Below are 113532 nucleotides of genomic sequence, written 5' to 3' on the forward strand. Positions count from 1 at the left end.
CCACCCGGCGGCGGGGCGGGTTCGCCCGCCCCGCCGCTCCCCGTGCCGCCCCCGGGCGGCGGAGCCGAAATGCCGCCCCACCGGCGGCGGAGGGACAAGCACACACCATGACCGAACCGATCCTGCGTATGTCGGGGATCTCGAAGTCGTTCAACGGGGTTCCCGCCCTGGCCGATGTGTCGATCGACGTCTACCGCGGCGAGGTCCACGCCATCTGCGGTGAGAACGGCGCCGGAAAGTCGACGCTGATGAAGGTGCTCAGCGGGGTCTATCCCGCCGGCAGCTTCGAGGGCGGCATCACCCTCGAGGGCGAGCAGATGGCCTTTCGCTCCATCAACGACAGCGAGGCCGCCGGCATCGTCATCATCCACCAGGAGTTGGCGCTCAGCCCGTACCTCTCGATCGCCGAGAACATCTTCCTCGGCAACGAGAAGTCGCGTCGTGGCGTCATCGACTGGAACGCGACCAACTCCGCGGCGGCCGAGCTGCTCAAGCGGGTGGGGCTGCGCGAGAACCCCGCGACGAAGATCTTCGAGCTCGGCGTCGGCAAGCAGCAGCTCGTCGAGATCGCCAAGGCCCTCGCGAAAGAGGTGAAGCTCCTCATCCTCGACGAGCCCACCGCCGCCTTGAACGACGACGACTCCGCCCACCTGCTCGATCTGATCGACCAGCTGCGCACGCAGGGCATCACCTGCATCATCATCAGCCACAAGCTCAAAGAGGTGCTGCGCATCTCGGATCGCATCACCATCATCCGCGACGGCCGCACGATCGAGACGATGCACCGCTCCGACGCCGACACCGACGAGGGCCGGATCATCCGCGCCATGGTCGGCCGCGATCTGAACAGCCTCTTCCCGCCGCGCGAGCCCGACATCGGCGAAGAGCTCTTCCGCGTCGAGAACTGGACCGTCCACCACCCCGTCGACACCGAGCGCGTGGTCATCGACGACGCCTCCTTCATGGTGCGCGCCGGGGAGATCGTCGGTTTCGCGGGCCTCATGGGCGCCGGTCGCACCGAACTCGCGATGAGCATCTTCGGGCGCATGTACGGCACCGGCATCTCCGGCGAGGTGTACAAGAACGGGCAGCAGATCGACGTCCGCACGGTGGATGCTGCGATCAAGCACGGCATCGCCTACGCCACCGAGGACCGCAAGAAATACGGTCTCAACCTCATCGGCGACATCCAGGTCAACGTCTCGGCCTCCGCTCTCGCCCGCCTCGCCCGCCTCGGTGTGGTCGACCGGTACCGCGAGTACAAGGTCGCCGATTCGTACCGCTACAAGATGAACATCAAGGCGCCCAGCGTCGCCGCGATCACGGGACGCCTCTCGGGCGGCAACCAGCAGAAGGTCGTGCTGTCGAAGTGGATGTTCACCGGACCCGACGTGCTGATCCTCGACGAGCCCACCCGCGGCATCGACGTCGGGGCCAAGTACGAGATCTACGGCATCATCAACGAACTCGCGGCCCAGGGGAAGGCCGTCATCGTCATCTCGTCGGAGCTGCCCGAGGTCATCGGCCTCTCCGACCGCATCTACACGATCTCCGAGGGGCGCATCACGGCCGAGGTCAGCCGCGACGACGCCACGCAGGAGAACCTCATGCGGCACATGACCGCCGGAAGGAACTGACAGCAATGGCCACCGCATCCACCCAGACGGTCGAGGCACCGACGCAGCCGGGACCGCGACGTCGCGGCATCCTGTCGCGCATCAACTTCCGACAGTTCGGCATCCTCGCCGCTCTCGTCATCATCATCGTGCTCTTCCAGGTGCTCACCGGCGGTCGCCTGCTGATGCCCGGAAACGTCAACAACCTCATCCAGCAGAACGCCTACGTGCTGATCCTCGCGATCGGCATGGTGATGGTCATCATCGCCGGCCATATCGACCTGTCGGTCGGATCGGTCGTGGCCATGGTGGGCGCGATCGCGGCGATCGCGATGAACCAATGGGGTCTGCCCTGGTTCGTCGCCGTCCTGCTCTCGCTCGTCGTCGGCGCTGTCGTCGGTGCGTGGCAGGGCTTCTGGGTCGCGTTCGTGGGCATCCCCGCGTTCATCGTCACCCTGGCGGGCATGCTGCTGTTCCGCGGTCTCACGCTCGTGCTGCTCACCGGCGGCACCATCAGCGGCCTCCCCGACGGCTTCACGGCGATCGGAGCCGGATGGCTGCCGCCGTTCCTCGGCTACCTCGGCAACTGGGACGCGCTGACCCTTGCGCTCGGCGCCATCGCCAGCGTGCTGCTCGTCGTGCAGCAGCTGCGCACCCGCGCCACGCTCCGCCGCCTCGAGCTGCCGCGCGAGGTCGCCTGGTCGTTCTGGGCGAAGAACGTCGTCGCAGTCGTCGCGATCATGGCCACCGCCTTCACGATCGCCGCCTACAACGGCACCCCCATCGTGCTGATCATCCTGGCGGTCCTTGTGCTGGCGTACACGTTCGTGCTCAACCGCACCACGTTCGGTCGCCACATCTACGCCATGGGCGGCAACCTCTTCGCGGCCGTGATGAGCGGTGTCAAGACGAAGTGGGTCAACTTCTTCATCTTCGTCAACATGGGTGCCCTCGCGGGTCTCGCCGCCGTCGTCAGCACTGCGCGTGCCGGTGGTGCGGTGGCCTCGGCCGGTCAGAACTACGAGCTCGATGCGATCGCTGCGGTGTTCATCGGTGGTGCGGCCGTCCAGGGCGGTATCGGAACGGTCGTCGGCGCGGTCGTCGGTGGTCTGGTCATGGGTGTGCTGAACATGGGTCTGTCGATCCTCAGCGTCGACGCCGCGTGGCAGATGGCCATCAAGGGCATCGTGCTGCTCCTCGCCGTCGCGTTCGACATCTTCAACAAGCGGCGCAACGGCGGTGCGTGACCGGATGGGGAGCCCGGTCACCCGGCCGGCTCCCCATCCCGGCCGCTCCGGCCGTCGGCCGCGTCGCGTCGCTGTGCGTCGGCCGCGTGAACACTCCGGTCCCCTCGATGGGATGATGGGGGAGGTGCGCCTCTCATGACCCCTGCCGTGTTCGAGCCCGCAACCCCGCTCGCGCCGCCGGCTGGCCGTACGACGAACGACCTGATCCGTCAGCAGAACCTCTCGTCCGTCCTGTCGCTCCTCCACTCCCGGGGAGCGCTCTCACGCGCCCAATTGGGCGCCACGACCGGCCTCAACCGCTCCACGGTCACGGGTCTCGTCATGGAATTGACCGAGCTCGGCCTCGTCCGCGAGGCGCCCAGCGGGGAGCGCACCGGCAAGGTCGGTCGACCGACTCTCGACCTCGAACCCGAAGACCACGTCGCCGCCCTGAGCGTCCGCGCCGAACCGCACGCGGTGACCGTGGCCCTGGTCGGCCTCGGCGGGGTGGTGCACGCCCGTCTGCGTCACGACACCGCCACTGCGCCGGCGCCGAAACGGTTCGTCCAGATCGTCGCCTCGTCGGTCGAGGCGATGCGCGCCGACATCGACCGCCACTACCGCGTGGTCGGGGCCGGGCTGGCGGTCCCCGGACTCGTCAACGCCAACGGTTCCGTCCTCGTCTCGCCCACCCTCGGGTGGAAGCGCGATCCCGTCGCGGCGCGTCTGAGCGACGAACTCGGGATGCCGGTGGCCGCCGGCAACGACGCCAGCATCGGCGCCCTCGCGGAGTCGCGGTTCGGCGTGGGCGTGGGTGTCGGCAACCTGCTCTACCTCGGCGGCGCGATGCACAGCATCGGCGGCGGTCTCATCATCGACGGCACCCTGCTGCGCGGGACGTCGGGTTACGCCGGAGAGCTCGGCCACACCGTCGTCGACCCGCGCGGACGCCCGTGCGTGTGCGGACGCCGCGGGTGCCTCGAGGCCGAGGTCAGCCTCGACCTGATCGAACCGCTGCTGGGGCGCCGCAAGCTCGACGAGGACGAACTCGATGTCGAGCTCGGCGTCGCCCGCAATCCCCGCGTGATGACCGAGGTGACGCGCCAGGTCGAGATGCTCTCGCTTGCCCTGACGAACTTCGTCAACGCCTTCGCCCCTGAGACGGTCGTGCTCTCGGGGTATCTCGGAGCGCTGCTGTCGGTCAGCCGCGAGCGTCTCGCCGACGCCGTGCGCGTGCATCCGCTGGGCGCCGAGGGCCGCACGATCCGTCTCGAACGCGCCCACCTGCGCTCGCGCCTGATGCTCGTGGGCCCCGCGGAACTGGCCTTCAGCGACCTGTTGGCCAACCCCGCCGGCTTCCGCGGCTGACCCCGCTCCCCCGCACGCAGCGCGCGTTGCGGGCCGCAGCGTCCGAATGCCCGCGTCCTCCCGTGAGTGTCCAAAACACCCGGACGAATTTCTGCGGCGTCCGGGTTTCTTGGACACTCGACGCTGGTGGCGCGGGCGCACGCTGCGTGCGGTCGCACGCTGCGCGCGGTCGCACGCTGCGCGCGGTCGCACGCTGCGCGCGGCGACGGGACGTCGACGACGTTTCAGCGACGAGGAGGCGGTCAGCCCCCGATCACCACATTCAGCGGCTCCTCGCCGCGGTGCAGGCGTTCGATCTGCTGACGCACCAAGCGTGCGATGCGGGGGCGCATGGCATCCGTCGCCCCTCCGACGTGCGGCGCGATGAGCACGCCGTCGAGGCTCCACAGCGGGTGGCCCTGGGGGAGAGGTTCGGGGTCGGTGACGTCGAGGGCGGCGCGGATCCGGCCGCGGCGGACGTGATCGACGAGGGCATCGGTGTCGATGAGCGGGCCGCGGCCGACGTTCACGACGAGCGCTCCGTCGGGCAGGGCCGAGAGGGCGCGGTCGTCGATGACGTGGCGGGTCGCGTCACCGCCCGGGAGGGACGCGATGACGATGTCGGTCTCGGCGAGCACCTCGTACAGCTTGCCGAGGGGGAACACCTCGACCTCGTCTTGCAGACGACCGTGCGAGGCGACGGCGCGCAGCTCCACCTCGAAGGGCTTCAGGCGTGCGGCGATCGCACGACCGACCCCGCCGAAGCCGAGCAGGGTCACCCGAGCGTCGGCCAGGCCGGGAGCCCCGCCGCCGGTCCACTCGCCGCGGTCCTGCGCGCGCACGACCTCGGGCAGCCGTCGCTGGGCCGCCAACGCCAGGGCGACGGCGAGCTCGGAGGTGGCCGTCTCGTGCACGCTCGAAGCGTTCGCGAACACGATCCCCTCGGGCAAGCGCCCCTCGACGTTGTCGTACCCGATCGACTGGCCCTGGACGAGTCCGACCTCGATCTCGGAGAGGCGCTCGATGACGTTGTCCATCGACATGTACGGGGGCACGACCATGTCGAATCGGTCGTGCGGTGCCGGTCCCGTCATATCCCAGACCACCACCTCGACGCCGTCGGGCAGCTCGTTCAGGTCGGCGCGGAGTTCGTCGGTGGGCACGGACACGAGGAGGGGGGTCGAGGTCGTCACCGCAGAGACGCTACCCCCGCCGTCTCGGTGGGCGTGGGAGGTTGCGCCCGGCGCCCGATGTGCACACCGACCGGTACGTCGTATGCCAGGTACTCGCGCAGCAGAGCGTCGGCGTCGCGCTCGAACAACCGCCGCGACAGGGCGGCGGCGAGCTTCGTGGCCCCGCCGACGAGGCCGGGGATCTGGTGGCTGAGCATGCCCTGGCTCAGGCGTGCGCCGTGGTTGAACATGTGGATCCGAGAGAGGGCCGAGGCCTCCGGCGTGCTCCGGCTGACGAGACCGAAGTCGTCATCGAGATACGGGAATGCCGCGAGACCGGGGTTCTGCGCCGTGGACGCGGGGTCGAGCCGGTCGCTCCACAGGACGGCATCCGCGGCGACGTTCGCCAGCTCGGGGCGCCGCGCGAGCTCCGAGACGATCCCGGTCGCCGCCAGCACGACGTCGTAGTGATGGATGCCGTGCGGCGTCGTCACGGCGATCTCGCTGCCCGTCCACTCCACGCTCTGCCACGGCGACGAGGTGAGGAAGCGGAAGGAGTCGAAGGCGTGGGCGCGCCAGAGGGCGTTCTGCGTGGCCGGTTGGTCGACCTCCGACAGGTGCACGTTGAAGGCCCACTTCTGCTGGTCGGTGAACGAGCCGTAGTTCTCGATGAGGCCGGCGAACTCCATCCAGCGGTAGGGGCTCACCTGCGGCATCGCCGGTCGACGCATGTGCACGTCGACACTCGCCGCTCCGTGCTCGAGAGCGGTCGCGGCGTTGTCGAACGCTCCCGTGCCCGCGCCCAGGATGCCGATGCGCAGCCCCGCGAGCGCCTCGAAGTCGATGGCGTCGTGCGTGTGATGTACGCGCTCGGCGGGAAGCTCGCGCAGGAGGGCGGGGATGTGTCGACCACCGGCCCCCTCGATGCCCGTGGCGAGCACGACGTGCTGTGCGGGCAGCATCCACTCGCCGTCGGGCCCGTCGAGGTGCATCTGGATCGGGCCGTCCGCCGTGGTCGGTGCGAGCGACCGCACGCGGGTGGAGGGCACTACCGTCAGGGCGGAGACCTCTCGATACCACCGCAGGAAGCCCTGCCACGCGATCGTGGGGAAGTACTCGATCGCGTCCCACGCGTCGATGCCGTACACGGCCTCGAACCAGGCCCGCGGGCTCACGGCGGGAGTGCCCCAGGTGGGCCACGCGATGTCTTTCGGAGTGCGCAGCGTGTGCATGCGCGCGTAGGTGGTCCAGGGGCCGGCCGCATCGGCGGGGGCGGCGTCGATCACCACGACGTCGTCGATCCCGCGGCGTCGGAGGCCGCGGGCCAGAACGAGTCCGGCTTGCCCCGCGCCCACGATCACCACGGGACGGATGCCGTCCCGCGCACCGACCCACGAGCGTCCGTCGCCCGCGCTGAGGGCGCTCTGATGCGCGGCCTCGCGTTCGAGGGCCGCGAGGCGGGCGTCGGAATCGGGGAGCGGGGTGAGCACGCTCACTCCCCGTCGATCACGACGCGAACGCCGAGGGTGTCGTCGAAGCGGTGGTTGTGGTGGTCGGTGACGTTGGTGTCGTCGAGCTCGAGGTTGACGAAGTCCATGCTCGGCTCGGCGAAGAAGGGGCCCGCGTGCCAGGTGCCCTTGCGCATCGTGATGGCCGTTCGCGGCGGGATGCGGAAGGCGCGGAGATCGTCGAGCGCCGGGGCCTCGATACCGGGAGCGGCGACGGCGATCGTCCACTCGACGTCGCCGACGGACATGAGCGTCTGGGTGGTCTCGAGGTGGCGGGTCACGCGCACGAACTCCGGCGTCTTGTCGTCGAGGTGCATCAGATAGAAGCGCGGGATGCCGTTCGACACGTCGAGCACGGCTTCCTCCGCGGTGAAAGGAGTGCCGTCTGCCATCGGCGTCAGGACGACACCGAAGGGGTCGAACGACGCGGGGGTCACGATCTCGGCGGTGAGGCGATGGATGGTGAGGGTGTCGGACATGGCGGCTCGCTTTCGTCGGGTAATCCGACCGTACACTTGTCCAACAAGCAACGATTCAACTTGTCCGACATGTTCACCGCGCTGTTACGCCCGCGAAACGCTCACGACCGCACCCGGCGGATCAGGGCGTTGCGCAGTCCCTCCGGCGCGGGCAGCTGCACCTCTCGCGACCAGTACCCGATCGCGTCGTCGGCACCGTATCCGCAGTAGGTCATCTCGATGACCGGCGTGCCCGGCGAGCTCGACAGAAGCCGTGACCTCTCGGCATCCAGCCCGATCGCCTCCATCCACACGGTCTCCCACGCGACTCGTACGCCGTTGGCGGCTTCGGCGAGATCGAAGACGGGGCGGTGCGCGTCGAGCGTGGCGTCGCGCTGCAGGGGGACGAGGTCTTCCGCCAGGGCGTAGGGCGCTCCGTCGGCGCGCCACATCTTCACGGTGCGCAGGACCGAGGTGCCGTCGGGCAGGTCGTCGAAGCGGTGCGAGCCGGGGGTCAGCTCGAGGCGATCGGACGACACGAGCTCGAGCGACGGCTCATAACCGGCGGAGCGGATCGAGAGGGAGTGGTCGAACTGCTGGTCGATCCGTCGGCCCACCCCCGCGAGGCGACGGTTCGGAGTGGTGCGCGCGCCCTGCGTGCGGTGCACGTATCCGCGCTCTTCGAGGCGCACCAGCGCTTCGCGCACCGAGTTGCGGCTCGCGCCGAGCATCTCGGCGAGGCGCGGTTCGGAGGGCAGCGCCGCTGCCTCGCTGCTCCACAGGGCAAGGATGCCCTCGATGATCGGATCGGGATCGGGTACGCGCACGGACTTATCTTCCCCGATGGATACCGGGACGATCGCCCCGGTGGGGCAGGGGAGTCGCGAACGCCCCGAACGAAACCGCGGGCGGGGTCAGGCGGCGGCGCCCACGACGGCGGCGATGGCCGACGTGAAGAAGCCCAGACCGTCGACGCCCGAGCGCATCGCCGCCGCGGTGCCCGGGCCGAAGCCCGGCTCGACCGCGTGCTCGGGGTGCGGCATGAGGCCCACGACGTTGCCGCGCTCGTTGGTCAGGCCGGCGATGTCGTCGAGCGAGCCGTTGGGGTTCACTCCGACGTACCGGAAGGTCACGAGGCCCTCGCCGTTCACGCGCGCCAGGGTCTCGGCATCCGCGATGTATCCGCCGTCGGCGTTCTTCAGCGGGATGACGATCTCGTCGCCCTCGGCGAAGTCGCTGGTCCAGGCGGTCGAGGCGTTCTCGACGCGCAGGCGCTGGTCACGGCGGATGAACTGCTGGTGGGCGTTGCGGATCAGACCGCCGGGCAGCAGGTGCGCCTCGACCAGCATCTGGAAGCCGTTGCAGATGCCGAGCACGGGCATGCCCTTGCCGGCCGCGTCTTTGACCTCGGCCATGATCGGCGCGAACGCGGCGATCGCTCCGGCGCGCAGGTAGTCGCCGTAGCTGAAGCCACCGGGCAGTACGAGGGCGTCGACGCCCTTCAGGTCGTGCTCGCCGTGCCACAGGGCGACGGGCTCGCCGCCCGCGAGGCGGATCGCGCGCTGCGCGTCGCGGTCGTCGAGGGAGCCGGGGAACGTGATGACCCCGATGCGAGCGGTCACTCGACGACCTCGATGTTCACGACGTCTTCGATGACGGCGTTCGAGAGCATCTCGTCGGCGAGCTCACGGGCTCGCGCGAGCGTGGCCTCGTCGACCTCGCCCTCGACGGTGAGTTCGAAACGCTTGCCGATGCGCACGTCCGAGAAGCGGTGCTCGCCCAGACGCGACAGGGCGCCGGCGACGGCCTTTCCCTGCGGGTCGAGGAGCTCGGCCTTGGGCATGACGTCGACGACGATGGTGGGCACTGCAGCTCCAAGAGTCGGGTGGCGTTGTGAAGGCCAGTCTACGCGAGCCGTCGACGGCGCCCGCTACGGCCGACCGGGCCGAGCGAGCAGGACTTCATAACGATCTCACAGCGTCCTCTTGACCGCATGGGAGCGATCCCATAGCGTCGTCCCCGATCGGTGAGAGCGCTCCCACGCGATGTCGCAGGGAGCTCTCCAGAGCGCCGGTCAGCACCCACCACAAAGGAGTGATCTGTGAAAACTCGTGCCCTGCGCCGGGTGGCTCTCGTCGCCGCCGTCGCATCGACTTCCGCCCTCGTCCTCGCCGGCTGCTCCGGTGCCGGGGGCTCCGCCTCGGGCGGCGACGGCGAGGTGACCCTCACCGTCGCCACCTTCAACGACTTCGGGTACACCGACGCGCTCCTGCAGGAGTACATGGACGCCCACCCGAACGTGAAGATCGTGCACAACAAGGCCGCGACCAGCAACGAGGCCCGCGAGAACTACTTCCAGAAGCTGGGCAAGACCGGCCTCGCCGACATCGAAGCCATCGAGGTCGACTGGCTGCCCGAGGTCATGGAGTACGCCGACCTGCTGGCCCCCGTGCCCGACGACCTGAAGAGCCGCTGGCTCGACTACAAGGTCGAGGCCGCCACCAGCCCGGAGGGCAAGCTCGTCGGCTACGGCACCGACATCGGGCCCGAGGGCGTCTGCTACCGCTCCGACCTCTTCGCCGCGGCGGGTCTTCCCACCGACCGGGCCGAGGTCGCCACGATGCTCCAGGGCGACTGGTCGACCTATTTCGCCGCGGGCGACACCTACGTCGCCGCGACCGGCAAGGCCTTCTTCGACTCGGCCGGCGGCACCTACCAGGGCGCGATCAACCAGGTCGAGGCCGCGTACGAGAACCCCGACAACGGCGAGATCACCGCCACGAGCAACCCCGACGTCAAGAAGATCTACGACCAGGTGCTGAAGGCCAGCGCCACGCAGTCGGCGCACCTCGGCCAGTGGTCGGACGACTGGTTCGCGGGGCTCTCGAACGGCGCCTTCGCCACGATGCTCTGCCCGGGCTGGATGCTCGGCGTCATCGAGGGCAACGCCCCCGAGGTGAAGGGATGGGACATCGCCAACGTCTTCCCCGGCGGCGCCGGTAACTGGGGCGGCTCCTACCTGACCGTGCCCGGCAACGGCAAGAACGTCGAGGCCGCTCAGGAGCTCGCCGACTGGCTGACCGACCCCGAGACCCAGGTCACGGCGTTCGAGAACGCGGGCACCTTCCCGAGCCAGACCGATGCCCTCAAGGCGGACGCGCTGCTCAGCAACACGAACGCGTACTTCAACAACGCCCCCGTGGGCGAGATGCTCTCCGAGCGCGCGCAGGCCGTGAAGGTCTCGCCGTACAAGGGGACGTTCTACTTCCAGATCAACGACGCCATGCAGAAGGCGCTCACGCGAGTGGAAGACGGAACGCAGGACGCCGCGACCTCCTGGAAGCAGTGGGCGACCGAGGTCGACGCCCTGTCCTGATCCGCAGCGAGCGGATGCCGGGGCACTGTTCCGCGGGCCCCGGCATCCGTCCCGCTCGTCTCGAGGAGGAGACATCATCGTGACCAGCACACTCGAACGGCCCACGCGGCCGGCGCAGCCCCCGGTCGGGGAGCGCCAGCCGCGGCGCCTCGGCTTCGGTCGGCGCCGCAGCGCGTGGGACCTGAAGCTCTCGCCGTACCTCTACATCTCGCCGTTCTTCATCCTGTTCGCGATCACGGGTCTGTTCCCCATCGCCTACACGGCGGTGATCTCGTTCATGGACTGGGATCTCGTTCGCAACTCGGGCGAGTTCATCGGCTTCGACCAGTACGCGTGGGTGCTCTCGCAGCCCAAGTTCTGGATCGCCCTGCGCAACACCTTCAGCATCTTCCTGCTCTCGAGCGTCCCGCAGCTCATCCTCGCGATCTTCATCGCCGCCATGCTCGACCAGAACATCCGCGCCAAGACGTTCTGGCGCATGAGCGTGCTGGTGCCCTACGTGATGGCCCCTGTCGCCGTCGCCCTCATCTTCAGCAACATGTTCGGCGACCAGTACGGCGTCGTGAACACCACCCTGCAGAACCTCGGCATCCCGGCCGTGCCGTGGCACTCCGACGCCTTCGCGAGCCACATCGCGATCGCGACGATGGTCAACTTCCGCTGGACCGGCTACAACACCCTCATCCTGCTCGCGGCGATGCAGGCCATCCCGCGCGAGTACTACGAGGCCGCGACCGTCGACGGCGCCGGCAAGATCCGCCAGTTCTTCTCGATCACGCTGCCGAGCCTCAAACCGACCCTCGTCTTCGTGATCATCACCGCCACGATCGGGGGTCTGCAGATCTTCGACGAGCCGCGCATGTACGACCAGTACGGCACGGGCGGCGCAGACAACCAGTGGCTCACCGTGACCCTCTGGTTGTACAACGTCGGCTGGGGCGAGTGGAACTTCGGCCGCGCCGCGGCACTCGCGTGGATCCTCTTCCTGCTCATCCTCGCCATCGGCGCGATCAACCTTTTCATCACGCGCTCGCTCGTGCGCGACGACGGTGGCCGCGGCAACGCGCGCTTTCGCCGAGATGCCCGCGCGCAGGCGCGAGCGGCGAAGGCTCGACTGAGGGCGGATGCCGAGACCCCGGCGACCGCGCGGGACACCGACGCGCCCCGAGGCGGCGCCGCACGACAGGAGACCAGCCGATGACCGCCGTAGGCGCCACCCCCCTCCCGGTCGTCGAGCCCGACGTACCCGGTCCCGTCCGCCGCCGCTCGCGCCCCGTACGCGGCTCCCGCCCCGGCTGGGTCGTCTACGCCGCCCTCGGCGCGGTGCTGCTGGCGAGCCTGTTCCCCTTCTACTGGTCGCTGCTGATCGGTTCGGGCGACTCCTCGACCATCCGCGACGCCAACCGGTCATGGATCCCCGGCGGCAACTTCTTCGCCAATGCGGCGTCCGTCATCGGCGACCCCGCGGTCAACTTCTGGCCGGCGCTCGTGAACTCGATCATCAGTTCCGGCTTGATCGCGGCATCCGTGGTCTTCTTCTCGACCCTCGCGGGCTGGGCGTTCGCGAAGCTGACGTTCCGCGGTGGGCCGTGGCTGCTCGTCTTCGTGGTGGCGACCATGGCCGTGCCGACGCAGCTCGGCGTCGTGCCGCTGTACATCCTCTTCAGCGAGCTCGGGTGGACGGGGCAGCTCGGTGCCATCATCATCCCGGCTCTGACGAGCGCCTTCGGTGTCTTCTGGATGACGCAGTACCTGCGGCAGTCCGTGCCGGACGAGCTGATCGAAGCCGCGCGCGTCGACGGTGCGAGCTCGTTCCGCACGTTCCTCACCGTGGGCGTTCCCGCCGCTCGCCCCGCCGCCGCGATGCTCGGTCTGTTCACCTTCGTGAGCGCGTGGAACAACTTCTTCTGGCCGTTCATCGTGCTCGATCGCCAGAACCCTACGCTGCCGGTGGCCCTGTCGCTCCTGCAGTCCAACTACTTCGTCGACTACTCGATCGTCCTCGCGGGCGTGCTGCTGTCGACGATCCCGCTGCTGCTGCTGTTCGTCTTCGCGGGCAAGCAGCTGGTCAGTGGCATCATGCAAGGGGCGGTCAAGGGATGACCCTCGCGCCCACGGAAGGAACCCGAACCATGTCCCACACCCGCTCGTTCCCCGACGGCTTCCTCTTCGGTGCCGCCACCGCGGCCTATCAGATCGAGGGGGCGGCCTTCGAAGACGGTCGCACGGCCTCGATCTGGGACGCGTTCAGCCGCGTGCCCGACGCCGTGATCAACGCCGACAACGGCGATGTCGCGTGCGACCACTACCACCGCTATGCCGACGACGTGCACCTCATGAAGAAGCTCGGACTGCAGACCTACCGCTTCTCGACGTCGTGGTCGCGCGTCCGCCCCGACGGCGGTGCCCTCAACGCGAAGGGCGTCGACTTCTACAAGCGCCTCGTCGACGAGCTGCTGGATGCCGGAATCCTGCCCTGGCTCACCCTGTATCACTGGGACCTCCCGCAGGCGCTGCAGGACACCGGCGGCTGGACCGTGCGCTCGACGAGCGAGAAGTTCACCGAGTACGCGCTCGACATGCACGACGCGCTCGGCGACCGCGTCAACGTGTGGACCACGCTCAACGAGCCGTGGTGCTCGTCGTTCCTCAGCTACACCGCGGGCATCCACGCACCCGGGCACTACTCCCAGGCCGAGGGCATGCTCGCCGCACACCACCTGCTGCTGGGACACGGTCAGACCGTTCGCGAGCTCCGTGCGCGCGATTCCTCGCTGAACCTCGGGCTCACGCTCAACCTCACGGTGGCGGATGCCGTCGACCCGACGAACCCCGCCGATCTCGACGCCGCGCGCCGCGTCGACGGGCAGTTCAACCGGTGGTTCCTCGACCCGGTGTTCCGCGGCGAGTACCCGGCCGACATCATCGCGGACTTCCGCGAGACGGATGCCGAGGCCGTGTCCCGCTGGCAGGAGGCCGTGCGGCCCGGCGACCTCGACATCATCTCGACGCCGATCGACTCGCTGGGCGTGAACTACTACCACGGCGAGTTCGTCGGCGGCACGCCGCCCGAGATCGAGCCTCCCGCGGGTGACGCCCCCACGGTGCGGCCCGTCGGCAAACCGTTCCCCGCGCACGAGAACCTGTACTGGCACGACCGTGGCCTGCGCCGGACGAACATGCACTGGGAGGTGCAGCCCGAGGGGCTCACGCGTCTGCTCGAGCGCGTCAGCGAGGACTACTCGGCTGAGGCCGAGGTCGCCCTCTACGTCACCGAGAACGGCGCCTCGTACGACGACGAACTGAGCACCGTCGGCGATGAGTCGCGCGTGCACGACGGCGAACGCGTGGAGTTCGTCGAAGCGCACCTCGGAGCGGTCCTGGATGCCGTCGACAAGGGCGTCGATGTGCGCGGCTACTTCTACTGGTCGCTGATGGACAACTTCGAGTGGGCCTGGGGCTACGAGAAGCGCTTCGGCATCGTCTACGTCGACTACGCCACGCAGGAACGCACGATCAAGGACTCGGGGCTCGCCTACGCCCGGGTCATCGCGGATCGCGCGCTGGAGCCGGTCGTCGCCCACTGAGGTCGACAGCGAAGGCCCGATCGCATGCGATGTGCGGTCGGGCCTTCGTCGTCCGGTGAGGGTGGGGTGCGGAGGTCGTCGACGGGCGGACGTCGCGGGGATCTGATCCGGATGCCGATGCGGTCGGCGCCCTCCCCGCAGTACGCTCGCAACAGCGCACAACGCGCCTGGCCACCCGAAGCGCGGTGCGATGCCGCCGTCCCGAAGGAGGGGAGCGATGGATCTCACATCCGTTCGGGGTGCCGCCACGATCGAAGAGGTCGCGGCGCGTGCCGGAGTCTCGCGATCGACGGTGTCCCGCGTCGTCAACGGCTCCACCGCCGTCTCGCCCTCCGCCCTCGAGGCCGTGCGCCGCGCCATCGACGAGTTGCAGTACGTCCCCAACCGCGCGGCACGCTCTCTCGCCAGTCGTCAGACCCGAGCGATCGCCCTGGTGATCCCCGAACAGACCGATCGCTTCTTCGGTGACCCGTTCTTCGCCTCGATCGTCGCGGGCATCGGCGAGGTCATCGGCGAGTCCGACTACATCATGAACATGCTCATTGCGAGCGACGACGCGAGCGCCAAGGCGCTCGGATACCTCCGAGGCGGGAGCGTCGACGGGGCGATCGTCGCCTCGCACCACACGAGCGACACCTTTCTCGATCGGGTCGCTGATGTCGTGCCCGTGGTCTACGGCGGACGACCCGCACGCGTCCGCGCGGACGACTACTACGTCGACGTCGACAACGTCGAGGGCGGCCGCGTCGCCACCGCCTACCTGCTCGCCCGAGGTCACCGACGCGTCGCCACGGTGTCGGGGCCGTCCGACATGCCCGCGGGCATCGACCGCCTTCACGGCTTCCGCAACGCCATGGCCGAGGCGGGGCTGGAGCCCGCGGCCGTCGAGAACGGGGACTTCACCGAGATGGGCGGCGCTCTCGCGATGAACCGCATCCTCTCGAGCGGGGTCACCCCCGAGGCCGTCTTCGTTGCGAGCGACCTCATGGCCCGCGGCGTCTATACGGTGCTCCGCGACAAGGGCCTCGAGCCGGGGCGCGACGTCGCCGTCATGGGCTTCGACGACTCGGCGGTGTCCACCGCCCTCACGCCGTCGCTGACGACGGTCCGGCAACCGTCGCTGACGCAGGGCCGGCACATGGCATCCGTTCTTCTCGACATCCTCGCCGGGCGTCCCGCCGCCCACGCGACGATCCTGCCGATCGAGGTCGTGGAGCGCGACTCGGCGTGAGGCTGGTCAGGGACCGGCCGGCAGCCGCAGGTCGATCTCGTAGCCGCCGTCGGCGAGAGGGCCGGCGCGGAACGTTCCGCCGAGCATGTGTGCGCGTTCCGAGAGTCCGAGGTGACCGAGGCGCGCCGTCGGTGCGGGATCGGGGCGCGGGGCCGGGGAGGCGGCGTTGCGCAGGATCACCTGCACGCCGCCGGTATCGGTGCTCGTCGCGGTCACGGTGACGTGCGATCCGGGGGCGTGCTTGCGCACGTTCGTGAGCCCCTCCTGGATCGTGCGGTAGACCGCGCGCTGGGTCGCGGGCGGGAGCCCCTCGCGCAGGTCAATGCGGGCATCGACCTCGAGGTCTGCCGGGTGCAGGATCTCGTCGAGGTGTCGCAGGGTCGGCTGCGGGCCGAGGGGTGCGGCTTCCGGTCCGTCGGCGCGGAGGACGAGGAGCATCTGGCGCAGCTCGGCGAGAGTCGTGGAGGCGAGGGTGCGGATCGTGTCGGCCGTCTCGACGACCTCGGGATCGTCGGCGCGGACCATCAGAGCTCCCGCCTGCACGGTGATGAGGCTCACCTGGTGGGAGACGACGTCGTGCATCTCCCGCGCGAGGTGGGCGCGCTCCGCCGCGACGGCCTCGCGCGCGACGCGGCGGTTCTCGTCGGCGCGGGCGAGGCGCAGTTCGTCGAGGCTCGCCGACAGCCTGCTCTGATTGCGCCGGAGGCGGCCGAGCGCCACCGCGCCTCCCGAGGTCATCGTCGCGTAGACGATGGCGAGCACGTGGTCGTTGACCGAGGTGAAGGTGTCCCACGACAGACCGAGGCCCAGGAAGGTGACGGCGGTCGCGACGACGAGCCAGACCATCCCTGTCGCCGCACTCGCGACGGTGTACAGGGCGATCACCGACGCGATCGGCCCGCCGGTGAGGAACAGAGCAGGAAGCGCCAGCGCGAGCGACAGCAGGGGGATCCTCCGGCGCAGCAGCAGTCCCGCGGCCCCGACGAGCGTCAGCACCAGTTCGAGCAGGTCGGTCGTGTACAACCCCAGCACGCCGTCGAGCGCGGCGACCGCGACGAGCCCCAGATCGATCAGCACATCGCGGCGTTTCATCGCGCGTCCTGGTCGCGCAGCAGACCCGCGCGCTCCGCGACCAGGGCCGCCTGCACGCGCCCCTCGACGCCGAGCTTGCCGAGGATCGTACTGATGTGCGCTTTGACGGTGGCCGGGCTCAGGAACATCGCGGCACCGATCTGGATGTTCGAAAGTCCTCGCCCCAGCTGCACGAGGATCTCGCGCTCGCGCGAGCTGAGCGCGTCCACCAGGTCGGTGTCGGCCGCCGGCTCCGGGCGCAGGTACCCGGCCACCACCGCGCGGCTGACGGTGGGTGAGAACACCACCCCGCCGCCGTGGAGGGTGCGCACGAGCTGGGGCAGCTGACGCGGGTCGGTGTCTTTCACGAGGAATCCCGCTGCGCCCGCATCGAGGGCCGACGCGATGTGATCGTCGGAGTCGAAGGTCGTCAGGATCGCCACCGTCGTGTCCCACCCCGCCCGGCGGATGTCGCGCAGCACCTCGAGGCCGTTGCGTCCCGGCATCCGGATATCGAGGAGCACCACGTCGGGGCGCGCCTCGGCGAGGACCTCCATCGCCTGGACCCCGTCGGCGGTCGCCACGACCTCGATGTCGTCGGCGGCGCTGAGGATGTGCGAGAAGCCGGAGCGGATGAGCGCTTCGTCGTCGATGACGGCGACACGGATGATCGGGGAGGCGAAGGATGCCATGCGACCAGGCTAGGGACTCCGGGCGCCGTCGAGGCAGGGGGGCGACGCCGATCTACCCGACCGGACGCGATCGGTACCCGTTCAGCCCCGGGGTCGGGGTATGCCCGTCGAACAGACTGGCTCCCGTCCCGTTCTCGACCCAGGAGCTCCCACCGTGTCCGTTCCCCTGCTCATCGTCGGCCTCTCCTTGCTCGTCTGGGCGCTGTGGAGCCGCGTGTTCCGCAAGGTCACGGTCAACGGGCCGATCGTGATGACCGCGCTCGGTCTGCTCGGCGGCGCACTGCTGCCCGTGCAGGGCGAGCTGTTCCTCGAGTCGAAGGCCATGCTCTTCTTCGCGGAGATCGTGCTGGCGTACCTGCTCTTCGTCGATGCGCTGGAGGTGCGGGGCTCGTTCGGCTCGCACTTCACCGGGGTGCCGGCGCGGCTGCTCGGGATCGGCCTGCCGCTGTCGCTGATCCTCGTGCTGGCGGTCGGTCTGATCCTGCCGTTGGGGTTGTCGGTCGCGGTGATCCTCGCGATCGCCTGCATCTCGGTGCCCGCCGACTTCTCGCCCGAGACCTCGATCGTGCGCGACGACCGCGTCCCCGCACGGGTGCGGCGGTGGCTCAACGTCGAGAGCGGGTACAACGACGGCCTGGTCTCGCCGCTCCTGCTCGGCGCGGTCGCCTTCGCCTCGGCGGGGACGACGAGCGACGCCGGACGGGCGTTCGCGGTGGCCGCCCCCGCGGGGCTCATCGCGATCCTGGTCGGCGCTGCCACCGGGGCCGCGATCGGGGGAGCGATGCGCTTCGCCGACGGGCGGGGATGGACCGAGGCGCAGAGCATGCGCATCGCCTTCGTCGCGACGCCGCTCATCGTGTTCGGTCTCGCGGTCGCCCTGCAGGGCAACGGGTTCGTCGCCGTGTTCGTCGCGGGCGTCGCCGTGCGTCTCGTGCGCGGCGCGAGCGGCATCCCCTCCGCCGAGATCTCCCTGCTCGACGATCTCTCGTGGCTGCTCAATCTGCTGCTGTGGCTGGCCTTCGGCTTCGCCTCGATCGTGCTGCTCAGCGAGACCTACGACTGGTGGCCTGCGATCGTCCTCGCTCTCGTGGCCCTGACGGTGGGGCGGTTCCTCCCCGTTCTTCTCGCCCTGATCGGCACCGAGACGACCCGCAAGGAACGGTTCTTCGTCGCCGCGATGGGACCCCGGGGCGCGGCATCCATCGTCTTCGGTCTCATCGCCGCGAACGCCCTGCCGGGGGAGGAGGGGTTCCTCGTGCTGGCGGCGACCTGCATGGTCGTGCTCGGCAGCGTCGTGCTGCACGGCATCGCGGGGCCGCTGCTGGTGCGCCGGTTCTGGCCCGCGCGAGTGACCGCTGCCTGACCGGTCGGACCACCCGATCGGCCCGTGGACGGGGCCGACCGGCTGATGCGCCGTGCGGAGGTCTCTCGCGAACATGGACGGGATGCCGGTGGTCGGCATGAGCACGCACGCTCGGGGAGGACCGATGGTCGCGGTGATGGACACGGTGCAGGCGGCGACCGAGGTGACGCCGGCGCCGCAGCCGAAGCGTCGCGCTGCGCGGTGGGACATCCCGGGGCTCGTGCGCCGTCGTACCGGCACGCTCGGGGTGACGCTGGCGATCCTCGTGGTCAGCTCCATCACGATCGCGACGCAGAGCACGTTCGAGGCCGGTCTGTTCGACCTGCGCGACATGCTGCTCGCCCTGGTACGGGTCGACGACCCGCTCGTGCTCGCGGTCACGGTGCTGCTGACGCTGGTGACGTGCGGTCTGGCGGAGGGGCTCTTGGGCACGCGACGTATGCTCGCGGCGTTCGTGGGCGGCGGTCTCGTCGTCTGCGCGATCGGCGAGGGCATCGGCCTGTTCGAGGACAACGTCATCCCCGAGGTCTCGCTGAACGTCACCCCCGACACGGGGGCGCCGCCCATCGCGGCTCTGCTGTGCGTCGCTATCGCCGCGAGCTGCTTCGCCTCGCCGCTGTGGCGCCGTCGCATCCGCATCGGCGGCGTCGTCCTCGCGGTGACGATGTTCCTCTACGCCGCCTCGGCGTCCGACCTCTACACGCTCATCGCCCTGCCCGTCGGCATGGCGGCCGGCCTCGTGCTCGGGGGGACGCGGGCCGTCGGCATTCCCCGCAGCTCCCTGCGCGAGAAGCGCGTGCTGCTGGCCGCGCTCACCGCCATCACAGCCATCGGGCCGGTCGTGGCCACCCTCTGGGGCTCGGGGGCGGGAGTGCTGTCGGTCTACAGCTGGCTGTCGTACGACCCGCTGAACGTGGCCGACGGCGTCGTCTGCGCGATCGGTTCGACCAACGCTCCCTGCCCGCCCTCCGCCTCGGTCTACGCCGAGCTCCAGCCCGCCTCGGGGTGGATCGCCGCGCTCCCGCAGCTGGTGCTGCTGATCGCCGCCTGGGGCGTGCTGCGCGGGCGCCGCGGCGCCCTGCACCTGGCCGTGGGGGTGAACGTCCTCACCTTCGCGGCGATGAGCATCCTGCTGCTGCTGAGCGAGACCGACACGCTCGAGCAGCTCGCGACGGTGCGTGCCGCGTACGACGTCGCCGACGTCTGGCAGACGGTCGTGGGCATGGTCGTCGGTGCCGCCCTTCCCCTGATGGTCGCCGTGCTTCTCGTGCGTTTCCGCGCCGCCGCGCAGATCCGATCGATCCCCGGGGTGCGCCGGATCTTCGTGCGCACGGTCGTCGTCGCGGCCCTGGGCTCGCTGGCGCTGGCGCTGGTCGGCATCCTGATGACGTCCGCCGAGTTCCGACCGTGGCCGAACGTGACCACCGTGCTCGCCACTCTGCCCCTGCGTCTCGTCCCGCCGTCGCTTCTGCCGCCCGAGGCCCTCGTCTTCGTCCCGATGACCGGAGCCGCACAGGCGGCGTGGTACCTGCCGCCGCTGCTGTTCTGGTTGAGCGTCGTGGTCGCCGCCGTGCGCTTCGTGGTCCGCTCCGGCGCCGCCGAGACCGCACCCGATCGCGAGCGCGCGCGGGCTCTGCTCGCAGCGGGATCGGGGGACACCCTCGGGCACATGACCCTGTGGGAGGGGAACGTCTACTGGTTCGCCGCCGACGCGGAGGCGGCGATCGCCTACCGGGTGCGCGGCGGTTTCGCGGTGACGCTCGGCGGTGCCTTCGGCCCCGACCGGGACGACGCCTCCGTCGGCGCGGAGTTCGCCGCGTTCTGCGAGGAGCAGGGCTGGACGCCGGTGTTCTACAGCGTCGATGACGCCGAGCGCGAGCGGCTCGCCCCGCTGGGCTGGTCGTCGCTGCAGGTCGCCGAGGAGGCCTTCCTCGACCCGCGCAGCTGGACTCCCGCCGGCAAGAAGCGACAGGACGTCCGGACGGCCACCAACCGCGCGGCGCGAGAGGGACTGACCTCGCGTTGGGCCCGGTGGAGCGAGCTGTCGTTCTTCGATCGCGGCCAGATCCGCGACATCTCGGAGGCCTGGGTCTCGGACAAGACGATCCCGGAGATGGGTTTCACCCTCGGCTCGACCGACCAGCTCGACGACCCGGAGGTGCGCCTTCTCGTGGCGCGCGACGGATCGGGACGCATCACGGCTTTCACGAGCTGGATACCGATCCATCGCGACGGCACGATCGCCGGGTACGCCCTCGACGTCATGCGTCGGCGCGACGACGCGATGCCCGGGGTCATGGAGTTCCTCATCGGTCAGGCCGTCGAGCGGCTCCGTGAGGACGGCATGACGGTGATGAGCCTGTCGGGTTCGCCCCTGGCGCGGCACTCCACCGGGGACGACGCCGATCGCAGCGCCTTGGACCGCGGCCTCGACGTCATCAGCGCGCTCCTCGAGCCGGCGTACGGTTTCCGGTCGCTGGCGAACTTCAAGAAGAAGTTCCAGCCCGACTTCGCGCCCCTGTGGATGATCTACCCGGATGCCACGCAGATCCCGGCCATCGCGATCGCCCTCGTCCGCTGCTACATCCCCGGGCTCACACTGCGTTCGGCGGCGGAGATGGCCGCCTCGTTGCGCCGGCCGCGAGAGGCCGCGGGGCGCTGACGCGTCGGGCGGGGCGGAGTTTTGCGGTGTCACCAGAACCGGGGATGCCACAAAGGGTGCCGCGGGATTCGACACCAGCCTGGACGGGTCGTGCCCTCTTTCCGGTGGAGCTCGGTGGCGTCGGGGCGGGGATACGAGTCAGCGGTTGAGGCGCCGAGTGACGGCGTCGATGCGGGCTCGAAGTTCTCGGGAGCGGAAGGGTTTGGTGACGTAGTCGTCCGCGCCGGCGTCGAAGGCCGAGACCTTGTCGGCGTCGTCGTGCAGGCCGGAGATGACGATGATGTGCGCGCTGGATCCGGCGGATCGTATGCGTCGAATGGCTTCGATGCCGTCCATGCCGGGAAGGGTCAGGTCCATCGTGACCAGGTCGGGGCGGATGGCCAGCGCCGCGCGAGCGCCTTCGGCGCCGTTGTCGAAGGCGTCGGTCGCGTATCCGGCGCTCTCGAGGATTCGCGTGAGCACGGACCGGACGTGCGGATCATCGTCGACGACGACAGCGGTGGCGCAGGCAGAGAAATTCGAAGGGCTTGTGGGTTCTGAACGCTTGTCGAGAAGAGTCATGAGGTGACCGGTTGATCTTTCTGCGAGATGTGAAGATCCCGGTCCGTGAGGATCGGGGCGTGAGGAGTGGCCACGGGTCGATGTTCGTTCGTCACCACTGCGAGGACCGCCGCTGTCTGGGACCGTTCTGTTCTTGGGGGGCGAGGAGGGAGGGCTTTTCGGTGTGGGGATGCCGGTCTCCGGCGAGCCCGAAAACGTCCTCGAGCACCCGGTCCGTGTCCTCCGCCGAGGTGGCCGGGGGGTCCTTCTGGTCCGCGGGGTCGGTATCGCTGTCTTTCCGACCCCCGTCCTCGCCGTCCTCGCCGTCCTTGGCGTCGGCGGGCCGACGTTCGAGGGGAAGCAGGAGAAGGGCGAGAACGAGGACGGCAAGGCTGATACGCGCGGGGGTGGTTTGGACGTAGGCGAGAACGGCGGCGAGCGGGCCGCCGATGTGGCCGCGGACGGCGCCTACGAGCTGGTCGTAGGAGATCGTGTCGGGGTCCGCCGCGGTGTTGCCGTCGCCCTTCAGGAGGGCCTTACCGTCGGTGATCTCTTGGATGCGGTGCGTATACATGCTTCCGTCGGGGCGTCCGACGGTGACGACGTGGCCGGGTTGAAAGTCGTCGGGGTGGGGGTCGCCGATGAGAACAAGGTCGCCGAACTCGTAGGTGGGCGCCATGGACTTCCCATCGACGACGACGAGCCGGGTCCCGGTGGCCAGAGTGATGGCGGCGGGGGCGATGAGGAGGGCGAGCAACGCGCCTACGATGCTCCAACGGAGGAAGGAGAGGATGCGCATTGTGCCTCCAGGTGAGTATCGGGTGATGGCCGGTGGGGTGGAGCGCGTCACACGCGCGATAGCAGGCGCGCGCGCGGTTGCGGACGTTCGGGGCGCGAGGAGGACTGAGCGGTCGATGCCTCGAGGCAGAGGTGCGTGATGTCGGCGGGGCGGGGGACTCGGACGCGGAAGTGCACTGTTTGGGTCGCTGAGGGCAGGAGGGGCGAGACGGCGCAGAACGCGGGGTTACCGGACGTGTCGATGGTCAGCGGTGTCGACCACGTGGCACCGTCGGTCGTGCTGGCGGCGAGTGTTACTTCGCGCGCATCCGATGCACTGCTGCGCAGTTCAATACCGAGTATCCAGTCGACCGCCTCGCCGCTCGTATTGTGCGCATTGATGGCGAATGCGTACACGTCCGCCTGCGCATCGAATGCCGGAGCGGTGAGCGAAGAGGTGGTGTGCGCGGCGATGCGGCCGCCGTCCGTGTGTCCGAGACGGATCGTGTCGTGCGTGCACGAGTCAGGGGTGGGGGTCACGGCGGACGAGGACGGCGCAGCGTGGTCGACGCCGAGCGTGAGAAGAACGACAGCAGACGTGGCCGTGTGCGGTCCCTGAGGGTTCGGCCGGACGATGCTCATGCCGCCGCTCCTTCTTGGTGTGGGTGGGTGCCGCTCGGCAGCTCGAGTACTCGTCGGCTGACACGCGGACGACGGTTCCGGCACCTGACCGGGCCTCCTCCTGGCGCAGGCTCACTCTCGTAAGAACACATAACGGATCAAAACGGTGCGTATCGGATCTAACGCACCATAGCAGGAATCGCCTCGATCGTCCCGTCTGTTTAGGGAGCGCCCCGCGAAGTGCGCGCGGCACCCTCGTCCGTAGAGTGCGAGAGTCGAACCAGGTCCGTCCGCAACGCCCATGACGTTCACGTGTCTTCTGGTCGACGAGCGGTCGTCCCCTGCGTGCCGGGAGCGCTGATTGCCGCCGGATATTAGCGGCGGGGCCCGCACGGCGGGGGCGTTATGAGCAAGTTGTTCAGATCCTTAGAATCTTCGCGTGCTAGCTTCCGAGGTCCTGCAGCTGCTGACCACGCCTGCCAATGTGCCGTTCATCGCTCACTTAGGTGCGCCGAATATTCGCCGGAGCATTCTTCGCGTCGATTATGTGACCGATGAGCACGCCGCGCGCAAGCTCCTTCCGGAGCCCCTGCATCTGCCTCTGATTCCGCGCGCCAGCGTGTTCTTCACGCAGTTCTTCAACTCGCACGGGGATGTTCCCCTCCTCGAAGTGACGCAGTCGATCGAAGCGGTCAGCTCGGCAGGCGTCGTGGGGGACTACATCCAGGCGGTCTACACGGACAACGTGACCTCGATCATCCACAACCGTGAGGCCTACCTGCAGCCCGTGCTGTACGGCGTGGGGTCGATCGTGCACCGAGACGGAGCGAGCAACTTCTCTTTGGCCGTGAACGATACCGTCGTCGTTCACGGGAGTGCGGGCTACCGAAGCGAGCCGATGTTCGCCGACGACGCCGTCGAGTTCCTGCAGCGCCCCAAATTCTTCCTGAAGGTGCTCGGGCGGCCGGCATTGGGCGAGCCGGCGAAGCCCACTCTCTTCATGTTGCGCAGCGCAAAGCTCGAGGTCAGCGAAGCCTACCGGCTGCCGTCGCGGCTTACCCTCGACGGCCACATCATGGCCCCCTTCGATCAGCTGCCCGTACGTCACATCGACTCGTGCCACACATTCGAAACCACGTGGTCGATCGGCGAAACGGAAGTCCTGCACCGTTACTGACTTCCCGGGGAGCCTGCGCGGCAGGCTTCGCAACGCGCGGCGACGTTACAGCTGGCTCCCCTCGTTGCGCGGACGCTGCCGCCTCAGCGTCCCGTGCGAACGGAGTCGAGCGTCGATCCTGTTCAGCTCGAGGGCGTCGCCACCTCAGGGGTGCTCCGGTCAGCCACGTTCGAGGTGCTCGATATGTACTCGACCACCTCGTCTCGCACGATGACCCACTTCGAGCCGATGTGGTACGCGGGCAGCTCGCCGGACTGCAAGTACTCATAGACGGTCTTGCTGTTCAACCCGAGCACCTCGGCGACGTCTCTGGCGGAAAGGATCGGCGGATATCCAGCGAACAGGTGCTCGAGGTGCTTAGGCATGGCGCTCCCGGGGGGTAACAGACTCGTCACAGTTTAGGGGCAGCATGCCCAATAACAGCCTGATCCGGCGCGATTTTGCGTGAAGCGCACTACATCGGGTGTAGAGCTCGAGGCGGAATAGAGTTGTTAGGGGCTGTTGACGTCGGCTATGGTCCACCTGAGTCCATTTCAACCCGTTTCATACCAAAGGATCTTCTGTGGATTGTTCTGTTCCGGTCGTGCCCTCCCCGGCAGCGCCCGCGATCACGGCCTCGGGAGGGTCCGGACTTGCGGCAACAGGCTCTCCCATGGACGTCATACTCGCCTGCGCCATCGCGCTCGTCCTTCTCGCGGGTGGCGTCATGGCTTTGGCCCGGTCGCGTCGGCGTCGCCGTGAAGCGCTGCCCTCTTCCACGGCGGCCGCGCCTGGCGTGGGGCTCGCTCTGTCGAGTGTGCTGGGCGTGATCTTGCTCTTGGGGGCCTTCTCCCCGTCACAGGCCGCGCATGCCGCTCCGGAACAGTGCGATGTCATCTCGGTATCTGATGTGCAGATCGACGCGACCGTGCTCGCCGGCGGAGTGATCCAGCTCGTACCCGGCGGTCAGCCTGCCGTCGTTCGCGCGTCCGTGACGAACTCCACCACCGTGGCCGTGACCCTCACCGCGATCGCTCGCACCGATAACGCCGTCCCCCTCGCGACACAGATCGTGTGGAAGAGCGAGAGCTCGAGTGGTTCGGCCGTCGAGTCCAGCTTGGGTGACTCCGACTCGCACTCCCTCGGGACCTTGGCTCCGGGTGAGAGCACCACGGTGACGTTCGCGGTGAACTTGCCCGCCTCGGTCGGGAATGAGTACCAGGGCCAAACAGTCCCCCTCAGCCTGCTCGTCCAGGCCGTCCAGCAGGGCTTCTAACACCCGCACCTCGCGCGCCCGCATCTGCGGGCTGCGCCCCCACCTTCTCGTCGAGCCGCTACGCCACCTTCGTTCGCACTCGTCGAGCCCCTCAGCCTCCCTTTCCGACCCGAAGCACGACTCACCACTAAAGAAAGCAGATCCCATGTCCACCACCAAGCGCTCCTTCTCGAAGAAGAAGGTCCTCGTCGCCTCCCTCGCCCTGCTCACTATGGGCCTGGGCGGCACGGTTGCCACCGGCGCGTACTTCACCGCCGACAAGACCGTTTCCAGCAACACCCTGGCGTCCGGCACCGTCGTGATCGGGAACATCGGCGACGACGCGTCCTCCACAGCGGCGCTGTCGTTCACCAACGTGCTCCCGGTTGCGTCCTCGGACGTCGCGACCAAGGCCAAGATGTTCAACATCAACGTCCGCAACAACGGAACGGCGGCCGTTGACTGGAAGGTCCAGATGGCTTCCACCTCGAGCGACTTCGCCAAGCAGGTCAACGTCGAGTACAGCACCGACAATGGCTCGACCTGGTCGAAGACATGGACTGCTGACGACCTCCGAAACGTCTCCATCCCGGGCACCTCCTCGCTCGCTGCTGGCGGAACCGCGGTGATCAAGTTCCGTGCGTGGCTGCCCGCCGCCACCGACAACACAGCCCAGGGTAAAACTCTTACGTTCTCGACCGTTGTGAACGCCATCCAGGCTGGCGCTCCGTTCTCGTCCTGACCCTCGCGCGTGGGCGCCGGCAGCACGCTGGCGCCCACGTTCCCTCGCACGGCGGCTCGCCGACCTCGAGATGCATTCGTACCTCCCCTTCATTGAATGCTGAGTAAAGACCACACAACAGGAGCGCCAACATTATGCAGGCCAGATATCGCGCCTTCGCTGTCGCCCTCATCGTTTCCGTCTTCGGTGCGGTGTCCCTTTGGCCCGGCGCCGCAACGGCGGCTGAGAAGGATATCGCGGTGGGCGGCGAGCCCACGTCGATCGTCGTGAGCCCCGACGGCGGGACGCTGTACGTAGGGAATTACGACACCGGTGCGGTGACAATCGTTTCCACCGCAACAAGATCTATCGAGGGCAGCATCGAGGCGGGCGCCGCTCTGACCGACCTGGCCGTGACACCTGACGGCGAATACTTGTTCACGGCGACTCGATCGGCGATCCAAAAGTTCTCCACAGTGGGGCGGAATCTTGTTCGTGAATGGCTGCTTGGCGAGTCCAGCGCTGGTATCGCGCTGAGTCCTGATGGGGAGGCTGCTTACGCAACTTCTGGCAACGTGTTGAGGGCCTACCTTTCCACCGGTGCAACGACGCTGGCTGCGGTCGGAGGCTCTCCGACGTCCCTTGCAACCACGCCCGACGGCAAACGGGTCCTCACGACGAGCGGAGACGACAACACTGTCTCGGTCGTATCGGTCGACGAGAGGCAGGTTCTGGCGACCGTCCCTGTGGGGATCTTTCCGACGGACGTGGCGGTAACGCCAGACGGGGATCTGGCGCTTGTCACGAATGGAGTAGGCACGGTGTCCGCTATTGATCTCAGCGACAACACCGTGCTGGACACCATCCGGGTAGGGCGGACGCCCATGGCCGTGACAACGAGCGCCGACAGCCAATGGGGCTACATCGCGAACGCCAACGACGATTCCGTCTCCGTGATCTCGCGACAGACCCGGTCGGTTGTGCGGACCATTTCGACTGGCGACCGGCCGGTGGCCCTCGCTCTGAGCCCCGACGACAGCACGCTTTACGTGGTCAACAACACGAGCCAAAGCGTCTCTGTTCTCACCGTCGAGCGTGCGCCGACGTTCACCGCCTCCACTCCAAGCGAGACAGCAACGGTTGGAACTCCCTACTCATACGCCTTCGCCGCATCAGGCTTCCCGGCACCGACATTCGAAGTATCTGAAGGGTCGCTCCCGGACGGGCTCATGTTGAGTTCGGATGGCGTCTTGTCGGGCACACCGACAAAATCTGGTTTGAGCTCGTTCCGCGTCACCGCGTCCAACGGTGTCGAACCCAACGTCACCACCGACTCGATCACCATCGGCGTGAACGCCGGACTGGTGGCCCCGAGCTTCACTGCCTCGAACCCCGACGAGATCGCCACCGTCGGCACCAAGTACGCCTTTAAGTTCGCTGCGTCCGGACACCCCGCGCCGCTGTTCACGGTGTCACAAGGATCCCTTCCGGACGGACTCGAGCTCGACGAGTTCGACGGGAGCCTGAGGGGATACCCCACCACCGTCGGCACCAGCACGTTCACCGTGACCGCATACAACGGGGTGGATCCCAGGGCGACGACCGGCCCCATTACGATCACTACTCAGCCGGCACCCGGTGCCCCCGTCTTCACCGCATCGACACCACCACCAGCGGCTACGGCAGGGACGCCCTATTCCTACCGGTTCGCCGCGAGCGGATACCCGGAGCCGCACTTCTCTATCACGCAAGGAGCGCTTCCGGACGGCCTCATGTTGAGCAGTGACGGATGGGTATCAGGAACACCCACGACCGCGGGCACGAGCACTTTCGCCATCACCGCGTCCAATGGCACTGAACCCGACGCCAACACCGACCCCATCACGGTCACCGTTTCCGCGGCGCCTCAGGTTGCGAATACGCCCGAGCAGCAGATCCGCAGCGACGCGACTCCATCAGCCGCCGGCACGCTGGCGACAACCGGCAGCATCGCAAGCCTGGCCGCACCCTTGCTCGGAGCCGGACTGCTTGCCGCGGGCGTCGTCGCCACAATCCTCTACCGAAGGCGCCGTCCACAGTAGTGAAAGCGAGCCAGGCGATGCAGCACCTGCACGCCGGCTCCCCCGAGCCGGGAGCAGGGTTTCTCCCCCGAAACCCACCCCTGCTCCCCCCCGCCGCCGCACCCAGGCGGCCCGCTGAGGGGAGGTACCCCGACCGGAACCTCCCCTCAGCACCTCAGCGCGAAAGCACTCCTATGCAGCCCGTTCCCACGACGCTCGCGGCTCAGCCGGCCTCGGGTCACGGCTGCTGGTACACGTCGGGTACGTCGTCGCCGTCGGCATCCACCTTCTCGGCGAGAGCCAACTGCTTGTAGCGCCGGTTGCGCAAGAGGAGCACGGACGAGGCGAGGATGGATGCCAGAAGCGAGGCGACCATGATCGCGATCTTCGCGTCGTCGGTGTGGGGCGAGCCGTCGGGGAAGCTCAGCTCGGCGATCAACAGCGAGACGGTGAAGCCGATCCCGGCGAGCAGGCCCACCCCGGCCAGGTCGATCCACTTCAGAGCGGGGTCGAGCCGGACCTTCGTCACGAGAGTGAGCAGGCGGACACCGAGCAGGATGCCGAGGGGCTTGCCGAGCACGAGACCGGCTACGACGCCGAGGGTGACGGGGTCCGTCACAGCGCGGAGCAGTCCCTCGCCGCCGCCGACCGAGACCCCCGCCGCGAAGAAGGCGAACAACGGCACGGCAATGCCCGCCGACAGGGGACGGAAGCGGTGCTCGAACTGCTCGGCGAGGTCCATGCCCCGCACCTCGGGCTGACGGCGCGAGGCGGCGACCGGGATCGTGAAGGCGAGCGCGACTCCGGCGATCGTCGCGTGCACCCCCGAGGCGTGCAGGAACGCCCACGCGGCGAAGCCGATCGGCAGCAGCACGACCCAGGCGCCCCAGGATGTGCGGGCGAACCACGCGCGGCCACGGTGGGCGATGACGCCGTAGACGACGACGAGCACGGCGAAGACCGCCAGCGGCACCAGCGCGATGTCGCTGGTGTAGAAGACGGCGATGATCGCGATCGCGATCAGGTCGTCGACGACCGCGAGCGTCAACAGGAAGATGCGCAGGGGACCGGGCAGATGCGAGCCGACCAGCGCCAGCACCGCCACCGCGAAAGCGATGTCGGTCGCGGTGGGAATGGCCCAGCCCGCCAGCAGGCTCGGCTGCGCGTGCACGATCGCGGCGTAGAGGAGGGCGGGCACGGCGACCCCCGCGAAGGCGGCCGTCACCGGCACGATCGCGGTCCCCAGCCGGCGGAGGCTCCCGACGACGATCTCACGCTTGAGCTCGAGGCCGACCAGGAAGAAGAAGACCGCCAGCAGGCCGTCCGCCGCCCACGACCCGACGCTCAACTCGAGGTGCCATGGCGCGTAGCCGAAACGGAGGTCGCGCAGCGCGAAGTACGCCTCGGACGCGGGGGAGTTGGCCCACACGACCGCGCCGATCGCGGCCACGACCAGCAGCATGCCGCCGACGGATTCGCGGCGCAGAAGCGTCGTGACGCGGTGGACTTCGGCGTATCCGGGCCACTGGGGCGCGCGGGTGGTGTCGTGGCTCATGAGGCTTCCTGGAGGGTCGATCGACAGATCGTCGACCAGACTTCCCGACACGCCTCTCTCAGTTTAGTCGGCCCGACCCCGGGCCGGGTTTCAGGCGGACTCCTCGTCCTCTTCGGGGTTGAAGTGCGAGGCCGTGTCGGAGTGACCGGCGGCGACGCCCTTCGGGTCGTCGGGGATGGTGCCATCGGCCCCGAGCCCGCCGGGCTTGGCCTCTCCGTCGGAGCCCGAGCCGGCGGTGGGCGAGACCTCGACGTCAGCGCCTTCGAAGGAGTCCTCGTCGGCAGCGGCCTGCGACGGGTCGGAGATTTCGGATGCCATGAGCGTGCCTCTCTCGTCATCGGTGGCGAGGCGGTTTGCGGTGCACCGCCGGTCGTCCGACGCTACCGAGCTGCCCCGTCATGGCATCCCCTCTTGTCGGGTGCCGCCGTGTGTGCTGGGCTTCGTCCTCCCCCGGTCGCGCAGCGCGGGCCGTCGTGCGGATTCCGACCGCGGCGCGCCGCGGCGGAGCCCCCCCCCGAATCGGAGTGTCGACCTCGAACTCCGCACGACGGCGCGGTCCTATAGGGCAGCCCCGGCGACTCAGCTCGGGTCGCCGCCCAGCGGACCCACGGCGGGGATCGGGCCGCCGTCGTCGGCGCCGGTCTTGCGCGCGCGGGCGATGGCGTTGCCGAGGTGGTAGATCACCAGCGCCGCGACGGAACCCAGCACGATCGGACCGAGCTGGAAGTCGCCCCACTGCATGGTGAAGCCGGCGATGGCGAGCACCAGGGCCACGGCGCCGGTGTACTGGTTGACCGGACGCGAGAAGTCGACGCGGTTGTCGACCCAGATCTTGATGCCGATGATGCCGATCAGCCCGTAGAGCGCGGTCGTGACACCGCCGAGCACTCCCGCCGGAATGGTGTTGAACACCGCGCCGACCTTGGGCGACAGGCTCAGCACGATCGCGGTGAGACCGGCGACCCAGTAGACGGCGGTCGAGTAGACGCGGGTCGCGGCCATGACGCCGATGTTCTCGCCGTAGGTGGTGGTTCCCGAACCGCCGAAGGTGCCGGCGAGGGTGGTGGCGACACCGTCGGCGATGAGGGCGCGGCCGGTGGAGCGGTTTGCCGTGGCATCCGTCATCGCCGCCACGCCCCGCACGTGACCGACGTTCTCGGCCACGAGCACGAGCACCACGGGGAGGAACATCGCGATGACCGACCAGGTCGCGGGCGTCGTGAAGTCGGCGATCTCGAAGGTCGGCAGGCCCACCCAGGGAGCGGCCTCGACGGCGCCGAAGTCGATGAGCGTCTCGCCGGTGCCCGCCTGGATGAGCACCGTGGCGACGTAGCCGACGATCACGCCGAGGAAGATCGAGATGCGCCCGAGGAAGCCGCGGAAAAGCACGCTGAACAAGATGACGGCGACGAGCGTGATCGTGCCGGGTAGGGGCTGCACCTTGAAGTTCGACCACGCGACCGGGGCGAGGTTGAAACCGATCAGTGCCACGATCGCGCCGGCGACGACCGGCGGCATGACCTTGTCGACCCAGCCGAGGCCGACGAACTGCACGATGAAGCCGATCACGGCGAGCAGCACGCCGACGGCCACGATGCCGGCGAGCGCTGAGCCGGTGCCCGCGGTGGTCGTCGCTGCCGTGATCGGCGCGATGAACGCGAAAGAGGAGCCCAGGTAGCTGGGGAGGCGGTTCTTCGTGATGAGCAGGAACAGCAACGTGCCGACACCCGAGAACAGCAGCGTCGTCGACACCGGGAACCCGGTGAGCACCGGCACCAGGAAGGTGGCGCCGAACATCGCGATCACGTGCTGGAGCCCGATCGCGATCGTCGCCCCCCAGTTCAGGCGCTCGCCGGGGGCGACGACGGCCCCGGGTTCGACGGTGCGCCCGTTGCCGTGCAGCTTCCAGCGGAACATGTGTCTCCTCAGGTGGGGGTGGATGCCGAGGTCACGTGTTCTCGCCGAGCTCACACCCCGTGGCGTGTGCTCTCGACGAGGTCGCGTGATCTCGATGGTCGTTCTGGCGAGATCACGTGATCTCGCGGGGTGGTTCCGCCGACGCCACGTGATGTCGGTGGCATCGCGGCGGGTGAGGTCAGGACGTGAGCAGGCGCAGCAACTCCGCGTAGCGGTCGCGCGTGCGCTCGACGATCTCGGCGGGAAGCGCGGGCGGCTCGCCCTGCTTGTCCCAGTTGGCCGCCAGCCAGTTGCGCACGATCTGCTTGTCGAAGCTGGCCATGCGCTCGGCGGGAGTGGAGCCGGTGCGCCAGGCCTCGGCATCCCAGTAGCGGGACGAGTCCGAGGTGAGCACCTCGTCGGCCAGGGTCAGCACGCCGTCGGCGTCATAGCCGAACTCGAACTTCGTGTCGGCGAGGATCAGTCCGCGGGCCTCGGCTGTCTCGGATGCGCGTCGGTAGATCTCGAGCGAGAGATCGCGCAGGGCCGAAGCCGTCTCGGCCCCGACGAGCTCGACCGAGCGTTCGAAGGTGATGTTCTCGTCGTGCTCGCCCATCGGCGCCTTGAACGCGGGAGTGTAGAGCGGCTCCGGCAGACGGTCGCCGTCGTTCAGGCCCTCGGGGAGAGGGATGCCGCACACCGTGCCCTCGGCCCGGTACTCCGCCCAGCCCGAGCCGGTGAGGTAGCCGCGCACGACGCACTCGATCGGTTGCATGTCGAGGGACCGGACGAGCATCGAGCGCCCCTGCACGGCATCCGGGATGAGGGCGACGGCCTCGTCGCCCACCAGAGCGTGGTCGGCGGCGAGGTGGTTCGGGATCGAGCGGCCCCCGTCGGCGCCCGCGAGCTGATCGAACCACCACAGGCTCAGCGTCGTGAGCAGTTCCCCTTTGTCGGGGATGCCGGGAGACAGCACCTGGTCGAAGGCGCTCACGCGGTCGCTGGCGACGACGAGGAGGTGCGCGGGGGCCTCGCCCTCGGCGGTGTCGGTCGGCACGTACAGGTCGCGGACCTTGCCGGAGTAGATGTGGCGGAAGCCGGGGAGCTCGAGCGGGGGAGCGGTGGTCACCCGCTCATTATTGCGGGTGCGGGGCACGCGCATCGGCGCGGATTGTGTCACAACGCTCGCTCGCGCGCCTGCCCCCCGGACGCGGCCACCCTCCTGACTACGCTCGGTGGAATGACCGAGGCAGCCCCCGATACCGCGGTGAGAATCGACCCGCACGCCGGTAGCCGGCATACGACCATCCGCGGGTGGGTGTTCTGGCCCGCAGCCGGCATCGCCCTGGCCTTCATCGCTTTCGCGCTGATCTTCCCGTCCGCGGCCGAAGCGACCTTCACCGCGGTGCAGACGACCATCGTGTCCACGTTCAACTGGTATTACGTGCTGATCGCCGCGTTCTTCGTCGTCTTCGCCCTCACCATGGGCTTCAGTCGGTTCGGCACGATCAAGTTGGGCCAGGACGACGACGAACCCGAGTTCTCGACCATCTCGTGGTTCTCTCTCCTGTTCGCCGCCGGCATGGGTATCGGCCTCGTCTTCTACGGGGTGAGCGAGCCGCTCAGCCACTTCGTCTCTCCCCGCCCCGGCGTGGAGGGCACTCCCGCCGAACTCGCGCAGCAGGCGATGTCGCAGACCTTCCTGCACTGGGGCGTGCACGCGTGGTCGATCTACGTCGTGCTCGGTCTCGCGCTCGCGTATGCCTTCCACCGCCGTCGCCGCCCCCGCACGATCCGCTGGGCTCTCGAGCCGATCCTCGGTGCGCGCCTGGTTCAGGGCGGGTGGGGCAACGCGATCGACGTCGCCGCCCTCGTGGGCACGCTCTTCGGTGTCGCCACCTCGCTCGGGCTGGGCGTCATCCAGATCAGCGCGGGCCTCGACTTTCTCGGCGTCGTGCCGCCCACCATCATTAGCCAGGCCATCATCATCGGCATCATCACCGGGTTCGTGCTCTTCTCGCTGCTCTCGGGCGTGGGCAAGGGCATGAAGTGGCTGTCGAACATCAACCTCGTGCTCGCGGGCGTGCTCATGCTGTTCCTGCTGTTCGCCGGCCCGACGGAGTTCCTGCTGCGCGACGTGGTGCAATCGATCGGCAATTACATCCAGAGCTTCGTGGGCTTGTCCTTCACGGTCAGCGCGTATGCGGGTGACGACGGCGTCGCCTGGCAGGGCGCGTGGACGGCGTTCTACTGGGGCTGGTGGATCTCGTGGGCGCCCTTCGTCGGGATCTTCATCGCGCGCATCTCGCGCGGTCGTACCGTGCGGGAGTTCGTGGTCGGCGTGATCCTCGTGCCGACGCTCGTCGGCATCCTGTGGTTCACCGTCCTCGGCGGCACCGCGATCTACGGCGAGCTGACGGGCACCGCGTCGTACACCGGGCCCGACGGGTCGGTGGACGTGTCGACCGCGTTGTTCCAGATGCTCGAGAACGTCCCGGCCTCCGGGGTCCTGATCGTCGGCTTCCTCATCCTGATCGCGGTGTTCTTCGTGACCTCCGCGGACTCGGGCGCGCTGGTGATGAGCATGATCGCCACCGGCGGCGAGGAGGAGCCCAAGAAGTGGGTGCGCGTGTTCTTCGCCCTGGCCACCGCGGTGATCGCATTCGCTCTCCTGATCGCGGGCGGGCTGCAGGCGCTGCAGACCGCGGCGATCAGCATCGCTCTGCCCTTCAGCGTCGTGCTGCTGGCGATCTGTTGGGCCACGGTCGTCGCGTTCCGACGCGAGATGAAGGCCTACGACAAGGCCGAGCGCGCTCAGTTGCGTGATTCGATCGGTGAGCACTACGGCCTCGAGGTCGAAGAACCGAACCAGCGCGGAATCTTCGGCATCCCCGTGCGGTGGCGTCAGCGTCGTGCGGTGGCGGCACAGGCCGAGGCGCGCGAGGTGGCTCTCGCCGATGCGGAAAGCAGCCCCGAATCGGTCGGAAGCGACTCCACGAAGGCCTGACCCCCGGCATCCCTCACCGCTGCGAAGCACGCCGCGCCCCGAATCGGGCGCGGCGTGCTCGCGTCGAGTGTGCACGACGCGCCGCGACGATTCGCGTGCCAACGGTGTGTGCTCGACACGCGACGTTCATCTTCGCGCGTTGGCGCGGGGCGAGGAATGAGCGTATAGTCCACGTGGACTAGTCGAAACGGACCATGAGGAGGACGGATGCCGGAGGCCAGCCATCTCACCCCCGTCGCCGTCATGATCCTGGCCACGCTCCGCGAGGCTGACATGCACACGTACGAGCTCGTGCGCCTGCTGAAGGAACGCCGGGACGACCGTCTCGTGCCCCTGCAGAAGGGCACGATCTATCACACGGTCGCGCGCCTCGAACGCGACGGTCTCCTCGCGGAGGTCGGCGTCGATCGCGACGGCAACCGTCCCGAGCGCACCACCTACACGATCCTGGATGCCGGCCATCGGGCCGTCGAAGAATGGGTGCGCGCCGAACTCCCGCGAATCGACAGACCGGGCGAATTCCGGGTCGCCCTCTCCGAAGCCCACAACCTCGGGCGCGCCGAGGTCATCGGTCTGCTCGACGCGCGCCGCGCCCGGCTCGTCGCCTCCGTCGAGGAACATCACGACGGTCTCAGCGTCGCGGCCGAGCGCGAGACCCCCGAACAATTCCTCGTCGAGCTGCGGCGTCAATCCGCTCTGCTCGACGCCGAACTCGCGTGGCAGGACTCCCTGCGTGCGCGCCTCGCCGATCGCTCCCTCCCCTGGGGCATCGCTGAGATCCCCGAACACATCAAGAAGAAGCACCGCGTCTCAAAGGAGACCACAGCATGACCGACTCTCGCGCCGCCTCCGCGGCATCCACCCGTACCGGGTCCCACCAGACCCACGAACGCAGCCCCTGGCCCGCCCTCTGGGCGCTGGTCATCGGGTTCTTCATGATCCTCGTCGACACCACGATCGTCTCGGTCGCGAACCCCGCCATCAAGGCAGCCCTCGACCCGAACACCAACAACCTCGACAACGTCGTGTGGGTCACCAGCGCCTACCTGCTGACGTACGCCGTGCCGCTTCTGATCACCGGTCGCCTCGGTGACCGCTTCGGCCCCAAGAACATCTACCTCATCGGTCTGGCGCTGTTCACCCTCGCCTCGCTGGCCTGCGGCCTCGCGCCCTCGCTCGAGGTGCTGATCGCCGCCCGGGCCGTGCAGGGCCTGGGGGCGGCGATGATGACGCCGCAGACCATGGCCGTCATCACCCGCACCTTCCCGCCGCAGAACCGCGGCGCGGCGATGGGTCTGTGGGGTGCCACCGCCGGTGTCGCCACGCTGGTCGGCCCCCTCGCCGGTGGCCTGCTGGTGGACGGCCTCGGCTGGGAGTGGATCTTCTTCATCAACATCCCCGTCGGCATCATCGGCTTCGTCGCCGCCGTCATCCTCGTGCCGCAGCTGCCGCGCACCGCGCACAAGTTCGACATCCTCGGCGTCGTGCTGAGCGCCGTCGGTCTGTTCCTCATCGTGTTCGGTCTGCAGGAGGGCGAGCACTACTCCTGGGCCGCGTGGATCTGGGCGATGGTCGCCGCGGGCGTCGTCGTCATGGCGGTGTTCGTCTGGACGCAGGCGCGCAGCACGGGGGAGCCGCTCGTTCCCCTCGACCTCTTCCGCGACCGCAACTTCTCGATCGCGAACCTGGCGATCGCGGCCGTCGGCTTCACCGTGACGAGCATGGCGCTGCCGCAGATGTTCTACCTGCAGCTCGCCCGCGGCCTGACGCCGACCGAGTCGGCGCTGCTGCTCGTGCCGCTGGCGATCCTGTCGGGCGTGCTCGCTCCCTTCGCGGGCAAGTTGCTCGACCGCACCGACCCGCGCTTCCTGCTCGTGCCCGGTCTGCTGCTGGTGGGCGGATCGCTCGGCCTCTACGTCGCGCTGATCCTGAACGACGCGCCGATCTGGATGTTCCTCATCCCCTCGGTGTTCATGGGCATCGGAAACGCCGGCATGTGGGGCCCGCTCGCGACGACTGCCACGCGCAACCTCCCGCCGCGCCAGGCGGGCGCCGGCGCCGGCATCTACAACACGACCCGCACCGTCGGATCGGTCATCGGCTCGGCATCCATCGCCGCCTTCATGCAGGCGCGCCTCGAGGCGAATCTGCCGGGTGCCGCGGACGCATCTGCGAGTTTCGGCGGCGGAGCGCTTCCTCCGCAGGTCGTCACCGGCTTCTCTCAGGCGATGGGGCAGTCGCTCGCGCTGCCCATCATCGTGATCGGGCTCGGCCTCGTGGCGGTGCTGTTCATGCGCCGTCCGTCGGTGATCCGCCCGCACGGTGCTCCGCGCGACGCGGCTCCGGCCCAGGCCGCTCCGGCTGCCGCGGGCGAGTAACCCGCCGAATGCCGCCGTCCCTGCCGAGGGGCGGCGGCATTCGCCGTGTCCGGGTGCGCGCGGGAGGAGATTCGGCGAGCGGAGGAGGGATGCCGCGGACTCCATCCTCCGCAGCGCGAGTGTCCTCCGTTCCACGTGCGAGGCGGACGGCGGTGCAGAAGTGTCCTACGGACGCCCGGCCCGGATCGCCGCGACGACCCGTTGCGCGTCGGACGCCTCGGCGCCGAAGAACCGCGGCTGAGCCGACTCGATGCGAATGAGGCCGCGGGAGTACTCCTGCTCGAGGAAGACATTCGTCACCCGGCGCAGCTCCACCGTCCAAGTGTCGGTCGTCGAGGCGAAGACGACGCGGGTGGGAGTGACCGCGAGCAGCCCTCCGCGGGCCGGAGGCGACGACTCGGCTTCGACCGTGAGCAGGGGCACCTCTTCGGGCAACAGCGCCGCAGCGAGACGTTCGCGTGCGTTCTCGCGCCGCATTCGATCACCTCACGAAGGTTCGCGGTGCGTGAGCATCGCCGTTCGAAGCCTATGTCGCGACACCCGGCCGACGCGGAAATGGGGGGCGCGCCGGCCGGGCGGCTCGGGGATCCGCGAGGCGGAACACTGTGGAGACGGGTCGACCGACGGATTCGTTACGCGGGATCGTCAAGCGGGCGCAGGACCGCGGGGCTCGAGAACGTCGCCACCGTCGCGCCCACCGCTCCACTCCGACGCCCGATGGGCCTCTCGACTCGCGCCGCGCGGATGTGCGTCTCGACGTCGTCGAAGCGAGCGGCATCCGCCGCGCGTCTGAGCCCGGTACCGGGGACGAGGAGTGTCCCGCCCACGGGCGGGAAGCCGTGACGCTCGGAGAACCGCTGTGCGCGCTCGTCGACCCCGAAGGCGAGGAAATGCGCCGCGTCGTCGCCGATCGTGGCGCGCAGGGGGCCCGACCCGTGCTCCTGTCCCTGATCCCGCGTGCGAGAGTCAAACTGGCAATCGGTCGCCAATGTCTGCGCATTCGCCTATGACGAACCTGAGAGGCGCATACTTCGAAGACCGGAGATCATGTGCATGTCGTCGACGTTCGCCCTGTGGCTCTTCGTCATCAGACAGGGGCCTCTCATGGCCACGTCCCGTTTTCTCCGACCTCTTACCCTCGTCGTCACGGGTGTCGGTCTCGCCGCGGTCATGGGGGCCGCAGCGATGTCCCCCGCCTCGGCGGCGACCGTGATCGACGGCCCGGTCGATCTCGGCACCGCCAGCACCTACGGCGTGCTCGGGGCCAGCGCCGTCACCAATACCGGCCCCACGCTCGTCAACGGTGACCTGGGGCTCTCCCCGGGAACGTCCATCACCGGCTTCGGCGGTTTGCCGGACGGCGTCGTGAACGGCACCGTCCACCAGACCGATGCCGCGGCGGCGCAGGCGCAGCAGGACGCTCTCACGGCATACGGCACCGCCGCCTCACTGACGCCGACTCGCACCGGCCTCGAGGAGCTCAACGGGCTGTCTCTGTCGCCCGGCGTGTACTCCGGCGGCGCTCTCGCCCTGGCCGATGCGGGCGCTCTGACCCTCGCCGGGGACGCGAACTCGGTGTGGGTCTTCCAAGCGGCATCCACTCTCACGATCGGCTCGGGCAGTCGCATCACGATCACCGGTGGTGCGAGCTCGTGCAACGTGTTCTGGCAGGTGGGCAGTTCGGCCTCCGTCGGCACCGCCGCGCAGTTCCAGGGCACCGTCGTCGCCCAGCTGTCCGTCACGGCGACCACCGGCGCGACCGTCCAGGGCCGCCTCATCGCTCAGAGCGGTGCGGTGACACTCGACGACAACACGATCACCGCCTCCACCGGCTGCCCTCCTCCGGGCACGGTGTCGGAGACGACCGCTCCGACCATCACGTCGCCGCCGCCGGGCAACGCCATCGTCGGTGAGGGCTACACCTCGACCATCACCGCCACGGGAAACCCCGCGCCGACCGTCACCGTGACCGGGTTGCCCGACGGCCTCGTCTTCGACAGCGGCACCGGAGTCATTTCGGGGAAGCCCACGACGCCCGGCGATTACGCGGTGGTCATCACCGCGTCGAACGGCACCGCACCCGACGCGACGCAGAACGTGAACCTCGTCGTCGGCCAGCCCGCTCCCGCGCCGAGCCCCTCGCCGTCGGCCTCCACCCCGCCGACCGGCAGCGCGACCCCGCCCCCGGGCATTCGCGCCGACACTCCCGGCGGGCTCGCCGTCACCGGTACCGATCCGACGATGGCGCTGAACCTCGCCGGCGGATTACTCGTCGCCGGTCTCGTCGCCGTCGTCATCTCCCGACGCCGCGCACGTCGCTCCTGACCCGCTGATCACGAACGCGAGGCCGGTGCACCCCCAGGGGCGCCGGCCTCGCGTGTCTCGTGCCGAGAGAGGGCGACGGCTGAGCGTCGTGCATCGCCCCGCATGCCGAGCCGCGGGGTCGGCGCGTGGCCCTCATGCCTGCCCGGGCGCGGCAATCACTCGACCCGGCCGAACCCACCGCCGCTCCGTGAGCCCGGTGCCGGGGTCGAGGAGCGTCCCGCCCACGGGCGCGAAGCCGTGATGCGCGTAGAACCGTCGCGCACGTCGGTTGACCTCGAAGACCAGAAGATGGGCGGCATCGTCACCGATCGCGGCGTGCAGGAGGCGCGATCCCAGCCCCGCGCCCTGCGCGTCGCGGCGCAGGTAGAGCGTGTGCAGTTCGCGCGGCGGTAACCCAGCGCGCGGTGAATCCTCGACGGAGGTACTCGCCACTCCGACGATCGCGCTCGCCGCCCAGGCGATCGTCACGGTCCGAGACCCGGAACGGATTCGTTCTGTCCACCGGTCGACGCGACTGCTGGCCGGGACGTCGAGCAGAGCGTCGTCGATCAGCCCGCGATAGGTCTGCTGCCACGCGAGGGTCTGGAACGCGGCGACGGCGGGCGCATCCTCGACGCGCGCCGTCGCGAGGCGGGCGATGATCACGCCCGCCGCTCGCAGAGCAGAGCCCCCACCGGCCGGCCTCCGCGCGTCTCGCGCGTGTGCGTCTCGATGACGTCGAAGCCCGCGGCATCCGCTCTGCGCCCCAGCTCCGCCGCGGGCCAGCGGTACGCCCGGACGACGGCGTGGTCGAATGCTTCGACCCCCGCGCCGACGAAGAAACCGAGCAGCAGTCGGCCGCCCGGAATCAGCGTTCGCGCGAACTCCCGCAGCGGCACGTCGACGCGCGCGGGTTCGTGGTGGATCGTCGAGAACCACGACAGGATCCCGCCGAACTCCCCGTCGGCGGCTTCCAGGCCGTCGATCGTGTCGACATCGAACCGGATACCGGCATGCACCGCCCGCGCGTGCGCGACGAACCGCGGGGAGAGGTCGACACCCCGCACGTCGAGGCCCTGCCCGGCGAGGTGCGCCGTCCAGTGCCCCGGTCCGCATCCGGCGTCGAGCAGCGGGCCCGTGACCGAGGCGGCCCAGGCGTCGACGATGCTGCGGTCGACCGGGTGCACGGCATCCATCGATCCGAGGGCCGCGATGTATTCGTCGGCGCGGGCGTCGTACGCGGTCGAACTCATCGCTCGAGGCTACGGGGTGATCTTCACCGCTGGCGGGAGGAGATCCGGGGAACGGAGGATGGATGCCGCGGACTCGTCCCTCCGCTCCCGTGATCTCCTCCGCTCCCGCAGCGCGGGGCGAAGCTCAGGCCTGCGCCACCCGCGCGGCGATGTCGGTGCGGTACTGCCCGCCCTCGAGGCCGATGCGCTCGAGTCCGGCGTAGGCCGCCTCGCGCGCCTCGCCGAACGTGGAGCCGGTGGCGACGACGCTGAGCACACGCCCACCCGTCGCGACGAGGTCGCCGTCACGTCGTGCCGTGGCGGCGTGGGCGACGTGGACGCCGTCGACCTCTTCGGCCTCGTCGATCCCGGTCAGCACACGACCGGTGAGGGGGGCCTCGGGATAGCCCTCGCTCGCGAGCACGACGGTGACCGCGGTCGCCTCGGCGAAGGCGGGACGCGGCTGATCCTCGAGCGTGCCCGAAGCCGCCGCCAGCAGAAGGCGGGACAGGGGATCGATGAGGCGGGGGAGCACCACCTGGGTCTCGGGGTCGCCGAAGCGGGCGTTGAACTCGATGACCTTCACGCCCTGCTCGGTGAGGATGAGCCCGGCGTAGAGCAGCCCGATGAACGGGGTGCCCTCGGCATCCATCTGCCGGATGACGGGCTCGGCGATGTCGCGGGTGACCTGCGCGACGAACTCGTCCTCTCCGCCGAAGCGCTCCGTCAGCCACGGAAGCGGGGAGTACGCGCCCATGCCGCCGGTGTTGGGGCCCTCGTCGCCGTCGCGCAGACGCTTGAAGTCCTGGGCCGGGCTGAGCGGGGCGACGTGGTCGCCGTCGCTGAGGAAGAACAGCGAGACCTCGGGGCCCGAGAGGAACTCCTCGATCAGCACCGCGCCGCTGGGCAGGTAGCTCTCGGCGTGGGCGAGAGCCGCAGCGCGGTCGGAGGTCACGATGACGCCCTTGCCCGCTGCCAGGCCGTCGGCCTTGACGACATGGGGGGCGCCGAACCGGTCGAGGGCGGCCTCGACGGTGGCGACGTCGTGCGCGCGCACCGATCCGCCGGTGGGGACGCCCGCGGCATCCATGATCCGCTTGGCGTACGTCTTCGAGCCCTCGAGCTGGGCTGCGGCCTTGCCCGGGCCGAACACCGGGATGCCGTGGGCGCGCAGCGGGTCGGCGACTCCGGCGACCAGGGGTGCCTCGGGGCCGACGACGACGAGGTCGATGGCCTCGCTCTTCGCGAAGGTCAGGACCGCGGTGGGATCCATCGGGTCGAGGTCGACCAGGTGCGCTTCGCGAGCGATGCCCGCGTTGCCGGGGGCGGCGAAGATCGCGTGCGACTCTTCTTCGGAGCGCAGGGCGAGGATGATGGCGTGCTCGCGCGCGCCCGAACCGAGGACCAGGATTCTCACGCGGCCAGCCTACCGAGCGCGGGGGTCGCGCCTTTCGCGCCGCCGCGCGCAAGCGCGCATCCTCAGCCGACTGCACGACCCCCGTTCACTGCGGCGGGATGCCGAGGAGGGTGCGCGATCGCTGAGGTCCTTCGCGAGCAGCGAGACGCCGACCCCGCGTCGACCCGCGGGTAGCGTGGATGCCATGCCTCCCCGCCGTATCGAGACCGGAGACGGCCGCGCCGCCCTCGCCGCCGTCGCCGCCGGAGACGCCCCGCGCCCCGCGACCGCCACAGCCGTGCGGTATCTGCTGCAACTGCTGGTCGAGAAGGCCCCCGGCAACTCGGTCGAGATGCGCGTGCCGCCGTTCGGCGCGGTCCAGGTGATCGAGGGCCCGAGGCACACGCGCGGGACGCCTCCGAACGTGGTCGAGACCGACGCCGCGACCTGGATCGCCGTCGCCACGGGCGAGGAGCACTGGGCGGATGCCGTGACCGCCGGCCGCATCGTCGCCTCGGGCGTCCGCGCCGACCTCAGCGCGCTGCTGCCGCTGCGGCCGTAGGCGGGGGTGCCGCCGGGCGCTCAGCCAGATCACGTGATCTCGGCCACAGCACACGCCATGTGCCGCGATCTCGACGAGATCACGTGACCTCGCCGGCCGCGCCCCCGCCGCCCCGCCCCCGCGCCCCGCGTCAGCGCCGGACGGGATCCCCGCCGCCGGCCAGGAACCGCTCCAGGTCGCGTCGGGTGGGGGCAGCCTCCCAGTCGCCCGGCACGAGACAGGCCATGGCCCCGCACGCGTTGGCGCGGACGAGCGCCGCGGCGATGTCCAGACCGTCGAGGTGGGCACTGAGGTACCCCGAGACGAAGGCGTCGCCCGCACCGACGGTGTCCAACGGGTCGATGGCGAAACCCGGGGCTTCGGTGGAGCCGTCGGCGGTGACGACGGCCGCACCGTCGGGACCGCGCTTGACCACCACGTGCGCCACTCCCGCATCGAGGAGCGACTCCGCGGCATCCGGGGTCATCAGCGCGAACTCCTCGAGCCCGCCGAACACGATGGTCGCGCGCTCGGCGATCTCGCGCAGGATGGGGCCCGCGACGGCGGGGCTCGCGAGGGCCGAGCGGTAGTTCACGTCGAAGCTCACCGTGATGCCGGCGCCGTTGGCGCGCTCGACGGCCGTGAGCACCATAGCGCGTGCGGTGTCGGAGAGCAGTGGTGTGATGCCGGTCACGTGCAGCAGGTCCGCTTCTTCGATCCACTCCGGGGGGACATCGCTCGGCGAGAGGCGTGAGCCGGCCGAACCGCGGCGGTAGTAGTGCACGGCGGTGGATGCCGCCGACGGACGCTCCTTGAGCATGAGGCCCGTCGGCGCTCCGCCGTCGACGATCGCGCGCACGTCGAGGCCCTCGGCGCGCAGCTCCCGCGCGATGCGCTCGCCCAGGGGATCGTCGCCGACGCGGCCCAGCCACGAGACGTCGACCCCCAGCCGGCGCAGGCCGACGGCGACGTTGCTCTCCGCCCCGCCGATGCCCAGGGCGAGCCCCGCGGCGTGGCGAAGCGAGCCGATCTCGGTGGTGCGGGCGAGCGCCATCGTCTCGCCGAGCGTGACGACGCGGGTCACGCGGACTGTCCCTCGGGGCGTTCGGAACCCGCGCACACCGCGACGAACCGCTCGGCCCGGTCGCGCAGCGCGCCCAGGTCGCCGCCACGGAAGGCGTCACCGAGCAGGGGCCCGCCCACGCTGACCGCCACGGCCCCCGCCGCGAGCCAGGCGGCCGCGGAGTCGGCATCCACTCCTCCCGAGGGGACGACGGCGATGTCGGGGAACGGCCCGCGCAGGTCTTTCAGGTAGCCGGGGCCGACCTGACCGGCCGGGAACACCTTCACGGCCGAGGCGCCCGCCGACCAGGACGCGAACAGCTCGGTCGGGGTGAGACCGCCGGGGATGATCGGTATGCCGGCATCCACCGCCCGCTCCACGAGCGCGGAGGAGGTGATCGGCGTCACGACGTAGTCGGCGCCCACCTCGATCGCGCGCTCGAGCTGGCCGAGGGTCGTGACGGTGCCGATGCCGAGGTCGAGCGTGTCGCCGAACGCGGCGCGAAGCGAGGCGAAGGCGTCGAAGGTACCCGGGGTCGTCAGCGTCACCTCGACGCTGCGAATGCCGCCCTCGGCGAGGGCGTCGAGCACCGCCCCGTAGTCCGCGGCGGCCGACGCCCGCGCGACCACGACGAGCTTCGACGAGAGGGTGCGCAAGGGCAGCTCACCAGTCATGGACGGTCCCATCGAGCAGGCGGTTCACGGGCAGGTACGCCTTCGTGTACTCGAAGGCGCTCGCGGCCTCTTCGTCGAGCTCGACGCCGAGGCCGGGCTGATCGCCCGGGTGCAGGAAGCCCCGGTCGAAGGTGAACGACGTCTGGAACACCTCGAGCGTCTGCTCGTTGTGCGGCATGTACTCCTGGATGCCGAAGTTGTGGATCGCCAGGTCGAGGTGGAGCGCCGCGGCCATGCCGACGGGCGAGATGTCGGTCGGACCGTGGATGCCGGAGCGGATGCCGTAGATGGCGGCGAAGTCGAGGATCTTCTTCATCGCCGTGATACCGCCGGTGTGGGTCACGGCGGAGCGCACGTAGTCGATCAGGCGTTCGGTGATGAGCGTCTGATAGTCGTACACGGTATTGAAGACCTCGCCGATCGCGAGCGGGGTGGTGGAGTGCTGTCGGATGAGTCGTAGCGCCGCCTGGTCCTCGCCCGGGGTGGCGTCTTCGAGCCAGAACAGGTCGTAGGGCTCGATGTCCTTCGCGAAGCGCGCGGCCTCGATGGGGGTCATGCGGTGGTGGCCGTCGTGCAAGAGGCGCAGGTCGGTGCCGAACTCCTCCCGGATCTGCGCGAAAACGCCGGGCATGTGGGTGAGGTACTGGCGGGTGTCCCACTGCTCCTCGGCCGGGCGGTCGCCCGAGCGCTTGGCCGGTTCGTAGTCGTAGCGCACACCCGGACCGGCGGCCGAGACACCGTAGATCTGCCCCAGGCCGGGGACGCCGGTCTGCACGCGGACGGCGGTGAAGCCGAGTTCGCGATACCCGGTGATCGCGTTGGAGAGGGCCGCGAAGTCGGTGCCCGAGGCGTGCGCGTAGACCCGCACGCCGTCGCGACTGGCTCCGCCGAGCAGCTGGTACAGCGGCATCCCGGCCTTCTTCGCCTTGATGTCCCACAGGGCCATGTCGACGGCGGCGATCGCGGCCATCGTCACGGGCCCACGGCGCCAGTACGCGCCCCGGTAGAGGTACTGCCAGGTGTCTTCGATGCGGTCCTCGTCGCGCCCGATGAGCATCGAGGCGAGGTGGTCGGAGAGGTACGACGCCACGGACAGCTCGCGGCCGTTGAGCGTGGCGTCGCCCCAGCCGACGATGCCGTCGCTGGTGGTGACCTTGAGGGTGACGAAGTTGCGGCCGGGGCTGGTGACGATGACGTCGACGGAGGCGATGCTCATACGGGGTCTTTCTTGTCGAAGCGGGAGGCGGGGCGGGGGTGCGTCGCGTGGCCGGGTGGGGCGATCGAAGTGGCCCCGGGGCGTCTCGGGTGACCCCGGGGCCACGCACGATGGCGGATCGCACTCACCGACGAAGCGGGATGCCGGGCGGACTCGCCGTCACGAGCCCGCCCGGGGTGCGGGGCGAAGCGCCCCGCGGGTTCACATCGCGGGACGGGGATCGCGCAGATCGCGCCCGGTCCACTCGGGGGCGACGATCGCGGCGACCAGTGCCGAGGCGGTGAAGACGCCCATGAGCACCATGACCGGCACGATGCTGCCGGTGGCCGCGGCCACCCACGCGGCGGCGACGACCGGACCGATACCCGTGGCGACGATGGCCGCGATCTCGCGGACGACGGCGGTGAGCGTGTAGCGGTTGCGTGCGCCGAAGATCTCGGGGATCGAGATGTTCTCCATCGAGGCCAGCCCCAGCACCGAGATGTTGTGGATGAGTGCGTATCCGACGAAGATCGCTCCCACTTCGCGCGAGTTGATCAGCAGCAGGGTCGGAACGATGAGCAGCAGCGACAGCGCCGACATCACGATGTACATCCGGCGACGGCCGAACCTGTCGCCGAGGAAACCGACGAGGGGGATCGTGATGAACCCGATCAGCGACGAGACGATGACGATCTCGGGACCGACCTCTTTCGAGATCGCGAGGGTGATCGTGATGAACGAGATGAGGTAGGTCTGCACGATGCCGGAGTTTCCGGCCTGACCGAAGCGCAGCAGGAACGACACGAGGACGGCCTTCAGCGGCTTCTTCTGCAACGACTCGAGGGTGCGGATGTCGTTCGTCTCGGTGGCGACCTTGTGCAGCTCGGCGCGCGAGAGCGCCTTTCCGTCGACGACGTCGGTGCGCTCCTCGAAGACGGGGCTCTCCTTGAGGTTGAAACGCACCCACAGGGCGAAGAGCATGATGACGGCGCTGCCGATGAAGGGGATGCGCCAGCCCCACGCGATGACGTCGCTCTCCATCATCACGGCGAGCAGGATCGCCCAGATGCCCGAGGCGAAGAGCGTTCCGCAGTTGGTGCCGAGCGCGACGAGCGAGGCGACGATTCCGCGACGGTTGTCGGGCGCGTATTCGGCGAGCATGACGCCCGCGCCCGAGATCTCCGCTCCCGCGCCGAAGCCCTGCGCGAGGCGGAGGACCACCAGCAGGATCGGGGCGAGGATGCCGACCTGCTCGTACGTGGGCAGCACGCCGATGAGCGTGGTCGCCGCGCCCATCAGCAGGATCGTGTAGAACAGCACCTGCTTGCGGCCGATCTTGTCGCCGATACGGGCGAAGAAGAACGCACCGACCGGGCGGGCCACGTATCCCACGCCGTAGGTCGCCATCGCCAGCACGACCGCCATGGCCGCGTCGCCGCCGGCGAAGAAGATCTGGCTGAAGACGAGGGCGGCGGCCAGCGAGTAGAGCTGGAAGTCCATGAACTCCAGCGCGGTGCCGAGCCAGCCCGACACCGCGGCGCGGGCGAGGTCGCCGACGGATCGTTTGGCGACGGGCGGCGGCGTCGAGGCGTCGACGCCGGGGGCGGAAGAGCTGCTCATCGGATTACTCCTTCGTAGTGATGATGTGTCGGGTGTCAGAGGGAGAGAAGGACCTTGGCGGATGCCGAGGAGTCCCGCGCCGTGGCGAGCGCGCTCACGGCGTCGGAGGCGGGGACGACGTGCGAGACGACCGCGTCGAGGGCGGTGCTGGAGGCCAGCAGGGCGATCGCGTCGTCGATCTCGGTCGAGAAGCGGAACGCGCCGCGCAGGGTCAGCTCTTTGCCGAGCATCGGCGCGAGGTTCACGCCGATCTCGGCGTCGGGGAGCATGCCGACCTGGACGACGGTGCCCGCTCGGCGGGCGGCACGGACGGCCTGGGTCAGGGCCACGCCGACACCGGAGCACTCGAAGACCACGTCGAAGGACTCGGGATCGATCGCGTCGGTGCCCACGAGGAAGGTCTCGGTCGCGCCGAGCTCGCGCGCACGCTCCAGGGGCTCGGGCCGCACGTCGCTCGCACCGACGACCGAGGCTCCCGCGTGGACGGCGGCCGCGATCGTGAGTAGCCCGATGGGACCGGCGCCGATGACGAGGGCGCGTTTTCCGGTGAGGTCTCCCGCGAGGCCCACCGCGTGGAGGGCGACCGCGAGGGGCTCGGCGAGCGCGGCGCGCTGGAGCGGCAGTCCCTCGGGGAGCACCCGGATCATGTGCTCTTCGACGACGAGGAGCTCGGCGGCCCCGCCCTGGCGGTGGGGGAACCCTGCGGCACTGCCCAGGTAGTCGCCGCCCGCGCGCAGGTGCGGACGCTTTTCGAGGCCGGGCGTCGACGGGCCGAAACGCGCGGGGTGGACCGTCACGGGCGTCCCGGGGGCGAGTCGTCCCGAGGGGTCGAGATCGACGACCGCCGAGAGCTCGTGTCCGGGGGTCAAGGGTTCCCGGACGGCGTACTCGCCGTTCTTGCCGTGGAAGTAATAGTGCAGGTCGGATCCGCAGATTCCGACATAGCGCACGCGGAGGCGCACTTGACCCTCGCCGGGTTCGGGGTCCGGTCGGTCTTCCCAGCGGATGTCCTCCGCGGCGTGGATCGCGAGAAGCTTCATCGCGTCTCCTTCGTGTCGAAGCGCCCGAGGGGCGCCGGGTGGTCAGTGGGTGGTCGGTGCCAGAGCGTCGGATGCCGACAGGCTGTCGGCGATGGCGCGGTCGACGCCGCGCGTGACGATCGTGTCGAGGAGGTCGCCGACACGCTCGACGAAGGCGGTGCGGTGGGAGAGCTCTTCGCCGAAGAGCTGCAGGTCGACGATCGCCCGAGCGGCGAGGCCGCGTCCATCGCGGGTGGCGACGGCGGTCAGCCGTTCGCGCGCCGGGTCGGTCATCGCGGCCGCGTGCGGGCCCGGGTCGAATCCCGCGGGAGGGGCGACGCAGGCGAGGTAGGCCGCCACGGTGAGGGCGATGAGGTGGGGGAAGACGCCGTTCTCGAGCGCGTGGAGCACAGGTCCGGGGATGCGCTGTCCGAGCTTGACCGAACCATCCGAACCCACCTGGCTGGTGCGGTGTCCGAGGGCGCTGTTGCCCCAGCGCGAGAACAGGTCGCGTTTGTACTGTGCGATGTCGACGCCCGCCGGTGCCGTCACCGAGGGCTCGTACTCCTGGCGCAGGATGGCCGCTGCGGCGGACTCCACGTCGGGCAAAGAGATGGCATCCGGGATGGTCGCTGCCCCGCGCAACGCACCCAGGTACGCGATGAGGGAGTGCGTGCCGTTGAGCAGCCGCACCTTCAGCTGCTCGAAGGCGCCCACCTCGTCGGTGAAGACGGCGCCGCCGGCCTCCCAGGCGGGACGTCCCCCGGCGAAGCGGTCTTCGATCGCCCACATCGTGAACGGCTCGGCGGGCACGGGGATGTCGTCGCGCGCGCCCAGCAGGGCGGTGACGCGCTCGGTGAGCTCCGGCGTCGTCGAGGGGACGATGCGGTCGACCATGCTCGAGGGGAAGGTCACGGCCCGGTCGAGGTAGGCGAGGACGTCGGCGCCCTCGGCATCCGGAAGCTCCCGCACGAAGTCGCGCACGAGCTTCTCGGTGTGCGATCCGTTCGAGAGCAGGTTGTCGCAGCTGAGGATCGAGATCGGCGCACCGCCCGCGGCGGCGCGGCGCTGGAGCCCGCGAGCGAGCTGCCCGATGGTCGAGCGCGGGTCGCCCCCGCGCAGATCGCTCGCCACGATCGGGTCGGTGACGTCGAGGTGCTGGGTGGCGTTGGAGTAGCTGTAGCCGTTCTCGGTGACGGTCAGCGTCGCGATGCGGATCCGCGGATCGGCGAGGTCGTCCACGACCCGGGCCGGCTCGTCGGCGGCGACGTACGAGTCGGTGTGCACGCCGGGGACGACCAGCGACGTGCCCTCGGGTGAGATCGTGGCGACGGCGTACAGGTGGTCTTGGGCGTGCAGAGCGTCGACGACACGGTGCGAGCGCGAGGCGACCCCGACGATGCCCCAGTCCCCGCCTTCGGCACGCAGGGCGGCCGCGGTGTAGACCGCTTGGTGGGCGCGGTGGAAGCTTCCGAGGCCCAGGTGCAGGATGCCGGCTCCGCCCGGGGTGACGGTCGCGTTCGCGGTGCCGCGCTGCAGCCGTGCGCTCATGAGCGGGTTCCCGACGGCGCGGCGGTGGTCGACCGGGGGAGATCGTCGATGATCAGCATGTAAGCAGTTTTCAAGCGTTGTACAAACTTGTCAAGTGTTTACATCTACGGATGCGCGATGATGGAACGTCACGGACAGGGGTGAACATGGCGGCGAATCTCACCGAGGTGGCCAAGCACGCGGGCGTCTCGATCGCGACCGCGTCGCGCGCGTTCGGCGAGCCCGACCGCCTGGCCCCCGCCACCCTCGACCGCGTTCGCCGCGCCGCCGTCGAGCTGGGGTACACGGCGCCGCAGGCGACCGTCGCCACCCGCACGATCGCGGTGATCGTCCCGGATGCCGCCAACCCCGTATACGCGACGCTGCTCAAGGCCATCCAGGCGCAGGCGTGGCACGGTCGTCACCGCATCGTGCTGTTCGACGCCGACGAGGATCTCCACCGCGAGCGCGAGAGCATCGAACTCGCCGCGCGCACCGACGGAGTCCTCCTCTGCTCACCGCGCCTTCCCGAGCGCGACGTTCTCGCACTCGTCGGCGACACTCCGCACGTCGTCGTCAACCGCGTGCTCGACGGAGCGGTCTGCGTCGTCATGGACGCGGAGCGCGGACCCGTCCAGGCTGTCGAGCATCTCTCCGCGCTCGGTCACTCCCACATCGCCTACGCCTCGGGCCCGCACGGCTCGTGGGCGGACGAGCAGCGCGCCGGTGCCGTCGAGCGGGCCTGCCGGCGCTTCGGCATCCGGCTCTCGCGCCTCAGCCACAACGCCGCGTCGATCCAGGGTGGTCGAGCGGCCTCGGCGGCTGCCGTCGCGACCGGGGCCACCGCCGTGATCGCGTACAACGACCTCGTGGCTCTGGGCCTCGAGGCCGGGATGGCCGAGCTCGGGCGCGCGTGCCCCGACGACGTCAGCATCGTCGGGATCGACGACATCGACCTCGCCGGTGCGGTCACGCCCAGCCTGACGACGGTGCGCATGCCCATCGCCCGCTCCGGAGCGCTCGCCGTCGACCTGCTGCTGCAGTCCATGGCCGGGTCGGCGCCGATCGCCGACACCGTGCTCCCCTCCGAGCTCATCGTCCGCCGGTCCACCGCTCCGCCCGCCGGCTGATCCGGTATCTCGACGCCCGCGCATTCCCGCCCCGCCGATCCGCCAGCGGTGGGACAATGGTCGTATGGCCGAGCAGCCCGCCCCCGAACGACCGTCTTCCTCAAGCGACGAGCGACAGACGCTGACGGTTCGTCGCGCCCCGAAGTACGGCGTGTTCCTGGGAGCCGGGGCGTTCGCCGGCATCCTGATCGCCCTTCTGCTCACCGTCTTCATCGACGGTTCCGACATCAGCCCGTACACGCAGGTCGTCTACTCGCAGATGCAGGTCTTCGGGTTCACGGCCCTGATCTTCGTGGTGCTGGGCGTCGCGGTGGGGGCGATCGTCGCCCTGATCTTCGAGCGCACCGTCGGCGGTCGTACTCGCCAGGTCACCGTCGAGCACGAGCAGCACGGCATCTGACGCGCAGCTCGTCGATCAGGCCAGTTCGGCGATGATCGGGTGGATCGCGGTGTCGAAGGCCGCGACGTCGCCGCGCAGGCCGTCGGTCACCGCCACGGTGAGCGAGCCGATCCACCACACGCCTCGCTGAGCCAGCGGAAGCACCTGCACGTTCAGCTCGAACGAGTGAGCGCGTCGCCCCACGGCCCGCTCGTGCGCGGCGATCGCGCTCGCATACGCGCGGTACGAGACCCCGGGCCGGGCGGTGGTCTCGCGCGTATAGCGATCGTTCGCGAGCCGCGCGAAATCGACGGCGTCGTCGGCGTGCGCGCCGATGGCTGCGCGCAGGGTCTCCGAGCCGTCGACCGGCAGGGTGACGAGCGTCTCGAAACCGTCGATCAGTTCGAGGGGCACGGGCGAGGGGTGCGCCTGGGGCTCCACCGTCATCGCCCAGTACTCGCGCCACTCGCGTTCGAGCTGCGCGTGCGCGGCATCCGTCCGCTCATCCACCCACGGGGGCGGCACGCGCCGCAGGGCGGGGAGCTCGTCGGGAGACCGGATGCCGAGGACCTGGCGCAGGTAGAGCGCGACGAGCACCGATTGCGCCGCGTCCTCGCGGATCACCCACTCCGGCTGACCGCCCGTCATGGCGCCATTGTAGGGAGCGGGAGTGACGTAGGGGTGGGTCTTGCGTCGGGCCGGGGGTGCGTCGCGGGTGGCCGGGTGCGCGCGCCGCGGGAGGTCGCGGGAGGAGAACTCCGGACGGGAGGATGCCAGGCGCCCGGTCCGTCCTCCCGTCGCTGAATCTCCTCCCGTCGTCAGCCCCGGTGCGCGTGCTCGTACTTCCTCCACATCCCCGTTGTCCACAGCGCGTCGCGCGATCCGCCGATCGCACGCCGTCAACCGGGCACGATGGCGCGATGGTCGATTCCGCGCTCCGCCTCGATGGGCTCGTCACTCGCCTTCGTGCTCTCGGCGGGGTGGCGGCCTCCGCCCGTGTGCAACGGGAGGGTTTCTCCGCCGGTACCGTCGGGGCGGCCGTTCGCGCGGGCGCCGTTCTCCGTATCCGTCGCAGGTGGCTCGCGCTGCCCGAAGCCGACGCGTTCCTCGTCGCGGCGGCACGCAGCGGTGTGGTGCTGACGTGCAGCACGGCCGCCCACCGGCTGGGGCTGTGGGTGCTGGAACACGAGGAGGTGCATGTCGCCGCCCCTCCCCACGCGGGTCGCATCACGGTGGCAGAGGGCACTCGCGTGCACCGGTGCACGCCGCTGATGCCGCGGCATCCCGAGGATCTCGTCGATGGTGTCGTCAACATCCTGGGCGTCGTCAGCAAATGCCTGCCGACGGAGCAGGCCCTCGCCGTCTGGGACTCGGCGCTGAACAAGAAGCTCGTGACGCTGGACGAGATGCGGCGGTACCGGCTGACAGGCCGAGGCAGGGCGCTCCCGGACCTCGCCACTCCTCTCGCCGACTCGGGTCTGGAGACCTTCCTCATCGTCCGGCTGCGATGGCTGGGGGAGCGCCTCACGCCGCAAGCGTGGATCCTCGGTCATCGCGTCGATCTGCTGATCGGAGAACGACTTGTGGTTCAGGTCGACGGTGCTCACCACGTGGGCGCACAGAGAGAGGCCGACATCCGGCACGACGCTCGGCTGATGCTCAACGGCTATCACGTCATCCGCGTCGGCTACCGGCAGGTGGTCGAGGACTGGCCCTCCGTGCAGCAGCTCGTCGTCCACGCCATCGCGCAGGGGCTGCATCGAGCTCGCTGACGTGCCGCGGGCGGGGCGTCGGGAGGAGAACCCGCGAAGGGAGGGCGGGTGCGCGTCTCGAGTTCCTCCCGTCACGGAATCTCCTTCCGTAACCGAAGCCCTCGGGGTCGGCCGGCAACCGCCACGCCCGCGCGAGGCGTGCGCGAGGGGAGGAGATTCCGCGCAGGGAGGAAAGATTCGGCCTCGAAAGCCCTCCCGCGGGGCGATCTCCTCCGTTCCCCCGCCCAGGGACGCTTCCCTGTGTTCTGAAAGGGTCACGCGGGGTGCGGTGCCCGCGCCTGTCCGCCCCGGGTAGTCTGTTGCGGTGGCTTCCGCTCCCCACGAAAACCCATACTCCGCCGCAGGCGTCGATACCGCCGCCGGAGATCTCGCCGTCGAACTGATGAAGTCGGCCGTGCGTCGTACGCACGGGCCCGAGGTGCTCGGTGGGGTGGGCGGTTTCGCCGGTCTCTTCGACGCCTCCGCGCTCCGCGACTACGCGCGCCCCCTGCTCGCGACCAGCACCGACGGTGTCGGTACGAAGGTCGCGATCGCGCAGGCCATCGACAAGCACGACACCATCGGTGAAGACCTCGTCGGCATGGTCGTCGACGACATCGTCGTGGTCGGTGCACGTCCCCTCTTCATGACCGACTACATCGCGTGCGGCAAGGTCGTGCCCCCGCGCATCGCCGACATCGTCGCGGGCATCGCGCGCGGTTGCGCCATGACCGGCACCGCGCTCGTCGGCGGCGAGACCGCCGAGCACCCGGGTCTGCTCGGCATCGACGACTACGACGTCGCGGGAGCGGCGACCGGTGTCGTCGAGGCCGATCGCGTGCTCGGTGCCGACCGCGTCCGCGCGGGAGACGTGGTGCTGGCCCTCGCCTCGAGCGGCCTGCACTCCAACGGCTATTCGCTCGTGCGCCACATCATCACCGGCGCGGGGATCGCCTACGGCGCGGCCTCCGCGGAGCTCGGTAGCACGTGGGGCGAAGCGCTGCTCGAGCCCACGCGCCTGTACACCTCGCCGCTGCTGCGTCTGCTCGACGACGCGGCGGTGGGCAGTGGCATCCACTCGCTCAGCCACGTGACGGGCGGCGGTATCGCCGCGAACCTCGCGCGCGTGCTCCCGCAGCAGAGCTGGGTCGATGTGGACCGTTCGACGTGGAGCCCCGCGCCGGTGTTCCGCGTCCTCGCCGACATGGGTGGACTCGAGCTCACGGCGACCGAGGGCACGTGGAACCTCGGCATCGGCTTCCTCGCCGTCGTCTCGCCCGAGATCGCGGATGCCGCGACCGCCGCGCTGCAGGCCGATGGCATCGCCACCTGGCAGGTCGGCGTCGTCCGCGAGGGCGCTCGCCCCGAGGGCGAGTACGAACAGGGAGCGAAGGGCGTCGACGGAGGGGCCGTGCGCCTGGTCGGAACCTACGCGGATGCCGGGCACCCGGCGAACGGAGCGGTCTGACACCCCATGTGCGGCATCGTCGGCATGGCCGGGCAGGGCCCGGTCAATCAGGAGATCTACGACGCGCTCCTGCTCCTCCAGCACCGAGGGCAGGACTCCACGGGCATGGCCACGGCCGAGTCCAGCGGCGTCTTCCACATCCACAAGGCCCGCGGACAGGTGCGCGAGGCCTTCCGCACGCGCGACATGCGCGCCCTGCTCGGCGACATCGGTCTGGGCCACGTGCGCTACGCCACCAAGGGCACCGCGTCGAACGAAGAAGAGGCGCAGCCCTTCTACGTCAACGCGCCCTACGGCATCGTGCTCGTGCACAACGGCAACCTCACGAACACGCGCGAGCTGACGACCGAGCTGTTCCACAAGGACCGCCGCCACCTCAACACCAGCAGCGACACCGAGCTGCTCGTGAACATCCTCGGCTCCGAGCTGCAGTCCGAGATCACCGGCCCCGACCTCGACCCCGCGCAGGTCTTCCGCGCGGTCGGCCGCGTGCACGAGCGGGTCGAGGGCTCGTACGCGTCGATCGCCCTCATCGCGGGCTATGGCCTGCTCGCGTTCCGCGACCCGTTCGGCATCCGCCCGCTCATCCTCGGCAAGCGTCCCGCGCCCGAGGTGCCGGGGGGAGAGCCCCGCGACGAGTACATCGTGGCGTCCGAGTCGCTCGTGCTCGAGAACGCCGGCTTCGAGATCGTGCGCGACGTCGAGCCGGGCGAGGCCGTGTTCATCACCCTCGACGGCACGCTTCACGCGCAGCAGTGCGCGAAGAGCACCGTGCTTGCGCCCTGCTCGTTCGAGTACGTCTACCTCGCCCGTCCCGACTCGGTCATGAACGGCGTCTCGGTGTACGAGACGCGCCTGCGCATGGGCGAGCGTCTGGCCGACACCGTCGCGAAGTACACGCCCGCGGGGGCCATCGACGTGGTCATGCCGATCCCCGACTCCGCCCGTCCCGCCGCGATGCAGGTGGCCCGCAAGCTGGGCATCGAGTACCGCGAGGGCTTCTACAAGAACCGCTACGTCGGCCGGACGTTCATCATGCCGGGACAGGCGGTGCGCAAGAAGAGCGTGCGTCAGAAGCTCAACGCCATGTCGACCGAGTTCCAGGGCAAGAACGTGCTGCTGGTCGACGATTCGATCGTGCGCGGCACGACGAGCCGCGAGATCATCCAGATGGCTCGGGATGCCGGAGCCAAGAGCGTCACGTTCGCCTCGGCCGCCCCGCCGGTGCGCTATCCCCACGTGTACGGCATCAACATGCCCTCGCGTCACGAGCTCGTCGCGCACGGCCGTACGATCCCCGAGATCGCGGAAGAGCTCGGCTGCGACTACCTCGTGTACCAGGAGGTCGACGACCTCAAGGCGGCCATCATGGAGGGCACCGACCTGGTCGACCTCGACATGAGCTGCTTCGACGGGCGTTACGTCACGGGCACCGTGTCGGACGAGTACCTCGCCTGGGTCGAGGGCAGCCAGGAGTCTTGACCCGCCGTCGGGCGGGAACCATCGCGCTCGCCGCGGCGGCGATCGTGCTGCTCGCGCTCACGCTGCGGATCGCGGTCGCGTCGCTCTCTCCGCTGCTGACGCGCATCGGCGAGGACTTCCCCCTCCCCGCGGCCGTCGTGGGACTGATCGGCATGGCACCGCCGGTGGCGTTCGCGCTCGCCGGCATGGTCACCCCGGCGATCGAGCGTCGTCTCGGCCTCGAGCGTTCCGTGCTGATCGCTGCGGTCACCGCCGCGGCGATGCTCGGCCTCCGCGCGGCCGCGGTCGACGCGTGGTCGCTGCTGGGCGCGACGGCGGGGGTGTTCGCCGCGGTGGGCGTGGCGAACGTCCTGATCCCGACCGTGGTGAAGAAGTACTTCCCCGAGCGCATCGGTCTCATGACGACCGTCTACAGCACGGCGATGGCGGTCGCCACCTTCACGCCCCCGCTCGTGGCCGTGCCCCTGGCCGACGCGGTGGGGTGGCGCGGTTCGTTCGTGACCTGGGCCGTCGTGGCCCTCGCCGCTGTCGCGCCGTGGGTCGCATTGAGCCTGCGGGCGCGAGTGTCGCGGCGCGATGCGGTCGACGAGCCGCGCGCCGACGTGCTGGCGCGGATCGTGCGCGTGCCGCAGACGTGGGCGCTCGTCGTCACGTTCGGCGTCAACTCCTCGGTCGCCTACGCCATGTTCGCGTGGATGCCGCCCCTGCTCATCGACGTCGCCGGTGTGGATGCCGCGGAAGCCGGTGGACTGCTCGCCCTCTTCTCGTTCATGGGGCTGCCGGTGTCGCTCCTCGTCCCCCTGCTCGTGTCTCGACGGGGCCGCACGACCCCGTTCTACGTGGTTGCCGTCGGGGGCGGGCTGGTGGGGGTCATCGGGTTGCTGGTGGCCCCGTCGGCGGCGACGGTGCTGTGGGTGGTGCTGGTCGGCACCCCGCCGCTGATGTTCCCGCTGGCGCTGGTGCTGTTCGGGCTGCGTACCCGCTCGCACGAGACCACAGTCGCGCTCAGCGGCTTCGTGCAGAGCGTGGGGTACGGGTTCGCCGCGCTCATGCCCCTGGCGATCGGGGTGACCCACGAGCTCACCGGTGGATGGACCGCGGGGCTCGTGCTGATCGGCGTCGCGCTGGTGCTCGTCGTGCCGGCTGCGATCGTCATGAGGCGCCGCGAGAGCGTCGAAGAGGCGTGGGAACGCCGCACGGGGCTCCGCTGGTAGAAGAATGTTCGCCCCGGTCAGCGGGATCCGTCGTCATCGGATGGTGATGGGGGTGCCCAGCGGCAGGAGGCTCGCGAGTTCGGTGATGTCGGTGTTGGAGAGCCGGATGCAGCCGTGGCTGGCTGATCGGCCGATGCTGTCGGCATCGTCGGTGCCGTGCAGACCGATCTGGCCGGGACCGCCGCCGAAGTTCGAGAGCACGTCGGAGAACGCCGACAGGCCGAAGGCGTAGGGGCCGTATCCCTCGTTGGTGGGCTGGAGCAGCTCGGTGAGAAAGAACGCGCCGTGCGGGGTCGGGGTCCCGCCGGTACCGGTGGCGGCGCGGAAAGTCTTCACCGGGTGGCCATTCTTCAGCAGCGTCAGGGTGTTGTCCTCGGTGGAGGCGTCGAGGCTGTACTCAAGGCTGTGCTGAACAACGGCATCGGCCTTGACCCATCCCGTGCTGCCGTTGGGGCGTTGAGCGAGGTGCACCTGCAGCCAGTCTCCCCGTGTGGCGGCCACGAGAAGCGTCAGGGGCGCGCCGGACTCCTGCGGGTTCCGCAGGGTGGCTGTCACGCTGCCGCCGGGCTCATCGTAGACGTCGAGTATCGCGCCCGTCGCCGTGGCCGAGGTGGCGGTCGCCGCCGGGGTGCTCGCCGCCGGCGTCGAATCGGCTGTCGGCTGCGTCTCGGCGATTGCGGAGGGGGCCGCGTCCGGCGTCGCGGCGGGAGAGCATCCGGCGAGCAGGAGGCTGGACAGGAGCGCCACGGCTCCGACGCTGACGGATGCGGTCGTGCGGCTGAGCACCGGGAACTCCTCAGGGTGGGTGGAAACGGGAACGCCGGGCCGGAACGAACGTCCCGGCCCGGCGTCGGACACGCCTTATCGATCAGCCGGTGAAGGTCGCGGCACGCTTGACCGGGGTCGCCGGGCCCGCAACGGGCACGGGAGCCGGGGTCGTGGCATCCGCGGTCACTGTGAAGCTGACCGGCGCGGCCTGGATGGCGCCCGCTTCGGTGGATGCGCTGAGGTTGTAGGTGCCCGCGTTGGCGTAGTTGGTGCCGACTTCGGGAACGTAGTGAAGAGTGACGGTGCCGGTCGCGTCGGCGACGGCATCGGGACCGGCCTGGTCGCCCGTACCGGGTGTCGAGATGCCGAAAGCGACCGTGGCGCCCGGTGTGAAACCGGCGAAGGTCGCGGTGACACCATTCTTCAGATAATCCGACAGCGGCTGGGTGGTCGGCGTTACCGACGACGCGGGCGGGGCGACGACGGTGATCTCAGTGAAGGCCCCCGAGTTGTCTGCTGGGTGCGTGACGGCAATTCTGTGCGCGCCGGTTGAAAGGCCGGCGGGGATACGTGCCGTGCCTTTGTATTGGCCGCTGCCGTCCGCTTCCACGGCGCTGCCCGTGACGGGATACGTCGTCAGCGGGGTGATGTCGTCGATGGTGAACTCCAGGCTGCCGCCCTCCGGGAATCCCGAGGCGGTGAGCGTGATCGTGCCGCCGGGGGTCACCGTTGCGGAGCTGGAAGCGAGCCCCGGGTCGGGGCGGGCCTGGGCGGAAACCGCTCCTCCGAGCGTCAGGAGCGCCGTCAGGAAACCGGCGATGAGGATCGAGGCGGAGCGCTCACGTCGCGAACGCGTGCGAGGTGTAGTCGTCGACATGGGAGTGTCCCTGTTCTGTGCAGTGGCGGCACCCGATGGAAGGGTGGATGCCATCGACGGGAAGAGCACCCCGATTGCAGAGCAGTCGGAGCACCCTCCGCATCATAGCGACAGGAGGGTGTCAAACCCACGAAATGGAATGAAGCGGTACAAAACGGTTTGCAGATCGATCTGCACCACGAACAGGCCGCCCCCTCGTGGGAGTGGCGACCACAGGGCCGTGATGCGCGGTTTCGCGCGGTACGGAAACGAGCGGGAAGGCGTCAGGCCTTCTCGTTGTCGTATTCGTCGCTGTACTGGTCGGCCCACTTGTCGACGTACGCGTCTTCACCCGGAGCGGGTGCACCCAGTTCGCGCTCGAGAGCGGAGTAGTTCACCGAATAGGTGTCGTACTTCAGCTCACGGGCGATCTTGGTGTTCTTCGCCTTCTGACGGCCACGCCCCATGCGAGACCCCCTCACGATCGACGTCGAGGGCCGACTGCGGGCCCTGCGTATTGCGGTTCCGGACCGAGCCGGTAAGAGTAACAGCCAGGATATCACGGCACCTTCCGGCCGAGCCGTCGAGCGGCGGCCGCCGGGAGTGCCGTCGTCGAGAGGAGCCGTCATGTCCGATCAGCCCCGCCCGCGTACCGGTCGCGGAAAGGTGATCGCGGGCGTCGTGCCCGGTCAGTCCGCCAGGATCGTGCGCGAGGCGGCCCACTATGCAGCCCTCGCGCGCGCGGAGCTCGTCGTCGCTCACGTCGACACCACCCGTTTCGTGGCCTTCGAGGATCCCGACGGCTATGTGCACTCGTCCACCGTCGACGTGGCGGGGGACGCCGCGAAGGCCGCTCTCGACGAGGTGCGCCGCATGACGGCCGAGGCTCTGGCCGGAAGCACCGTCACGTGGACGGCACGCCAGATCATCGGAGATCCGGCGCTGGCCCTGATTCAGCTCGCCGACGAGATCGACGCGTCGCTCATCGTCGTCGGGACGCGCAAGCGCGGCCTGGGTGAATCCCTGCGCGAGTTCCTCACCGGCTCCGTAGCCGCGCGCCTGAGCCACCGGCAGCGCCGACCGGTTCTCGTCGTCCCGCAGGGAGAACCGGTCGGCGCCGAGGAGGAGCTGCCGTGGGAGTGACGCTCTAGGTGCGCATCGCCCGCGCGACCGCTTCGGTGGCGTGGCGCAGCGCGGCCTCGATGTCGTCGACTCCGGATGCCGCGAGCTCCCCGCCGCGCGCCACGTGCGAGCGCAGTTCGGAGCGCACGCGCCCGCGGAACTCGTTGATCGCGGCATCGGCGCGAGAGAGCTGTTCGCGGCTGCGGGACCGCGCGTCGTCCGCCGGAGTCGCCTGGGCGTGCTCGCGCTCCTCCCGAGAGGCAGCGGCGAGGTCGGCGCGGAGGCTGCGCATGGCGTCGCGCACACTGCCACGCACCTCATCGGCGATCAGTCGCACGCTGTCGGCGAGCCCGGCCTGAATGCCCTCGAGGTCGCTCGTGCGTGCCGCGACTTCGGCGCGGCCGGCATCCGTGATCTCGTAGACGGTCTTGCGGCCGTCGACGGTCTTGGTGACCAACCCCTCGTCCTCGAGCTTCGAGAGCCGCGGGTAGATGGTGCCGGCTGATGGGGAGTAGGTGCCGCCCGTTCGCTCCGAGAGGGCCTGCATGAGGTCGTACCCGTGGCGCGGGGCCTCCTCGAGCAGGCTGAGGATGTACAGGCGCAGATCGCCGTGCGAGAAGGCGGGGCTCATCACCACTCCTCCTCTCCGGCGAGTTCCTCGGGACGCAGGCCCGAGATGCCGCGGCGCAGCACGGTGATCTCGCCCGAGACGGTATTGGCGCGCACGTCGACGAACGAGCCCGCGAGGGCGCCCGTCGACCCGGTGTAATTGGTGGGTCCCTTGCCGGAGCGCACCTGGCCGTCGATCTGAACGCGGCCGCTCACCGATCGCGAGACGTAGTTGGCGGGGAGCGACCGGTCGAGGCGGATCGTCGCCGTGCCGCTGACGGAGTTGAGCGAGATCGCCTGGGTCGCGCCCGTCGAGTCGACGAGCATGGCACCCGACACGGTGTCGATCGATGCCTTCGTGATGCGGCCGGTGGCCGCGACGTCACCCGAGACGCTGTTCGCGCTGAGGGCGCCTTCGAGTTCGCGCACCTGCACATCCCCCGATACGGCGTTGAGGTCGATGTCGCCGCGGAGGCCGTCGACGATGATGTCGCCCGACACGGTGTTGAGCCGCACATCGGTGCGCAGACCCGAGACGAGAGCGCTCGCGCTGACGACGCCGAGGGTGAGGGCGACCGTGCGCGGTACGGCGACACTGACCTCGGCCTTAGGGCCGCCCGAGCCGAAGTTGCGGAACACCTCGAGAAAGTTGTCCCACCGCAGCTGTGGGTGGTCGATCTCGAGACGGCCGTCGACCATCTCGATCCGCAGGTCTTTGACGGTGACGCCGTGCACCTCGATGCGGGCATCGGGCTCGTCGTGCGCGATGACGTCGACCTGTCCGCCGACGAGGCCGACCTTCAGCTCACGCAGCGAATCGATGTCGATGACGCGCGTCTCGCCGGGGTGGACGATCCATTTCTCCATGGCGGGTTCTCCTCAATCGCGATATATCGCGTTAGAGGGAGTATCGCGATATATCGCGAGTTCGTCAACCCCGGGAGGTGGGGTTCGTACGGCCGAACCGCACGCGTGGCTCGGTGTCGCCGTGTCGTCGATGGCTCACGCGACGGCGGGGGCGACGAGCGCCGGTCGCCACCGAGCGTTGTCAATCCCTCCCTCGACGCGATGCGCGGTCGTAGCGTCGGGATTCCCCGACGGAAGGAGAAGGTCGTGCCGCAAGGGCAAGGTTCCCGCAGTCTGAAAGACCCCGACCTGTACGAGGAACTGCGTAAGCAGGGCGACTCGAAAGAGAAGGCCGCGCGCATCTCGAACGCCGCCGCCGCTCAGGGGCGCGAGAAGGTCGGAGAGAAGGGCGGTCACGCCGAGAACTACGAAGACCGCACTGTCGCCGAGCTGAGGAGTCGCGCGAAGGAGCTCGGTCTGACCGGATACTCCGGCAAGAAGAAGGCGGAGCTCATCGACATGCTCCGCACCCACTGACGCGATGGCCCGACTCGTCCGCGTCCGCCCCTACGAAGACCCCGGTTACCGCCGGGTGCGCTCCGGTTCGGGGTTTCGTTTCGTCGATCACACGGGTGCGTCCGTCCCCGAGCGCGACGCCGAGCGTGCCCGGGGTCTGGTCATCCCTCCCGCGTGGCGCGAGGTGTGGATCGCACGCGAGCCGAACGCGCACATCCAGGCCGTCGGAACGGACGAAGCCGGACGCCGCCAGTACACCTACCACGCGGACTGGTCGAAGCGTCGGGACAGGGGCAAGTTCGCCCGGGCGCTCCAGCTCGCCGAGTCGCTGCCCCGAGCGCGATCGCGAGTGACGCAGTCGCTCCGCCGGGCCGAAGCGGATCGCGAACGAGTGCTGGCGGTGTCGTTCCGCTTCCTCGACCTCGTCGCTCCGCGCGTCGGCAATGCCCGTTACTTCGTCACCAACGGCAGTCGGGGCCTCACGACCCTGCAGAGACGGGATGCCACGGTCGAGGGTGACCTGATCCGCCTGTCGTTCCCCGCGAAGAGCGGCAAGCGCGCCGAGCTCTCGCTGCGCGATGCGGAGCTGGCATCCATCGTCGACGAGCTCGCCCGGGGGCGCTCGCGTGCCGCGCTACTGAGCTACACGCGCGGGCGCCGGCGCGTTCCGCTCACTCCCGGCGACGTGAACGGCTATGTGCGCTCGCTCACGGGCGGGCCCTTCAGTGCCAAGGACTTCCGGACGCTGCGCGGCACGATCCTCGCGGCCGAGTCGCTCGCCATGGTGGGTGCCACGGGCGGGAAGAACGAGCGCAAGAGGGCGGAGGTCGCGGCGGTCCGCGCCACGGCCGAAGCGCTGGGTAACACTCCGGCCGTCGCGAAGGCGAGCTACATCGACCCTCGGGTCTTCGCGCTGTACCGCAAGGGGCGCACGATGGAACTGGGCGGGTCGAAGGATGCCGCGATCCGGCGGCTCATCCTGGGGGAGTGACCCGCTTCTCGGCGAGGTCGAACGGCCCGGCCGACCGATAGCGTGAAGACGTGCGAGACGAGACCCCCGACGACGGTCGCCCACCGGCCCGTGCGGCCACGCCCCGCCAGGCCGGAGCCGCCCCCACCATCCACGATGTGGCCGCGGCCGCGGGGGTGTCGAAGTCGGTGGTCTCGCGGGCGCTCTCCGGGGCGTCCGGGGTCGCCGCGCACACCGTCGACCGCGTCCGGCGGGCGGCGACGGAGCTCGGTTACGTCGCCAACGCGCACGCGCGGGGGATGTCGGCTCACCGGAGCCACACCCTCGGCGTCTTCGTCCGTGACGCCGCGACGCCGTTCTACGGTCACCTGCTGACCGCGTTCCAGGAGCAGGCGGCTGCTCGCGGGTACCGGGTCGTCACCGCGACCGGGGCGGGATCCTTTTCCGTGGACGACGAGCGCCGCGCCCTCGAGACACTCGTCGCGCTGCGGGTGGAGGGACTGATCGTCTGCAGCGGCGCGCTCCCCGTCGAGGACATCACGCCCTTCGCGCGGCGTATCCCCGCGGTCGTCGCGGGGCGCCCGGAGGAGGACCCGACGATCAGCAGCGTGTACTGCGACGAGGTGGGCGGTGGCCGCGCCCTCGCCGATCACGTGGCCGACCTCGGGCATCGCAGGGTCGCGGTGATGACCTTCACCCCGGTCTCGTCGATCACCCAGTCGCGGCGCACGCACGCGATGGCCGAGCGCCTGCGGGAGCGCGGCGTCCACGTCGTCACTCTGAGCGGTGACGATGCCGGACCGGGCTTCGACGGGGCCGACGCGATCGTCGCGGGCGTCCTCGGGGCCGGCGGGGTCACCGCCTTCATGGCGCCGAGCGACGCGTGGGCGGTGGCGGCCCTCGAGGCGCTGCGCGTGCGCGGGGTCGCCGTGCCCTCGGAGATGTCGGTGACGGGTTACGACGGCGTCACGCCGTTCATGACGTCACTGCTGGGTCTGACGTCGTGGCGCCAGCCGCTGCGGACGATCGGCCGACTGTCGGTCGACGCGGTCGTCGATCAGATCGATGGACTCGCGACCACGGTGACGCACCACGCGATCGACGGAGAACTGGTTCCCGGGCGTACGGCCGCCGCCCTCTGACGTCGTCACCGTCCGTTCACCCACCGGATGCCGTGACGTCGACCGTCGCGCGACCGTTCCGCGGAGAATAGGGAACGTTCCCTATCGGCATCACGGAGAGTCCGCATGAACGACCACATCGCCCACAAGCTGCCCCGAGACGACAGCGATCCCTTCCGCTACGGCATCTATCTGCGTCCCGACGCGCAGACCTGCCGCGCGGTGACCGCGGTGACCGACCAGCTGCGCGCGCAGTACGGCTTGCTCTCCGCGGGCGCGTTCCCGCCGCACGCCACCCTCGTGGGCAGCCAGCCGTTCGGGTTCTCGGAGCCCGCGGTCATCGGCGCGCTGACCGACCTGCTCGATGGCCGCGCGGCCTTTCCCGTGCACAATGCCGGCGTCCGGGCGCAGGGTCGGGGCTACGTCTACGACGTGAGCGAGAACCCCGAAGGCTCGGTCAACGACGACCTGGTGGGCCTGGCCCGTGACATCGAGGCGACGGTCGCCCCGTTCCGCTCCCCGATGAACAATCCCCTGCCCAACGACTTCGTCCCGGAGCTCTACCGCGGGCACCTCTCGCTCGCCTCGCACGACCTGTACGTGCGTCCCGATCTCTACGAGGAGGTGGGGGAGTTCATCCGAGAGCTCGCCGTCCCCGTGCCCGGTGGCTTCTCGGGACGCACGGTGGTGATGTACCGCACCTCGAGCCCCGACTGGTCGGGACGCTGGTGGCAGACGATGACGTGGGAGCACGTGCGCACCTGGGCTCTCGCCGGCGCGTAGCCCGATCCGAAGAGTCCGGATGCCGCACGGTCGCGGCATCCGGACGCTCTCACTGCCCGGCCGGCATCCACTGCCCGGACAGGGCGCGCAGGCGTCGAATGAGCACTCCGTGCTCTCCGCCCGCTCCCTCCGCGACGTAGTCGAGGCTCTCCTGGGCGCGAGCGACCTCGACGCCGGAGCGGAAGCCCGTGTACGTGCCACCGGCCCGTTCGAGGATGTGGGCTCCGGCGGCCACGTCCCAGGGGTGGGTATCGAAGCCCATCGTGGCGTCCGCCCATCCGGCCGCGACGTGCGCGAGGTTCAGCGCCCCGCTGCCGGTGCTGTGGTGGTGCTGGTACGTGTGCGTGATCTCGGCGAGCAGGTCGAAGGCGCCCTCGCCCAGGAGGTCGACGTCGTGCTGTCCGGGAAAGCTCGTGAGCAGGGTGGAGAGTTCGGCGGGGCCGGACGCCGATCGCATCGGGACCCCGTTCACGTGGGCGTGCTCCCTGCCGGCCGAGAACATGTTGTCTGCGACGGGGTCGAACACGACGCCCGCGACGACCTCGCCGTCGAGCTCGGCGGCGATCGAGATGCACCAGTAGGCGAGACCGCGCGCGAAGTTGGCGGTGCCGTCGATCGGGTCGATGATCCATCGCAGGGGTGCGTCGCCCGAGCTGCCGGTCTCTTCGCCCAGGATCACCGAACCGGGTGCGCCGTCCTGGAGGATCCCGGCGATGGTGGCCTCGGCCGCTCTGTCGTGGATCGTCACGACGTCGTGCACGTCGCGCTTGAACGACACGCTCATGTCGGAGCGGAACGCGGCGAGCAGTGCCGGCGCGGCGGATCTCGCGGCCCTCTCGGCCAGGGCGCGAAGGTCGTCGGGGGAGGGGGAGGGGTGCGTGGTCATGGTTCTCCTCGGGGGTCAGGGGGATTGATTCAGGTGCTCGTGAACGCCGCGTGAACGCTCGGCGACCGCTCGCCGGTCGCCTTGACCTCGTCTCTCGCGGTGTCGCAGAGTGAGTCCGTCATCAAAAAAGGGAACGTTCCCTATGACGGAAAGGTAGCCGATGTCGCTCTCGACACTCGACCGCCGGCCGACGCTCGCCGACCGTCGTCGGCCGGCTTCGACCCTGGCCTGGCGGCGCGCCGACCGACGCGTGGGTGCCGCTCTGATGGTTCCGGCGCTCGCGGTCTTCGCCGTCTTCGTCTTCTTTCCCCTCGGCCGGGTCGTCTGGCTCAGCACCCAGGGAACCGACATCTTCGGCCAGGCCGCCGGGTTCGTGGGGACGAAGAACTTCGCGACGATCTTCACCGATCCCCAGTTCGGCGACACGCTGTGGCGGACGGCCGTGTTCTGCGTCGCGGTCGTGGTCGGTCGCATCGTCGTCGGGCTGCTCATCGTCATCCCGTTGACGGCGAAGCTCCGCGGCATCCGCGTCTTCCGCGCCCTGCTGACCTCGCCCCTCGTGGCCTCGGTCTCGGTGGCCTCGGTCGCCTTCGCCGCGATGCTCGCTCCGGCCGGCGGGCTGGTCAACTCCGTGATCGCGCGCTTCGGGGGCACGCCGGTGCCGTGGCTGACCAGCACCCAGTGGGCCATGCCGAGCGTGATCGCCGTCACCGTGTGGGGATCTCTCGGATTCACCGTGCTGCTGCTGCTCGGGGCCTTCGGCGCGATCGATCCCGACGTGATCGAGGCGGCCCACCTCGACGGGGCGGGTCCCCTCCGCACGCTCTGGTCGATCTCTCTGCCGCTGATCACGCCGACCCTGTTCTTCATCGTGGTCACCGGTGCCGTCGAGGCGCTCACGACGTTCGGGCAGATCCAGATCCTCACCGGCGGCGGCCCGGCGAACTCGACGACGACGCTGGTCTACACGATCTATCAGGCGGCGTTCGGGGCGGGGAGCGCCAACTTCGGCATCGCCGCGGCAGTGGGCGTCGTGCTGTTCCTGCTCGTGCTCGGCCTCTCGCTCGTCCAGTTCGGCATCCTCGAGAAGCGAGTGAACTACTGATGGCGCGGCCGCTGTCCGTCCGCGCGCGTCTGCGGAGCACCCTTCTCTACGTCTGGCTCGTCGTGGCGGTGACCGTGGTGTGCTTCCCGCTCTACTACGTCTTCGAGGGCGCGCTCACGCCGACCGCCTGGCTCGACGAGGGCCTCGAGGGTCTTCTGCCCATCCACCTGACGCTCGACAATGTGATCCGCGCCACCCAGGTCATCCCGCTCGGACACCAGTTCCTCAACAGCGTCGTGGTGACGCTGGTGCAGACCTTCTTCCAGGTCGCGATCGGCATCGCCACCGCCTACGCTCTCGTCTTCTGCGGGCTGCGGGGCACGCGTGCCCTCTTCCTGCTGATCCTGTCGAGCATGATGGTGCCGGGCGAGACGATCCTCATCGCGAACTATCTGACGATCTCGTCGTGGCGGCTGATCGACACCCTGCCGGCGGTGTTCCTGCCGTTCCTCGCCTCGGCGCTGAGCATCTTCCTGTTCCGGCAGGCGTTCCTCAGCTTCCCGGGGGAGCTGCGCGACGCCGCCCTCCTCGACGGTGCGGGGCACGTCCGCTTCATCCGGTCGATGCTGCTGCCGATCGTGCAGCCGACGCTCATCTCGGTGACCCTCGTGAGCGCGACCGCCGCGTGGAACGGGTTCTTCTGGCCGTTGCTGGTGACCAACTCGCCCGAGAACCGCACGGTGCAGGTCGGTATCGCCCAGCTCTCCAGTGCCGAGGCGGCCGACGTCGGCGTCGTACTCGCCGGCGCGGCCATGGTCACCCTTCCGGTTCTCGTCCTCGTGCTGCTCGCGCAGCGCTTCCTCGCCGGCGGGATCACCGCCGGCGCTCTCAAATAAGACCCGACAGAAAGAAACCCGAGCCCATGTCTCTGCGCCCCCGCACCACGATCGCGGCGACCGCCGCGGGAGCCGTCCTCCTTCTCGCCCTCGCCGGGTGCACGGCATCCGGATCCTCCCCCGGAGCCGACTCCGGCCCCGTGACCCTCCAGTTCTGGCACGAGATGAGCGGACCGGCGGCCACCGAGCTCGACGCCCTCGTGTCGCAGTTCAACAGCGATCACGACGGCGAGATCACCGTCGAGTCCTCGTTCCAGGGGTCGTACGCCGACGCCCAGACGAAGTACACCGCCGCCGTGCAGTCGGGCACGACGCCCGACGTGCTGATGATGAACGACATCTCGACGGGCTTCATGACCGATTCGAAGAAGACCGTCCCCCTGTCGACCTTCACCGCGACCGACACCTCGTTCTCTCTCGACAGCTTCCCCCCGGCGGTCAGCGCGTACTACGGCGACGGCGCGGGCGGGCTCGCCGCCATGCCGTTCGCGGTGTCGCAGCCGGTGATGTACCTCGACCGCGACCTCGTGACACGCTCGGGGCTGAACCCCGACTCCCCGCCGCGCACGCTCGCCGAGGTGGCCTCGTGGGCCGAGAGGATCCACGCGGCGACGGGTGCCTCGGGCCTGACGATGAACATGTCGGACTCGTGGATGATCGAGCAGATGTCGGCCGCGGGCGGGGTGGACTTCTGCACCCCCGACAACGGTCGCGGCTCCGACCGCGTCAGCGGACTGCAGCTCACCTCGCCGACGCAGGTGGGCTTCATGCAGCGACTGCAGAAGCTGTTCCAGGACGGCTCGATGCTCAACCCCGGCACCGACAACAGCGCGATGGTCTCGGCCTTCGCGAGCGGCAAGGTGGGCATCATGCTCACCTCGACGGGCGCCTACACGACGGCCGATCCGAAGAAGACCGCGTCGACGGTCGCTGCCTTCCCTTCCACCGCCGAGTCCGACGACGCGGGTGTGGTCATCGGCGGCAACGCGCTCTGGATCTCGGGTGACGGACACTCCGACGCGCAGCAGCGGGCGGCCTATGCCTTCGTGAGCTTCCTGCACTCGGCCGAGGTGCAGGCGGCGTGGGCGAATGCCACCGGGTACCTCGCATCGAACACGGGGGCGGCCTCCACCGCGGCCGGCGCGGCCTCGCTCGCCGACCCGAACGTCAAGGCCATGGTCGACCAGCTCGCGAACACGCCGGCGTCGAACGCCGCGGCGGGCTGCCGCACGGGCGCTTTCCCCTCGCTGCGATCGACCGTCATCGGGGCGTTCACCCAGGTCGCCGAGGGTGCCGACGTGACCTCGACCATGTCGGATGCCGAGACGAAGGCGGCGTCGCAGATCGCCGCGTACAACACGGCGGCGGGCTGAGCCGGGAGCTTCCGCTCGCGCTCCCGGTCTGTCAAGGCGGCCGGGAGCGCGGGCGGTCGCGACGACGGGCTGAGAGGATCGACGCGTGACGGACGACCTCTCGCCCTCGGACGCGTCCCGCCGGTCTCGCCGGAGGGCCGGTGTCGGTGACCCGGACGCATCCCCCACGCGCCTCTACGCCCTGCTGACTCCGGAGGCCCGTGACCTGTACGAGCTGGTCCCCGGCGCGCAGGAGCTGTTCCGACCGACCGCGGCCTCGTCCTCAGTGCTGCGGCGAGGGCTCCGGCAGGACGACGCGTTCCGCAACCTGCTCCGGGCGGCGATGCAGGAAACGGCGGAGCCGCGCGGGTGGCAACGCCACGAATGGTCCGACGAGGAGGTCGCTCGCGCGGCCGAGGACCCGCAGCTGCTCGCGGCAGCCCGGGCGATGTCGAAACGGAACGCACGGGTCGACTGGCGCGCGACGTGGAAGAAGCGCCGCCAGCGGGAGACGGCGGTGCTGGCCGTCTTCACGTACTCGCTGATGGCCATCCCCGCAGCCCTCCTGCTCAACATGGCGTGGCTCGCGGGCGTGGGCGTCGTGGGCGTGCTCGCCGTGGTGGGGTATCTGCTCGTCCGTCGGCGGGCCGAGAACCGGCCGGCCCCCGCTCCTCATCCGCTCCCCGCCCTCAGCGATCCCCCCACGGGCGACGGCGTGCCTCGACCTCTCTTCGTCGTCGAGCGCGCCCCCTCGCAGCATCTGATCGCGCGCGGCACCGGTCTCGTCTTCCTGGCGGGCGCCGTCGTCCTCGCGATCGGGGAGATCATCGAGGGCGGTCCGCTCGCCGCTGTCGGGGTGACCGTGTGGCTGGGCACCCTCGGTGTTCTCGGCGCGATCATCTTCCTCTGGGCGCTGTCCGCCGGGCGCGCGCGCATCGTCGGCTTCGACGATCACCTGGTCGTCCGCCCGGGACTCCGCCGGTCGCGGGTGGTTGCGGCATCCGAGATCGCGGAACTCTCGCTGCTGTCGGGCGGTCGGCTTCGGGGCGCGGACGCGCGGGGTCGCCGATTGTTCGAGGCGATGAGCGTGTACGACGACTTCCCCGACCTCGTGGCGTGGCTCGAGGCCAAGACGCCGCGGCGGTGGGCCGACATCGGATGACGCCGCTGAGGTGCGTCGGGCCGCGGGCGTAGGGTGGCGCGGTGAGCATGTGGCGGGATGTGGGCCTCGTCGCCGTCGGCGGCGCGATCGGTACGGCCGTACGCGCCGGTCTCACCCTGGCGCTCGGCGAAGACCTGGGCCCGGCCCTCGTGCCGCTGATCAACGTCGTCGGGGCGTTCGCGATCGGCATCCTGTACGGCTGGAGAGCACGGATGCCGGAATCCTCGCGTGCGCAGCGCGTGCAGCTGTTCATCGGGACCGGCATCCTGGGCGGGTTCACCACCTACAGCTCGCTCGCCGTCGAGTCGGCCGACCTCGGCCTGCTCTGGTGGGGGGTGGCGACGGTCGTCGTCGGGACGGCGGCGGCCTGGGGCGGCGTGCTGCTCGGCCGTGGCGGACGGGCTTCGCGCTGACGCTTGTCGAACCCGGCGAGAAAATGGTACAAATGTGCCACTTACCGTCGTGGGTTCGCCGCGCCGGTCACCCGACCCGGAGGTTCGACGATGAACGCCGCCCCCTCGATCGTCACGCTCGGAGCCCACGTGCTCGACACGATCGTCCAGCCCGTCGATGAGATCCCCGAGGGGCAGGGCTCGCTCCTCGTCGACGAGATCGTGATGTCCGCAGCGGGACCCGCCGGCGGCACCGCGCTCGTGCTCAACAAGCTCGGCGCGCGCGTGGTCACGAGCGGGGCCGTGGGCGACGACGTCGCCGGACGCGTGCTGGTCGGCCTGCTCGGCGACGCCGGCATCGACGTGTCGAACCTGCGCACCGACGAACTGCCGACCTCGGCATCCGTCCTCCCCATCCGCTCCGACGGGTCGCGACCGGCGCTCCACGTGGTCGGGGCCAACGCGCTCGCCGCCGACGTCGTGCCCTGGGACGCGCTCGCCGCCGCCGACCACGTCCACGTCGGAGCGCCCGAGCTGCTCGGTCCCGAGAACGTCATCGAGATCCTGGAGTACGCCCGTCGGCACGGAGCGACGACGTCGCTCGACTTCCTCATCGGCGGCGACCCCGCGTTCTACGCGCTCATCGAGCCCCTGCTCGCGCACACCGACTACGTGCTCCCCAACGCCGAGCAGGCCATGGGCTGGACCGGCGCCGACGACCTGCCCGCCGCCGCCCGCGCCCTGCACGCGGCGGGAGCAGCGGTCGTCGCGTGCACCAACGGCGGCGACGACATCGTGGTGGTCGACGGCGGCGACCTCGAGTTCGTCCCCATCGTGCCCGCGGAACCGGTCGACACCAGCGGCGGCGGAGACGCCTTCTCGGCCGGCTTCGTCTTCGCCAAACTCCGCGGGTGGTCCTCGCGCGACGCCGCGCGCTTCGGATCGGCCACCGCCGCACAGGTCGTCGCCGGCGTGGGTACCGATCACGGCGCGTACGACGCGGCATCCATCGATGCTCTGCTCTCGGCGGGAGTGCTGTGATCGCGAGCGGTGTGCGAGAAGCCGTGGCGGACGCCTGCCGTTCTCTCGCCGCGCAGGGCCTGGTCAAGGGGACAGCGGGCAACGTCAGCGTGCGCGTGGACGGGGGCATCGCGATCACGGCGACCGGAGTGGTCTTCGCCGAGGCGGTCGCCGACGACGTCGTGATCGTCGACGGCGAGAAGAGAGTCGTCGAGGGGGCGCTCGCCCCGAGCTCCGAGCTCGACCTGCACCGCGCGGCCTACGCCGACGAGGCCGTCGGGGCCGTCGTGCACACGCACGCCCCCGCGGCGATCGCCCTCTCACTCGTCTCTGACCGACTGCCCTGCGTGCACTACCAACAGCTCGCCCTCGGGGGCGAGATCGAGGTGGTGCCCTTCTCGGTCTTCGGCTCGGCCGAGCTCGCCGCGGCCACGGGCGGCGCCCTCGCCGCAGCCAATGCCGCGATTCTCGCCCACCACGGCGCCGTCACCACGGGCCGAGACCTCGCCGACGCGGTGACGAACACCGCCCTGCTCGAGTGGGCGTGCGACATCTACCTGCGCGCGCGAGCGGTGGCGGTGCCCGCCGAACTCAGCCCCGAGCAGCAGGCCGCGGTGCTCACCGCCGCGGTCTCGACCGGGTACGGACAGAAGCACGGAGCGTGACATGGATGCCGTGACCACCGACACCTTCGACTCGCTGAGCCCTCTCGATGGGCGCGTCGTCGACACCTTCCCGGTGCGGGGCCCCGCCGAGGTGGTGTCGGCGGTGGACCGCGCGCGGCGCGCGGCGCGCGAGTGGCGGTCCCTCGGTTTCGAGGGGCGGCGGCGCGCGCTGCAGGCCTGGCGGCGCGACATCGTGGCGCACCTCGACGACCTCATCGCCGTAGTGCGCGCCGAGACCGGCAAGCCCCGTGGCGACGCCCGGCTCGAGATCATGCTCGCCCTCGACCACCTGGCCTGGGCGGCGACCCACGCGCGCCCGGTCCTGCGTCGGCGTCGCGTGGGCGCGGGCGTGCTGATGCTCAACCAGTCGGCGAGCGTCGGCTACACCCCGTACGGCGTGGTCGGGGTCATCGGCCCGTGGAACTACCCGGTCTTCACGCCCATGGGCTCGATCGCGTACGCGCTCGCCGCGGGCAACGCCGTGGTGTTCAAGCCCAGCGAGTACACCCCCGGCGTGGGCGTGTGGCTGCAGCGCTCCTTCGTGCGCGCGGGCGGGTCGGCCGATGTCTTCGCCGTGGTGACCGGTCTCGGGCCCACCGGCGCCGCCCTCTGTCGCGCGGGTGTCGACAAGGTGGCCTTCACCGGATCGACCGCGACGGGCAAGGCCGTCATGGCCGCGTGCGCCGAGAGCCTCACCCCGGTCGTGATCGAGGCGGGCGGCAAAGACGCCCTCCTCGTCGACGAGGACGCCGATCTCGCGGCCGCGGCCGAGGCGGCCGTCTGGGGCGCGTACTCGAACGCGGGTCAGACCTGCATCGGCATCGAGCGCGTCTACGCGCACGCGAAGATCTACGACCGCTTCGTCGAGGCCGTCGCCGAGCGCACGCGCGAGCTCCGCGCCGGCGCCGACGACGCCGCGACGCTCGGTCCGCTCACCATGCCGCGCCAGGCCGACGTGGTCCGGGCGCACGTCGCCGACGCGCTCGCGCGGGGCGCGACGGCGCGCGTCGGATCGACCCCGGCGCCCGGGGTCACCCTGCAACCCGTCCTCCTCACCGACGTCGACGAGGAGGCGGACGCCGTGCGCGAAGAGACCTTCGGCCCGACCCTGGTCGTCAACCGCGTGGCATCCATGGACGAGGCCGTCGAGAAGGCCAACGCCGTGCGGTACGGACTGTCGGGCTCGGTGTTCTCTCGGAGGCGGGGGAGCGAGCTCGCCCTGCGCCTGCGCGGAGGCATGATCGCGATCAACTCGGTCATCTCGTTCGCCGCGGTCCCCGCCCTCCCCTTCGGCGGGGTGGGCGATTCCGGATTCGGGCGCATCCACGGGGCGGACGGTCTGCGTGAGTTCGCGTACCCGAAGGCGCTGACCCGTCAGCGCTTCCCGCTGCTGACGTTGACCACGATGCGGCGCACCGCGAAGGTCGACCGTCTCGTCGAGCGCATCATCCGGCTGCTCTACGGCTGAGCCGGAACGGCGCGGATGCCGCGGGCTCCCGGCATCCGTCGACGATCACCGCACCGAGCGCACCCGCATGATGATGACCGAGCCGAGCAGGCCCGCCAGCCCGCTCGCGAGGAACAGCCCCGAGAACCCGCCGAACAGCACCACGGCCCCCGCCCCGAGCAGGGGACCGAACGCCTGCGGGCCGGCGAGGGCGATATTCATGATCCCGACGTCCTTGCCGCGCGTCTCGGCCGAGGGCAGCACCTGCGTGGCCAGGGCCTGGTCGACGGCGAAGAAGCACCCCTGACCGAGCCCGAGCAGCACGGCGCCGATCACCGCGGTCGACTCGGCCGGGGCGACGGCGAGGAGCAGGGCCGAGACGGCTTGAGCGACCCCCGAGGCGAGGACGAACACGCGACGGCGCTGAACCACGTCGCTGAGTTTGCCGAGGGCGACGGATGCCACAATCGTCACGACCATGTAGATCACCGTCGTGAAGACGAGGAAGCCGGTCGGATCGGCCACCCTCAGCGCGAAGGTGAAGAAGTACAGCAGCATCGTCGTGGCGATCGCGTTGCCGAGGTTGATGAGCACACGGCTCGCGACGGTCCACGCGAAGTCGGGGTGACGCCGGGGGTCGACCCAGATCGACGAGAGGATCGTGCGGACGGTGAGCGGACCCAACAGCGCCGCCTCGGACGTCGTCAGCGGAACGTCGCGCAGAACGAGCAGGAACGGCACGGCCAGGCCTACGCAGCACACGGCCAGCGCGAGGTAGCCCGAAGCCGTCGTGGTGAACACCGCGGTGACCAGCACGATCCCCAGCAGGATGCCGATCGCGTTCGGCGCCGAGATCCAGCCCGACACGAGGCCCCGCTGCCCCGCGGGCACGCGGTCGGCCATGACGGCGGTGAGGGCGGCAGAGGCCATGCAGAAGCCCATCATCACCGCGGTCCACATCGTCACGGTGCCGAGCGTCTCGGTCTGGACGCCGAGCAGCGCGAGACCGACGGCCGCGAGCACGACACCGCCGAAGATCCAGGGGCGACGGCGTCCGAACCGCGATCGGGTGCGGTCGCTCAGCGCGCCCACGATCGGGTAGGCGATGACCACGAACGTCCCCGCCACGGCGCTGACCAGGCCGTAGGTGACGAGCGAGACGAGCCAATCGTCCGAGGCGTGCTGCGCGGCGATCTGCAGGGGCAGCAGCACCTGCACCGGGACGAGTTGCGCCATCCACAGTCCGAGCCACACCCCGGCGAAGGCCGCGATCCAGCCCGCGCGAACGGGCCGGGTGGGTTCGGCGTAGGCGGTGAGGGTGGCGGGCGTCGCGTCAGCGGTCACCGGGTGCCGCCCGTCCGTGCCGCCGCGAGCGTCGTCACGGCCCACCGGCCGGCATCCGCCACGGCATCGCGCGCGTCGCGCAGCGCTCCGCAGGCGTTGAAGAATCCGTGGATCTGGCCGGCGTGGGTCACGAGGTGCGTGGCGACACCGGCGGCCTCGAGGCGCTCGGCGTAGGCGACGCCCTCGTCGCGGAGCACGTCGAAACCCGACACCGCGACGTACGCCGGGGCCAGGCCCGAGAGGTCGTCGGCCCGCAGGGGCGAGATCAGCGGATCATCGGCGCTTGCTCCGCCGCTCAGGTAGTGCGCGGCGTACCAGTCCATCTGCGCCTCCGTGAGGAAGAATCCGTCGGCGAACAGCTCGTAGGAGCGACGCTTGCGCGCGAGGTCGGTGACGGGACAGAACAGGATCTGGAACACCGGTGCGCCCTCGGCGTCGTCCCGGGTGACCGACGCCACGACCGCCGAGAGGTTGCCGCCCGCGCTCTCGCCGCCGACACCGACCGTGTCAGCGGTCGCGCCGAACCGCGAGGCGTTGTCGCGGACCCACCGGAAGGCGTCGACGCTGTCGTGGAGCCCCGCCGGGAACGGCGCTTCGGGGGCCAGTCGGTAGCCGACCGACACCACCGTCATGCCCGAGGTCTTCGCGAGGGTGCGGCACGTGGCATCCGCGCTGTCGACCGATCCGAGCACCCAGCCGCCGCCGTGGAAGTACACGATGATCCCGGATGCCGCGCGATCGAGGTCGGCGCGGTATACGCGTCCCGGAACCCGCCCGGCACGGGTCGGGATCTCGACGTCGTCCCTCTGCGCGAGCTTCGTCGTCCCGGCGAACGTCCACGCCTCGATCTCGATGTGCGCGCGGGCCTCGTCGAGGGGGAGCCGCTCGAAGTGGGCGCCGGGAGAGCCGTTCATCACGCGGAGAGACGTCTGCACCGCGGGGTGCAGGGTGTTGCCGTCGATCACGACGGGGCGGCCGTTCACCGCGCGGAGGGCCGTGGGCGGAAGCGACCCGAGGGCGCGCGCGCCCCAGCGGAGCAGGTGGTCCTGGGGGCGGGGACGGAGCATCGCGGAACCCTTCTGTCGATCACGGCAATGGGATCGACTATCGGGTCACTTTATTGCACACACGTACCGTTTTGTGTGACAAAGATGTGAATTCGACTCCGCGAGGAGGCGACGGGCGCAAGAAACCTGTACGTTTGTGCCAACTAAGCGGGGGAGTGATCCCCCTCGCCCAGCGAAGAGGTCGCGGCGAGGGTCACGAACCCCACGATGGCGGCACGCAGGGCGTGCGCCAGCGACTGGAACTGGACCTCCTCGGAACGGGCGATGCGATGCAGGGCGAAACCGTCGATCAGGGCGACGACCGCAGCGGCGGCGTGCGGATCGGTCACGCCGTTCGTCTGCAGCACGGCCGCCGCGAGCGCCCGCGTCTCGTCGAGGATCTTCTCGACGTGAACACGCAGGGCCGGATGACGCGAGGCGAAGAGGTAGATCTCGAACTGCGCGACCGTGTGGTCCTGCGATTGGCTGCGCACGATCTCGACGAACTCGTCGATCGCCGCCCCGGGGCTGTTCGCGCCCGAGACGAGGACGGAGCGGAACTGCTCGAGCCGCTCGAGCTCGGCCGCCATCGCGTGCGCGACGGCCTCGCCGATCATGTCGTCGAGCGAGTCGAAGAAGTACGTCGTCGACGAGTGCGGCACCCCCGCCGCGGCGGCCACCGACCTGTGCGTGACGGCCGCGATGCCCCCCTCGGCGATGATCGCGATCGTGGCGTCCAACAGCAGCTCGCGACGCGCGCGACCGCGCGCCCGCATCGGCCGGCTCGTCGTCTCGCTCACGCTGTCCTCCTCGCCGACCGGGGTGGTCGGTGTCGCCTTCGGAACGGAGTAAGCCTATGACCGCCTCCCCGCCCTCTGCGGACCGGGCCCCGGCCCCCGACGTCGACGTGGTCGTGGTCGGCGCAGGTCTCTCGGGCCTGACCGCCGCTCACCGGCTTCGCCAGTTCGGCGCGACGGTGGCGGTGTTCGAAGCGGCGCCCCGCGTGGGCGGACGCGTGTCGTCGGCGGAGGTGGCGGGGGTGCACGTCGACCTCGGCGGCACGTTCGTCGGCCCCGGCCAGGATCGCATCCTGGCGCTCGCCGACGAAGTGGGCGTCTCGCGCTATCGGACCTACGCCGCGGGTCGCAACGTCATCCGGTGGCGCGGCGATCATCGGCGCTACCGGGGCACGGTGCCTCCGGTCGGCGCGAGCCTGCTCGACGTGGGACGGATCCAGCTCACTCTCGACCGCCTGGCGCGCACCGTCCCCCGGGGGAACCCCGCCGCCGCCCCGCAGGCCGCGAACCTGGATGCCGAGAGCCTCGGCTCGTGGCTGCGCCGCTCGCACGCTTCTCCCGCGGCACGAGAGCTCATCGCGATCGCCGGCCGGACGACGTGGGGGTGCGAGCCCGACGAGATCTCGTTCCTGCACGCTCTGCACTACATCCACCAGGCGGGTGGACTGTCGTCGATGCTCGACACCGAGGGCGGCGCGCAAGAGGAGCACTTCGTCGAGGGCTCGCACGCGATCGCCGTGCGTCTCGCCGACGCGCTCGGGGCTGCTCTGCGGGTGAGCGCTCCGGTGCGACGCATCGAGACCGCCGCCCAGGGGGTGCGCGTGTCGACGGCCGACGAGACGGTGACCGCTCGCGCCGTCGTCGTCGCCGTGCCACCGGCGCTGCGCGGCAGGATCGACTTCGCGCCGGCCCTTCCCCCCTCTCACGCCCAGATGGCCCAGCGCTGGCCGGCGGGGGTGCTGTCGAAGGCCTACGCCGTGTACGAGCGGCCGTTCTGGCGCGACCACGACCTGTCGGGGCAGGGGCTCTCCGACACCGGCCCGGTCTTCATCACCTTCGACGCCGGTCCCGCTCACGCCGGCGCCCCCGGCGTGCTCCTCGGCTTCATCGGCGGGGTCTACGCCCGCGAGTGGGACGAGCTGGCACCCGCCGAGCGCGCAGCGCGGGCGCTGTCGTCCTTCGCTGACCTGTTCGGCCCCCGGGCACTGGATGCCATCGGCTTTATCGACCAGCGCTGGGGCGCCGAGCCCTGGGTCGGCGGCGGCCCCACGGCCGCCCCGGGGCCGGGAGCGGTCGTGCCCTACGCCGGTGCCCTGGCCGCCCCCGTCGGGTCGATCCTCTGGGCCGGGACCGAGACGGCCGATCGCTGGACGGGATTCATGGACGGCGCCGTCCGCGCCGGTGAGCGCGCGGCGCTCCAGGCCCGCGGCATCCTGAGCTCCTCCTCGACCGACCACGAACAGACGGGAGTCGTCCGATGACCTGGCGCCGCGAGTACACGCACCTCACCACCGCCACCGCCGACGCGGTGTGGAAGAGGTGGACCACGCCCGAGGACTGGGCCGTCGACGATCCCGATCTGCGCGAGGCCACCTTCCCCGTGCCCCCGCGCGTCGGTGCATCGGGCCGCGTGGTCAACCACGGAACCCCCGCGCAGCGCTTCACCTTCACCGAGCTGCAGCCGGGGGTCGCGATGAACTTCCGGATCGGCTTGCCGGGGGCGGTGCTGTCGTTCCCGCACCGCATGCGCCAGACGCCGAACGGGCTGTCGGTGACGCACGCCGTCGAGATCTCCGGTCCTCTCGCGCTGGTGTTCGGCCCCCTCGTGGGGCGCAAGATCGCCGCGGGCCTGCCGGCTGTCGTCCGCTTGGTGACGACGAACGCGCTCGCCGACATGGCCGCCGACGCGCGCGGGGAGTAGTCGGTGTCGCTGTCGATGACGCTCACGACCGCGGCGATGTGGGTGAGCGCGCGGCCGATCCGCCTCGCGCTGGCTCGTGACGACTACCTCGAGACGCTCGACCCGGGCCGCCGTCCGGCCGATCCGCCGGCGCGCCTGCGACGCTCGGGCCGTGTCGTCGTCTCGCGTGAGGGCGGGCTGCCCGTCTCCCGCTACGAGCCGGCGGCGCGCACCGCGGGCCTCGAGCTGATGTACCTGCCCGGTGGGGGACTGGTGAATCCCCTCGTCGCCGAGCACTGGTGGATCGTCGAGCGTCTCGCCCGGGCGACCGGGGCGGCGATCACGGTGGTCTGCTACCCCCTGGCGCCCGAGCATCGGGCCGACGACACCCTCGCCGTGATCGACGCCCAGTACGAACGTCTCGCCGCGCGGGCGGGGACCTCCCGCCTCCTCGTGGCGGGCGACTCGGCCGGAGGGGCCGTGGCGGTGGGGCTCGCCCTGCGCGCCGCGCGTCGACCGGACGCGCTCGTGCTGTTCTCGCCGTGGCTCGACCTCGCTCTCACCGACCCGGGGATCGCGCGTCGGATGCCGCGGGATCCCTCGCTGCGCGTTCCCGGTCTTCGAGCCGGGGCGGAGGCGTGGGTGGGCGATCGGGGGCTCGACGATCCGGTGCTCAATCCCGCGCGGATGGAGCTCGCCGGGCTGCCGCCGACCCTCGTGTTCCAGGGGGGTCGCGACATCTTCTTCGACGACGCCGTCGCCTTCGCTCGACGGGCGCGCGCCGAGCGGGCGTCGGTGCGTCTGGTGACCGCTCGGGCGGGATTCCACGTCTACGTCGGGGCGTTCTGGACGCCCGAGGCGCGCGCGGCCTACGCGCTCGTGGGGGCTTTCTCGCGCGATCCCGAGCGATCGATGACATAACGGGACATATGTGCAACAATCTGCCGAGGGCGCGACGGCGCGCCCGTTCAAGGAGGACCGATGACCGCTCGCTACGACCTGGCAAAGATCAAGCTCGGCAAGCTCATGACCGACCCCGATGCCGAGGGCATCATCCTCGACGTCATCCCCGACCTCAAGGCGAGCCCCACCTACCTCGTGGCCCGCACGCTCACCGCGAGCGCCGCGCTCAAGCTCGCCGAAGCGCAGATCGGCGCCGAGAAGGCATCCGAACTGCGTCGTCGCGTCGAGGCGCTCGAGGCGTGAGGGGATCGCGCGGCGAGGGGTAGATTGGCGGCGTGATGCCGCTCGTCTTCCTCGCCGTGGCCCTCGCCGGCGGCGTGGGGGCGGCGCTGCGCTATCTGCTCGATGTGGCTGTGCGGCGCCGCACGGGGGAGCGGTTCCCGTGGGGCATCCTGGTCGTGAATCTCACCGGGGCGCTGGTGCTCGGCATCCTGACCCCCCTTCCCGCCGACGAGTCATGGCGGTGGATCCTCGGGACGGGCCTGCTCGGCGGATACACGACCTTCAGCGCGGTGGCCGTGACCACGGCGCTGCTCGCCGAAGAGGGGCGCTCCCGCGCGGCGGTGTCGTACGCGGTGGTGTCGTTCGTCGGGTCCGTCGTCGCGGCGGCACTGGGTCTGTCGCTCGGATCGGCGCTCTGAGGCAGCCGCCCGCCGGGCGGTCCGAGGGGTGGGCGCGCATGGGATACTGAGCTTCGATACATTCCTGTATCGGACTTACCCGGAGGGTCCCCCCGTGTCGTACCTGGCCGTCCTGAGCCTGAAGAACCGCGCCCTCATCGCCCTCGTCACGATCGTCGCGGCGATCTTCGGCGGGCTCGCGCTCACCAGCCTCAAGCAGGAGCTCATCCCCTCGATCGAGTTCCCGCAGCTCGCCGTCGTCACGACCTACCCGGGCGCCTCGCCCGAAGTCGTCGAGACCGACGTGTCGACGCCCATCGAGAACGCGATCCGCGGCGTGGAGGGGCTCGAATCCACCACCGCGACGAGCACGACGAACTCCTCGATCGTCTCGGCCAAGTTCACCTACGGCACCGACCTCGCGGGGGCGCAGCAGAAGATCCTCGCCGCGATCGCGCGCATCAAAGACCAGCTGCCCGACTCCGCCGACACCACCGTCGCCTCGGCCAGCATCGACGACTTCCCCGTCATCCAGCTCGCCGTCACGGGATTCACCGACGCCGAGGCGACGCAGTCGATCCTCCAGACGAGCGTGGTCCCCGACCTCGAGGACGTCGCGGGGGTCAACGGCGCACAGATCGTGGGCGGCACCGCCCAGCGCGTGACGATCACCCCCGACACCGCCAAGCTCGCCGAGCGCGGCTTCAGTCAGCAGGCGATCACCGACGCCCTCGACGCCAACGGCGTGCTCTTCCCCGGCGGTTCGCTCACCGAGGGCGGTCAGACGTTGACCGTGCAGACCGGGTCGAAGCTGACCAGCGTTGACGAGATCTCCGCGCTGCCGCTCGTGCCCATCGACGCCGCTCAGTTCCAGGCGGGGCAGACGAAGATCAGCGATGTCGCCACGGTCGCCCTCGAGCCCGACCCCGTGACCACGCTGTCGCGTGTCGACGGGCAGCCGGCCCTGACCATCGCCGTCACCAAGCTCCCCGCGGCCAACACCGTCGACGTCTCGCGCGGGGTGCTCGCGGCGCTGCCGGGGCTCGAATCGCAGCTCGGTCAGGGCGCGAAATTCACCGTCGTCTTCGACCAGGCGCCGTTCGTGCAGCAGTCGATCGAGGCCCTCGCGCAGGAGGGGCTCCTCGGTCTGGTCTTCGCGGTCGTGGTGATCCTCGTCTTCCTCATGTCGGTGCGCTCGACGCTCGTGACGGCGATCTCGATCCCCACCAGCGTCCTCATCACCTTCGTGGGGCTCCAGGCCTTCGGGTACTCGCTGAACATCCTGACCCTCGGCGCGCTCACGATCGCGATCGGCCGCGTCGTCGACGACTCGATCGTGGTGATCGAGAACATCAAGCGCCATTACGTCGGTGACGCCGACAAGATCCCCACGATCGTGCGCGCCGTGCGCGAGGTGGCGGCCGCCATCACGGCATCCACCATCACCTCCGTCGCGGTGTTCCTCCCGATCGCGTTCGTCGGGGACGTGACGGGAGAGCTCTTCCGACCGTTCTCGCTGACCGTGACGATCGCCATGGCGGCCTCGCTGCTCGTGTCGCTCACGATCGTGCCCGTGCTGGCGTCGTGGTTCCTGAAGCCCGGGAAGGTCATCCGCGATGCCGAGGGCAATCCGATCGACCCCGAGTCGCCGACCGCGCCGCCCTCGCGCCTCCAGAAGGCCTACGTCCCGGTCCTGCGCTGGACGCTGAAGCACTCGTGGGTCACCCTCACCCTGGCCGTGCTCGTGCTCGGCGGAACGCTCGCGTCCGTCCCCCTGCTCAAGACCGACTTCCTCGGCGACTCCGGCCAGAACACCTTCACGGTGACGCAGAAGATCGGCTCCGCCCCGAGCCTGGATGCCGAGGACGCGGCGGCCCAGAAGGTCGAAGCCGCTCTGCTCGCCACCGACGGCGTCCAGACCGTGCAGACGTCGATCGGGTCGAGCGGTTCCGCGCTGCGCGACGCGTTCTCGGGCGGAGGATCGGGCATCACCTACTCGATCACCTCGGAATCGGGCGTCGACCAGGTCGAGCTCCGCGACCGCGTGCGCACCGCGCTGGAGGCGCTGCCCGATGCGGGCGACATCCAGGTCGCAGCCTCGGGCGGGGGACTCGGCTCGGCCGGCATCACCATCGACGTCACCGCCGCCGACGGGCAGTCGCTGCAGCAGGCGAGCGACGCCGTGGTGGCGGGGCTCCAGGGGAGAGACGGCATCGGCCAGGTCACCAGCAGCCTCTCGGCATCCCTTCCCTTCATCTCCGTGCGCGTCGACCGCGACGCCGCCTCGGAGCGCGGGCTGTCGGAGCGTGCGGTGGGCGCCCTCGTCTCCGCAACGCAGCAGCCGCGGCAGGCGGGCACCGTCGAGATCGACGGGCGCGGCGTGACCGTCTACGTCGCCACGGCCAACCCGCCGAAGACGATCGACGATCTGCGCGCCCTCGAGATCCCGAGCGCCCGCGGTACCGTGCGCCTCGACGAGATCGCCACGGTCGAGCAGAGCCAGACTCCGCCGTCGATCTCGACCTCACGGGGATTGCGGACGGCCACGATCACCGTGACCCCCACGACCGACGACCTCGGCCGTTCCTCCTCGACCGTCAGCGCGGCCCTCGCCGACACGGCCCTGCCCCAGGGGGCCACCGCCAAGGTGGGCGGTTCGGTCACCGACCAGGCAGATGCGTTCAGCCAGCTCGGCCTCGCCCTGCTCGCGGCGATCCTCATCGTCTATGTCGTGATGGTGGCGACCTTCAAGTCGCTGCGCCAGCCGCTCGAGCTGCTGGTGTCGGTGCCGTTCGCGGCCACGGGAGCGATCGTCATGCTGCTCATCACGGGCGTGCCGCTCGGCGTCGCCGGCATGATCGGCGCCCTGATGCTCGTCGGCATCGTCGTGACCAACGCGATCGTGCTCATCGACCTCGTGAACCAGTACCGAGCCCGTGGCCTGAGCGTTTTCGAGGCCACGGTGGTCGGCGGCGCGCGACGGCTCCGACCGATCCTCATGACGGCTCTCGCGGCGATCTTCGCGCTCGTGCCGATGGCGCTCGGAATCACCGGCCACGGCGGCTTCATCTCGCAGCCGCTCGCGGTCGTCGTGATCGGCGGACTCGTGTCGTCGACCCTGCTGACGCTCCTCGTGCTGCCGACGCTCTACAACCTCATCGAGGGAGCGAGCGAGCGGCGCCGCGAGCGGCGGGCGGTGCGAGCGGCAGAGCACGTCGAGTCGACGGCCGAGGAGGGGCACCCGCTGAGTCGCCGAGAGCTGCGCGAGAAGCACTGACGCGGAACGGGCGGGATGCCGACACCCGGCGTCCCGTCCCTCTCGCGATGCTCATCCCGAGGTGTCGGCGGTCACCGGTCGGGGTGAGCGTCGATGCGCCATCGGGGCGGAGCGACGAGCCCTCGACGGAATGACCGGGTGCGACGCGCGGGGCGTGCTGCGCCGCCGAGCGGACGGGCCGACGGGTGGCCGTCGGCCGGGCGAGCGGAAGGCGACGGCGTCGACGGGAGGCGTGGTGCGCCGCGACGGGAGTCTGTGATGTCGGCTTCGACGTGGCGGCCGTCGCCGCCGACGCGAGGATCTGGGTGAACATGCCCGACCAGGCGAACATCGCCGCGCACGAGATGGTCTCGAACAGCGCCAGGTTGATGGTCGCCGAGACGAACAGCGTGATCGAGACGATCAGCCAGACTGTCGCGATCCCCGTGCCGATCGCCATCCGCTTGCCGAGGCGATGGAAGAGGAACGGCGCGCTCAGCAGCAGGGCGAGGAACCCCAGGACCATCGAGCCCGCGACCTTGTCGTGCAGGTCTTTGTCGGTGTTCAGGGGAATGCAGCCCACGAGAGCAAGATTGACGCCCACGACATTCAGGCAGATGAAAGCCACTGTCGCGGCGCCGCGACGGACGGGGCCGCGACCCACACGTCGCACATCCCGCCGGACACGGAAGGCGAAGACGACGACGATCATTCCGCTGACTTTGAGGGTCGTGTTGAAGAATGCGCTCGACAGATCGCCGAAGATCCCCAGCTGGCTGAAGTGCAGCTGCCACCACAGCGGGTCGCTCGTCGTTGCGATCGACAGCAGCAGTCCGCTGACCAGGACGATCAGGGCCGCCCCGCCGACGTGCAACGTCGGGATCGCGTCGAGGCGGCGCGTGAGGGTGCCCAGGCGCGGCACCGGGAGCGAAAAGGGGACAGCGGAGCGGAGCACGGTGCTCATGTGGGGGATCTTTCCTCAGGACGGAACGAGGATCCCCCCACACCGCGGGACCCTCGGCCCCCGTCGGCTCATTCGGGCAATGAGCCAGGAGAAAGCTTGGTCTTTTGCCTCCCCCGGCCTTGACGGAAACCGTCAGGGCACATGGTATCGTTCGCGCCGCCTTTTCAGGAAAGGGCTTGTCTGGGAAATTCCCAGGTCATATGGCCAATTTCTTGTCCCCCATTTGGGGGACAAGGCCGCCTCACGCGCGGTAGGAAATGCCCCATTCCCTGGTCATTTTCGCGCCCGGTTCGAGTCGCTCCAGGTCCGTTCCGGTCGCGAAAGCGTTCGCCGGAGCCGTCATCGGCTCGATCGCCACCGCGAGGGACTGCCCGGGGTAGCGGTCGGTCGTGAACACCTGTGCCCAGCGGAACCCGTCGTCCTGCCACAGCTGCACGCGCCGACCGTCGGGAGCGGTGAGGGTGTGGTGCGCCCGGCCGTCGGCATCCCGCTCCAATCCGCGGTAGCCGTTGTCGAGTGAGGCATCGCCGAGACGGCGACCCTCGCGCAGGTCGGTGGCGGCGTCGACGGGCACCTCGTCGACGGGGATGTTGCGGTCGTCGAGAACGAACGTGGTCGTGCCGGTCGATCGCACCACCAGATCCTCCGTCGGCACGCCGCCGATCTGGAGGTAGGGGTGCACGCCCAGGGCGACGGGGGCGGCCTTCGCCCCGATGTTCTCAACGGTGTGGGTCACGTGCAGACCGTCGGCGCGGAGGGCATACACGACCCGCGTGCGCAGGTGGAAGGGGTAGCCGGTCTGCGGCACAACGTCGGCACCGAGCACGAGCTGCTCGTCACTGTGCTCGAGGGCCTGGTAGGTCCCGAATCGCAGCAGTCCGTGGCTGGCGTTGCCGAACTTCGGCTCGCTGAGCGCGAGCTGCAGGTCTTCGCCGTCGAAGGAGTACTTGCCGTCGCGGATGCGGTTCGGCCACGGGACGAGGACGACTCCGGATGCCGCGGGCGTGGGCAGGTCGTCGGGGTAGCGCGGCACGAGGTCGACGCCGTCGACCGTCAGCGCGCGAAGCGCGGCACCCACCTGGGCGATCTCGGCGGAGGAGTGTTCGCCGCGGAGGTGGAAGCGGGATCCGGTCGGGTCGGCGGTCATGACGTGGCCTTTCGCGATCGGCGCGGGCGCTGCAGCCAGGGCTGCAGCATGCGGGTGACCCACGGGAGGACCGCGTAGGTCATGACGGGGGTGAGCATGAGGGTGGTGGCGAGCACGCGCAGCACGAGGGGGATCTCGGCGAACCCGGGAACGAACCCCAGCAGCCACGACGCCGCCAGGTTCGTCGGGAAGAACCCGACCCAGATCGTCACGGCCTGCTTCCACCGCGGCGGAGCCGCCGGCACCGGCTGTTGGATCGGTTGGGTGCCGGCCTCCGTCACCGTCGCCGCCTCGAGGATCGAGCCGTGCGGGGCGTCGAACCAGCCCTCGATGCCGGTGCGTCGCTCACTGCGCTCTTCTCGTGCGAAGGGGCGGCCCGAGTCGAGCCACCACTGGCGCTGTGTGGAACTCTCCCACTCCTCGAGGGTCGTGATGTCGCGGAAGCGGTACAGCATGTACCAGAGGTCGCTGTCTTCTCCCGCGCGCACCCACCCCGAACCGAGGAAGCCCGGGAACGCGGTCGCGAGATCGGTGCCGGCCTGCATCCAGGAGGTCGCTTCGGCGGTGCGCGTCGGGTCGATGCGCCGCTCGATCGCCACCGTGATGGGGTGGGCGTCGGTATCTGCCATGCGTCCATCTTCCGTCACGACGGTTCCTCTGCCGGGGTCGGGCCGTGCATGTCCCACTTTGTGCTGCTCTGTGGTGTCGAACCTGCACTGTTGGGGACATGTACGTGGGGTGTGTCGGGGGTGGGGGTGGGGGTGTCCCACTTCGTGCGGCTTTGCGGCGGTGGACCGGCACGAATGTGGACATGGATGCCATTCCCAGGCGTGGCGTGTAGCGTTGTGCGGTCGGCTCTGGACACCGTGCGTGATGCGCGGATGGGTTTGTGAGTCCAAGGGGCCGATGGACAGGACGCGATCGCGGCCTCGACCATCTCTAGTGAATGGCCCCCGGCCGACGGAAGTCCGGGTATCGCACCGCCACGAGCGGCGCCGCTGTTTCGCGCAAACAGAACCCAGGAAGTTTCCCCATGCCCAAGAACAAGAAGCCCGCCGGCGGCCGCGCCGCCAAGAACTTCGAGCCCCGTTACGGCGCTCAGACCTCGTTCCAGGACCGCAAGCGCCGCCCCGGCGCCGAGGCACCCGCGAAGCCCGGGAGCAAGAGCCCGAGCCACCGCGGCTACCGGCCCGAGACGGAGACCACCCCCAGCAAGGGTCGCTGGAACGCCTCCGACCGTGCTGGCCGTTCCCAGGCCCGCGACATCCGCACCTCGGCGCGCGACGATCGTCCCGCACGTTCGTTCGACGACCGCCCCGCGCGTTCGTTCGATCGGAACGATCGTCCGGCGCGTTCGTTCGATCGTGACGAGCGTCCGCGTCGTGATGCCGGTGAGCGTCCGGCGCGTTCGTTCGATCGTGACGAGCGTCCCCGTCGTGACGCCGGTGAGCGTCCTGCGCGTTCGTTCGACCGTAATGACCGTCCGGCGCGCTCCTTCGATCGCAGTGACCGTCCCGCGCGTTCGTTCGACCGCACCGATCGCCCCGCGCGTTCGTTCGATCGTGACGAGCGTCCGCGTCGTGATGCCGGTGAGCGTCCGGTTCGTTCGTTCGACCGTAGTGACCGTCCCGCCCGTTCGTTCGACCGCACCGATCGTCCGGCGCGTTCGTTCGATCGTGACGAGCGTCCGCGTCGTGATGCCGGTGACCGTCCGGCGCGATCGTTCGACCGCAGTGACCGTCCCGCGCGTTCGTTCGATCGTGACGAGCGTCCCCGTCGTGACGCCGGTGAGCGTCCGGCGCGCTCCTTCGACCGCAGTGACCGTCCCGCCCGTTCGTTCGACCGCAGCGACCGTCCGGCGCGCTCCTTCGATGACCGCCCGCGCCGCAACGACGGCCCGAGCCGCAGCGATTGGAACAACACTCCGCAGCGCTCGGCCGAGCACGAGCAGCGCGTCGACGTGGTGCACGAGCGCCTGCAGGCCGAGGCCGTGGATGCCGCGACCGTGACCGGCGCCGGTTTCGCCGAGCTCGGTCTGGGCGACAACCTCGTCCGCGCCCTCGCCGGTCTCGGTGCCGCGAGCCCCTTCCCGATCCAGGCGGCCACGGTCGCTCCGATCCTCGAGGGACGCGACGTCCTCGCCCGCGGCCGCACCGGCTCGGGTAAGACCATCGCCTTCGGTGCGCCGCTCGTCGAGAGCATCCTGCGCTCGCAGGCGGGCCAGCGTCGCGAGTTCGCTCGCGCTCCGAAGGCGATCATCCTGGCCCCGACGCGCGAGCTCGCGCTGCAGATCGATCGCACCGTGCAGGTGCTCGCGCGCAGCGTCGGCCTGTTCACCACCCAGATCTACGGCGGCGTGCCCCAGGCGCGCCAGGTCGGTGCGCTCAAGAAGGGCGTCGATATCGTCATCGGCACCCCCGGCCGCATCGAAGATCTGCTGAATCAGGGCAAGCTCGACCTCTCGCAGGTGCAGGTCGCCGTCCTCGACGAGGCCGACCACATGTGCGAGCTCGGCTTCCTCGAGCCCGTGCAGCGCATCCTCCGCGCGACCAGAAAAGACAGCCAGAAGCTTCTCTTCTCGGCCACGCTCGACCGCGAGGTCGCGGCCCTCGTCGACGAGTTCCTCGTCGAGCCGGCCGTCTACGAGGTCGCCGGTGAGGACCAGGACTCGAGCACCATCGAGCACCGTGTCCTCGTCATCGAGCACCGTGACAAGGCGCAGATCCTCGACTCGCTCGTCGATCGCGAGGGCAAGACGCTCGTCTTCGCCCGCACTCGCGCCTATGCCGAGATGCTCGCCGAGCAGTTCGATGACGCCGGCATCGCCGCCGTGGCGCTACACGGCGACCTGAATCAGCAGAAGCGCACGCGCAACCTCGAGAAGCTCACCTCGGGTCGCGTCAACGTGCTCGTCGCCACCGACGTCGCCGCCCGCGGCATCCACGTCGACGACATCGACCTGGTCATCCAGGCCGACGCCCCCGACGAGTACAAGACGTACCTCCATCGCTCGGGTCGCACCGGTCGCGCGGGTCGTGCGGGCACCGTGGTCACCCTGATCACGCGCCAGCGCCGCCGTCGTATGACCGAGCTGCTCGATCGCGCCGAGATCCAGGCCCCCTTCGAAGAGACCGCGCTCGGCGACGACGTGCTCGAGGAGCTGTCGGGCCGTCAGCTGTCGAACGTCGACGCGTAGATCCCTCCCGCAAAGCCCTCGTCGCCTCCGCGACGGGGGCTTTGCGCGTTTCCCGCGGCGAGAATCGGCAGGTCAGAACAGGGTCGGCTCGCTCGCAGGCGCGACGCGGGGGCGACCGGATGCCGGGACCCCGGTGCGGTGAACGGGTCCGAGGCTGCTGACAGGCGGTGTGCGGGCGGCCAACCCCGGCTGCGGGCGGCCGCGCGGGTGATCGTCTTCGTCCCACCCGTCGAGGCGGTGCATGCGCAGCAGCGGTCGCATGCGCTTGCCGAGCCACGTGCGATAGGCCTTCGGCGCCGAGGTGGAGACTCCCGGGTAGAGCCCGCGGTACGACGACATGAGGTTCGGGTGCTCGCGTTCGAGCCACTCGAAGAACCACTGCTTCGCGCCGGGGCGCAGGTGTAGTGCCCCGTATACGACACGCGCCGCACCGGCCTCGCGAATGCGCGCCAGAGCGTCGTCGAGAGCGGAGACCGAGTCGGTGAGGTGCGGCATGATCGGCATGAGGAACACCGTCACCCGGAATCCCGCGGCGGTCGCCGCGCGCACGGTTTCGAGCCGGGCTTCGGCACTGGGAGTGCCCGGTTCGATCGAGTGCTGGAGGGCGTCGTCGAAGACGGCGATCGACATCGCCAGCGTGACCTTCACCTGCTGCGAGGCCTCGGCGAGGAGAGGGAGGTCCCGTCGAAGCAGCGTGCCCTTGGTGAGGATCGAGAAAGGTGTGCCGTTGTCGGTGAGGGCCCCGACAATGTCCGGCATGAGGCGGTACCGACCCTCCGCACGCTGATAGGGATCGGTGTTCGTCCCGAGCATCACGGGCTCCCGCGCCCACGACCCCCGGCGCAACTCGGTGCGTAGCACGTCGGCCACGTTCACCTTCACCACGATCTGCGAGTCGAAGTCGGCCCCGTAATCCAGGTCGAGGTACTCGTGAGTTTTTCGAGCGAAGCAGTTGTGGCTGATGACGCCGTTCGCGACGAAGTCCTCGGTGTCCGTCGTGATGTCGATCATGTCGATGTCGTAGCCGATGTCCTCGACGTTCACGACTCTCAGGTCCGCGCTGGTCTTGACCGCTGTCCCGCAGACATCGAGTTTGCGCGTGATGGACGGTCGGGCGGTATCGAAGAATCGCTGTCTCGAGGTGAGCCCTCCGCGAAGGCGGATACTCGACACACCGTTCGGGCGAGCGGGTTCGCGAACAGCGTCGAAGCGGAATGCGGCGAAAGCCTCTTCGGTCAGCGAGAGAAGTTCCTCGTTCGCGTTGCTTATTCGCACGATCCCGCGCGAACACGAGCCCTCCGCGTCGAAGATGCCCCCGAGGAAGCCCGCCATCCACTCCCGGCTTCGAAAGCGCGGTATCGCGATGTAGTCCTCGAGACGCGCGACATCGTGCATTTTTGCCGTGTGAAGAGCCGTCATGGGTCGGCGATGCGCGGGCACGGAGAAGGGGCGGACCATCGTGACGATGCCGATCTGCTCGAGAAGCTCCTTTGCGAGATCGAGCGCCTCCCGATCGGCTAGGGCGAGGCGGAATCGGTGGATCTCGCGGGCTCGATTCCCGTCGTCGTAGGTCTTGTGAAAGATCATCGCGTCACCGCGCACCATGCCGGTCAGATACCCTTGGCGCCAGTCCGGACCCGACGCCTCCACGGAGGTGTGGGCACCCGTTCCGAAACCCTGCAGACGGTTCGACACGGTGAGATGAGGGCGCTGTCGGCCCGCGACGGGGGAGTCGGTGACGTGCTTCCAGCCGCGCTCCGTCAGGAACCGGTGGTCTGCGCTGCCCTCGATCTCGGTACCATCCGCGAGGGTGACGCGATGGAGGCGTTTGCGAGTGGTCCACTTCGCGCGAACGGTTGTTCGCACGTAGTGGCGGTATCGCGATCCCCTCTCGGTGCCGATGACCTCGTCTCCGACGCGAATATCCGACAGGGGGACCTGTCGGCCGTCCGCTTTCAAGATGAGGGTGTCCGGGGAGAGGCAGTACGAGCACGCGTGACTGCAGCCTCGGTAGGGATTCACGGTCCAGTCGAACGGCATGGCCGAGGCGCCAGGGACGCGATTCAGTGCGCTTTTGCAGAGCACCTCGTGGAACGTCATCCCGGCGAACTCCGGGGTCGTCACCGAGCGGACGAGGCCGTCCATTCGTTCCATGCCCGGGAGCGCGGCTGTGTCGTCGACGCCCAGCTGCTGCCCCTGCCATCTCATGAGAATAGTCGAACACATGTTCTAGGAAATGGCAACGCCGCGGCCACGAGAATCGTCAACGTGAACGATTTTCGCCGAGCCCGCCGTCACCCGGGTCGACCGCTCAGAATGCGCGCGCGAGAATGGAGTCGATGACCAGCCACGATCCCGAGACTTCGCCACGCCGCGCCGCGCGCGCCGAGGCCGAGAGGCTCGCGACCGCGGCGCTCACCCTCCCCGCCGTGTTCGACGAGCGCGCCCCCGCCGAGCAGGCTCCGACCCGCGGCCGGCGTCGTGGCCGGATCGGCGCGTTCGATGCCGCCGCGCCCGGGCCGCGCGGCATCCGTCGATTCTCCCCGGTGCTGCTGCGGCGGCGTCTGGTCGTGGTGGTCGCGGCCGTGATCGTCGTCGCCGGGTGCGCGGTGGCGATCGGCGCCGCCGCCTCCGGCGGAGTGCCCGGCCCGGCGCCCGACGCCGTCGACCATCTCTCCGGCCCTCCGCCCGTCGCCGACGACGGGATACCCGTTCCGCAGCTCGCCGCCGTCGCCGCGACAGCGACTCCCTGCGACGACCCCGCCTTCACCGCCGCCCTGGCGTCGGGTGACGATGCCGCCACCATCGCGGCGGCCGGTGGCGGTGAGGCGTTCCGTGCCGCCGTGGCATCCGGGATCGCCCCCTGCGTCTCGCTCTCGGACCCGAACCGTGAGTGGCTCGTCGTCAACAAGCAGCGCCCCTACGACCCGGTGGACTACCAGCCGGGCGACCTCGTCATGCCCGCGAACGTACGTGCCCTCGAGGACTCCGCGGTCCGCGCCCCCGCCGCGGCCGCCCTCACCTCGCTCGTGAAGGCCGCCTCCGACGCCGGAGTCGGCGAGATCGGCTACCTCAGCGCCTACCGTTCGTACACGACGCAGAAGTCCACCTATGCGGGACGAGTCGCCGTGGGGGGCGTCGCCGAGGCTGATCGAGAGAGCGCGCGCCCGGGGTTCAGCGAGCACCAGTCCGGGATGGCCGTCGACATCGTCCCCTGCAACGGCTCCTGCCGCACGCTCGACGACGTCGCCGGGTCGCCGCAGGGCGCGTGGGTGCGCGAGCACGCCTGGGAGTACGGCTTCATCACCCGCTACGCCGAGGGACGCGAGAGTGTCAGCGGCTACGAGCCCGAGGCGTGGCATCTGCGCTACATCGGTCCCGAGCTCGCCCGCGCCTACCACGAGGGCGGCTTCACGACCCTCGAGGAGTTCTTCGGACTGCCTGCCGCGCCGACCTACTGACGCGTCGTCGGGTCGCGGCCCCCGCCCGCGGTGCCGGTCCGACGACCCGCTGACCGGGGTGACAGGGGTGACGGACCCCGACTCTCAGAGACCGGATGCGAGCGATCGTGCCCCGCGGGAAGGACGGCTCGGGATGCCGACGTCTTCGAATGTCGTCCAAACTGAACGTTGGTGATGAAAGCGCTCTGAGTTATGTTTGTGCAACGCGCGCCACCGCTGCCGCGCAGATCGCTCAATTCATCCCCCCGTTTGGAGCGCACGATGGGTCGAACCCTGCGTTCGGTCGCGGCCATTTCCCTGGCCGGACTGTTCACCGTTGCCGGAGCCACAGCCGTTCAGGCTGCCGACGTGGGCGAGGGGGTGACGCCTCCCACACCCATCGAATCCGCGACGGGCCGTTACATCGTGGTCCTCGACGAGGCCCCCGTCGCCACGTACGAGGGCGGCGAGCCGGGCCTCGACGCCACGAAGTCCGACGAGGCGCGGCTCGACGCCGACTCCCCGCAGGCGCGGAAGTACTCCGCCTTCCTCGAGGAGCGGCAGCAGAACGTCGCCGACGAGGCGGGTGTTCGTCCCGATGCCACCTACACGATCGCCGTCAACGGCTTCAGCGCGAGCATGGACCCGAACCAGGCCGCCAAGCTCGCCGCGACCAAGGGTGTGCAGAAGGTCGTGCCCGACGAGATCCGCCACCCGGTCGCCGTCCCCTCGACCGAGTTCCTCGGCCTCGAGGGTGACGACGGCGTCTGGCAGAAGATCGGTGGCATCGGTTCGGCCGGCGAGGGCGTCGTCGTCGGTGTCGTCGACACCGGCATCGCGCCCGAGAACCCCGCCTTCGCGGGCGAGCAGCTCGGCACCACGGCCGGCTCGGAGCCCTATCTCGACGGCAACGACGTCGTCTTCCGCAAGGGCGACGGCACCGACTTCCGCTCCACCCGCGTGGCAGAGGGCAACGGGTGGTCGCTCTCGGACTACTCGACCAAGCTCGTCGGCGCCCGGTACTTCGACCAGGGTGCCGCCGCCACGGGCTTCACCTTCGAGGCGGACTACCGCTCGCCCCGCGACGGCGACGCGCACGGCTCCCACACCGCCAGCACGGCCGCGGGAAACAACGGAGTCGACGCGAGCGTCGAGGGCATCGACTTCGGCGCCATCTCGGGTGTCGCCCCGGCCGCCAAGGTTGCTGCGTACAAGGCCTGCTGGGCGGGTCCCGACCCCCTCGTCACCACGGACGACGTCTGCGCCCTGAGCGACCTGCTCGGCGCGATCAACGCCGCGGTGTCCGACGGCGTCGACGTCATCAACTACTCGATCGGCGGAGGCGCGGCCACCACCACGCTCTCCCTCGAGGACCAGGCGTTCTTCAACGCCGCTGCGGCCGGTGTCTTCGTGTCGGTCTCGGCCGGCAACTCCGGCCCCGGCGCGTCGACCGCCGACCACGCCTCGCCCTGGTACACGACGGTCGCGGCATCCACGATCCCCACCTACGAGGGAACCGTGGAACTGCCCGACGGCTTCCAGGCCGCGGGTGCCACGGTGTCGGTCCGCGAGGGCCAGGACGTGACGGCTCCCGTGGTCTACGCGGGCGATATCGCGGCATCCGGAGCCGATCCCGCGGGCGCCGCGTTGTGCCTCATCGGATCGCTCGACGCCGCGAAGGCGGCCGGCAAGATCGTCGTGTGCGACCGAGGGCAGAACGCGCGCATCGAGAAGTCGCAGGCGGTGAAGGACGCCGGCGGCGTGGGCATGATCCTCGTCAACGTCACTCCCGCCTCGGTCGACAACGACTTCCATTCGGTGCCCACCGTGCACATCGACGCCCGGTATCGCGACGCCCTGCTCGCCTACGTGCGCGGCACGGCCGATGCCACGGCGACCCTCGTCGGCGAGAACGTGACGGGTCAGACGACGCCGACGCCGCAGGTCGCCGGCTTCTCGAGCCGCGGCCCCATGCTCGCCGACGGCAGCGACATCCTGAAGCCCGACGTGTCGGCCCCCGGCGTGGCGATCCTCGCCGCCGCTGCCAACGCCCCCGGCGCCGCTCCGACCTTCGAGTTCCTCTCGGGCACCTCGATGTCGTCGCCGCACGTCGCCGGTCTCGGCGCGCTGTACCTGGGTGAGCGGCCGCTCGCGACGCCCGCCGAGGTCAAGTCCGCGATGATGACCACCGCGTACGACACCGTCGACGCCGAGGGAGCTCCCGCTCAGGACCCCTTCGCGCAGGGCGCCGGGCACGTGGACCCCACGAAGTACTTCGATCCGGGCCTGCTGTACCTCAACGGTCCCGCGGACTGGGCGGCCTTCCTCCAGGGCAAGGGCCTCGAGGACTTCGGCGTCGCCCCGATCGACGGCAGCGACCTCAATCTCGCGTCGATCTCGATCGGCTCGCTCGCGAAGCCGCAGACCGTCACCCGCACGGTCACCTCGACCCGGGCCGGAACGTTCTCGGCTTCGGTGAATGTGCCCGGAGTGGATGCCACGGTCGAGCCGCCGACGCTCGAGTTCGGTGCGGCCGGGGAGCAGAAGACGTTCACGGTGACCTTCTCGCGCACCGATGCCGCGGCCGAGCAGTGGACGAGCGGCTTCCTCACCTGGACCGGCGAGGGCACGCAGGTGCGCTCGCCCATCGCCATCCGTCCCGCGACCGCCGAGGCTCCGGCAGAGGTCTCGGGAACGGGCCTGGCGGGCTCGACGAAGATCGAGATCCTCCCGGGTGTCGGCGGCGAGCTGCCTCTGACGGTGTCGGGGCTTGCCGCTCAGACGTTGCTGACCGATTCGGCCAACCCCGTCGAGGGCCACAGCGGAAACCAGGATTCCGGTGACGCCGACGGATACGTGCGGTGGACCGTCGAGGTGCCGGAGGGGACGACCCTCTCGCGCTTCGACCTGAACTCGTCGGATGACACCTTGAGCGATCTCGACCTGTTCGTCTCGCGGGTGGTCAGCCCCGACGACCTGCGGTACTACGAGCGCTTCACCTCTGCGACGGCCTCGGCCGACGAGCGGGTGACGCTGCCGAACCCCACCCCCGGCACGTATCTGATCGAGGCGAACATCTACTCGTTCACGGGGCCCTTCACCTGGGACATGACGTACGCCAACGTCACCCCCGGCGGTGAGGGACAACTGACGGCCACGCCGAATCCGCTTCCGGTGCAGCAGGGTGAGGCCGTCTCGTACGACCTGTCGTGGCAGGGGCTCGCTCCGCGAACGCAGTACCTCGGCGTCGTACGGTACGGCGACTCCGACGTGCAGACGGTGCTGACCGTCGACTCGGGCGAAGCCGCGCCGGCGATCGTGGACGCGCCGACGATCTCGGGCACCGCGAAGCTCGGGCGCACCCTCACGGCGACCCCCGGCACGTGGAACCCGGCCGACGTCACCACGACGTACCAGTGGCTGCGCGACGGCGAGCCGGTGAACGGCGCCACCTCGGCGTCGTACCGCGTGCAGCGCGCCGACCTCGGCCGCGTGCTCACCGTACGGGTCACGGCGACCTCGCCCGCCAACGGACTGACGGCGACCGCCGACAGCGTCGGGGTGCCGGTCGTGGTCGGTTCGTTCACGACGGTCACCGTCGACCCCTGGGTCGGTCGTACCGGTGACGCGTACACGCTGACCGTCAAGGTGCGTCCGCTCAGCGGTCCCGCGCCCCAGGGCGACGTGACCGTCACCGTGGCGGGCAAGGACTACGTCGCGACCCTGCAGGACGGGAAGGCGACCATCGCCCTCGACCCGCAGACGCGCGGGGTCAAGCTCGTGAAGGCGGTCTACGGCGGCAGCGCGACGGTCGAGTCGTCGCGCGCGAGCAGCGCGTTCATCGTGCTGCGCTAGTCATCGATCGACGCGGCGGCGCCCGGGCTTCGGCTCGGGCGCCGCTGTGCGTGATGGATCAGCCGCGGCGCCGACGCGGCGTGAGCTTCACGGCCGGCAGCGGCGGGGCCGGGATGCGCTCGGGCCCGTGGTCGATCACGGGACCGAAACGGGCCGTCTGCCCCTCCCAGGCTTCGCGCGCTTCGACGATCTCGTCGTGCGAGCGGCCCACGAAGTTCCACCACATGACGATGTCGGCCTCGAACGGCTCCCCGCCCACCAAGAACATACGCGCGCCGTCGTCGCTGCGCAGCTCGAGGTGGTCGCGCCCCTTTCCGAGGTACAGCAGTCGAGTGTGATCGACGGATGCCGTGGGCCCCGCCTCCGGCGCAGATCCCGGGCGTCTCGCCGCGTCGGCGTCGACGGCATCCATCCCCGTCACCACCTCGACGGTGCCCGTCATTCCGTAGACCGCGTACTCCCAGTCGGGGCGGAGGGGGACGCGCACGGTGACTCCCGCGGGCAGGCGCAGCTCGGCCCCGACGAGGGGGGTGTGCACGGTCGCGGGCGAGGCGACGTCGCCGAGTCGGCCCATCACGACGACGGCGTCGGCCCCGTCGCCGAGATCGAGCACGGGAAGGTCTTCGTGCCGCTCGAACGCGGGTGCGCCGTGACGACGGGAATCGGGGAGCGCCACCCAGAGCTGCAGGGCGTCCAGCGGGATCGGCCCCTCGCCCACCGAATACTCGGAGTGAGCGATGCCCGCGCCGCTCGTCATGAGGTTCAGGGCGCCCGGGCGCACGACGACGTCGCTACCCACGGCATCCCGGTGTCTGACCTCGCCGATGATCGGCCACGTCACCGTCTGCAATCCGATGTGCGGGTGCGGCTCGACGCGCATGAGGGTGTCCTGCGGCCCGAAGCGATCGAGGAAGCACCACGCGCCGACCATCGGCAGCGCGCGGTGGGGGAGGGTGCGGTGCACCTCCATACCGCGCACGCCGCCCAGGGGCACCTCTCGCGCCGCCACCACGAGCGCCCGCGGGCCGTCGCAGTCGACCGGTCCCTCGGTCTCGGGAGGCGAAACGTCGAGCCGGGTCACGAGGGTTCGCCGGGTCCTGCCGAGTCGGCAGCGTCGTCGTCGTTCGGCCACTCGACGACCAGGCCGGGCACGTCGTGCTCGCGCAGGTAGTGCGCGACGAAGGGGCACGAGGGGATGACGCTGCCGCCGCGTCGGGCCAGGTCGGAGAGCGCTTCGCTGGCGAGGGCGGACCCGAGGCCGCGACCCTTGAACGCCGGGTCGATCTCGGTGTGGGGGAGCACGGTGCGGTCGTCGTCGATCGCGCGGAACTCGAGGAAGCCGCCGAGCTCGTCGCCCACGCGGATCTCGTAGCGGCGGGCGTCGTCGTTTCGGGTTACGGTCAGTTCGTCGGCCATGGGGGTCTCCTGTCGTCGGTACCCACAGCAACGTAGGTGGGGGTGCGGGTGTTCCGCCATCCCCGCGGCATCCCGGATGCCGTTTGCTAGGCGGTCTCGCGAGCGCGGTGCCGCCTCACGGCGGCGCGGTTGGCGCAGCGGACCGAGCAGTAGCGCTGGCGGCCGTTGCGTGTCACGTCGACGACGACGTTCGCGCAGGGCTCGGCGGCGCAGCGGCCGAGGCGGTTCATCCCGCGCGTGACGAGGTGCAGCGAGGTGCCGACCGAGATCACCGCGGCGAGCACGCGCGGGAGTGCCTCGTCGCTGTCGCGGTAGTGCAGGTGCCACCCTTCCCCGTCGTGGTCGGTGAGGCGCGGGTAGGCGGTCACCGCCGCCATCTGGGCGTTGAGCAGGGCCGCGCGCGCGTCGGGATCGGTCTCGTCGACGACGTGCAGCCAGTCGTCGATGACGGCGCGGGTGCGCTCGTGATCGTCGGATGCCACGGGGAAGGTCATCGTCATGCCCATCTCGATCGTGCGGCGCTCGATGCCGTCTCGATCGGCGGGCCAGTCGTTCGCGAGCGACGCGGCGAGGAGAACCGCGTACTCCCCGTAAGGGTTGAGATGCATAACGGCATTACATCACGCTGGACCCATGACCGCTTCGCGCACGATTCCCCTGGCCCCCTCGGCATCCGTCCACGAACACGCGTGGATGACGGAGTCGGTGCACCTCACGAGCGACGGGCGCGTGCGGTACGTGCGATGCGCCGGCTGTTCCGTACGACGCGTGGACGTCGACGCGGTCGCGGCTGCTCCGCCGACGGCACTGACGCGCGAAATCGGCTGACGCGGCGCCGCACCGCACGGTAGCGTCGAAGCAGACTGCTGACGGGGGACGCATGCTTGTTCTGAGCCTCATCGCGGCGATCGCGTGCGCGATCCTCGTGCCGGTGATCGCGCTGCACGTCTGGTACGCCATCGGGCTGTCGCGCGTCTTCGCCACGCACGGGGGTGAGCCCTGGCGCGCCTGGATCCCGCTGGTCAACGAGGCCGAGCTGTTCCGCCTGGGGCGGCTGGACCCGGTCCGCGCCGTCCTGCTCGTGGTCCCCGGCGTCAACATCTACGGTCTCGTGCTCAAGGCCACCGCCGCTCACCGCATCGGACAGACCGCGGGGCGCGGGGCCGGTACGACCGCCCTCGCGGTGATCTTCCCGCCCGTGTGGGCGACGATCCTCTCGGCACGCCCGCGAACGGATGCCGCGCCTGCCGGCGATGTCGCCGATGAGCGTCCGATCGTTCTGAGTGAGACGGCATCCGGTCCGATCACCACCATCCCCGGCGCGAGCGCGGCCGAGGTCGCGACCGCCGGACGGCGACGGTCGACCGCCGTCGTGGCGGAGCCGGTCGCGGTGCCCGTGCTGCCCGGACCTGTCGATATCGACGAAGACTTCGAGCACACGTCGATCCATCCGTCGAGGCGTCGGTCGGTGGCGGCGGAAGACGCGGAAGCCGCGGATTCGGACATCGTTCCGGGGGTCGCCGCGCAGACGCCTGCCCCGGCGCCGACGGCCGACGCGGAGCCGGCCCTGACCCGGACGCCGGCGATGCCCATCGCGGCCGCGGCCCTCGACACGGAGGCGGCGGGGGTCGCGACTCCTCCGCCGGACCCGGCGGCGTCGGTTCCGACCACAGGGACCGCACCTGCGGCGGCACCTGCTCCGGTGCCGCCGGCTCCCGCGGCGCCCTTCCCGACCGGTGCCGCTCAGGCCGCGACCACGTCGTCGGCTCCGGTTACCGGGCCTGACGACACCGGCTTCGACCGCGTGGCCGAGACCACGGACACCACGGCCGCCCCTCAGCCTGACGGTGCCGCCGCTGCGGCTCCCCTCGACGAGCTGACGCAGACCGCCCGCCCGCGCTCGCGTCGGCGCGGCGAGTGGACCCTCGCCCTACCCGACGGAGGCCGCGTGTCGCTGACCAGTCGCACGGTGGTTCTGGGCCGCAAGCCGGGGAACGGGGAAGACGCGGTGCAGTACGTCGCGGTCGTCGATGACACCCGGACGATGTCGAAGCAGCACGCGCGACTCGAGTGGACGGTCACCGGCTGGAGCATCACCGACCTCGACTCGACCAACGGAGTGACCCTCATCCACGACGACGGGCGCACCGAGCGGGTTCCGGCGGGTGCGTCCGCGATCGCGACCTCGCGCTTCCGGCTCGGCGACGCGAGCATCGAGTTGCGCCCGGCGACCGTCTGACGTCGATCGGCGATGGACTGATGCCGTCGAGTTCCTCCTGGTTCGCGCCCCGGAGGGCTCGCGGCCGGTTCGTGCCGGCCGTGCTCGCGGCCGGTGGGCTCTTCCCGCCGCCGGCTATTCCTGCTCTTCGGGCCCGTAGAGCCCGCGGCCCGTGGGGGCGGCGCGCCGTGGAGTCGCCTCTTCGCGGCGACGGCTGACGTAGATCGCGAGAGCACCGATCGCGCCGAGCGCGATGAGCCCGGCCACGCCGACGCCCGTCGCGGTCGCGATGGCCGCGGCATCCGGTCCCGGCCCGATGACGACCGAGACCGCCTCGGGGGTCGCGGTGGGCGAGGCGGAGGGGCTGGCGGCGACGAAGGGGCTCTTGGGACCTCGCAGACCCGTCCCGGGAACCATCACGATCGCGTCGTAGGGCTGAACGACACCCCATCCGGAGATGTTGGAACGCGTGTCGGGCTGCGCGCGGACGGCGGTCGCCTCGAGCCGGTACGCCCACTGGGCGGGGGTCTCGGTGGGGTGCGCGGATGCCACGAGCGCCGCCGCGGCCGACACGTAGGCCGTGGCCCAGCTCGTCGCGGGCTCGTCGGCCCCGACGACGCAATCGCCGCCCAGGGGCCATGACGAGGCGACCGCCTGACCGGGGGCGGAGAGGCTCACGTGGGGGCCGTGGATGCTCGCCTTCGTGACGACACCGCCCGACCCGACGGCAGCGACCCCGATGACACCGGAGAAGCCCGCGGGGTAACGCGCACCGTCCTTGTCGTCCTGCTCGGGGGAGTCGTTGTTCGAGCGGTTTCCCGAGCTGGCGACGACGAGGCTCCCGCGTTGCTGCGCGTAGGCCACGGCATCCGCGAGGGAAGCGTTCTTCTCGCTCGTGCTGATCGAGACATTGATGATCTGCGCACCCCGGTCGGCGGCGTAGCGGATGCCCTCGGCCAACCGTTCGGTGTTCGGACCGAACCCCGCCTCGACGAGTTGCTTCTCGATACCGGCGTAGACGCGCACGGGCAGGATCTTCGCGTCGGGTGCCAGGCCCTGGATTCCCGAGCCGGAGATCAGCTGGGCGGCGATCTGACCGGCGATCACGGTGCCGTGCGCATAGTTGTCGGTGCGTCCCGACGCATCGGTACCGTCGGGGACGAGGTTGACCCCGGGCAGCACCGCGGCCTCGAGATGCGGGTTCACCGCGACCCCCGAATCGACGACGGCGACGGTCACGCCTGCCCCACGAGTGAGGGGCCAGGCCGACGAGCTCTGCAGCGACGCGAGCGCGGTGGGCGCGTCGGGGATGCGCGTCGAGGCAGTGCACTGGCTCTGCGTCGTCGCCGCCAGCACGCCGGTCGTGGGACCGACGGCGGACGCGGGTGACGGGATGCCGACCAGCAGCACCCCCGCCGCGGCAGCGAGGGCTGCCAGGCGAGCGGCGCGGGAGCGAAGGGTCACTTCGTCTCCGGCGTCTGCTGCGCGGCGCTCTCGCTCAGGGAGGGGCCGGTGCGCAGGAGGGCGGTCCACCCGTCGGGGATCGAGCCCACGTCGTTCGTGGAGTAGCCGAGCCGCGCGATGGTGTCGTCGGTTGCGCCCGGAAGCGGGAACGCCGTGCCCGTGGCATCCACCAGTGTCAGGATGCTCGTGTTGTCGGCGCCTCGTCCGCCGGCGCGCACGAGAGCCCCGTGGCTGGGATCGACCCGGATGCCGGTGGTGACGGCGGTCGAGGTCGGTTGCGTGGCCAGGGTCGTCGTGGCCTGGCCTTCGCCGGCGGTGAGTACGGCGCAGGGACGCTGGCCCGAGGGGACGGTTTCGAAGCCGACCCGGGGCCACTCGTCGCCGAGGCCCTGCGTCGCGGTGGGGAGGCTGCGGATCTCGTCCGCGGTCACCTCGGTCACCTTGCCCTTGAGGGCTTCGCCGCTGCCCAGTTGGTACAGCTGCCACGCCAGGGGCGAGAGGGACTCGAGCACCCCGCCGGTCTGCACGAGGAAGCGCTCGTCTTCGGCGGCGCCGGCCTGCCGGATGACTTGGCCGACGCGCAGCGAGGTGTTCGTGACGGGCTGCCCGTAGTTCTGCAGTGTGATCGGGGTGAGCGCCGTACCGGCCGTGAACAGATCGAGCCACGATGCCGGCACGGTCACGGGGGAGAGCGAGGAGATCCCCGCGGCGCGCAGCACGGCGTCGGCGACTTCGCTCGAGACGGCGAAGCTCCGACCGCCCTGCACCACGTGGAGGATGCCGTCGACCGACACGACGACCGCGCGGTCCGTGGCGGGAGTGGGGGCCGCGGCCGCGGAGATGCGGACGTCGAGACCGGCGTCGTCGGAGACGCAGGCGCTCCAGCCGGTGTTGATCAGCCCGGATACGGGGGGCAGCTCGTCGGGAGCGCCGGTGATGCCGAGGGTGTCGCCGACGGGGGTACCGCCGAGGGTCGAGGAGTCGGTGGAGATCACGCCGTACTCGTTCGCCGGGAGCAGCAGACGGGCGCTGGCCGTGTTGATCACGGGGTGCAGCACACCGTCGACGGTGACGAAGCGGGCACCGGTGTCGGACACGAGGACGAGCTTGCCGTTCTCCCAGCCCGTCGGCAGACCGGGGCGGATGAGCCCGTAGAAGACGCCGACGAGCACCACGATCACGGTGAGGGCGATGGCGGCGATGACCGCGCGCAACGGCGAGCTCGGCTGCAGCTCTTTACCGCCGGGGGCGCCGCTGACGAATGCGGTGAGCAGGCGGCGGCGCGAGAAGTTCTGCGCCTCGATCAGGTCGCCCTTGGTGGCCATGCGTCAGGCCAGACCGGACGAGATGACCGCGAGGGGCAGGAGCGCTGCCAAAACGAGCAGCTCGGCCGTGTCGGCGAGGCGGATCAGCCGCAGGCGCGTCTTGGGGGCGAGCAACGTGACCGTGACGACGCAGACGGTGGCGATGGCCAGGACGACGAGGATGCCCACACGCAGACCCGGCTGGGCGAGCGAGGCCACGACCCCGGCCACGACGAGACCGATGATGCCCGTGGCCATGACGGTGAGCACGCCGGAGCGGGCGAAGGTCTGGCGCGAGGGGAACATCATGCCCGCGAACGCGAGGGCGCACACGAGAGCGCCGGTGGCGTTCTGCGCGGCGACGAGAGGAGTCGCCACCAGGATGGCGGCGGCCAGGGCTAGGCGCAGTCCCATCAGGACGCGCTTGCCCTGTGCCACGCGGGCGGCCACGTCGTCGGCGTCGATCGGCTGCGGGTCGGCGAACATCTCGGCGTCGCTCTGGGGCGACACCACGCGAAGACGCGTGGTGCCGATGGCCAGCCAGGGCAGTGCCCCCGCGAGCGTGGCGACGACGCCGACCATGAGGGTCCAGACGGCGGGGGCGGGGAAGAATGCGGCGAGCGTACCGGTGACGCCCAACGCTCCACCGGCCACGAGGGGCGCGAGCTGCAGCTCGGCCCGCTCCCGAGTGAGGGCGAGCGAGACACCCGCGACGACGAAGGCTCCGCCGCCGGCGGCGGCCATCGGCAATCCCCACATGTCGAGAGAGGCGGGCATGGCGATGAAGCCGGCGACGGCGGCGAAGAGGGATGCCGCCATCCCCAGGCCCTGGCCTGCCTCGCGCTGGCCGAGTCGTGAGACGACCGCGGAGACGACGAGCAGCACGACGGCTCCGCCGCCCGCGACGAGAGCGCCGAAGGGGAGGGCGCGACCGGCCGCGAGCAGGAGGACGGCGCACACGCCGAGCAGCGCGAGGCTGACCGCGAGGGCTGTGCGCGCGTTGTCGCGGGTGGTCCAGGGACGGTTCTGCTGGCTGGTGGCGTCGATGACGGCCTCGACGATGTCGTCGTAGACGCGCGGCTGGGCGACGAGACCTCCGCGCACGAGGGTCAGCACTTCGCCGTCGACGATGCCCTGCGCCGCGGCACCGCGAGACGGATCGACGCTGGTGCCGTCCGAGCGCTGGAGCGCGTATCCCGCCGAGGTCATCGACGGATCGAGCACGCCGAGGGACCGGGCGAAGCCCGGGAGGAACTCGATCACCGGCACTTGCGCCGGAATCGCGATGTCGAGCCTGCGTCCCTCGCTCTGCACCGACAACCGCAGCAGCGCTCGTGTCGCATTCATGACGTCAGCCATCTGCGGCCCCCTCTTTCCGGACCGAAGCCCCCTGCGGTCAGACCCCGAAATCCTATCGGTGGGTCAGGGGTCGGATGTCAGTGGAAACGCGCCGCCGACGCGCGATCGGCGCTGACGTAGTCGTCGGCGATCGAGTCGGTGGCGTTCGAGATGCGTTGGAGCACGTCGCGCATCTGCTCGAGTGTGGCGCTCCACTGCTGCTGGGCGTTGTTGTACGCCGCCTGCGCGGCGCCCTCCCACTGTCCCCGCAGGCGAGCGACCTCGCTGTCGAGACCGCCCAGGGTCGCGTCGATACGCGCACTCTCTGATCGGAGCCGAGCAGCCGCAGCGTGCAGCGACTCGGGCGTGACACGGAAGTCGCTCACGACTGGCCTCCCAGCATCGTTCCGAGACCGTGGATGGTCGTGCGGTGTTCTTCTTCGACGGCTTCCTGGTCGCGTGCCGTGGCCTGCAGCGCGGCGCTGAGGGTGATGAGCACGTCGTTCAGCTTCCGCGCGCCCGCCGTCCACTCCTCGACGAGGATGCCGTACGAGCTCGCCGCGTCCCCCGACCAGTTGCCGCGCAGCTCGTCGAGTTCCGCGAGCACCCGCCTGGTGCTGTCGGCGATGTCGGCGTGCGCGCCGTTCACCACCTCGGAGCCCCGGGCAAGGGCTCCCTCTTCCGCGGAAATGCGGTCAGACATGTCGTGTTCTCCTGTCGGAACCGTTCAGTGTGTCGAAGGACGAGATCACTCGTCGCGTCCGCCGGCTTGTGCGTTCTCGGACCGGGGGCCGATCTCCTCATCGTCCTCCATGCGGGGGGCGATGGGGCCACCGAGGCCGCGCGATGCCTCGTCGCGCCGGTCGGAGCGCGAGCCGGGCCCGCCCATTCCGCCGACGCCGCGGCTGCCGGCACCGGCTCCTGCGCCGCGGGCTCCGCCACCGGCGGCTCCGCCGCCAGCCGCGCCGCCGCCACCCGCGCCGCCAGCGCGCATACCGGCACCCTTGGCCGTCGATGCCGCGGGTGCGCCGCCGCCGGCGGCACCGCCCATTCCGCCGACGCCGCGGGTTCCGAGGCCGGAGCCGGCTGCGGCGGTCTTGCCGAGCAGGCCGCCCGAGCGACCGGCTGCGCCGGATGCTGCCGTGCCGCCCGCACCGCTGAACAGGCTGCCTCCGGGGGCGCCCGCGCCACGCGCGATGCTGCCGAGCGCGGCCGCGCCGCCACCGCCTGCGATCAGGCCCGCGCCGAGACCCGAGCCGATGCCCGCTCCCGCGCCGCCGGAACCGCCGAGCGAACCGCCTCCGGGTGCCGAGGGAATGACCCCGGGCAAGTTCGGGGTGCCGATGATCGAGCCGTCCGGAGTCGGCTCGGGCTTGATGGTGTCGAGGTCGATGATGGGGGTGTTGCCGTGGATCGGGCCGTCAGGTCGTGGCCCGATGACCCCCGGCTGTGGCATCGCGTTGTACTCGGGCTGCGAGTTGCCGCCGTCGTTGCCACCGGGGGTCGCGACTGGGGACGTGTCCCAGTCGGGGTACTGCTCGAAACTGCGTCCACCGGAGCGTCCGCCGCCTCCACCCCCGCCCCCACCGGTACCGCCTCCGGTTGGCTCGACGGTGTCAGTTTCGGAGAAGGTGAAGTTGAGTGGTGGGGGGTCGCTGACCTGGACGGCATCCATCTCGTCGGAGAAACCCTCCATAGCGGAGCGCGCGGCGGCCTCCCGTTGATCGGACAGATAGCCGTTGATCAGCCCGACGGCCCCCTCACCCGCGAGGAAGGAGATCGGTCCCAGCATGAGAGTCGCGCCGGTAGCAGCGCCACGGACCGCAGCTTCCTGACCCCCGGAGAGCGAGCCGGAGGGGAGTGTGTCGAGCGCATCTCGCGCGCGTGATCGAACGTCGTTGGCTTGATCAAGCCGCTGAGCGAGCTCGTCCTCGACGTAGGTGACTTGCTGAGCGATCTGTCTCGCAGCGGCACTGAATCTCGCCTGAGCGGCAGATCCGGCCTCTCCTGTGATGCCGGGGTCGCTTGCGACGCGGTTCAGAACCTCCCGCAATGCGTTCAAGCCGTTGACGAGTGAGCCTCGCGTGGGAACGTCCCACGGCTGGCCTCCCTCGGCGAAGTTCGTCAAACGCTGTTCCCAGGTACCGGTCACGGCGATGTCCCCTTTCTCGCCTTACGGCGTTGAGTGACGATGATGAGCACGGTGATGACCGCCGCGATGAGGACAAGGGCCACGATCCCGATGACAGCCCACATCACGAGGGATGAGAAATCGAAACCGCTGGTCGGGCTGTCATCGGCGTATTGGTCGAAGCTTCGGCCTCGATCCGGAGCCACATATCCGTTCGTCCTAGCTGCCGCGATCTGATCGGCTGTCGGAAACCCTGCGCCCTTATTCATGAGAGGTGTCTCATCGGGGAACGTCGTCGGGTCGACGGCGAGCAGGGTCGGGAGCCACGCCGCTCCGTAGCCGAAACCGTCTTCCGTCCGAGAGGGCTCGTGTCGTTCGCCGTTCGTCGTTGCGAGCATCGCCTGGATCAGTTGATTTCCCGTGCTCTCCGGAAACTTCTGAGCCGCGAGCGCAAGCATGCCTGCGACTATGGGAGATGCATTCGACGACCCGGTGGCCGTCGCTGATCCGTCCCACCCGGATTCGGTCCCGATCTCTGGGAACCGGTCGCCCCCGGCAACCACGGTCGTTTGTGGAATGATCCAGGGTGATCCGTCCGCGCTGGTCTGTAGGGCTCCGTCCGGTCCGATCGCAGATACGGCGACGACCCCATTCAGCGAGTCTCCGCCATCGGTGATCGGTGCGCCGAGCAAGTCAGCGGCGCTGGGATTGGCCGTCGCAGAAACAAGTGCCACTCCCCGGGCGATGGCGTACGCGATAGCAGGTGCGTCCGCTTCGTGCCGCTCCATACCTACCGCCGTGTAAACGATCTTCGCGCCGTCATCGACCGCGAGCTTGACGCCATAGCCCCACGCGGTCATATCCGTCTCGGTCGCTGAATCTGGGTAGCACGGGCGATCGTCCGGGCCGTACCCATAGAAAGTGACCTCAGCGTCGGGAGCGATCCCGCGAACTCCCCCGGATCCTGTGCCGTTGCCGATGAGCAAAGCTGTCATTGTCGTGCCGTGACGTGTGCCCTTGTCGGGGTTGGTAGACGTCATTGAAGGGTGGTCCTTGCATACCGGCTTGTCCGAGATTCGCAAATTCTGCCCTTCAAACACCGGAAGGGACGGGTTGATCTGCTCTTCCAGCACGGCCACCTTCACGCCGCGGCCGGTGATGCCCTCCGAATGTGCGGCATCAACGCCGTACTTGTCCCACCAGAAGTCGAGGCCGGTCGTCCCTGAGGTCGTCGCCGCCGAAGCCGGGGACGCAGCGCTCAGAGATATGAACCCGGCGACGAGGAGAACTGCTCCGAACGTTCGGAGCGGATGCCGCTTCACTGCAGGCCAAGGGCGCCGCGCACGCCGGCCTGCCCCCCGGCAGAGGCACCCGGCGAGACGCCCGCCGGAGGGGCCGTCGATGCCGCGTCGATGATCGCCGTGACCTGTTGTGCGTCGCTCGCGTTCATCTCGTCCCGCTCCTCCAACGTCTGAACGGCCTGCGAGAGGGCAGCTGCGTTCTGCGCGATGTATTGCCTCACCTCTTCGACGCGTGCACCGAGTGTCTCGGCACGGGTGCGGAGAAGCTGCGTGAACTGGGAGGCCGCAGGCTCGGTTCCATTGCCGTCGACGACGCCGATGATGGTCGCTGCGGGGAGCTCGTCGCTTGTTTGAACGACTTTGCTCACGTTCGCGCGAACGAACTCGCTGTCGAGCCGAATGACGGAGCCCATACTTCACTCATTTCTTCACGCGCGTGCGGCGAGCACGCGACGATGTTGCCGCGCGGAAAACTTGCGGCGGCCCGAACGGGCCGCAAGAGCCGGCGGCCGCCTCAGCGACCGCCGGCTCGAGACGACTCAGACGAAGCGGCCGGCGGCGGACTTGTCGGTCGAGGTGTAGCCCTGGGCGATTTCGTCGGTCTTGCCGGCGATCTGCTGCAGGAGCTCGTTCAGGCGGGTGATGGACTGGGTCCACTGGGCCTGAGCCTGGTCGTACGCGGTCTGGGCGTCACCATCCCACGAGGAGCGGAGGGCGTTGACCTGCGACTCGAGCTCGTCGAGGCGGGTGCGGATGCCGGAGGCACCGTTGCGGATCTGACCCGAGAGCGCGATGACCTGCTCGGGACGAACGGACATGGACTGCATGAGAGTTCCTTCTTTCGTGTCGAGCGGGGTCAGCCGAGCAGGGAGCCCAGGTTGCCGATGGTCTGCTGGTGCGACTCTTCCGACGCGGCCTGGTCGCGCTCGGTGCCGCGGAGGGCGTCCTCGAGCGTGACGAGCACGTTGTTGAGCTTGGTGGTTTCTTCGTTCCAACGCTGCATGAGCTGCGTGTACGAGCCGGCCGCGGCGCCGGTCCAGAAACCGGCCACCTGGTCGAGCTCGGTGCGAACCTTGCGCACCTGCTCGTCGATGCCCGACTTCGCGGTGTTGACCGCTTCGGCCCCTCGACGAAGCGCACCCTCCTGGGCTGCGATGAGATCTGCCACTGTGTCTCCTCGATGTTCCTCCGGGCGCGCCCGGGCGTTGCGGATCGAATACGCGCACGGGGATAGATGACCCGCACACGGCGTCGATGGAGGAACCGGAGCCCCCCACCGGACTTCGAACTTACGTAAAGCATCCCCCCGGTTCAAGCCTCTTGCGCAATTTGAAAGATGACAAAACTCTCATCTTTATCCCCGGTGAACCGTGGAAAGGCGAACACGGCTCCGTGCGGGACGGATACGCTGGTGCGGTTGCGGCCCGTGGGCCGGGGAGCGCGAGAACGAGGGGGACCGTTGAGCGCAGAGGTGGTGCAGGGGCGTCGTGTGGCGCTCATCGATGGCGAATCGCGGTTCGACCTGGTCGTTCCTCTTCGCGCCCGCGTCGACGACGTGCTGCGCGCAGCCGGTTCCGACACCGCCCGCGGCACTCGTGTGGTGGGGGTCTCCGGCCGCGAGATCGACCGGGCGACCGCCATGACCTCGCTCGACGACGGCGTCATCCTCGTCCTGGTCGACCCCGGCGCCTCGTTGCCCGACGCCGTCGCCCGCGCCGCTGCGGCTCCGAACGCCACACGAGTCTCGGCCGTGTGGTGGGTGCTCGCGGCGGGGGGCGGCATCCTGGCTCTGCTTCGTCTGGTCGGCGGTGACGGCCTGCCCCCCTCTGTGCGGGGGGCCGTTGCCGTGCTGGCCCTGGTCGCCGCTCTCGTCGCGGGCGCGGTGTTCGCCCTGCGCGCCCGAGCGCGCACGGCGATCCTTGCCCCCGTCGTGGGCGTCGTCGCGCTGGCCTTCGGCGGTGGTGTCGCCGTGGTCCCCGGGCTTCCCGCCGCCGCTCCCCTCGTCGCCGTCTTCACGGGTCTGCTCGCCGCGGCCGTCGTCGCGGGAGTGATCGGGGTGCTCGGTGCCACCGAGACGCTGCGCGCGCAGAGCCGTACCGCGACGATCGTGCTGGCGGTCCTCGCCGCCGTCTGGGGGTTGTCGCTGCTGATGCACCTCGACCCGCCCGCGCCCGCGGCCGTGACGCTCGGCCTCGTGCCGGTCGCCCAGCGCGTGCTGCAGTCGAGCCTCGTCGACGTGGCCCCCGGCACCTTCATCGACTACGGCCGCTTCCAGAGCACGCGCTGGACGGTCCGGCAGAACCTCCCCGATGAGGTCCGCACGATCGAAGCCGACGACGCCGACGCACTGGTCGAACGATCCACCGCCCGCCTCACGATCGGGGTGGTTCTGTTGATTGCCGCCGGGGCCGCCAGCGCGTTCACGGCGCTGCCGACATTCGACACCGACAATCCGGTAGTGCTCGGCGGGCGCATCGCTCTGGCGACGACGGTCGTTCTCGCCCTCCTCCTCAGCTCTCGCCGCAGCACGGTGCCGTTCCTGCGGTGGGTGGAACGCCTGGGGGCTGCCGCCGTGGTGGTCGCCGTCCTGATGGCGCTGCTGCCGAGGGTGTCGCCCGACATGCTGGTGGTCTTCGCCGGCATCCTCCTGGTGGTCGGTCTCGGATCCGCCCTGCTGGTCGTTCCGGTGGGTCGCGGACTGCGTTCTCTGGGCTGGTCGCGCACCGGCGACATCTTCGAGGCGCTGGCCACGGCGTTGTCTCTTCCGGCGGGCATGCTCGCGGCCGGAGCGGTGGAGATCGCTCGTGCGATGATGGCGACATGACGCAGCTGACGCCGTTCGGCGCGCCCGCGACGGTGGGGGTGCGCGTAGGAGCCTTCAGTGTCGACGCGGCCCTCGTGGTCATCGTCTCGGTCGCGGCATCCCTTCTCGCCTCTCCCGTGCTGGGGGCGGCGGTCGCCGCCGAGGCCCTGCTCGGTCTGTGGATCCTGCAGGCGCGACGCGGACTCACCCCCGGTGCGCTGCTCTTCGGTCTGCGCACCGCGCGGGTGGAAGCGCCCGTCGTCCCGGGGGCCGGACGCGCATTCGTCCGTGGCCTGCTCGTCGTGATGGGAGGAGTCGTCCTCCTCGCCGGCGCGTGGGTCGTCGTCGCCTCGGCGGCATTCGACAAGTCGGGCCGTCGGCGCTCCTGGGCCGATCGCGCCGCGGGAACCGTTCTGCTAGCGGTTCCTCGCGGAAAGCAGGCTCCGGATGCCGATGAGCCCCGCGTCCTGTCCGAGCCCACGGTCCAACGCACCGGTGCTTCGCGCGAACCCCTGCGGATGGACGCCTCGGCGGCGGCCCTGCCTCTCGCTCCGGCATGGGACGCCCCCATCATCGCCATCGAGGCTCCCAGTGTCGCCGGGGAGCGCCCCGCGACCGTCGCACCCGAACCCTCGGCTCCGGCGCCGACCGCTCCCGCGCGCACCCCGGGCGTTGGCCGTGCGCAACTGCTCGTCGTCTTCGACACCGGTCAGCGCGAACAGTTCGACCTTCCCGCAGCCGTCAACTTCGGTCGCGCCCCCGTCGCGGATCAACCGAACGACGTGCTCATCTCGGTCGACGACCCCGATCGCCTCATCTCCAAGACCCACCTGCGTCTCGAGCATGACGGCGAGACCGCGTGGGTCACCGACGCCGGATCCACCAACGGATCGGAGCTGATCGACGACGACGGCACCGTCCACGTGCTGCGCCCCGGTTCCCGCACCCTGCTCGAGGAGGGCACCCGCGTGCGCCTCAGCGAACGCGTCTTCACCCTGAGTCGTCTGATCGGAGGTCCGGTGTGAGCACGGGTCCGCGCATCGCCCCGCCGTCCTTGCCCAACGGGCGGATCGTGCTCCAGCCGCCACCCGAACTCGTGCCGAACGAGGGGGGCAGCGGCATCCTGACCTCCCTCCTGCCGATGCTCGGCAGCGTGGGCGCCATCGTGATGGTGACCATCTCGAACAGCGGGCCGACGGGCTTTCTCATCGGTGGCATGTTCCTGCTGTCGTCCCTCGGCTTCGTGGCGGTCAACGGATGGCGTCAGCGTGCGCAGCGCAACGCGCAGGTGCTCGGCAACCGCCGTGAGTACCTCGCCTACCTGTCCGACCTTCGCGACACGGTGCGCGTCGCGGCTCGCAAACAGCGCCGACACGGCGGATGGATCATGCCGGCTCCGGCCGCTCTGCCCTTCATCGCCGAAGAGCGCTCGCGCGTGTGGGAGCGTCAGCCCGGTGACGAGACGTTCCTGCTCGCCCGCATCGGCGTGACCGACCAGCCGCTCAGCCTCACGCTCGAGGCGCCCGAGCTCCCGCCGCTGGCCCAGCTCGACCCGGTCGCCGCGTCGGCCGCGCACCGCTTCATGCTCACCCACGAGATGCAGCGCGACCTTCCGCTGGGCTTTCCCCTCGGCGACTACTCGCGCATCGAGCTCGTGGGCTCCGACGAAGACGCGGTCCGCAGTCTTGCGCGCTCGCTGGTGGCCTCCGCGGCCACCCTGCACGACCCCGAAGACGTCATCATCGCGATCCTCGCCGGTCCCGCGCAGATGCCCGCGTGGGACTGGGCCAAGTGGCTCCCGCACGCGATGTCGTCGCGCGTGCAGGACCGACTCGGGCCCGCGCGCATGATCTCGGCATCCCTCGACGAACTCGTCGACATGCTGCCCCCGCAGCTCTCCACGCGTCCGCGCTTCACCCCGGGCGGCGGGGTGACCCCGCACGTGGTGCTGATCGTCGACGGCGTCGAGACCCCCACCAACAGTCCGCTCGTCGGTCTCGAGGGCGCGCAGGGCGTGACCGTGATCGACCTTCCCCCGCGGTGGGACGAACTCGACGACCCGCACGTGGCGCGCGTCGCGCTCGCCGAGGCGCCCGTGGTCGCGCGGGGGCGTCGCGCCGAGTCGAAGCCCGTCGTCGCCCCGGCGGAGTTCATCGACGGCGCGGGCCGGGCCCAGACCTTCCTTCCGGATGCCATGACCATCGCCGAGGCCGAGGCCACCGCCCGACGGCTCATGCCGCTGCGGCCGGCGCCCATGGTCGTCGTCGATGCGCCGACGACGCAGGGCCAACTGGAGCTCACCGAGCTCCTGGGGCTGCCCGACGTCCGGACCGTGAACTTCGACCAGGCGTGGACGCGCCGTCTCGAGCGCGACCGCCTGCGCGTGCCAATCGGCCAGGAGCCCTCGGGCACGCCCCTCGTCCTCGACCTGAAGGAGTCCGCGTCGCAGGGCATGGGCCCGCACGGCGTGATGGTCGGCGCGACCGGTTCGGGAAAGTCCGAGGTGCTGCGCACGCTCGTGCTGGCCCTCGCCATGACGCACTCTCCGGAACAGCTCAACTTCGTGCTCGTCGACTTCAAGGGTGGTGCGACCTTCGCCGGTATGGCTGAGATGCCGCACGTCTCGGCGGTCATCACCAACCTCGGCAGCGAGCTGGCTCTCGTCGACCGCTTCCAGGACGCCCTCCAGGGCGAGGTGGTGCGTCGCCAGGAGCTGCTGCGCGCCGCGGGCAACTTCGCGAACGTCGGCGAGTACGAGACCGCGCGTCTCGGCGGTCGATCGGATCTCGCTCCTCTCCCGGCTCTGCTCGTCGTCGTCGACGAGTTCTCCGAGCTGCTGACGGCCAAGCCCGAGTTCGTGGACAGCTTCCTCAACATCGGTCGCGTCGGTCGATCGCTGCACGTGCACCTGCTGCTGGCATCCCAGCGTCTCGAAGAGGGCAAGCTGCGCGGTCTCGACACGTACCTGTCGTACCGGATCGGTCTGCGCACCTTCTCGGCCGCCGAGTCGCGCACGATCATCGGCACGCCCGACGCGTACACGCTCCCGCAGGAGCCCGGAGTCGGCTTCCTCAAGAGCGACACCGAGAACCTCGTGCAGTTCCGCGCGGCGTACGTGTCGGGTCGGCCAAAGGGCAATGCCCGGTTGAGTGTGGACGATCCGGAGTCCGGAGCGACCGGGCCCGCGCGCGTCGAGGTCTTCACCGCTCTCGCTCAACCCGACGTCGATCCGGTCGAAGAGAACACGGATGCCACTCCCGCGGCGATCGCGACTCCGGCCACCGACAAGCGCTCCAC

At 70.0% G+C, this 113532-nt stretch carries 105 protein-coding genes and 1 pseudogene (1 of these 106 only partly in view); 52 read left to right on the top strand and 54 right to left on the bottom strand.

The features are described from left to right. The first annotated feature begins 107 nt into the window (after window positions 1-107). The 3 genes from mmsA to MTE01_RS06335 all read left to right on the top strand — a co-directional run bounded on the left by mmsA (window position 108) and on the right by MTE01_RS06335 (window position 4210). Complete coding sequence (mmsA, locus tag MTE01_RS06325; protein WP_103206975.1) at window positions 108-1637, top strand: multiple monosaccharide ABC transporter ATP-binding protein; 1530 nt, start codon at window positions 108-110, stop codon at window positions 1635-1637. Between the two features lie 5 nt (window positions 1638-1642). Further along, complete coding sequence (gene mmsB, locus MTE01_RS06330; RefSeq protein ID WP_103206974.1) at window positions 1643-2863, top strand: multiple monosaccharide ABC transporter permease; 1221 nt, start codon at window positions 1643-1645, stop codon at window positions 2861-2863. Between the two features lie 135 nt (window positions 2864-2998). Then, window positions 2999-4210 (top strand): ROK family protein, encoded by a 1212-nt coding sequence (locus tag MTE01_RS06335; protein WP_103206973.1) that lies wholly within the window; start codon window positions 2999-3001, stop codon window positions 4208-4210. Between the two features lie 242 nt (window positions 4211-4452). On the opposite strand, the gene MTE01_RS06340 is transcribed toward MTE01_RS06335, so the two are convergent. The 6 genes from MTE01_RS06340 to purS all read right to left on the bottom strand — a co-directional run bounded on the left by MTE01_RS06340 (window position 4453) and on the right by purS (window position 9194). After that, window positions 4453-5382, bottom strand: coding sequence for a 2-hydroxyacid dehydrogenase (locus MTE01_RS06340; protein WP_170210632.1), 930 nt, complete (start codon window positions 5380-5382; stop codon window positions 4453-4455). Beyond that, window positions 5379-6857 carry an FAD-dependent oxidoreductase gene (locus MTE01_RS06345; RefSeq protein WP_141376383.1) on the bottom strand — a complete coding sequence of 493 codons (1479 nt, stop codon included), beginning with the start codon at window positions 6855-6857 and terminating at the stop codon, window positions 5379-5381. The genes MTE01_RS06340 and MTE01_RS06345 overlap by 4 nt, the downstream gene beginning before the upstream one ends. After that, on the bottom strand, window positions 6854-7348 hold the full coding sequence (locus MTE01_RS06350) for an ureidoglycolate lyase (protein WP_141376386.1): 495 nt from the start codon (window positions 7346-7348) through the stop codon (window positions 6854-6856). Before MTE01_RS06350 ends, MTE01_RS06345 begins: the two co-directional genes overlap by 4 nt. Window positions 7349-7449: 101 nt before the next feature. Continuing rightward, window positions 7450-8154, bottom strand: coding sequence for a GntR family transcriptional regulator (locus MTE01_RS17310; protein ID WP_141376388.1), 705 nt, complete (start codon window positions 8152-8154; stop codon window positions 7450-7452). An 87-nt stretch (window positions 8155-8241) separates the two neighbouring features. After that, window positions 8242-8949 (bottom strand): phosphoribosylformylglycinamidine synthase subunit PurQ, encoded by a 708-nt coding sequence (purQ, locus tag MTE01_RS06360; RefSeq protein WP_103206969.1) that lies wholly within the window; start codon window positions 8947-8949, stop codon window positions 8242-8244. Then, window positions 8946-9194, bottom strand: a complete 249-nt coding sequence (gene purS, locus MTE01_RS06365; protein WP_056225673.1) for a phosphoribosylformylglycinamidine synthase subunit PurS — start codon at window positions 9192-9194, stop codon at window positions 8946-8948. Before purS ends, purQ begins: the two co-directional genes overlap by 4 nt. 234 nt (window positions 9195-9428) lie before the next feature. On the opposite strand from purS, the gene MTE01_RS06370 reads away from it, so the two are divergent. The 5 genes from MTE01_RS06370 (at window position 9429) to MTE01_RS06390 (ending at window position 15521) form a co-directional block, all read left to right on the top strand. Next, entirely contained in the window at window positions 9429-10703 is a 1275-nt protein-coding gene (locus MTE01_RS06370) for an ABC transporter substrate-binding protein (protein WP_103206968.1), read from the top strand. Window positions 10704-10782: 79 nt separating this feature from the next. Continuing rightward, complete coding sequence (locus MTE01_RS06375) at window positions 10783-11904, top strand: carbohydrate ABC transporter permease (protein WP_174799654.1); 1122 nt, start codon at window positions 10783-10785, stop codon at window positions 11902-11904. Then, window positions 11901-12806: a carbohydrate ABC transporter permease gene (locus MTE01_RS06380; RefSeq protein WP_141376390.1), complete on the top strand. Its 906-nt coding sequence runs from the start codon at window positions 11901-11903 to the stop codon at window positions 12804-12806. The genes MTE01_RS06375 and MTE01_RS06380 overlap by 4 nt, the downstream gene beginning before the upstream one ends. 29 nt (window positions 12807-12835) lie before the next feature. Then, complete coding sequence (locus MTE01_RS06385; protein WP_116238788.1) at window positions 12836-14290, top strand: glycoside hydrolase family 1 protein; 1455 nt, start codon at window positions 12836-12838, stop codon at window positions 14288-14290. Between the two features lie 217 nt (window positions 14291-14507). Continuing rightward, window positions 14508-15521 (top strand): LacI family DNA-binding transcriptional regulator, encoded by a 1014-nt coding sequence (locus tag MTE01_RS06390; RefSeq protein ID WP_103206965.1) that lies wholly within the window; start codon window positions 14508-14510, stop codon window positions 15519-15521. Between the two features lie 6 nt (window positions 15522-15527). Here MTE01_RS06390 and MTE01_RS06395 read toward each other — a convergent pair whose 3' ends face one another. Further along, entirely contained in the window at window positions 15528-16613 is a 1086-nt protein-coding gene (locus MTE01_RS06395) for a sensor histidine kinase (RefSeq protein ID WP_103206964.1), read from the bottom strand. Further along, complete coding sequence (locus MTE01_RS06400; RefSeq protein WP_141376392.1) at window positions 16610-17284, bottom strand: response regulator; 675 nt, start codon at window positions 17282-17284, stop codon at window positions 16610-16612. Before MTE01_RS06400 ends, MTE01_RS06395 begins: the two co-directional genes overlap by 4 nt. 154 nt (window positions 17285-17438) lie before the next feature. Between MTE01_RS06400 and MTE01_RS06405 the strand changes: the two genes are divergently transcribed. Both MTE01_RS06405 and MTE01_RS06410 read left to right on the top strand, forming a co-directional pair. Continuing rightward, entirely contained in the window at window positions 17439-18647 is a 1209-nt protein-coding gene (locus MTE01_RS06405) for a cation:proton antiporter domain-containing protein (RefSeq protein ID WP_246078047.1), read from the top strand. A 97-nt stretch (window positions 18648-18744) separates the two neighbouring features. Further along, the gene (locus MTE01_RS06410) at window positions 18745-21309 is read left to right on the top strand and encodes a bifunctional lysylphosphatidylglycerol flippase/synthetase MprF (protein ID WP_170210633.1); all 2565 of its coding nucleotides are present in this window, start codon (window positions 18745-18747) and stop codon (window positions 21307-21309) included. Between the two features lie 138 nt (window positions 21310-21447). On the opposite strand, the gene MTE01_RS06415 is transcribed toward MTE01_RS06410, so the two are convergent. The 3 genes from MTE01_RS06415 to MTE01_RS06425 all read right to left on the bottom strand — a co-directional run bounded on the left by MTE01_RS06415 (window position 21448) and on the right by MTE01_RS06425 (window position 23268). Then, the gene (locus tag MTE01_RS06415) at window positions 21448-21870 is read right to left on the bottom strand and encodes a response regulator transcription factor (RefSeq protein WP_141376398.1); all 423 of its coding nucleotides are present in this window, start codon (window positions 21868-21870) and stop codon (window positions 21448-21450) included. A 91-nt stretch (window positions 21871-21961) separates the two neighbouring features. Then, window positions 21962-22699 carry a signal peptidase I gene (locus tag MTE01_RS06420; RefSeq protein ID WP_141376400.1) on the bottom strand — a complete coding sequence of 246 codons (738 nt, stop codon included), beginning with the start codon at window positions 22697-22699 and terminating at the stop codon, window positions 21962-21964. Further along, on the bottom strand, window positions 22696-23268 hold the full coding sequence (locus tag MTE01_RS06425) for a hypothetical protein (RefSeq protein ID WP_141376402.1): 573 nt from the start codon (window positions 23266-23268) through the stop codon (window positions 22696-22698). The genes MTE01_RS06420 and MTE01_RS06425 overlap by 4 nt, the downstream gene beginning before the upstream one ends. Before the next feature lie 418 nt (window positions 23269-23686). Between MTE01_RS06425 and MTE01_RS06430 the strand changes: the two genes are divergently transcribed. After that, window positions 23687-24424, top strand: a complete 738-nt coding sequence (locus MTE01_RS06430; RefSeq protein WP_141376404.1) for an acetoacetate decarboxylase family protein — start codon at window positions 23687-23689, stop codon at window positions 24422-24424. Between the two features lie 122 nt (window positions 24425-24546). Here MTE01_RS06430 and MTE01_RS06435 read toward each other — a convergent pair whose 3' ends face one another. After that, window positions 24547-24789, bottom strand: coding sequence for a helix-turn-helix domain-containing protein (locus tag MTE01_RS06435; RefSeq protein ID WP_141376406.1), 243 nt, complete (start codon window positions 24787-24789; stop codon window positions 24547-24549). A 287-nt stretch (window positions 24790-25076) separates the two neighbouring features. Between MTE01_RS06435 and MTE01_RS06440 the strand changes: the two genes are divergently transcribed. From MTE01_RS06440 to MTE01_RS06450, 3 genes are all read left to right on the top strand, one after another. After that, complete coding sequence (locus MTE01_RS06440; protein WP_141376408.1) at window positions 25077-25679, top strand: hypothetical protein; 603 nt, start codon at window positions 25077-25079, stop codon at window positions 25677-25679. A 145-nt stretch (window positions 25680-25824) separates the two neighbouring features. Further along, window positions 25825-26400, top strand: coding sequence for a hypothetical protein (locus tag MTE01_RS06445; RefSeq protein WP_141376410.1), 576 nt, complete (start codon window positions 25825-25827; stop codon window positions 26398-26400). 134 nt (window positions 26401-26534) lie between these two features. Next, window positions 26535-28460 carry a YncE family protein gene (locus tag MTE01_RS06450; RefSeq protein ID WP_141376412.1) on the top strand — a complete coding sequence of 642 codons (1926 nt, stop codon included), beginning with the start codon at window positions 26535-26537 and terminating at the stop codon, window positions 28458-28460. Window positions 28461-28677: 217 nt separating this feature from the next. On the opposite strand, the gene nhaA is transcribed toward MTE01_RS06450, so the two are convergent. From nhaA to MTE01_RS06470, 4 genes are all read right to left on the bottom strand, one after another. Then, the gene (nhaA, locus tag MTE01_RS06455; protein WP_141376622.1) at window positions 28678-29994 is read right to left on the bottom strand and encodes a Na+/H+ antiporter NhaA; all 1317 of its coding nucleotides are present in this window, start codon (window positions 29992-29994) and stop codon (window positions 28678-28680) included. A 90-nt stretch (window positions 29995-30084) separates the two neighbouring features. Continuing rightward, window positions 30085-30312 (bottom strand): hypothetical protein, encoded by a 228-nt coding sequence (locus tag MTE01_RS06460; RefSeq protein ID WP_141376414.1) that lies wholly within the window; start codon window positions 30310-30312, stop codon window positions 30085-30087. Between the two features lie 261 nt (window positions 30313-30573). After that, complete coding sequence (locus tag MTE01_RS06465; protein ID WP_141376416.1) at window positions 30574-31911, bottom strand: uracil-xanthine permease family protein; 1338 nt, start codon at window positions 31909-31911, stop codon at window positions 30574-30576. Between the two features lie 178 nt (window positions 31912-32089). Further along, window positions 32090-33052, bottom strand: a complete 963-nt coding sequence (locus MTE01_RS06470; protein ID WP_141376418.1) for a phosphoribosylaminoimidazolesuccinocarboxamide synthase — start codon at window positions 33050-33052, stop codon at window positions 32090-32092. A 78-nt stretch (window positions 33053-33130) separates the two neighbouring features. On the opposite strand from MTE01_RS06470, the gene MTE01_RS06475 reads away from it, so the two are divergent. The 3 genes from MTE01_RS06475 (at window position 33131) to MTE01_RS06485 (ending at window position 37275) form a co-directional block, all read left to right on the top strand. After that, window positions 33131-34897 carry a BCCT family transporter gene (locus tag MTE01_RS06475; protein WP_141376420.1) on the top strand — a complete coding sequence of 589 codons (1767 nt, stop codon included), beginning with the start codon at window positions 33131-33133 and terminating at the stop codon, window positions 34895-34897. A 207-nt stretch (window positions 34898-35104) separates the two neighbouring features. Further along, window positions 35105-35728, top strand: a complete 624-nt coding sequence (locus MTE01_RS06480) for a PadR family transcriptional regulator (protein ID WP_103206955.1) — start codon at window positions 35105-35107, stop codon at window positions 35726-35728. Continuing rightward, a complete protein-coding gene (locus MTE01_RS06485; protein ID WP_141376422.1) occupies window positions 35725-37275 on the top strand; it encodes an MFS transporter in 1551 nt (516 codons plus the stop codon). The genes MTE01_RS06480 and MTE01_RS06485 overlap by 4 nt, the downstream gene beginning before the upstream one ends. A 165-nt stretch (window positions 37276-37440) precedes the next feature. Here the strand turns inward: MTE01_RS06485 and MTE01_RS06490 are convergent, their stop codons facing one another. Both MTE01_RS06490 and MTE01_RS06495 read right to left on the bottom strand, forming a co-directional pair. Beyond that, on the bottom strand, window positions 37441-37752 hold the full coding sequence (locus MTE01_RS06490) for a hypothetical protein (RefSeq protein ID WP_116238778.1): 312 nt from the start codon (window positions 37750-37752) through the stop codon (window positions 37441-37443). 155 nt (window positions 37753-37907) lie between these two features. Continuing rightward, window positions 37908-38264 (bottom strand): hypothetical protein, encoded by a 357-nt coding sequence (locus MTE01_RS06495; protein ID WP_141376423.1) that lies wholly within the window; start codon window positions 38262-38264, stop codon window positions 37908-37910. Window positions 38265-38379: 115 nt separating this feature from the next. On the opposite strand from MTE01_RS06495, the gene MTE01_RS06500 reads away from it, so the two are divergent. Next, on the top strand, window positions 38380-39600 hold the full coding sequence (locus MTE01_RS06500) for an ice-binding family protein (protein WP_170210635.1): 1221 nt from the start codon (window positions 38380-38382) through the stop codon (window positions 39598-39600). A gap of 132 nt (window positions 39601-39732) precedes the next feature. On the opposite strand, the gene MTE01_RS06505 is transcribed toward MTE01_RS06500, so the two are convergent. The 3 genes from MTE01_RS06505 to purD form a co-directional block, all read right to left on the bottom strand. Continuing rightward, entirely contained in the window at window positions 39733-40245 is a 513-nt protein-coding gene (locus MTE01_RS06505; protein WP_170210636.1) for a GNAT family N-acetyltransferase, read from the bottom strand. Beyond that, window positions 40242-40832 carry a class I SAM-dependent DNA methyltransferase gene (locus MTE01_RS06510; protein WP_141376427.1) on the bottom strand — a complete coding sequence of 197 codons (591 nt, stop codon included), beginning with the start codon at window positions 40830-40832 and terminating at the stop codon, window positions 40242-40244. The genes MTE01_RS06505 and MTE01_RS06510 overlap by 4 nt, the downstream gene beginning before the upstream one ends. 124 nt (window positions 40833-40956) lie before the next feature. After that, the gene (gene purD, locus MTE01_RS06515; protein WP_141376429.1) at window positions 40957-42228 is read right to left on the bottom strand and encodes a phosphoribosylamine--glycine ligase; all 1272 of its coding nucleotides are present in this window, start codon (window positions 42226-42228) and stop codon (window positions 40957-40959) included. Window positions 42229-42412: 184 nt separating this feature from the next. Here purD and MTE01_RS06520 point away from each other — a divergent pair, with 184 nt between their 5' ends. Further along, a complete protein-coding gene (locus tag MTE01_RS06520) occupies window positions 42413-42769 on the top strand; it encodes a sterol carrier family protein (protein WP_103206948.1) in 357 nt (118 codons plus the stop codon). Window positions 42770-42899: 130 nt separating this feature from the next. On the opposite strand, the gene MTE01_RS06525 is transcribed toward MTE01_RS06520, so the two are convergent. The 6 genes from MTE01_RS06525 to MTE01_RS06550 form a co-directional block, all read right to left on the bottom strand. Further along, window positions 42900-43832, bottom strand: a complete 933-nt coding sequence (locus MTE01_RS06525) for a sugar kinase (protein WP_141376431.1) — start codon at window positions 43830-43832, stop codon at window positions 42900-42902. Next, on the bottom strand, window positions 43829-44485 hold the full coding sequence (locus MTE01_RS06530) for a bifunctional 4-hydroxy-2-oxoglutarate aldolase/2-dehydro-3-deoxy-phosphogluconate aldolase (RefSeq protein ID WP_141376433.1): 657 nt from the start codon (window positions 44483-44485) through the stop codon (window positions 43829-43831). The genes MTE01_RS06525 and MTE01_RS06530 overlap by 4 nt, the downstream gene beginning before the upstream one ends. Further along, a complete protein-coding gene (gene manD, locus MTE01_RS06535) occupies window positions 44475-45701 on the bottom strand; it encodes a D-mannonate dehydratase ManD (RefSeq protein WP_103206945.1) in 1227 nt (408 codons plus the stop codon). The genes MTE01_RS06530 and manD overlap by 11 nt, the downstream gene beginning before the upstream one ends. A gap of 201 nt (window positions 45702-45902) precedes the next feature. After that, window positions 45903-47303 (bottom strand): MFS transporter, encoded by a 1401-nt coding sequence (locus MTE01_RS06540; RefSeq protein ID WP_103206944.1) that lies wholly within the window; start codon window positions 47301-47303, stop codon window positions 45903-45905. A 35-nt stretch (window positions 47304-47338) separates the two neighbouring features. Next, entirely contained in the window at window positions 47339-48343 is a 1005-nt protein-coding gene (locus MTE01_RS06545; protein ID WP_141376435.1) for an L-idonate 5-dehydrogenase, read from the bottom strand. 42 nt (window positions 48344-48385) lie between these two features. Continuing rightward, entirely contained in the window at window positions 48386-49873 is a 1488-nt protein-coding gene (locus MTE01_RS06550) for a mannitol dehydrogenase family protein (protein WP_141376437.1), read from the bottom strand. Window positions 49874-50019: 146 nt separating this feature from the next. Here MTE01_RS06550 and MTE01_RS06555 point away from each other — a divergent pair, with 146 nt between their 5' ends. Together MTE01_RS06555 and MTE01_RS06560 are read left to right on the top strand one after the other, a co-directional pair. Further along, window positions 50020-50982, top strand: a complete 963-nt coding sequence (locus tag MTE01_RS06555) for a LacI family DNA-binding transcriptional regulator (protein ID WP_141376439.1) — start codon at window positions 50020-50022, stop codon at window positions 50980-50982. A gap of 64 nt (window positions 50983-51046) precedes the next feature. Next, a complete protein-coding gene (locus MTE01_RS06560) occupies window positions 51047-51382 on the top strand; it encodes a potassium transporter Trk (protein WP_141376441.1) in 336 nt (111 codons plus the stop codon). A 15-nt stretch (window positions 51383-51397) separates the two neighbouring features. Here MTE01_RS06560 and MTE01_RS06565 read toward each other — a convergent pair whose 3' ends face one another. Continuing rightward, window positions 51398-52009, bottom strand: coding sequence for a zinc-binding alcohol dehydrogenase (locus tag MTE01_RS06565; protein ID WP_141376443.1), 612 nt, complete (start codon window positions 52007-52009; stop codon window positions 51398-51400). A 272-nt stretch (window positions 52010-52281) separates the two neighbouring features. On the opposite strand from MTE01_RS06565, the gene MTE01_RS06570 reads away from it, so the two are divergent. From MTE01_RS06570 to MTE01_RS06585, 4 genes are all read left to right on the top strand, one after another. Further along, window positions 52282-53133 (top strand): endonuclease domain-containing protein, encoded by an 852-nt coding sequence (locus tag MTE01_RS06570; protein WP_141376445.1) that lies wholly within the window; start codon window positions 52282-52284, stop codon window positions 53131-53133. A gap of 304 nt (window positions 53134-53437) precedes the next feature. Next, on the top strand, window positions 53438-54580 hold the full coding sequence (gene purM / locus MTE01_RS06575; protein WP_103206937.1) for a phosphoribosylformylglycinamidine cyclo-ligase: 1143 nt from the start codon (window positions 53438-53440) through the stop codon (window positions 54578-54580). Between the two features lie 6 nt (window positions 54581-54586). Next, window positions 54587-56062, top strand: a complete 1476-nt coding sequence (gene purF, locus MTE01_RS06580; RefSeq protein ID WP_103206936.1) for an amidophosphoribosyltransferase — start codon at window positions 54587-54589, stop codon at window positions 56060-56062. Continuing rightward, window positions 56059-57276: an MFS transporter gene (locus tag MTE01_RS06585; protein ID WP_141376447.1), complete on the top strand. Its 1218-nt coding sequence runs from the start codon at window positions 56059-56061 to the stop codon at window positions 57274-57276. The genes purF and MTE01_RS06585 overlap by 4 nt, the downstream gene beginning before the upstream one ends. Before the next feature lie 33 nt (window positions 57277-57309). On the opposite strand, the gene MTE01_RS06590 is transcribed toward MTE01_RS06585, so the two are convergent. From MTE01_RS06590 to MTE01_RS06600, 3 genes are all read right to left on the bottom strand, one after another. Next, complete coding sequence (locus MTE01_RS06590) at window positions 57310-58062, bottom strand: L,D-transpeptidase family protein (protein WP_141376449.1); 753 nt, start codon at window positions 58060-58062, stop codon at window positions 57310-57312. Between the two features lie 82 nt (window positions 58063-58144). Next, window positions 58145-58921: a hypothetical protein gene (locus MTE01_RS06595; RefSeq protein ID WP_141376451.1), complete on the bottom strand. Its 777-nt coding sequence runs from the start codon at window positions 58919-58921 to the stop codon at window positions 58145-58147. A gap of 263 nt (window positions 58922-59184) precedes the next feature. Continuing rightward, complete coding sequence (locus MTE01_RS06600) at window positions 59185-59367, bottom strand: DUF3073 domain-containing protein (protein ID WP_056225789.1); 183 nt, start codon at window positions 59365-59367, stop codon at window positions 59185-59187. A 160-nt stretch (window positions 59368-59527) separates the two neighbouring features. Between MTE01_RS06600 and MTE01_RS06605 the strand changes: the two genes are divergently transcribed. Continuing rightward, window positions 59528-60043: a universal stress protein gene (locus MTE01_RS06605; protein WP_103206932.1), complete on the top strand. Its 516-nt coding sequence runs from the start codon at window positions 59528-59530 to the stop codon at window positions 60041-60043. 4 nt (window positions 60044-60047) lie between these two features. Here MTE01_RS06605 and MTE01_RS06610 read toward each other — a convergent pair whose 3' ends face one another. Continuing rightward, the gene (locus tag MTE01_RS06610; protein ID WP_141376453.1) at window positions 60048-60653 is read right to left on the bottom strand and encodes a PadR family transcriptional regulator; all 606 of its coding nucleotides are present in this window, start codon (window positions 60651-60653) and stop codon (window positions 60048-60050) included. Next, window positions 60653-61498 (bottom strand): DUF4097 family beta strand repeat-containing protein, encoded by an 846-nt coding sequence (locus tag MTE01_RS06615; protein WP_103206930.1) that lies wholly within the window; start codon window positions 61496-61498, stop codon window positions 60653-60655. The genes MTE01_RS06610 and MTE01_RS06615 overlap by 1 nt, the downstream gene beginning before the upstream one ends. Before the next feature lie 246 nt (window positions 61499-61744). Here MTE01_RS06615 and MTE01_RS06620 point away from each other — a divergent pair, with 246 nt between their 5' ends. From MTE01_RS06620 to MTE01_RS06635, 4 genes are all read left to right on the top strand, one after another. After that, window positions 61745-62014 carry a DUF7218 family protein gene (locus tag MTE01_RS06620; protein WP_103206929.1) on the top strand — a complete coding sequence of 90 codons (270 nt, stop codon included), beginning with the start codon at window positions 61745-61747 and terminating at the stop codon, window positions 62012-62014. A gap of 4 nt (window positions 62015-62018) precedes the next feature. Further along, window positions 62019-62984, top strand: a complete 966-nt coding sequence (locus tag MTE01_RS06625; protein WP_141376455.1) for a DNA topoisomerase IB — start codon at window positions 62019-62021, stop codon at window positions 62982-62984. Window positions 62985-63034: 50 nt separating this feature from the next. Next, window positions 63035-64105 (top strand): LacI family DNA-binding transcriptional regulator, encoded by a 1071-nt coding sequence (locus MTE01_RS06630; protein ID WP_141376457.1) that lies wholly within the window; start codon window positions 63035-63037, stop codon window positions 64103-64105. 105 nt (window positions 64106-64210) lie between these two features. Beyond that, the gene (locus MTE01_RS06635) at window positions 64211-64867 is read left to right on the top strand and encodes a 2'-5' RNA ligase family protein (RefSeq protein WP_141376459.1); all 657 of its coding nucleotides are present in this window, start codon (window positions 64211-64213) and stop codon (window positions 64865-64867) included. 49 nt (window positions 64868-64916) lie between these two features. Here MTE01_RS06635 and MTE01_RS06640 read toward each other — a convergent pair whose 3' ends face one another. Then, complete coding sequence (locus tag MTE01_RS06640) at window positions 64917-65753, bottom strand: inositol monophosphatase family protein (RefSeq protein ID WP_141376461.1); 837 nt, start codon at window positions 65751-65753, stop codon at window positions 64917-64919. Between the two features lie 160 nt (window positions 65754-65913). On the opposite strand from MTE01_RS06640, the gene MTE01_RS06645 reads away from it, so the two are divergent. From MTE01_RS06645 to MTE01_RS06680, 8 genes are all read left to right on the top strand, one after another. Next, window positions 65914-66858: a carbohydrate ABC transporter permease gene (locus MTE01_RS06645; protein WP_103206925.1), complete on the top strand. Its 945-nt coding sequence runs from the start codon at window positions 65914-65916 to the stop codon at window positions 66856-66858. Next, the gene (locus MTE01_RS06650; RefSeq protein ID WP_103206924.1) at window positions 66858-67694 is read left to right on the top strand and encodes a carbohydrate ABC transporter permease; all 837 of its coding nucleotides are present in this window, start codon (window positions 66858-66860) and stop codon (window positions 67692-67694) included. The genes MTE01_RS06645 and MTE01_RS06650 overlap by 1 nt, the downstream gene beginning before the upstream one ends. Before the next feature lie 26 nt (window positions 67695-67720). Then, on the top strand, window positions 67721-69067 hold the full coding sequence (locus MTE01_RS06655; RefSeq protein WP_141376463.1) for an extracellular solute-binding protein: 1347 nt from the start codon (window positions 67721-67723) through the stop codon (window positions 69065-69067). Between the two features lie 85 nt (window positions 69068-69152). Further along, complete coding sequence (locus MTE01_RS06660; RefSeq protein ID WP_116238755.1) at window positions 69153-70208, top strand: hypothetical protein; 1056 nt, start codon at window positions 69153-69155, stop codon at window positions 70206-70208. A 47-nt stretch (window positions 70209-70255) separates the two neighbouring features. Next, window positions 70256-70621, top strand: a complete 366-nt coding sequence (locus tag MTE01_RS06665) for a fluoride efflux transporter FluC (RefSeq protein ID WP_074696312.1) — start codon at window positions 70256-70258, stop codon at window positions 70619-70621. 90 nt (window positions 70622-70711) lie between these two features. Further along, window positions 70712-71641, top strand: a complete 930-nt coding sequence (locus MTE01_RS06670) for a carbohydrate kinase family protein (protein ID WP_116238754.1) — start codon at window positions 70712-70714, stop codon at window positions 71639-71641. Between the two features lie 23 nt (window positions 71642-71664). Further along, on the top strand, window positions 71665-72285 hold the full coding sequence (locus MTE01_RS06675; protein WP_141376465.1) for a class II aldolase/adducin family protein: 621 nt from the start codon (window positions 71665-71667) through the stop codon (window positions 72283-72285). Window position 72286: 1 nt separating this feature from the next. Then, the gene (locus MTE01_RS06680; RefSeq protein WP_103206920.1) at window positions 72287-73753 is read left to right on the top strand and encodes an aldehyde dehydrogenase family protein; all 1467 of its coding nucleotides are present in this window, start codon (window positions 72287-72289) and stop codon (window positions 73751-73753) included. A gap of 45 nt (window positions 73754-73798) precedes the next feature. Here the strand turns inward: MTE01_RS06680 and MTE01_RS06685 are convergent, their stop codons facing one another. From MTE01_RS06685 to MTE01_RS06695, 3 genes are all read right to left on the bottom strand, one after another. Further along, on the bottom strand, window positions 73799-75076 hold the full coding sequence (locus MTE01_RS06685; protein WP_141376467.1) for an MFS transporter: 1278 nt from the start codon (window positions 75074-75076) through the stop codon (window positions 73799-73801). Continuing rightward, the gene (locus tag MTE01_RS06690) at window positions 75073-76143 is read right to left on the bottom strand and encodes an alpha/beta hydrolase (protein ID WP_141376469.1); all 1071 of its coding nucleotides are present in this window, start codon (window positions 76141-76143) and stop codon (window positions 75073-75075) included. The genes MTE01_RS06685 and MTE01_RS06690 overlap by 4 nt, the downstream gene beginning before the upstream one ends. A gap of 143 nt (window positions 76144-76286) precedes the next feature. Continuing rightward, on the bottom strand, window positions 76287-76922 hold the full coding sequence (locus tag MTE01_RS06695) for a TetR/AcrR family transcriptional regulator (protein ID WP_218026333.1): 636 nt from the start codon (window positions 76920-76922) through the stop codon (window positions 76287-76289). A gap of 56 nt (window positions 76923-76978) precedes the next feature. Here MTE01_RS06695 and MTE01_RS06700 point away from each other — a divergent pair, with 56 nt between their 5' ends. The 6 genes from MTE01_RS06700 to MTE01_RS06725 all read left to right on the top strand — a co-directional run bounded on the left by MTE01_RS06700 (window position 76979) and on the right by MTE01_RS06725 (window position 83679). Continuing rightward, window positions 76979-78400, top strand: coding sequence for a flavin monoamine oxidase family protein (locus MTE01_RS06700; protein WP_141376471.1), 1422 nt, complete (start codon window positions 76979-76981; stop codon window positions 78398-78400). Beyond that, a complete protein-coding gene (locus MTE01_RS06705) occupies window positions 78397-78840 on the top strand; it encodes an SRPBCC family protein (protein WP_103206916.1) in 444 nt (147 codons plus the stop codon). The genes MTE01_RS06700 and MTE01_RS06705 overlap by 4 nt, the downstream gene beginning before the upstream one ends. 3 nt (window positions 78841-78843) lie before the next feature. Then, window positions 78844-79740, top strand: coding sequence for an alpha/beta hydrolase fold domain-containing protein (locus MTE01_RS06710; protein WP_141376473.1), 897 nt, complete (start codon window positions 78844-78846; stop codon window positions 79738-79740). 60 nt (window positions 79741-79800) lie between these two features. Further along, window positions 79801-80025: a DUF2076 domain-containing protein gene (locus tag MTE01_RS06715; protein ID WP_074696036.1), complete on the top strand. Its 225-nt coding sequence runs from the start codon at window positions 79801-79803 to the stop codon at window positions 80023-80025. A 35-nt stretch (window positions 80026-80060) separates the two neighbouring features. Next, window positions 80061-80423, top strand: a complete 363-nt coding sequence (gene crcB / locus MTE01_RS06720) for a fluoride efflux transporter CrcB (RefSeq protein ID WP_141376626.1) — start codon at window positions 80061-80063, stop codon at window positions 80421-80423. A gap of 94 nt (window positions 80424-80517) precedes the next feature. Beyond that, window positions 80518-83679: an efflux RND transporter permease subunit gene (locus MTE01_RS06725; protein WP_141376475.1), complete on the top strand. Its 3162-nt coding sequence runs from the start codon at window positions 80518-80520 to the stop codon at window positions 83677-83679. A 319-nt stretch (window positions 83680-83998) separates the two neighbouring features. Here MTE01_RS06725 and MTE01_RS17320 read toward each other — a convergent pair. From MTE01_RS17320 to MTE01_RS06740, 3 genes and pseudogenes are all read right to left on the bottom strand, one after another. Beyond that, window positions 83999-84622 (bottom strand): annotated as a pseudogene (locus MTE01_RS17320) (DUF998 domain-containing protein); the annotation flags it as partial. Window positions 84623-84863: 241 nt separating this feature from the next. Continuing rightward, window positions 84864-85769: an aldose 1-epimerase family protein gene (locus MTE01_RS06735; protein ID WP_141376479.1), complete on the bottom strand. Its 906-nt coding sequence runs from the start codon at window positions 85767-85769 to the stop codon at window positions 84864-84866. Beyond that, window positions 85766-86398: an antibiotic biosynthesis monooxygenase gene (locus tag MTE01_RS06740; protein WP_056225826.1), complete on the bottom strand. Its 633-nt coding sequence runs from the start codon at window positions 86396-86398 to the stop codon at window positions 85766-85768. Before MTE01_RS06740 ends, MTE01_RS06735 begins: the two co-directional genes overlap by 4 nt. Window positions 86399-86802: 404 nt before the next feature. On the opposite strand from MTE01_RS06740, the gene MTE01_RS06745 reads away from it, so the two are divergent. After that, window positions 86803-88965, top strand: coding sequence for a DEAD/DEAH box helicase (locus MTE01_RS06745; RefSeq protein ID WP_141376481.1), 2163 nt, complete (start codon window positions 86803-86805; stop codon window positions 88963-88965). A gap of 72 nt (window positions 88966-89037) precedes the next feature. Here the strand turns inward: MTE01_RS06745 and MTE01_RS06750 are convergent, their stop codons facing one another. Next, window positions 89038-91173, bottom strand: coding sequence for an intein-containing Rv2578c family radical SAM protein (locus tag MTE01_RS06750; RefSeq protein ID WP_218026334.1), 2136 nt, complete (start codon window positions 91171-91173; stop codon window positions 89038-89040). A 131-nt stretch (window positions 91174-91304) separates the two neighbouring features. Between MTE01_RS06750 and MTE01_RS06755 the strand changes: the two genes are divergently transcribed. Together MTE01_RS06755 and MTE01_RS06760 are read left to right on the top strand one after the other, a co-directional pair. Continuing rightward, on the top strand, window positions 91305-92426 hold the full coding sequence (locus MTE01_RS06755) for a D-alanyl-D-alanine carboxypeptidase family protein (protein ID WP_141376483.1): 1122 nt from the start codon (window positions 91305-91307) through the stop codon (window positions 92424-92426). Between the two features lie 261 nt (window positions 92427-92687). Continuing rightward, window positions 92688-96260 (top strand): S8 family serine peptidase, encoded by a 3573-nt coding sequence (locus MTE01_RS06760; RefSeq protein WP_170210638.1) that lies wholly within the window; start codon window positions 92688-92690, stop codon window positions 96258-96260. 58 nt (window positions 96261-96318) lie between these two features. Here the strand turns inward: MTE01_RS06760 and MTE01_RS06765 are convergent, their stop codons facing one another. From MTE01_RS06765 to MTE01_RS06775, 3 genes are read right to left on the bottom strand one after another with little or no spacing between them, the layout of a single operon-like run. Further along, window positions 96319-97341 (bottom strand): pirin family protein, encoded by a 1023-nt coding sequence (locus MTE01_RS06765; protein WP_141376487.1) that lies wholly within the window; start codon window positions 97339-97341, stop codon window positions 96319-96321. Continuing rightward, a complete protein-coding gene (locus MTE01_RS06770; protein WP_368845307.1) occupies window positions 97338-97736 on the bottom strand; it encodes a GNAT family N-acetyltransferase in 399 nt (132 codons plus the stop codon). The genes MTE01_RS06765 and MTE01_RS06770 overlap by 4 nt, the downstream gene beginning before the upstream one ends. Before the next feature lie 26 nt (window positions 97737-97762). Next, entirely contained in the window at window positions 97763-98284 is a 522-nt protein-coding gene (locus tag MTE01_RS06775; RefSeq protein WP_103206905.1) for a CGNR zinc finger domain-containing protein, read from the bottom strand. Between the two features lie 25 nt (window positions 98285-98309). On the opposite strand from MTE01_RS06775, the gene MTE01_RS06780 reads away from it, so the two are divergent. Together MTE01_RS06780 and MTE01_RS06785 are read left to right on the top strand one after the other, a co-directional pair. Beyond that, on the top strand, window positions 98310-98504 hold the full coding sequence (locus tag MTE01_RS06780; protein ID WP_116238745.1) for a hypothetical protein: 195 nt from the start codon (window positions 98310-98312) through the stop codon (window positions 98502-98504). Between the two features lie 52 nt (window positions 98505-98556). Beyond that, on the top strand, window positions 98557-99915 hold the full coding sequence (locus tag MTE01_RS06785) for an FHA domain-containing protein (RefSeq protein WP_141376490.1): 1359 nt from the start codon (window positions 98557-98559) through the stop codon (window positions 99913-99915). Window positions 99916-100029: 114 nt separating this feature from the next. Here MTE01_RS06785 and MTE01_RS06790 read toward each other — a convergent pair whose 3' ends face one another. The 10 genes from MTE01_RS06790 to MTE01_RS06830 all read right to left on the bottom strand — a co-directional run bounded on the left by MTE01_RS06790 (window position 100030) and on the right by MTE01_RS06830 (window position 108600). Continuing rightward, window positions 100030-101358: a S8 family serine peptidase gene (locus MTE01_RS06790; protein WP_141376492.1), complete on the bottom strand. Its 1329-nt coding sequence runs from the start codon at window positions 101356-101358 to the stop codon at window positions 100030-100032. Then, entirely contained in the window at window positions 101355-102683 is a 1329-nt protein-coding gene (gene eccB / locus MTE01_RS06795) for a type VII secretion protein EccB (protein ID WP_103206901.1), read from the bottom strand. The genes MTE01_RS06790 and eccB overlap by 4 nt, the downstream gene beginning before the upstream one ends. A gap of 3 nt (window positions 102684-102686) precedes the next feature. Then, complete coding sequence (gene eccD / locus MTE01_RS06800) at window positions 102687-104021, bottom strand: type VII secretion integral membrane protein EccD (protein ID WP_103206900.1); 1335 nt, start codon at window positions 104019-104021, stop codon at window positions 102687-102689. A gap of 77 nt (window positions 104022-104098) precedes the next feature. Next, the gene (locus MTE01_RS06805; RefSeq protein ID WP_103206899.1) at window positions 104099-104386 is read right to left on the bottom strand and encodes a WXG100 family type VII secretion target; all 288 of its coding nucleotides are present in this window, start codon (window positions 104384-104386) and stop codon (window positions 104099-104101) included. Next, complete coding sequence (locus MTE01_RS06810) at window positions 104383-104703, bottom strand: WXG100 family type VII secretion target (RefSeq protein ID WP_074695998.1); 321 nt, start codon at window positions 104701-104703, stop codon at window positions 104383-104385. The genes MTE01_RS06805 and MTE01_RS06810 overlap by 4 nt, the downstream gene beginning before the upstream one ends. A 45-nt stretch (window positions 104704-104748) precedes the next feature. Then, window positions 104749-105792, bottom strand: coding sequence for a hypothetical protein (locus tag MTE01_RS06815; RefSeq protein ID WP_141376494.1), 1044 nt, complete (start codon window positions 105790-105792; stop codon window positions 104749-104751). Window positions 105793-106148: 356 nt separating this feature from the next. Next, window positions 106149-107453: a S8 family peptidase gene (locus MTE01_RS06820; protein ID WP_170210639.1), complete on the bottom strand. Its 1305-nt coding sequence runs from the start codon at window positions 107451-107453 to the stop codon at window positions 106149-106151. Beyond that, the gene (locus MTE01_RS16995; protein ID WP_116238739.1) at window positions 107450-107845 is read right to left on the bottom strand and encodes a hypothetical protein; all 396 of its coding nucleotides are present in this window, start codon (window positions 107843-107845) and stop codon (window positions 107450-107452) included. Before MTE01_RS16995 ends, MTE01_RS06820 begins: the two co-directional genes overlap by 4 nt. A gap of 126 nt (window positions 107846-107971) precedes the next feature. Beyond that, entirely contained in the window at window positions 107972-108259 is a 288-nt protein-coding gene (locus tag MTE01_RS06825; RefSeq protein ID WP_246078051.1) for a WXG100 family type VII secretion target, read from the bottom strand. A gap of 29 nt (window positions 108260-108288) precedes the next feature. After that, window positions 108289-108600, bottom strand: coding sequence for a WXG100 family type VII secretion target (locus MTE01_RS06830; protein WP_055831852.1), 312 nt, complete (start codon window positions 108598-108600; stop codon window positions 108289-108291). A 321-nt stretch (window positions 108601-108921) separates the two neighbouring features. Between MTE01_RS06830 and MTE01_RS06835 the strand changes: the two genes are divergently transcribed. The 3 genes in view from MTE01_RS06835 to eccCa are tightly spaced (at most 47 nt apart) and all read left to right on the top strand, a layout consistent with a single transcriptional unit that may run on beyond the window. Continuing rightward, on the top strand, window positions 108922-110256 hold the full coding sequence (locus MTE01_RS06835) for a hypothetical protein (protein WP_170210640.1): 1335 nt from the start codon (window positions 108922-108924) through the stop codon (window positions 110254-110256). Continuing rightward, window positions 110253-111260 carry an RDD family protein gene (locus MTE01_RS06840; RefSeq protein ID WP_116238738.1) on the top strand — a complete coding sequence of 336 codons (1008 nt, stop codon included), beginning with the start codon at window positions 110253-110255 and terminating at the stop codon, window positions 111258-111260. Before MTE01_RS06835 ends, MTE01_RS06840 begins: the two co-directional genes overlap by 4 nt. A 47-nt stretch (window positions 111261-111307) precedes the next feature. After that, window positions 111308-113532, top strand: the 5' portion of a protein-coding gene (gene eccCa / locus MTE01_RS06845) for a type VII secretion protein EccCa (RefSeq protein ID WP_170210631.1). The gene runs 1729 nt beyond the window's last position; only the first 2225 of its 3954 coding nucleotides appear in the window; the start codon lies at window positions 111308-111310; its stop codon lies off the right edge, out of view.

It is taken from the genome of Microbacterium testaceum (genome assembly GCF_006539145.1).
In the GTDB taxonomy this organism is placed as follows: domain Bacteria; phylum Actinomycetota; class Actinomycetes; order Actinomycetales; family Microbacteriaceae; genus Microbacterium; species Microbacterium testaceum.

What these genes read in the sequence shown, in the direction of transcription:
- nhaA (WP_141376622.1), bottom strand. Translation starts at nt 29,994, where the DNA reads ATGAGCCACGACACCACCCGCGCGCCCCAGTGGCCCGGATACGCCGAA.
- MTE01_RS06510 (WP_141376427.1), bottom strand. Translation starts at nt 40,832, where the DNA reads ATGAGTTCGACCGCGTACGACGCCCGCGCCGACGAATACATCGCGGCC.
- MTE01_RS06380 (WP_141376390.1), top strand. Translation starts at nt 11,901, where the DNA reads ATGACCGCCGTAGGCGCCACCCCCCTCCCGGTCGTCGAGCCCGACGTA.
- MTE01_RS06350 (WP_141376386.1), bottom strand. Translation starts at nt 7,348, where the DNA reads ATGTCCGACACCCTCACCATCCATCGCCTCACCGCCGAGATCGTGACC.
- MTE01_RS06655 (WP_141376463.1), top strand. Translation starts at nt 67,721, where the DNA reads ATGTCTCTGCGCCCCCGCACCACGATCGCGGCGACCGCCGCGGGAGCC.
- MTE01_RS06785 (WP_141376490.1), top strand. Translation starts at nt 98,557, where the DNA reads ATGCTTGTTCTGAGCCTCATCGCGGCGATCGCGTGCGCGATCCTCGTG.
- MTE01_RS06450 (WP_141376412.1), top strand. Translation starts at nt 26,535, where the DNA reads ATGCAGGCCAGATATCGCGCCTTCGCTGTCGCCCTCATCGTTTCCGTC.
- mmsB (WP_103206974.1), top strand. Translation starts at nt 1,643, where the DNA reads ATGGCCACCGCATCCACCCAGACGGTCGAGGCACCGACGCAGCCGGGA.
- MTE01_RS06475 (WP_141376420.1), top strand. Translation starts at nt 33,131, where the DNA reads ATGACCGAGGCAGCCCCCGATACCGCGGTGAGAATCGACCCGCACGCC.
- MTE01_RS06750 (WP_218026334.1), bottom strand. Translation starts at nt 91,173, where the DNA reads ATGAGATGGCAGGGGCAGCAGCTGGGCGTCGACGACACAGCCGCGCTC.
- MTE01_RS06600 (WP_056225789.1), bottom strand. Translation starts at nt 59,367, where the DNA reads ATGGGGCGTGGCCGTCAGAAGGCGAAGAACACCAAGATCGCCCGTGAG.
- MTE01_RS06335 (WP_103206973.1), top strand. Translation starts at nt 2,999, where the DNA reads ATGACCCCTGCCGTGTTCGAGCCCGCAACCCCGCTCGCGCCGCCGGCT.
- MTE01_RS06445 (WP_141376410.1), top strand. Translation starts at nt 25,825, where the DNA reads ATGTCCACCACCAAGCGCTCCTTCTCGAAGAAGAAGGTCCTCGTCGCC.
- purF (WP_103206936.1), top strand. Translation starts at nt 54,587, where the DNA reads ATGTGCGGCATCGTCGGCATGGCCGGGCAGGGCCCGGTCAATCAGGAG.
- MTE01_RS06825 (WP_246078051.1), bottom strand. Translation starts at nt 108,259, where the DNA reads ATGCAGTCCATGTCCGTTCGTCCCGAGCAGGTCATCGCGCTCTCGGGT.
- mmsA (WP_103206975.1), top strand. Translation starts at nt 108, where the DNA reads ATGACCGAACCGATCCTGCGTATGTCGGGGATCTCGAAGTCGTTCAAC.
- MTE01_RS06610 (WP_141376453.1), bottom strand. Translation starts at nt 60,653, where the DNA reads ATGAGCCCCGCCTTCTCGCACGGCGATCTGCGCCTGTACATCCTCAGC.
- MTE01_RS06615 (WP_103206930.1), bottom strand. Translation starts at nt 61,498, where the DNA reads ATGGAGAAATGGATCGTCCACCCCGGCGAGACGCGCGTCATCGACATC.
- MTE01_RS06540 (WP_103206944.1), bottom strand. Translation starts at nt 47,303, where the DNA reads ATGAGCAGCTCTTCCGCCCCCGGCGTCGACGCCTCGACGCCGCCGCCC.
- manD (WP_103206945.1), bottom strand. Translation starts at nt 45,701, where the DNA reads ATGAGCATCGCCTCCGTCGACGTCATCGTCACCAGCCCCGGCCGCAAC.
- MTE01_RS06650 (WP_103206924.1), top strand. Translation starts at nt 66,858, where the DNA reads ATGGCGCGGCCGCTGTCCGTCCGCGCGCGTCTGCGGAGCACCCTTCTC.
- MTE01_RS06605 (WP_103206932.1), top strand. Translation starts at nt 59,528, where the DNA reads ATGTCCGATCAGCCCCGCCCGCGTACCGGTCGCGGAAAGGTGATCGCG.
- eccB (WP_103206901.1), bottom strand. Translation starts at nt 102,683, where the DNA reads ATGGCCACCAAGGGCGACCTGATCGAGGCGCAGAACTTCTCGCGCCGC.
- MTE01_RS06390 (WP_103206965.1), top strand. Translation starts at nt 14,508, where the DNA reads ATGGATCTCACATCCGTTCGGGGTGCCGCCACGATCGAAGAGGTCGCG.
- MTE01_RS06545 (WP_141376435.1), bottom strand. Translation starts at nt 48,343, where the DNA reads ATGAAGCTTCTCGCGATCCACGCCGCGGAGGACATCCGCTGGGAAGAC.
- MTE01_RS06810 (WP_074695998.1), bottom strand. Translation starts at nt 104,703, where the DNA reads ATGTCTGACCGCATTTCCGCGGAAGAGGGAGCCCTTGCCCGGGGCTCC.
- MTE01_RS06485 (WP_141376422.1), top strand. Translation starts at nt 35,725, where the DNA reads ATGACCGACTCTCGCGCCGCCTCCGCGGCATCCACCCGTACCGGGTCC.
- MTE01_RS06780 (WP_116238745.1), top strand. Translation starts at nt 98,310, where the DNA reads ATGACCGCTTCGCGCACGATTCCCCTGGCCCCCTCGGCATCCGTCCAC.
- MTE01_RS06435 (WP_141376406.1), bottom strand. Translation starts at nt 24,789, where the DNA reads ATGCCTAAGCACCTCGAGCACCTGTTCGCTGGATATCCGCCGATCCTT.
- MTE01_RS06415 (WP_141376398.1), bottom strand. Translation starts at nt 21,870, where the DNA reads ATGACTCTTCTCGACAAGCGTTCAGAACCCACAAGCCCTTCGAATTTC.
- MTE01_RS06815 (WP_141376494.1), bottom strand. Translation starts at nt 105,792, where the DNA reads ATGCTGGGACCGATCTCCTTCCTCGCGGGTGAGGGGGCCGTCGGGCTG.
- MTE01_RS06680 (WP_103206920.1), top strand. Translation starts at nt 72,287, where the DNA reads ATGGATGCCGTGACCACCGACACCTTCGACTCGCTGAGCCCTCTCGAT.
- MTE01_RS06700 (WP_141376471.1), top strand. Translation starts at nt 76,979, where the DNA reads ATGACCGCCTCCCCGCCCTCTGCGGACCGGGCCCCGGCCCCCGACGTC.
- MTE01_RS16995 (WP_116238739.1), bottom strand. Translation starts at nt 107,845, where the DNA reads ATGGGCTCCGTCATTCGGCTCGACAGCGAGTTCGTTCGCGCGAACGTG.
- MTE01_RS06755 (WP_141376483.1), top strand. Translation starts at nt 91,305, where the DNA reads ATGACCAGCCACGATCCCGAGACTTCGCCACGCCGCGCCGCGCGCGCC.
- MTE01_RS06715 (WP_074696036.1), top strand. Translation starts at nt 79,801, where the DNA reads ATGACCGCTCGCTACGACCTGGCAAAGATCAAGCTCGGCAAGCTCATG.
- MTE01_RS06705 (WP_103206916.1), top strand. Translation starts at nt 78,397, where the DNA reads ATGACCTGGCGCCGCGAGTACACGCACCTCACCACCGCCACCGCCGAC.
- MTE01_RS06595 (WP_141376451.1), bottom strand. Translation starts at nt 58,921, where the DNA reads ATGTCGACGACTACACCTCGCACGCGTTCGCGACGTGAGCGCTCCGCC.
- MTE01_RS06530 (WP_141376433.1), bottom strand. Translation starts at nt 44,485, where the DNA reads ATGACTGGTGAGCTGCCCTTGCGCACCCTCTCGTCGAAGCTCGTCGTG.
- MTE01_RS06760 (WP_170210638.1), top strand. Translation starts at nt 92,688, where the DNA reads ATGGGTCGAACCCTGCGTTCGGTCGCGGCCATTTCCCTGGCCGGACTG.
- MTE01_RS06550 (WP_141376437.1), bottom strand. Translation starts at nt 49,873, where the DNA reads ATGAGCGCACGGCTGCAGCGCGGCACCGCGAACGCGACCGTCACCCCG.
- MTE01_RS06465 (WP_141376416.1), bottom strand. Translation starts at nt 31,911, where the DNA reads ATGTTCCGCTGGAAGCTGCACGGCAACGGGCGCACCGTCGAACCCGGG.
- MTE01_RS06770 (WP_368845307.1), bottom strand. Translation starts at nt 97,736, where the DNA reads ATGGCGGAACACCCGCACCCCCACCTACGTTGCTGTGGGTACCGACGA.
- MTE01_RS06400 (WP_141376392.1), bottom strand. Translation starts at nt 17,284, where the DNA reads ATGGCATCCTTCGCCTCCCCGATCATCCGTGTCGCCGTCATCGACGAC.
- MTE01_RS06460 (WP_141376414.1), bottom strand. Translation starts at nt 30,312, where the DNA reads ATGGCATCCGAAATCTCCGACCCGTCGCAGGCCGCTGCCGACGAGGAC.
- MTE01_RS06520 (WP_103206948.1), top strand. Translation starts at nt 42,413, where the DNA reads ATGCCTCCCCGCCGTATCGAGACCGGAGACGGCCGCGCCGCCCTCGCC.
- MTE01_RS06740 (WP_056225826.1), bottom strand. Translation starts at nt 86,398, where the DNA reads ATGGCAGATACCGACGCCCACCCCATCACGGTGGCGATCGAGCGGCGC.
- MTE01_RS06425 (WP_141376402.1), bottom strand. Translation starts at nt 23,268, where the DNA reads ATGAGCATCGTCCGGCCGAACCCTCAGGGACCGCACACGGCCACGTCT.
- MTE01_RS06490 (WP_116238778.1), bottom strand. Translation starts at nt 37,752, where the DNA reads ATGCGGCGCGAGAACGCACGCGAACGTCTCGCTGCGGCGCTGTTGCCC.
- MTE01_RS06640 (WP_141376461.1), bottom strand. Translation starts at nt 65,753, where the DNA reads ATGACCACGCACCCCTCCCCCTCCCCCGACGACCTTCGCGCCCTGGCC.
- MTE01_RS06625 (WP_141376455.1), top strand. Translation starts at nt 62,019, where the DNA reads ATGGCCCGACTCGTCCGCGTCCGCCCCTACGAAGACCCCGGTTACCGC.
- MTE01_RS06565 (WP_141376443.1), bottom strand. Translation starts at nt 52,009, where the DNA reads ATGACGGGCGGTCAGCCGGAGTGGGTGATCCGCGAGGACGCGGCGCAA.
- MTE01_RS06735 (WP_141376479.1), bottom strand. Translation starts at nt 85,769, where the DNA reads ATGACCGCCGACCCGACCGGATCCCGCTTCCACCTCCGCGGCGAACAC.
- MTE01_RS06395 (WP_103206964.1), bottom strand. Translation starts at nt 16,613, where the DNA reads ATGAAACGCCGCGATGTGCTGATCGATCTGGGGCTCGTCGCGGTCGCC.
- MTE01_RS06570 (WP_141376445.1), top strand. Translation starts at nt 52,282, where the DNA reads ATGGTCGATTCCGCGCTCCGCCTCGATGGGCTCGTCACTCGCCTTCGT.
- MTE01_RS06440 (WP_141376408.1), top strand. Translation starts at nt 25,077, where the DNA reads ATGGACGTCATACTCGCCTGCGCCATCGCGCTCGTCCTTCTCGCGGGT.
- MTE01_RS06745 (WP_141376481.1), top strand. Translation starts at nt 86,803, where the DNA reads ATGCCCAAGAACAAGAAGCCCGCCGGCGGCCGCGCCGCCAAGAACTTC.
- MTE01_RS06500 (WP_170210635.1), top strand. Translation starts at nt 38,380, where the DNA reads ATGGCCACGTCCCGTTTTCTCCGACCTCTTACCCTCGTCGTCACGGGT.
- MTE01_RS06470 (WP_141376418.1), bottom strand. Translation starts at nt 33,052, where the DNA reads ATGCGCGTGCCCCGCACCCGCAATAATGAGCGGGTGACCACCGCTCCC.
- MTE01_RS06670 (WP_116238754.1), top strand. Translation starts at nt 70,712, where the DNA reads ATGAACGCCGCCCCCTCGATCGTCACGCTCGGAGCCCACGTGCTCGAC.
- MTE01_RS06840 (WP_116238738.1), top strand. Translation starts at nt 110,253, where the DNA reads ATGACGCAGCTGACGCCGTTCGGCGCGCCCGCGACGGTGGGGGTGCGC.
- MTE01_RS06645 (WP_103206925.1), top strand. Translation starts at nt 65,914, where the DNA reads ATGTCGCTCTCGACACTCGACCGCCGGCCGACGCTCGCCGACCGTCGT.
- MTE01_RS06560 (WP_141376441.1), top strand. Translation starts at nt 51,047, where the DNA reads ATGGCCGAGCAGCCCGCCCCCGAACGACCGTCTTCCTCAAGCGACGAG.
- MTE01_RS06480 (WP_103206955.1), top strand. Translation starts at nt 35,105, where the DNA reads ATGCCGGAGGCCAGCCATCTCACCCCCGTCGCCGTCATGATCCTGGCC.
- MTE01_RS06410 (WP_170210633.1), top strand. Translation starts at nt 18,745, where the DNA reads ATGAGCACGCACGCTCGGGGAGGACCGATGGTCGCGGTGATGGACACG.
- MTE01_RS06690 (WP_141376469.1), bottom strand. Translation starts at nt 76,143, where the DNA reads ATGCTCCGTCCCCGCCCCCAGGACCACCTGCTCCGCTGGGGCGCGCGC.
- MTE01_RS06555 (WP_141376439.1), top strand. Translation starts at nt 50,020, where the DNA reads ATGGCGGCGAATCTCACCGAGGTGGCCAAGCACGCGGGCGTCTCGATC.
- MTE01_RS06385 (WP_116238788.1), top strand. Translation starts at nt 12,836, where the DNA reads ATGTCCCACACCCGCTCGTTCCCCGACGGCTTCCTCTTCGGTGCCGCC.
- MTE01_RS06775 (WP_103206905.1), bottom strand. Translation starts at nt 98,284, where the DNA reads ATGCATCTCAACCCTTACGGGGAGTACGCGGTTCTCCTCGCCGCGTCG.
- eccD (WP_103206900.1), bottom strand. Translation starts at nt 104,021, where the DNA reads ATGGCTGACGTCATGAATGCGACACGAGCGCTGCTGCGGTTGTCGGTG.
- MTE01_RS06635 (WP_141376459.1), top strand. Translation starts at nt 64,211, where the DNA reads ATGAACGACCACATCGCCCACAAGCTGCCCCGAGACGACAGCGATCCC.
- crcB (WP_141376626.1), top strand. Translation starts at nt 80,061, where the DNA reads ATGCCGCTCGTCTTCCTCGCCGTGGCCCTCGCCGGCGGCGTGGGGGCG.
- MTE01_RS06665 (WP_074696312.1), top strand. Translation starts at nt 70,256, where the DNA reads ATGTGGCGGGATGTGGGCCTCGTCGCCGTCGGCGGCGCGATCGGTACG.